The sequence below is a fragment of the Tritonibacter scottomollicae genome, assembly GCF_003003215.1.
Lineage (GTDB): Bacteria > Pseudomonadota > Alphaproteobacteria > Rhodobacterales > Rhodobacteraceae > Epibacterium > Epibacterium scottomollicae.
This window is the reverse complement of record NZ_PVUF01000002.1, coordinates 1-113,636: the sequence shown is the minus strand read 5'-3', so window position 1 is coordinate 113,636 and position 113,636 is coordinate 1. Positions and strand designations below refer to the sequence as shown.

105 protein-coding genes and 3 pseudogenes (1 of these 108 running past the window's edge) are annotated in these 113,636 nt (G+C 59.3%); 62 read left to right on the top strand and 46 right to left on the bottom strand.

The features are described 5' to 3' along the window. The 6 genes from CLV89_RS04440 to CLV89_RS04415 all read left to right on the top strand — a co-directional run. Positions 1-552 carry the final stretch of a CCA tRNA nucleotidyltransferase gene (locus CLV89_RS04440; RefSeq protein ID WP_106162438.1) on the top strand. Its footprint begins 603 nt before the window's first position, so the window shows 552 of its 1,155 coding nt (coding positions 604-1,155); the start codon falls outside the window, past its left edge; it ends in the stop codon at positions 550-552. Positions 553-794: 242 nt separating this feature from the next. Then, positions 795-2,633: an ABC transporter ATP-binding protein gene (locus CLV89_RS04435; protein ID WP_106162437.1), complete on the top strand. Its 1,839-nt coding sequence runs from the start codon at positions 795-797 to the stop codon at positions 2,631-2,633. Continuing rightward, the gene (locus CLV89_RS04430; RefSeq protein WP_106162436.1) at positions 2,630-4,474 is read left to right on the top strand and encodes an ABC transporter ATP-binding protein; all 1,845 of its coding nucleotides are present in this window, start codon (positions 2,630-2,632) and stop codon (positions 4,472-4,474) included. The genes CLV89_RS04435 and CLV89_RS04430 overlap by 4 nt, the downstream gene beginning before the upstream one ends. 56 nt (positions 4,475-4,530) lie before the next feature. Next, entirely contained in the window at positions 4,531-5,775 is a 1,245-nt protein-coding gene (locus CLV89_RS04425) for a class I SAM-dependent RNA methyltransferase (RefSeq protein ID WP_106162715.1), read from the top strand. Between the two features lie 25 nt (positions 5,776-5,800). Next, on the top strand, positions 5,801-6,586 hold the full coding sequence (locus CLV89_RS04420) for an ion transporter (RefSeq protein ID WP_106162435.1): 786 nt from the start codon (positions 5,801-5,803) through the stop codon (positions 6,584-6,586). Between the two features lie 75 nt (positions 6,587-6,661). Continuing rightward, entirely contained in the window at positions 6,662-7,177 is a 516-nt protein-coding gene (locus CLV89_RS04415) for a L,D-transpeptidase family protein (protein WP_106162434.1), read from the top strand. A gap of 84 nt (positions 7,178-7,261) precedes the next feature. Here the strand turns inward: CLV89_RS04415 and dalA are convergent, their stop codons facing one another. Further along, positions 7,262-7,756 carry a divisome-associated lipoprotein DalA gene (dalA, locus tag CLV89_RS04410; RefSeq protein WP_106162433.1) on the bottom strand — a complete coding sequence of 165 codons (495 nt, stop codon included), beginning with the start codon at positions 7,754-7,756 and terminating at the stop codon, positions 7,262-7,264. 168 nt (positions 7,757-7,924) lie between these two features. Between dalA and CLV89_RS04405 the strand changes: the two genes are divergently transcribed. Next, complete coding sequence (locus CLV89_RS04405) at positions 7,925-8,542, top strand: L,D-transpeptidase (protein WP_106162714.1); 618 nt, start codon at positions 7,925-7,927, stop codon at positions 8,540-8,542. A gap of 138 nt (positions 8,543-8,680) precedes the next feature. Continuing rightward, positions 8,681-8,863 carry a hypothetical protein gene (locus tag CLV89_RS04400; protein WP_106162432.1) on the top strand — a complete coding sequence of 61 codons (183 nt, stop codon included), beginning with the start codon at positions 8,681-8,683 and terminating at the stop codon, positions 8,861-8,863. 107 nt (positions 8,864-8,970) lie between these two features. Here the strand turns inward: CLV89_RS04400 and hemH are convergent, their stop codons facing one another. Both hemH and CLV89_RS04390 read right to left on the bottom strand, forming a co-directional pair. After that, positions 8,971-10,032 carry a ferrochelatase gene (gene hemH, locus CLV89_RS04395; RefSeq protein ID WP_106162431.1) on the bottom strand — a complete coding sequence of 354 codons (1,062 nt, stop codon included), beginning with the start codon at positions 10,030-10,032 and terminating at the stop codon, positions 8,971-8,973. 105 nt (positions 10,033-10,137) lie between these two features. Continuing rightward, on the bottom strand, positions 10,138-10,977 hold the full coding sequence (locus tag CLV89_RS04390; RefSeq protein ID WP_106162430.1) for a methyltransferase domain-containing protein: 840 nt from the start codon (positions 10,975-10,977) through the stop codon (positions 10,138-10,140). An 11-nt stretch (positions 10,978-10,988) separates the two neighbouring features. On the opposite strand from CLV89_RS04390, the gene CLV89_RS04385 reads away from it, so the two are divergent. From CLV89_RS04385 to CLV89_RS04370, 4 genes are all read left to right on the top strand, one after another. Then, positions 10,989-11,720, top strand: coding sequence for a double zinc ribbon domain-containing protein (locus CLV89_RS04385; RefSeq protein ID WP_106162429.1), 732 nt, complete (start codon positions 10,989-10,991; stop codon positions 11,718-11,720). Between the two features lie 71 nt (positions 11,721-11,791). After that, positions 11,792-12,049, top strand: a complete 258-nt coding sequence (gene grxC, locus CLV89_RS04380) for a glutaredoxin 3 (protein WP_106162428.1) — start codon at positions 11,792-11,794, stop codon at positions 12,047-12,049. Between the two features lie 5 nt (positions 12,050-12,054). Beyond that, positions 12,055-12,888: a carbon-nitrogen hydrolase family protein gene (locus tag CLV89_RS04375; protein WP_106162427.1), complete on the top strand. Its 834-nt coding sequence runs from the start codon at positions 12,055-12,057 to the stop codon at positions 12,886-12,888. Further along, a complete protein-coding gene (locus CLV89_RS04370) occupies positions 12,888-13,328 on the top strand; it encodes a MarR family winged helix-turn-helix transcriptional regulator (RefSeq protein ID WP_106162426.1) in 441 nt (146 codons plus the stop codon). Before CLV89_RS04375 ends, CLV89_RS04370 begins: the two co-directional genes overlap by 1 nt. Positions 13,329-13,621: 293 nt before the next feature. Here the strand turns inward: CLV89_RS04370 and ubiG are convergent, their stop codons facing one another. Then, complete coding sequence (ubiG, locus tag CLV89_RS04365) at positions 13,622-14,365, bottom strand: bifunctional 2-polyprenyl-6-hydroxyphenol methylase/3-demethylubiquinol 3-O-methyltransferase UbiG (RefSeq protein WP_106162425.1); 744 nt, start codon at positions 14,363-14,365, stop codon at positions 13,622-13,624. Positions 14,366-14,415: 50 nt separating this feature from the next. Here ubiG and pip point away from each other — a divergent pair, with 50 nt between their 5' ends. The 6 genes from pip (at position 14,416) to infB (ending at position 21,921) form a co-directional block, all read left to right on the top strand. Continuing rightward, entirely contained in the window at positions 14,416-15,396 is a 981-nt protein-coding gene (pip, locus tag CLV89_RS04360; RefSeq protein ID WP_106162424.1) for a prolyl aminopeptidase, read from the top strand. Then, complete coding sequence (locus tag CLV89_RS04355; RefSeq protein ID WP_106162423.1) at positions 15,393-16,250, top strand: ABC transporter substrate-binding protein; 858 nt, start codon at positions 15,393-15,395, stop codon at positions 16,248-16,250. The genes pip and CLV89_RS04355 overlap by 4 nt, the downstream gene beginning before the upstream one ends. 284 nt (positions 16,251-16,534) lie before the next feature. Further along, complete coding sequence (gene rimP, locus CLV89_RS04350; protein WP_106162422.1) at positions 16,535-17,146, top strand: ribosome maturation factor RimP; 612 nt, start codon at positions 16,535-16,537, stop codon at positions 17,144-17,146. Beyond that, positions 17,146-18,762 carry a transcription termination factor NusA gene (nusA, locus tag CLV89_RS04345; RefSeq protein ID WP_106162421.1) on the top strand — a complete coding sequence of 539 codons (1,617 nt, stop codon included), beginning with the start codon at positions 17,146-17,148 and terminating at the stop codon, positions 18,760-18,762. Before rimP ends, nusA begins: the two co-directional genes overlap by 1 nt. A 28-nt stretch (positions 18,763-18,790) precedes the next feature. Further along, positions 18,791-19,408 (top strand): RNA-binding protein, encoded by a 618-nt coding sequence (locus CLV89_RS04340; RefSeq protein ID WP_106162420.1) that lies wholly within the window; start codon positions 18,791-18,793, stop codon positions 19,406-19,408. 8 nt (positions 19,409-19,416) lie between these two features. Further along, a complete protein-coding gene (gene infB / locus CLV89_RS04335) occupies positions 19,417-21,921 on the top strand; it encodes a translation initiation factor IF-2 (RefSeq protein ID WP_106162419.1) in 2,505 nt (834 codons plus the stop codon). Between the two features lie 277 nt (positions 21,922-22,198). On the opposite strand, the gene mutT is transcribed toward infB, so the two are convergent. The 3 genes from mutT to CLV89_RS04320 are packed head-to-tail and all read right to left on the bottom strand — an operon-like array spanning position 22,199 to position 24,724. Further along, positions 22,199-22,609, bottom strand: coding sequence for an 8-oxo-dGTP diphosphatase MutT (mutT, locus tag CLV89_RS04330; protein ID WP_106162713.1), 411 nt, complete (start codon positions 22,607-22,609; stop codon positions 22,199-22,201). A 2-nt stretch (positions 22,610-22,611) separates the two neighbouring features. After that, positions 22,612-23,838 (bottom strand): bifunctional glutamate N-acetyltransferase/amino-acid acetyltransferase ArgJ, encoded by a 1,227-nt coding sequence (argJ, locus tag CLV89_RS04325; RefSeq protein WP_106162418.1) that lies wholly within the window; start codon positions 23,836-23,838, stop codon positions 22,612-22,614. A 34-nt stretch (positions 23,839-23,872) separates the two neighbouring features. Further along, positions 23,873-24,724 carry a peptidylprolyl isomerase gene (locus CLV89_RS04320; protein ID WP_106162417.1) on the bottom strand — a complete coding sequence of 284 codons (852 nt, stop codon included), beginning with the start codon at positions 24,722-24,724 and terminating at the stop codon, positions 23,873-23,875. A gap of 177 nt (positions 24,725-24,901) precedes the next feature. On the opposite strand from CLV89_RS04320, the gene secA reads away from it, so the two are divergent. From secA to CLV89_RS04305, 3 genes are all read left to right on the top strand, one after another. Beyond that, entirely contained in the window at positions 24,902-27,595 is a 2,694-nt protein-coding gene (gene secA / locus CLV89_RS04315; protein ID WP_106162416.1) for a preprotein translocase subunit SecA, read from the top strand. Positions 27,596-27,985: 390 nt separating this feature from the next. Further along, a complete protein-coding gene (locus CLV89_RS04310; RefSeq protein WP_243394929.1) occupies positions 27,986-28,624 on the top strand; it encodes a hypothetical protein in 639 nt (212 codons plus the stop codon). Positions 28,625-28,647: 23 nt separating this feature from the next. Then, entirely contained in the window at positions 28,648-30,201 is a 1,554-nt protein-coding gene (locus CLV89_RS04305; protein ID WP_106162414.1) for a phosphate ABC transporter substrate-binding/OmpA family protein, read from the top strand. 576 nt (positions 30,202-30,777) lie between these two features. Here the strand turns inward: CLV89_RS04305 and CLV89_RS04300 are convergent. From CLV89_RS04300 to CLV89_RS04275, 6 genes are all read right to left on the bottom strand, one after another. Then, entirely contained in the window at positions 30,778-32,730 is a 1,953-nt protein-coding gene (locus CLV89_RS04300) for a DUF1217 domain-containing protein (RefSeq protein WP_106162413.1), read from the bottom strand. Continuing rightward, positions 32,727-33,131, bottom strand: a complete 405-nt coding sequence (flbT, locus tag CLV89_RS04295) for a flagellar biosynthesis repressor FlbT (protein WP_106162412.1) — start codon at positions 33,129-33,131, stop codon at positions 32,727-32,729. Before flbT ends, CLV89_RS04300 begins: the two co-directional genes overlap by 4 nt. A 2-nt stretch (positions 33,132-33,133) precedes the next feature. Further along, a complete protein-coding gene (gene flaF / locus CLV89_RS04290; protein ID WP_106162411.1) occupies positions 33,134-33,505 on the bottom strand; it encodes a flagellar biosynthesis regulator FlaF in 372 nt (123 codons plus the stop codon). Between the two features lie 86 nt (positions 33,506-33,591). Further along, entirely contained in the window at positions 33,592-34,440 is an 849-nt protein-coding gene (locus CLV89_RS04285) for a flagellin N-terminal helical domain-containing protein (protein WP_106162410.1), read from the bottom strand. A 215-nt stretch (positions 34,441-34,655) separates the two neighbouring features. Continuing rightward, on the bottom strand, positions 34,656-35,024 hold the full coding sequence (flgN, locus tag CLV89_RS04280; protein ID WP_106162409.1) for a flagellar export chaperone FlgN: 369 nt from the start codon (positions 35,022-35,024) through the stop codon (positions 34,656-34,658). After that, positions 35,021-35,311: a rod-binding protein gene (locus tag CLV89_RS04275; protein ID WP_106162408.1), complete on the bottom strand. Its 291-nt coding sequence runs from the start codon at positions 35,309-35,311 to the stop codon at positions 35,021-35,023. Before CLV89_RS04275 ends, flgN begins: the two co-directional genes overlap by 4 nt. 123 nt (positions 35,312-35,434) lie before the next feature. On the opposite strand from CLV89_RS04275, the gene fliK reads away from it, so the two are divergent. The 3 genes from fliK (at position 35,435) to CLV89_RS04260 (ending at position 38,663) form a co-directional block, all read left to right on the top strand. Then, positions 35,435-37,048: a flagellar hook-length control protein FliK gene (fliK, locus tag CLV89_RS04270; protein ID WP_106162407.1), complete on the top strand. Its 1,614-nt coding sequence runs from the start codon at positions 35,435-35,437 to the stop codon at positions 37,046-37,048. 4 nt (positions 37,049-37,052) lie between these two features. After that, positions 37,053-37,751 carry a flagellar hook assembly protein FlgD gene (locus tag CLV89_RS04265; protein ID WP_207796881.1) on the top strand — a complete coding sequence of 233 codons (699 nt, stop codon included), beginning with the start codon at positions 37,053-37,055 and terminating at the stop codon, positions 37,749-37,751. A 66-nt stretch (positions 37,752-37,817) separates the two neighbouring features. Further along, the gene (locus CLV89_RS04260; RefSeq protein ID WP_106162405.1) at positions 37,818-38,663 is read left to right on the top strand and encodes a phosphotransferase family protein; all 846 of its coding nucleotides are present in this window, start codon (positions 37,818-37,820) and stop codon (positions 38,661-38,663) included. Here CLV89_RS04260 and CLV89_RS04255 read toward each other — a convergent pair. From CLV89_RS04255 to CLV89_RS04235, 5 genes are all read right to left on the bottom strand, one after another. Further along, entirely contained in the window at positions 38,636-39,943 is a 1,308-nt protein-coding gene (locus tag CLV89_RS04255; RefSeq protein ID WP_106162404.1) for an NAD(P)/FAD-dependent oxidoreductase, read from the bottom strand. The two genes, CLV89_RS04260 and CLV89_RS04255, sit on opposite strands and share 28 nt — an antisense overlap. After that, the gene (locus CLV89_RS04250) at positions 39,940-40,758 is read right to left on the bottom strand and encodes an ABC transporter permease (RefSeq protein WP_106162403.1); all 819 of its coding nucleotides are present in this window, start codon (positions 40,756-40,758) and stop codon (positions 39,940-39,942) included. Before CLV89_RS04250 ends, CLV89_RS04255 begins: the two co-directional genes overlap by 4 nt. Then, entirely contained in the window at positions 40,755-41,636 is an 882-nt protein-coding gene (locus tag CLV89_RS04245; RefSeq protein ID WP_243394928.1) for an ABC transporter permease subunit, read from the bottom strand. The genes CLV89_RS04250 and CLV89_RS04245 overlap by 4 nt, the downstream gene beginning before the upstream one ends. Further along, a complete protein-coding gene (locus tag CLV89_RS04240; RefSeq protein ID WP_207796880.1) occupies positions 41,636-42,775 on the bottom strand; it encodes an ABC transporter ATP-binding protein in 1,140 nt (379 codons plus the stop codon). The genes CLV89_RS04245 and CLV89_RS04240 overlap by 1 nt, the downstream gene beginning before the upstream one ends. A 90-nt stretch (positions 42,776-42,865) precedes the next feature. Then, entirely contained in the window at positions 42,866-43,951 is a 1,086-nt protein-coding gene (locus CLV89_RS04235) for a polyamine ABC transporter substrate-binding protein (protein ID WP_106162401.1), read from the bottom strand. 86 nt (positions 43,952-44,037) lie between these two features. On the opposite strand from CLV89_RS04235, the gene CLV89_RS04230 reads away from it, so the two are divergent. The 6 genes from CLV89_RS04230 (at position 44,038) to CLV89_RS04205 (ending at position 51,855) form a co-directional block, all read left to right on the top strand. Further along, on the top strand, positions 44,038-44,784 hold the full coding sequence (locus CLV89_RS04230) for a GntR family transcriptional regulator (RefSeq protein ID WP_106162711.1): 747 nt from the start codon (positions 44,038-44,040) through the stop codon (positions 44,782-44,784). 64 nt (positions 44,785-44,848) lie between these two features. After that, positions 44,849-46,246 carry an aspartate aminotransferase family protein gene (locus CLV89_RS04225; RefSeq protein ID WP_106162400.1) on the top strand — a complete coding sequence of 466 codons (1,398 nt, stop codon included), beginning with the start codon at positions 44,849-44,851 and terminating at the stop codon, positions 46,244-46,246. Positions 46,247-46,557: 311 nt separating this feature from the next. Then, entirely contained in the window at positions 46,558-47,658 is a 1,101-nt protein-coding gene (locus CLV89_RS04220) for an ABC transporter ATP-binding protein (RefSeq protein WP_106162710.1), read from the top strand. A 95-nt stretch (positions 47,659-47,753) separates the two neighbouring features. Then, on the top strand, positions 47,754-48,857 hold the full coding sequence (locus CLV89_RS04215; protein WP_106162399.1) for an extracellular solute-binding protein: 1,104 nt from the start codon (positions 47,754-47,756) through the stop codon (positions 48,855-48,857). Positions 48,858-48,993: 136 nt separating this feature from the next. Further along, on the top strand, positions 48,994-50,673 hold the full coding sequence (locus CLV89_RS04210; RefSeq protein ID WP_106162398.1) for an ABC transporter permease: 1,680 nt from the start codon (positions 48,994-48,996) through the stop codon (positions 50,671-50,673). A 6-nt stretch (positions 50,674-50,679) separates the two neighbouring features. Continuing rightward, positions 50,680-51,855: an ABC transporter permease gene (locus CLV89_RS04205; RefSeq protein WP_106162397.1), complete on the top strand. Its 1,176-nt coding sequence runs from the start codon at positions 50,680-50,682 to the stop codon at positions 51,853-51,855. A gap of 105 nt (positions 51,856-51,960) precedes the next feature. On the opposite strand, the gene CLV89_RS04200 is transcribed toward CLV89_RS04205, so the two are convergent. Continuing rightward, entirely contained in the window at positions 51,961-53,322 is a 1,362-nt protein-coding gene (locus CLV89_RS04200) for a lytic murein transglycosylase (protein WP_106162396.1), read from the bottom strand. A 107-nt stretch (positions 53,323-53,429) separates the two neighbouring features. Beyond that, positions 53,430-54,122, bottom strand: a complete 693-nt coding sequence (locus CLV89_RS04195) for a helix-turn-helix transcriptional regulator (RefSeq protein ID WP_106162395.1) — start codon at positions 54,120-54,122, stop codon at positions 53,430-53,432. A gap of 86 nt (positions 54,123-54,208) precedes the next feature. On the opposite strand from CLV89_RS04195, the gene CLV89_RS04190 reads away from it, so the two are divergent. After that, positions 54,209-54,922: a glutathione S-transferase family protein gene (locus CLV89_RS04190; RefSeq protein WP_106162394.1), complete on the top strand. Its 714-nt coding sequence runs from the start codon at positions 54,209-54,211 to the stop codon at positions 54,920-54,922. 192 nt (positions 54,923-55,114) lie between these two features. Here the strand turns inward: CLV89_RS04190 and rnr are convergent, their stop codons facing one another. The 3 genes from rnr to dapE all read right to left on the bottom strand — a co-directional run bounded on the left by rnr (position 55,115) and on the right by dapE (position 59,414). Next, the gene (gene rnr / locus CLV89_RS04185) at positions 55,115-57,403 is read right to left on the bottom strand and encodes a ribonuclease R (RefSeq protein WP_106162393.1); all 2,289 of its coding nucleotides are present in this window, start codon (positions 57,401-57,403) and stop codon (positions 55,115-55,117) included. Between the two features lie 446 nt (positions 57,404-57,849). After that, positions 57,850-58,272 (bottom strand): GNAT family N-acetyltransferase, encoded by a 423-nt coding sequence (locus tag CLV89_RS04180; protein WP_106162392.1) that lies wholly within the window; start codon positions 58,270-58,272, stop codon positions 57,850-57,852. Further along, entirely contained in the window at positions 58,269-59,414 is a 1,146-nt protein-coding gene (gene dapE / locus CLV89_RS04175; RefSeq protein ID WP_106162391.1) for a succinyl-diaminopimelate desuccinylase, read from the bottom strand. Before dapE ends, CLV89_RS04180 begins: the two co-directional genes overlap by 4 nt. A gap of 463 nt (positions 59,415-59,877) precedes the next feature. Between dapE and CLV89_RS04170 the strand changes: the two genes are divergently transcribed. Together CLV89_RS04170 and CLV89_RS04165 are read left to right on the top strand one after the other, a co-directional pair. Then, positions 59,878-60,975 carry a Hint domain-containing protein gene (locus tag CLV89_RS04170; protein ID WP_106162709.1) on the top strand — a complete coding sequence of 366 codons (1,098 nt, stop codon included), beginning with the start codon at positions 59,878-59,880 and terminating at the stop codon, positions 60,973-60,975. A 70-nt stretch (positions 60,976-61,045) separates the two neighbouring features. Next, positions 61,046-62,113, top strand: a complete 1,068-nt coding sequence (locus CLV89_RS04165; protein WP_106162390.1) for a transporter substrate-binding domain-containing protein — start codon at positions 61,046-61,048, stop codon at positions 62,111-62,113. 19 nt (positions 62,114-62,132) lie between these two features. Here the strand turns inward: CLV89_RS04165 and CLV89_RS04160 are convergent, their stop codons facing one another. Further along, the gene (locus CLV89_RS04160) at positions 62,133-62,498 is read right to left on the bottom strand and encodes a hypothetical protein (RefSeq protein WP_106162389.1); all 366 of its coding nucleotides are present in this window, start codon (positions 62,496-62,498) and stop codon (positions 62,133-62,135) included. A 162-nt stretch (positions 62,499-62,660) separates the two neighbouring features. Here CLV89_RS04160 and CLV89_RS04155 point away from each other — a divergent pair, with 162 nt between their 5' ends. Then, on the top strand, positions 62,661-64,241 hold the full coding sequence (locus tag CLV89_RS04155; RefSeq protein ID WP_106162388.1) for a choice-of-anchor L domain-containing protein: 1,581 nt from the start codon (positions 62,661-62,663) through the stop codon (positions 64,239-64,241). On the opposite strand, the gene CLV89_RS04150 is transcribed toward CLV89_RS04155, so the two are convergent. Further along, positions 64,235-64,936, bottom strand: a complete 702-nt coding sequence (locus CLV89_RS04150) for a GntR family transcriptional regulator (protein ID WP_106162387.1) — start codon at positions 64,934-64,936, stop codon at positions 64,235-64,237. The genes CLV89_RS04155 and CLV89_RS04150 overlap by 7 nt on opposite strands. Positions 64,937-65,014: 78 nt before the next feature. Here CLV89_RS04150 and CLV89_RS04145 point away from each other — a divergent pair, with 78 nt between their 5' ends. Continuing rightward, the gene (locus CLV89_RS04145) at positions 65,015-65,548 is read left to right on the top strand and encodes a HutD/Ves family protein (RefSeq protein WP_106162386.1); all 534 of its coding nucleotides are present in this window, start codon (positions 65,015-65,017) and stop codon (positions 65,546-65,548) included. On the opposite strand, the gene CLV89_RS04140 is transcribed toward CLV89_RS04145, so the two are convergent. Further along, positions 65,523-66,887 carry a formimidoylglutamate deiminase gene (locus tag CLV89_RS04140; RefSeq protein ID WP_106162385.1) on the bottom strand — a complete coding sequence of 455 codons (1,365 nt, stop codon included), beginning with the start codon at positions 66,885-66,887 and terminating at the stop codon, positions 65,523-65,525. The two genes, CLV89_RS04145 and CLV89_RS04140, sit on opposite strands and share 26 nt — an antisense overlap. 77 nt (positions 66,888-66,964) lie before the next feature. On the opposite strand from CLV89_RS04140, the gene hutI reads away from it, so the two are divergent. From hutI to hutU, 4 genes are read left to right on the top strand one after another with little or no spacing between them, the layout of a single operon-like run. Continuing rightward, entirely contained in the window at positions 66,965-68,182 is a 1,218-nt protein-coding gene (gene hutI / locus CLV89_RS04135; protein ID WP_106162384.1) for an imidazolonepropionase, read from the top strand. Next, a complete protein-coding gene (gene hutH / locus CLV89_RS04130; RefSeq protein WP_106162383.1) occupies positions 68,179-69,702 on the top strand; it encodes a histidine ammonia-lyase in 1,524 nt (507 codons plus the stop codon). The genes hutI and hutH overlap by 4 nt, the downstream gene beginning before the upstream one ends. After that, on the top strand, positions 69,699-70,475 hold the full coding sequence (hutG, locus tag CLV89_RS04125; RefSeq protein WP_106162382.1) for an N-formylglutamate deformylase: 777 nt from the start codon (positions 69,699-69,701) through the stop codon (positions 70,473-70,475). The genes hutH and hutG overlap by 4 nt, the downstream gene beginning before the upstream one ends. After that, positions 70,472-72,154, top strand: coding sequence for a urocanate hydratase (gene hutU, locus CLV89_RS04120; protein ID WP_106162381.1), 1,683 nt, complete (start codon positions 70,472-70,474; stop codon positions 72,152-72,154). The genes hutG and hutU overlap by 4 nt, the downstream gene beginning before the upstream one ends. A 76-nt stretch (positions 72,155-72,230) precedes the next feature. Here hutU and CLV89_RS04115 read toward each other — a convergent pair whose 3' ends face one another. The 4 genes from CLV89_RS04115 to CLV89_RS04100 form a co-directional block, all read right to left on the bottom strand. Continuing rightward, positions 72,231-72,620, bottom strand: a complete 390-nt coding sequence (locus CLV89_RS04115; protein ID WP_106162380.1) for a VOC family protein — start codon at positions 72,618-72,620, stop codon at positions 72,231-72,233. A 175-nt stretch (positions 72,621-72,795) separates the two neighbouring features. Further along, complete coding sequence (dapD, locus tag CLV89_RS04110; RefSeq protein WP_106162379.1) at positions 72,796-73,623, bottom strand: 2,3,4,5-tetrahydropyridine-2,6-dicarboxylate N-succinyltransferase; 828 nt, start codon at positions 73,621-73,623, stop codon at positions 72,796-72,798. 112 nt (positions 73,624-73,735) lie between these two features. Then, positions 73,736-74,335 carry a GntR family transcriptional regulator gene (locus CLV89_RS04105; protein ID WP_106162708.1) on the bottom strand — a complete coding sequence of 200 codons (600 nt, stop codon included), beginning with the start codon at positions 74,333-74,335 and terminating at the stop codon, positions 73,736-73,738. A 48-nt stretch (positions 74,336-74,383) separates the two neighbouring features. Beyond that, a complete protein-coding gene (locus CLV89_RS04100; protein ID WP_106162378.1) occupies positions 74,384-75,337 on the bottom strand; it encodes a threonine/serine dehydratase in 954 nt (317 codons plus the stop codon). A 151-nt stretch (positions 75,338-75,488) separates the two neighbouring features. On the opposite strand from CLV89_RS04100, the gene CLV89_RS04095 reads away from it, so the two are divergent. Continuing rightward, a complete protein-coding gene (locus tag CLV89_RS04095) occupies positions 75,489-76,337 on the top strand; it encodes an LOG family protein (protein ID WP_106162377.1) in 849 nt (282 codons plus the stop codon). Between the two features lie 208 nt (positions 76,338-76,545). Here the strand turns inward: CLV89_RS04095 and CLV89_RS04090 are convergent, their stop codons facing one another. The 3 genes from CLV89_RS04090 to CLV89_RS04080 form a co-directional block, all read right to left on the bottom strand. Then, positions 76,546-76,749 carry a hypothetical protein gene (locus CLV89_RS04090; RefSeq protein ID WP_106162376.1) on the bottom strand — a complete coding sequence of 68 codons (204 nt, stop codon included), beginning with the start codon at positions 76,747-76,749 and terminating at the stop codon, positions 76,546-76,548. 163 nt (positions 76,750-76,912) lie between these two features. Then, the gene (gene rlmN / locus CLV89_RS04085; RefSeq protein WP_106162707.1) at positions 76,913-78,106 is read right to left on the bottom strand and encodes a dual-specificity RNA methyltransferase RlmN; all 1,194 of its coding nucleotides are present in this window, start codon (positions 78,104-78,106) and stop codon (positions 76,913-76,915) included. A gap of 224 nt (positions 78,107-78,330) precedes the next feature. Next, positions 78,331-78,864, bottom strand: coding sequence for an invasion associated locus B family protein (locus tag CLV89_RS04080; RefSeq protein ID WP_106162706.1), 534 nt, complete (start codon positions 78,862-78,864; stop codon positions 78,331-78,333). Between the two features lie 228 nt (positions 78,865-79,092). Between CLV89_RS04080 and CLV89_RS04075 the strand changes: the two genes are divergently transcribed. Beyond that, positions 79,093-80,100 (top strand): asparaginase, encoded by a 1,008-nt coding sequence (locus CLV89_RS04075; protein ID WP_106162375.1) that lies wholly within the window; start codon positions 79,093-79,095, stop codon positions 80,098-80,100. On the opposite strand, the gene CLV89_RS04070 is transcribed toward CLV89_RS04075, so the two are convergent. Further along, positions 80,101-80,859, bottom strand: a complete 759-nt coding sequence (locus CLV89_RS04070; protein ID WP_106162374.1) for a TSUP family transporter — start codon at positions 80,857-80,859, stop codon at positions 80,101-80,103. 3 nt (positions 80,860-80,862) lie between these two features. Continuing rightward, positions 80,863-81,738 carry a phosphoserine phosphatase SerB gene (gene serB, locus CLV89_RS04065; RefSeq protein WP_106162373.1) on the bottom strand — a complete coding sequence of 292 codons (876 nt, stop codon included), beginning with the start codon at positions 81,736-81,738 and terminating at the stop codon, positions 80,863-80,865. A gap of 235 nt (positions 81,739-81,973) precedes the next feature. On the opposite strand from serB, the gene CLV89_RS04060 reads away from it, so the two are divergent. Then, on the top strand, positions 81,974-83,119 hold the full coding sequence (locus CLV89_RS04060; RefSeq protein WP_106162372.1) for a phosphoserine transaminase: 1,146 nt from the start codon (positions 81,974-81,976) through the stop codon (positions 83,117-83,119). Between the two features lie 92 nt (positions 83,120-83,211). Next, complete coding sequence (gene serA, locus CLV89_RS04055; protein ID WP_106162371.1) at positions 83,212-84,807, top strand: phosphoglycerate dehydrogenase; 1,596 nt, start codon at positions 83,212-83,214, stop codon at positions 84,805-84,807. A gap of 67 nt (positions 84,808-84,874) precedes the next feature. On the opposite strand, the gene CLV89_RS04050 is transcribed toward serA, so the two are convergent. Then, entirely contained in the window at positions 84,875-85,243 is a 369-nt protein-coding gene (locus tag CLV89_RS04050; RefSeq protein WP_106162370.1) for a hypothetical protein, read from the bottom strand. A gap of 142 nt (positions 85,244-85,385) precedes the next feature. On the opposite strand from CLV89_RS04050, the gene CLV89_RS04045 reads away from it, so the two are divergent. Continuing rightward, entirely contained in the window at positions 85,386-86,120 is a 735-nt protein-coding gene (locus CLV89_RS04045; RefSeq protein WP_106162369.1) for a metallophosphoesterase family protein, read from the top strand. Between the two features lie 210 nt (positions 86,121-86,330). Here CLV89_RS04045 and tdh read toward each other — a convergent pair whose 3' ends face one another. The 3 genes from tdh to CLV89_RS04030 all read right to left on the bottom strand — a co-directional run bounded on the left by tdh (position 86,331) and on the right by CLV89_RS04030 (position 89,239). Then, positions 86,331-87,362, bottom strand: coding sequence for an L-threonine 3-dehydrogenase (tdh, locus tag CLV89_RS04040; protein WP_106162368.1), 1,032 nt, complete (start codon positions 87,360-87,362; stop codon positions 86,331-86,333). A gap of 16 nt (positions 87,363-87,378) precedes the next feature. Next, complete coding sequence (locus CLV89_RS04035; RefSeq protein ID WP_106162367.1) at positions 87,379-88,563, bottom strand: glycine C-acetyltransferase; 1,185 nt, start codon at positions 88,561-88,563, stop codon at positions 87,379-87,381. 109 nt (positions 88,564-88,672) lie between these two features. Next, positions 88,673-89,239, bottom strand: a complete 567-nt coding sequence (locus CLV89_RS04030) for a helix-turn-helix domain-containing protein (RefSeq protein ID WP_106162366.1) — start codon at positions 89,237-89,239, stop codon at positions 88,673-88,675. 108 nt (positions 89,240-89,347) lie between these two features. Here CLV89_RS04030 and CLV89_RS04025 point away from each other — a divergent pair, with 108 nt between their 5' ends. Continuing rightward, the gene (locus tag CLV89_RS04025) at positions 89,348-90,523 is read left to right on the top strand and encodes an acetyl-CoA C-acyltransferase family protein (RefSeq protein WP_106162365.1); all 1,176 of its coding nucleotides are present in this window, start codon (positions 89,348-89,350) and stop codon (positions 90,521-90,523) included. 110 nt (positions 90,524-90,633) lie between these two features. On the opposite strand, the gene ubiB is transcribed toward CLV89_RS04025, so the two are convergent. Together ubiB and ubiE are read right to left on the bottom strand one after the other, a co-directional pair. Continuing rightward, entirely contained in the window at positions 90,634-92,160 is a 1,527-nt protein-coding gene (gene ubiB / locus CLV89_RS04020; protein ID WP_106162364.1) for a 2-polyprenylphenol 6-hydroxylase, read from the bottom strand. A gap of 3 nt (positions 92,161-92,163) precedes the next feature. After that, entirely contained in the window at positions 92,164-92,916 is a 753-nt protein-coding gene (ubiE, locus tag CLV89_RS04015) for a bifunctional demethylmenaquinone methyltransferase/2-methoxy-6-polyprenyl-1,4-benzoquinol methylase UbiE (protein ID WP_106162363.1), read from the bottom strand. An 85-nt stretch (positions 92,917-93,001) separates the two neighbouring features. Between ubiE and mutM the strand changes: the two genes are divergently transcribed. From mutM to CLV89_RS03980, 7 genes are all read left to right on the top strand, one after another. Further along, positions 93,002-93,853 carry a bifunctional DNA-formamidopyrimidine glycosylase/DNA-(apurinic or apyrimidinic site) lyase gene (gene mutM, locus CLV89_RS04010; protein ID WP_106162362.1) on the top strand — a complete coding sequence of 284 codons (852 nt, stop codon included), beginning with the start codon at positions 93,002-93,004 and terminating at the stop codon, positions 93,851-93,853. Between the two features lie 66 nt (positions 93,854-93,919). Beyond that, positions 93,920-94,696 (top strand): enoyl-CoA hydratase, encoded by a 777-nt coding sequence (locus CLV89_RS04005; protein ID WP_106162361.1) that lies wholly within the window; start codon positions 93,920-93,922, stop codon positions 94,694-94,696. Positions 94,697-95,005: 309 nt separating this feature from the next. Beyond that, complete coding sequence (gene rpsT, locus CLV89_RS04000) at positions 95,006-95,269, top strand: 30S ribosomal protein S20 (RefSeq protein WP_106162360.1); 264 nt, start codon at positions 95,006-95,008, stop codon at positions 95,267-95,269. 600 nt (positions 95,270-95,869) lie between these two features. Beyond that, positions 95,870-97,285 carry a chromosomal replication initiator protein DnaA gene (gene dnaA / locus CLV89_RS03995; RefSeq protein ID WP_106162359.1) on the top strand — a complete coding sequence of 472 codons (1,416 nt, stop codon included), beginning with the start codon at positions 95,870-95,872 and terminating at the stop codon, positions 97,283-97,285. 284 nt (positions 97,286-97,569) lie between these two features. Next, positions 97,570-98,691, top strand: coding sequence for a DNA polymerase III subunit beta (dnaN, locus tag CLV89_RS03990; protein ID WP_106162358.1), 1,122 nt, complete (start codon positions 97,570-97,572; stop codon positions 98,689-98,691). A 65-nt stretch (positions 98,692-98,756) separates the two neighbouring features. Continuing rightward, positions 98,757-99,854 (top strand): DNA replication/repair protein RecF, encoded by a 1,098-nt coding sequence (recF, locus tag CLV89_RS03985; protein WP_106162357.1) that lies wholly within the window; start codon positions 98,757-98,759, stop codon positions 99,852-99,854. After that, positions 99,851-100,471, top strand: coding sequence for a LysE family translocator (locus tag CLV89_RS03980; RefSeq protein ID WP_106162356.1), 621 nt, complete (start codon positions 99,851-99,853; stop codon positions 100,469-100,471). Before recF ends, CLV89_RS03980 begins: the two co-directional genes overlap by 4 nt. Here CLV89_RS03980 and CLV89_RS03975 read toward each other — a convergent pair. Continuing rightward, positions 100,464-101,051, bottom strand: coding sequence for a TetR/AcrR family transcriptional regulator (locus tag CLV89_RS03975; RefSeq protein ID WP_106162355.1), 588 nt, complete (start codon positions 101,049-101,051; stop codon positions 100,464-100,466). The genes CLV89_RS03980 and CLV89_RS03975 overlap by 8 nt on opposite strands. A 129-nt stretch (positions 101,052-101,180) precedes the next feature. On the opposite strand from CLV89_RS03975, the gene CLV89_RS03970 reads away from it, so the two are divergent. From CLV89_RS03970 to CLV89_RS23205, 3 genes and pseudogenes are all read left to right on the top strand, one after another. Further along, entirely contained in the window at positions 101,181-101,774 is a 594-nt protein-coding gene (locus CLV89_RS03970) for an NAD(P)H-dependent oxidoreductase (RefSeq protein ID WP_106162354.1), read from the top strand. Positions 101,775-101,859: 85 nt separating this feature from the next. Then, positions 101,860-104,277 carry a DNA topoisomerase (ATP-hydrolyzing) subunit B gene (gyrB, locus tag CLV89_RS03965; RefSeq protein ID WP_106162353.1) on the top strand — a complete coding sequence of 806 codons (2,418 nt, stop codon included), beginning with the start codon at positions 101,860-101,862 and terminating at the stop codon, positions 104,275-104,277. Between the two features lie 94 nt (positions 104,278-104,371). After that, positions 104,372-104,756: pseudogene (locus CLV89_RS23205) on the top strand (IS110 family transposase); the annotation flags it as partial. 94 nt (positions 104,757-104,850) lie between these two features. On the opposite strand, the pseudogene CLV89_RS22860 reads toward CLV89_RS23205, so the two are convergent. Continuing rightward, positions 104,851-105,252: pseudogene (locus tag CLV89_RS22860) on the bottom strand (IS5/IS1182 family transposase); the annotation flags it as partial. A gap of 39 nt (positions 105,253-105,291) precedes the next feature. Continuing rightward, positions 105,292-105,441, bottom strand: a complete 150-nt coding sequence (locus tag CLV89_RS22765; protein WP_207796879.1) for a hypothetical protein — start codon at positions 105,439-105,441, stop codon at positions 105,292-105,294. A gap of 1,060 nt (positions 105,442-106,501) precedes the next feature. Between CLV89_RS22765 and CLV89_RS03945 the strand changes: the two genes are divergently transcribed. From CLV89_RS03945 to CLV89_RS03920, 6 genes are all read left to right on the top strand, one after another. Further along, positions 106,502-107,677 (top strand): tyrosine-type recombinase/integrase, encoded by a 1,176-nt coding sequence (locus CLV89_RS03945; RefSeq protein ID WP_106162705.1) that lies wholly within the window; start codon positions 106,502-106,504, stop codon positions 107,675-107,677. Positions 107,678-107,845: 168 nt separating this feature from the next. Next, on the top strand, positions 107,846-109,903 hold the full coding sequence (locus CLV89_RS03940; protein ID WP_106162350.1) for a type VI secretion system Vgr family protein: 2,058 nt from the start codon (positions 107,846-107,848) through the stop codon (positions 109,901-109,903). 9 nt (positions 109,904-109,912) lie between these two features. After that, positions 109,913-110,587, top strand: a complete 675-nt coding sequence (locus CLV89_RS22365) for a hypothetical protein (RefSeq protein WP_133166697.1) — start codon at positions 109,913-109,915, stop codon at positions 110,585-110,587. Continuing rightward, the gene (locus CLV89_RS03930) at positions 110,584-111,474 is read left to right on the top strand and encodes a hypothetical protein (RefSeq protein ID WP_106162348.1); all 891 of its coding nucleotides are present in this window, start codon (positions 110,584-110,586) and stop codon (positions 111,472-111,474) included. The genes CLV89_RS22365 and CLV89_RS03930 overlap by 4 nt, the downstream gene beginning before the upstream one ends. 11 nt (positions 111,475-111,485) lie before the next feature. Beyond that, positions 111,486-112,127 carry a hypothetical protein gene (locus CLV89_RS03925; RefSeq protein ID WP_106162347.1) on the top strand — a complete coding sequence of 214 codons (642 nt, stop codon included), beginning with the start codon at positions 111,486-111,488 and terminating at the stop codon, positions 112,125-112,127. Further along, entirely contained in the window at positions 112,127-112,426 is a 300-nt protein-coding gene (locus tag CLV89_RS03920) for a PAAR domain-containing protein (RefSeq protein WP_106162346.1), read from the top strand. Before CLV89_RS03925 ends, CLV89_RS03920 begins: the two co-directional genes overlap by 1 nt. 39 nt (positions 112,427-112,465) lie before the next feature. Here CLV89_RS03920 and CLV89_RS03915 read toward each other — a convergent pair whose 3' ends face one another. Further along, on the bottom strand, positions 112,466-112,993 hold the full coding sequence (locus CLV89_RS03915; protein WP_106162345.1) for a hypothetical protein: 528 nt from the start codon (positions 112,991-112,993) through the stop codon (positions 112,466-112,468). Positions 112,994-113,141: 148 nt separating this feature from the next. Beyond that, positions 113,142-113,420: a DUF805 domain-containing protein gene (locus CLV89_RS03910; RefSeq protein WP_279327864.1), complete on the bottom strand. Its 279-nt coding sequence runs from the start codon at positions 113,418-113,420 to the stop codon at positions 113,142-113,144. Between the two features lie 84 nt (positions 113,421-113,504). Between CLV89_RS03910 and CLV89_RS22855 the strand changes: the two are divergent. After that, positions 113,505-113,636 (top strand): annotated as a pseudogene (locus CLV89_RS22855) (IS3 family transposase); the annotation flags it as partial.

Genomic DNA, 113,636 nt, shown 5'->3' with positions numbered 1-113,636 from the left:
CGTGAGCGGGTCGGCGCTGAGATGGTCAAACTCCTGCGCGCGCCTGATCCCGCACCTTCGATCGCGACCATGCGACAGATCGGAGTTCTGGGGCATGTTCTTCCCGGCGCCGATGACCGTGCGCTTGCTCCCCTGATCCATCTGGAAGGAAAGAGCGATGTAGCGGCGGAAACCCGCCTTGCGGCTCTTGGCGGTGAAGATCTGCAAAACGCCCTGCGGCTGAGCAAGGCCATGTCTGCCCGTGTCAGCCTTCTGCGCGATCTCGCGGAAGGGCTCCAAGGCCCGGCAGAGATCGCGTATCGTCATGATGCTGTCACCGCCTACCAGGCCGCACGACTACGCGCCGCATTGCTGGAAATGCCTATTTCAGCCAATTTAGACACTGATATTGCGCGTGGCGCGGCAGCCCGCTTCCCGCTCAACGCCACAGATCTGATGCCTAAGTTTCAGGGTGCAGAGCTAGGCCGTGCGCTCAAAGCGCTGGAGGCAGAGTGGATATCGTCCGGTTTCTCGGCGAGTCGCGAGACACTTCTGTTCAGTGTTCGGCAATAGGTGTGTGAGGCAGCGTCAGATATTCTTCATGGTTGAAGGGCGTGACAAACGCGTTTCTGCGCGCTACCCCTTAGCTCGTGGAAGCTGAAGGTTCAGGAGGAATGCTGATGTATTACGGGATCTGGAACGACGATTGACGTCCGAGTCCGACCCGTAGGGTGAGTCGGGGGCCTCGGTCGCCACCATTCACCATGCCTATCGCATTCTTTGACTTTCCTTGCTCAAATTGATGGAGCAACCACATGTTTCGCTTCTTTGAAAACCTCATAGACCCCTATTGCGACTATCCGGAAACTGATCGCCCGCCGACCAAGCTCTGGCCGTTTATGCGCGACTATGCGCAGCCCTTCAAAAAGGTGTTTTGGGCAACGGGTCTGATCTCGGTCGTCGTTGCCGCAGTGGAGATCGGTTTGATCTCCTACATGGGCCGTGTCGTCGATATTTTGTCCGGCTCTCCTCAAGAGGTCTGGGCGACGCATGGCACTGAGCTGATCCTGATGGCCGTGTTCATTCTGTTTCTGCGCCCGGTGATCCAGTTGATCGATGTCATGTTGCTCAACAACACGATCCTGCCGAACTTCGGCACCCTGATCCGCTGGCGTGCGCATAAACATGTGTTGCGTCAATCTGTTGGTTGGTTCGAGAACGATTTTGCAGGCCGGATCGCCAATCGCATCATGCAAACACCCCCTGCGGCTGGCGAGGTGGTGTTCCAGGTCTTTGATGCGATTACCTTTGCATTGGCTTATATGCTCGGGGCGGCGTTGCTCCTGTGGGCGGCAGATGCCCGCTTGCTGCTGCCGTTGCTGATCTGGTTCGTTCTATACGCGGCGCTGATCAGGTGGACTGTTGTTCGCGTCGGACCTGCCAGTCAGGCCGCATCTGATGCGCGCTCCACAGTTACTGGGCGCGTGGTCGACAGCTATTCCAACATTCACTCGGTCAAGATGTTCGCGCATCATGATCGCGAGTTGGACTATGCCAAGTCCGCGATCGAGGAGACGCGCACGACGTTTCAGGCTGAAATGCGGATATTCACCATCATGGATGGTGCCCTCGTGATGCTCAATGGGTTGCTGATCGTGGGCGTGGTCGGGTGGGGCATTGCGCTCTGGATGCAGGGATTGGCCAGTGTCGGCGTGGTTGCTGCGGCGACAACGCTGACATTGCGGCTGAACTCCATGACGGGTTGGATCATGTGGGCCTTGACCAGCTTCTTCCGTCAGCTTGGTGTTGTTTCAGAAGGGATGCAAACCATCGCTCAGCCGATCGACTTGGTGGATGATAAGACCTGCAAGCCGCTGCATCTGACCAAAGGCAAGATCACATTCGATAATCTGTCCCATCATTACGGGCGCGGATCAGGAGGGCTTGATCAGCTGAATCTGACCATACACCCCGGAGAGAAAGTCGGACTGATCGGGCGATCTGGTGCTGGAAAATCGACGTTGGTTAAGCTGCTTCTCCGGTTCTATGACACCGAAAACGGGCGCATTCTGATCGACGGTCAGGATATCTCAACCGTGACACAGGACAGTTTGCGTCAGAACATCGGCATGGTGCAGCAGGACAGTTCGCTCTTGCATCGCTCCGTGCGGGACAACCTGCTTTATGGCCGTCCGGATGCGGAGGAGCAGGAGATGATTGCTGCCGCACGCAAGGCGCATGCCCATGATTTCATTCTCGATCTTGAGGACCCGCAGGGGCGCACCGGCTATGATGCGCATGTCGGTGAGCGTGGTGTGAAACTGTCAGGTGGCCAGCGACAGCGTGTGACTTTGGCGCGCGTTATCCTGAAAAACGCACCGATCCTGCTGTTGGACGAAGCGACATCCGCGCTTGATTCCGAGGTCGAGGCCGCCATTCAGGAAACGCTTTACGGCATGATGGAGGGCAAGACTGTGATTGCGATCGCGCACCGCCTGTCCACCATCGCGCAGATGGACCGGATCCTGGTGCTCGATCAGGGAAAAATCGTCGAAGAAGGCACGCATGAGGCGCTTTTGGCCCAGAGCGGCCTATATGCACAATTCTGGGCGCGTCAGTCGGGCGGGTTCCTGAATGTAGAGGCAGCAGAATGAAGCTTGGAAATCTGATCGACGCGTTTCAACCCGCGGAGGGACCGCCGCCACAGACATTAGGCGCGTTCATCCGCTGGTGTCTGTCGGGGGCCGGGCCGATGTTGGTGCTCGCGGCGGTGTGTTCCGCGCTTGCGGGAGGTATGGAGGCGGGAACGGCCTTCATCCTCGGTGTGGTGATTGATACGGCCATCGCAAGTGGCCCGGAGGGTTTCTTCGGTGCCAATCTTGGGACCATCGTCGCGGCTCTGGCGTTTTTCCTGCTGGTGCGGCCGGTTCTGTTTGGTCTTTCGGCGGCGACCAACGCCATTATTGTGCAGCCAAACGTAAGTCCGCTGGTCCTGTCACGGATCAATCGTTGGACCCTTGGACAGTCGGTGCGATTCTTTGACGATGATTTTGCCGGCCGGATCGCACAAAAGCAGATGCAGACCGCCAATGCAGTGACCTCAGTTGTGGTTGAGGTCATCAATGTTGTGGCCTTTGCCTTGGCCTCTCTGGCTGGCGCATTGATCCTGCTGGGGGCCGTTGATCTGCGCATCACGCTGCTGTTCCTGATCTGGTTGCTGGGGTATTTTGCCACCATTCGCTGGTTCTTGCCGCGTATTCGCAAGCGGTCTGCCAGTCGCGCCGGTGCCCGTGCCAACGTGACCGGACAGGTTGTGGACACCATTACCAACATCAAGACGGTGCAACTCTTCGCCCATGCCGATCATGAGGAACGTGGCGCGCAGGACGCGATGGTGACCTTCCGTGAGAAGGCGCTGGAGTTTGGATACCTGTCGGCGTCGTTCCGGTTCTGCCTGATGACGCTAGCGGGGCTGCTGCCGGTCCTGTTGATCGGTGCGACCTTGTGGCTGTGGCAGGGCGGCATCGCCAGCGAAGGCGACATTGTTGCCGCTGGCGCAGTTTCTATCCGGATTGCACAGATGACGGGCTGGGTCAGTTTCACCCTCATGGCGATCTATTCCAACGTGGGCGAAATCGAGAATGGAATGAAGACGCTGGCGCGGCCGGACCGGATCGAGGACGATCCTGATGCGCAGGAGCTTCAGGTGCGCAAGGGCGAGATTGTACTGGATGATCTGAGTTTCAGTTATGGGCGCGATATTGGCGGCATATCAGATCTGTCACTGACCATTCCACCGGGCGAAAAGCTCGGGATCGTTGGTGCTTCCGGGGCCGGGAAGTCGACACTTGTGTCACTTCTATTGCGTCTCTACGAGCCTGAGCAGGGCCGCATTCTGATCGACGGGGCAGACACCTCCAGCGTCAATCAGAACAGTTTGCGCAGTCAGATCGGCATGGTGACGCAGGAGACTGCGATGTTCAATCGATCAGCAATGGATAACATTCTCTACGGGCGTCCCGACGCCAGCAGAGAAGAGGTGATCGCGGCGGCGTCCGCAGCCGAGGCGCATGAGTTCATCACCGACCTGCAAGACGGGCAGGGACGGGAAGGGTATGACGCCTATCTGGGGGAGCGTGGTGTTAAGCTCTCAGGCGGGCAGCGTCAGCGGATTGCGTTGGCACGGGCGATCCTGAAGGATGCGCCGATCCTCGTGTTGGATGAGGCCACCTCAGCACTCGATTCTGAAGTCGAGGCGTCAATCCAGTCTGCCCTGACGCGTGTGATGGAGGGCAAGACGGTCTTGGCCATTGCCCACCGACTGTCGACATTGGCGGAGATGGATCGAATCATTGTCATGGATCGAGGGCGTATCGTCGAGCAGGGCAGTCACGATGAACTACTCGCGCAGGGCGGTCTCTACGCTCAATTCTGGACCCGTCAGTCAGGTGGCTTCATCCGCACGGAAGAGGAGGCCACAGAAGCTGCCGAGTAGGGGGCGCAATGCGTTTCCTCCTTTTGCCGCCGGACGTCCCGCGCTATGGCAGGAGCATGACAAACGCAGCCAGAACCAGAGCCACGATTGAACGTTTGGGACACCAGGGCGACGGGATCGCCCCGGGACCACTCTTTGCACCCAGAACATTGCCGGGAGAGATTATCTCCGGTGTGATCTCAGGGCAGACCTTGACGGATATCCGCATCGAAGAACCGTCCGAGACCCGCGTGCAGGCACCATGTCGCCACTACAAGTCCTGCGGGGGCTGCCAGTTGCAGCACGCGAGCGATGACTTCGTAGCGGATTGGAAGGTCGATGTGGTTCGCCACGCACTGCGAACCCGTGGATTAGAGACTGATTTTCGGCCCATTCAAACGTCACCGTCACGCTCCCGACGCCGGGCAACGCTGTCTGCAAAGCGCACGAAGAAGGGGGCCATGGTCGGATTTCATGGCCGGGCCTCCGACATTGTTACAGAGATCACGGATTGTCACCTTCTTGCGCCAGAGTTGATGGCGGCAATCCCGATGGTTGAGGCTCTCGCCATTGTTGGGGCCAGTCGCAAGGCACCCTTGTCGGTGACTTTGACGACGTCCGATACTGGTTTGGATGTGCTGGTGCGTAATGGCAAACCTCTCGATGGGCCGTTGCGTATTCAATTGGCGCAATCCATCGAGCGTTATGAAATCGCTCGTTTGACCTGGGAAGACGAGCCGATCGGAATGGAACAGCCGCCGGCACAGCGCTTTGGCGCGGCAAGGGTCTGCCCTCCACCGGGATCCTTCCTGCAAGCGACACACGAAGGTGAGGCGGCACTGGTTGCTGCGGTGCAGGAAGCCGTCGGAGAGGCGCGCCGGATCGCGGATCTCTTTGCCGGGTGTGGGACCTTCTCACTTCCGCTGGCACAGAAGGCCGAGGTTCATGCTGTCGAAGGGGAGCGCGATATGCTGCAGGCGCTCGAGCAAGGATGGCGCATGGCGCGCGGTCTCAAAAAAATCACCACTGATACGCGAGACCTGTTCCGCAACCCGATGCTGCCTGAAGACCTGAAGCCGTTTGACGCTGCGTATGATGCGGTAGTGATTGATCCGCCGCGTGCTGGCGCAGAAGCCCAGGTGTCAGAAATCGTGCGCGCGAAGGTTCCTACCATTGCTTATGTGTCGTGCAATCCAGTTACGTTTGCTCGGGATGCTGAAACTCTTGTTGCTGCAGGTTATTCGCTCAACTGGGTGCAGGTCGTTGACCAGTTCCGCTGGTCATCGCATACCGAGCTGGCAGCCAGCCTGACCCTGTCCTGAGCCGAACCATAGGAGTGTCTCCCCGATGATCGACCGTATGAAATCCGTTCTGGACAGCGATGTCTTTGGTCGGTTCATCACAGCTGTTATTCTTGTGAATGCGGTGACATTGGGGATGGAGACCTCGGATGCGGTGATGGCACGTATCGGAGAGCTGGTGCTACTGATTGATAAGCTCTGCCTGGTCATCTTCATTCTTGAGATCGGGGCGAAGCTGATTGTCTGGCGGTTGCGCTTCTTTCGCAATGGTTGGAACGTGTTCGATTTTCTGATCGTTGGTATTGCGTTGGCGCCGGCCGCACAGGGGTTCTCGGTCCTGCGGGCACTTCGTATCCTGCGGGTGTTGCGTGTTATTTCCGTTGCACCGAGATTGCGCCGCGTGGTCGAAGGGTTCATCACCGCACTGCCCGGAATGGGGTCGGTTTTCTTGCTGATGGCGATCATCTTCTACATCGGATCGGTCATGGCGACGAAGCTGTTCGGTAGCAGTTTTCCGGAGTGGTTCGGAACGCTTGGCCTGTCGGCATATTCCCTGTTCCAGATCATGACGTTGGAAAGCTGGTCGATGGGGATCGTGCGTCCGGTGATGGAACTCTATTCATATGCTTGGGCGTTCTTCGTGCCTTTCATCATGGTCACGACCTTTGCTGTCGTGAACCTTCTTGTCGGCTTGATCGTGAACTCCATGCAGGATGCGCATTCCGAAGAAGAGGGAGAGCGCACCGACGCCTATCGGGATCAGGTCATTTCTCGTCTCGAAGCGATCGAAGCGCGGATTGCCCGGCTGCAGGACGAGACGACAGAAAAGTGATTATCTTTTCTTAACCAAGTTTGCTGTAATGTTAACAAAGAGCACAAAGCCATCAAGAGCGGACAGATCAAGACAATGCACAGGCGTACATTCGGGGCAGGTATTCTGGCCACCCTCGGAGCAGCTGGATGTTCCAGCGGCCCCAGTATTCGACGGTACAATGGACCTCCCGTAACATCGATCGTGGTGAACAAGGGCACGCGGAAGATGTACCTTTTGAACGAGGCGAAGGTCTTGCGTGAGTACGACGTCGGTTTGGGCTTTGCCCCCGTCGGACATAAACAAATCGAGGGCGACGGCCGCACACCAGAAGGCACATATCGCATCGACCGTCGTAACCCCCGCAGCCAATTTTACTTGTCGCTGGGGATTTCATACCCGAACACCTCGGATCGGGCCCATGCGCGGACATTGGGCGCAAGCCCGGGTGGGGATATCTTCATCCACGGCGAACCGAATGAGCGCAAGGATCGTCGCCGGGCTGCACGGATTCAGGACTGGACGGCTGGTTGTATTGCTGTGAGCAATGACGAGATCGAGGAAATCTGGGCTATGGTCAACGACGGGACAATCATCACGCTTCGCCCGTGACAGTGCCAGATATGCTGATACAGACGAAAAAGGCCGCTCCATCTGGATGCGGCCTTTCCTATTTCGGCGGACTGAAAGCGGTGACTATTCCGCCATCAACAACGTCCACCAGATCTTGCCGTTGGCTTCCTGGAACCAGGAAAAGCCCATGTTGCGGGCCTTGGGGTCCATGACAACAGAGCGCGTGCCACTGTTTTCCATCCAGGCTGTCAGCGTTTGCACTTCGTTTTCGTAGGATTCCGAAATGTTTTCCCCAACAAGCTGGCCCGTATAGCCAACCCGGTTGACCCGATCGAGAGGGGAAGAGCCGTCAGAGCCGAAGTGCCAGGGCCGGTTTTGCACTGACATATCACGGGAATGAGTGGCTGCCGCTGCGTTGAGCTTGCCGTCCAACTGCACTGTGGGGCTGCCAGCAGCCTCACGCAGGGCGTTGACGGAGTCCAGCATGCGGAACTGGACACGTTCTTCGTTCCGAATTTTGTAAACACCGGACCCGGTCGCGGTGCCATCGTTGCCAGTGGTACATGCCGCCAGCACAAAACTCGTCAGTGTAGCCAGAATCAGGAAAACACGTGTCATTCTAAACCCTAAAAAGTGTTCGGTCAGAGCGTCCCTTAGCTCTCCTGTGACTTATAGGCAAACCCGGTTGGGTCACAATGACGAGATATGGGGGGATTGAATTGCGACTGAGGCATTCCAGCCATAGACTGCCCGACAATGGATCCCTTCAGTACAGAGTATCTTCTGATGACACCTAAGAACCCTTTGAAGCCGTCGCGCCGGCAATTTCTTGCGGGATCTGTCTCGCTTCTCGCAACCCCAGCGCTTGCGCAGGGCGTAGCTGAGACGGAAGAGCCAACCTTTGATCCCCTGCGCCCACCACCGGAACCGGAGCCGAATGTTGCCCGCAATATTTCCGCATTTCGGGCCAAGGACTGGCGCCCTTACTTCGACACCCTGCGCCGCGGAGCGATTCTCGTCGATATCAACAGCCGCGCGTTACATTTCTGGTCCGAAGATCAGTCGGTCTACAAGCTGTTCCCTTCGTCGGTGCCGCTGAGTGATGATCTGACACGCCGTGGTCGCACCAAGATCACTCGCAAGGTTGAAGGTCCGGGATGGGCACCGACGCCGAACATGCGAAAACGCAACCCGGAGTGGCCCGCCTACATTCCGCCCGGACCTGATAACCCACTGGGGACACATGCGCTTTATCTCAGTTGGAAGTACTACCGCATTCATGGAACGCACGATACGCGCAAGATCGGGCGCAAATCCTCCAATGGCTGCATCGGCCTCTACAATGAGCACATCGCAGAACTCTACAAACTGACGCGGACCGGGACACAGGTGTTGCTAATTTGACGACAACCACCCAAAGCTCGACGCGAGAGATTTAACAACCAATTGCAATCCGGTGTGTTTCCCGCTTAAAAAAAACCACGAGGTAAGTCTTGAGTGCGCACATCATATGTGTGCTGTGCGCGTATTCTGGAGGTTAACATGAAGAAACTCATTATCGCTGCCGCTCTGGTCGCTGCTGCATCCGCAGCATCCGCTGGCAACCTGGCAGAACCGATCGTTGAAGCACCGGTTATCATCGAAGAAGCAACCGGTTCTTCTTCCGGCATCCTGCTGCCGCTGCTGCTGCTCGTTATCGTAGCTGCTGCTGCCGCAAGCAACTAATCGTTGCCAAAAGAATGAGAAAGGCGGCTGGATCACCAGCCGCCTTTTTTCGTGTCTTTAAAGATGTTTAGAGCGCGACATACCTGCCTAGCGACGATCATGCGCAGTCAGTCCAGCCACCCTTTAAGATTGTTCTGGATCATCTTTGACAGGGCCGAAATGTGACCTGCGCTTTCATTTAGGCAGGGGATGTAGGTGAAGTCTTCCCCGCCCGCGTGTTCAAAGCTCTCGAAAATCTCTTCGTTGATCTCTTCCAGAGTCTCGATGCAGTCGGCGGAAAATGCCGGGGCGATCACCGCAATCCGCTTTTTGCCCTGCTTCGCCAGCTCCGCGACATGTTCCACCGTGTAGGGACGCAGCCACTCTTCAGGGCCAAAGACCGACTGAAATGTGGTGGTGATCTGTGATTCGTCCCATCCCAACCGTTCGCGCAGCAGCCGAGTCGTTTTCTGGCACTGGCAGTGGTAGGGATCCCCCTGCATCAGGTAGCGTTTTGGCATGCCATGATAGGAGCAGACCAGAATATCGGGTTTCTTCTCCGCCTTCGCATAGGCTTCCTCCACCGACTTCGCCAGAGCATCAATATACTCAGGCTGATCGAAGTAGGGTTCGATTGTCCGAGCGGCAGGTTGCCAGGTCTGTTCCATCAGGGCACGGAAGAATTCGTCATTCGCGGTGCCAGAGGTGGCGCCAGCATACTGCGGATACAACGGCACAAAGAGGATCTTGCGACAACCGGCAGCCACCATTTCGTCAACCTTGGATTTGGTCGACGGATTGCCGTAGCGCATGCAGAAATCCACCATGACCTGATCGCCGTAGATCGCTTCCATCGCCTGCGCCATCTCGTGGGTCTGGTCCTTGGTGATCGTCATAAGCGGGCTTTCGCCCTTGTCGTGGTTCCAGATGGATTTGTAGGCAGCGCCCGATGCGAACGGTCTCTTGGTGAGAATGATAAGCTGCAGCAGCGGTTGCCACTTCCACGCGGGGTAGTCGATGACGCGCTTGTCGGACAGGAATTCGCCCAAGTAACGACGCATGGGCCAATAGCTGTAGTGATCCGGTGTACCGAGATTCGCCAGCAGGATACCGACCTTCTCAGGCTTGACCGCCGGATGGTCCGCGGGGGCATGAGCAGGGCAGGTCGCAGTCGGGCTAGCATCCAGCATGGGTAGGGGTCCTGTGTGATATCGCAGTGAGAGATTTTATCAATTGATACGGTGTTACGGGGCTGATGGCCAATTGGATCACCTGACTGCGACCATTGGCTCAGGTTATTGGTCTCGATCTGGAACCTTGCTCTCCGGGACTTTCAACGCATCTGCCAGGCGCATCTTTGCAGAGCCGGGACGCAGGGGTTGTGGTTGGGTGTCGGCCGGCGACCAACCGGTGAGGCACACAAGCTCGAATGTTGCGTTCAGCTTGCCGTCTTCGGTGGCAAAATTCTGACCATAGATGTGATTCGCCAAGTCGAACACTGCCCGGCGCGTCGGTTTGCGGAGCCGGTTGGTCATCGCGTTGGTTTCCCCCATGGCGCGCAGGTCTTGCATCAGATGCGGCAGGTCGCGGTATTGCACCGAAAGCGGCACCACGTCTGCGACGGGCAAAGCAAAGCCCGCTCGTTGCAGAAGAGCGCCGAGGTCGCGAATTTCACCCATTGGTGCAACGCGCGGCGACAGGCCGCCGCTGATATAAGTTTCGGCCTCTGCAAGCGAGGTCCGCAGCTCATGCAGCGTCTGACCACCAAGTGTCACCAAGAGAAGTAGACCGTCCTCCTGCAAGGCGCGCCGGCACTGGATCAACTGCCCGACTGGATCATTGGCCCAGTGCAGCGCCATGACATGAATGATCACGTCATGTGCTTGTGGCTCCAGCGCCAGAACGTCGTTGTCGAGAACGGTTTTCTGCCCAGGGAGTACGTTTTCCCAAGGTTCCGCAAAAGGCGCAACAATCGCTGGCTTGGTAAAGGTTCTCTTAACCATGCTCAGCCGATCCTCGACCTCGTCTCTCGCCATGTCGTGCAGGAACATCGCATCCGATTTACGTCGAATGCGGCGTTGCCGAAGTGCGTCGTGATCGAAGATCTGGGGATGAGCCATTGGTTCTTGAGTCATGAGGTGTACCTATGACGTTGCGCACACGGTTTCAAACGGCAGTTTCATTGATTTACCCGGCGCGCTGTCTGAATTGTGGCGGGTTGGTCGAAAGCGATTTTGGACTTTGTAGCGCGTGCTGGCGCGATACATCCTTCATCTCGGGTCTTGTATGTCACAGCTGCGGGGTGCCGGTGCCGGGTGAGGACGACGGGCAAATCGTGCGTTGTGATGACTGTTTGCAAACCCCGCGAAACTGGCAGCAGGGGCGTGCGGCGATCATCTACAGCGGGCAAGGGCGTCGCTTGGTATTGGCGTTGAAACACGGGGACCGAACGGATCTTGTGCGTCCGGCATCGGCCTGGATGGGCCGCGCCGCCGCCGACCTCTTGATCAACGATCCGTTGATTGTGCCCGTGCCGCTGCATTGGACACGATTGGTGCGCCGCCGATATAACCAGTCTGCCTTATTGGCGCAGGCGCTGGCTGCACGCGAGGGGCAGGACTGCTGCCCAGACGCATTGATACGGTCCCTACAGACACCGATGCTGGAAGGGCGCAGCCGGGACGAGCGCATGACGATCCTGATGGACGCAATCCGGCCGCATCCACGAATGGGATGTCGGATGCAGGGCAGAGAGGTTCTGCTTGTGGATGATGTGATGACCAGCGGGGCGACGCTTTCCGCATGTGCGAGTGCATGCATCGTTGCGGGGGCGGCTTCTGTCAATGTTGTCGTGCTTGCCCGGGTCACGGCGGCGTGAAAAGGCTGGCAAAGCTTGATAAAAAGTACCACATGGCTCAGCATCCATGAACCAAGCCTACGGAGACCAACATGAAACCGGTCGAAATCTATACCTCACCCCTTTGCGGCTTTTGCCACGCAGCCAAGCGTTTGCTGAACCAGAAGGGGGTCAGCTTTTCCGAAATCGATGTACTGGCTGACCCGGATCGCAAGGCAGAGATGATCCAACGCGCCAATGGCGGTCGCACGGTACCACAGATCTTTGTTGGTGAGACGCATGTCGGCGGATGTGATGAGCTTTATACGCTGGATCGCGCTGGAAAGCTCGATCCGCTGCTTGCGGCCTGAGCTCCATGGTACGTGCCGCACTTCTACAGATGACCTCCTCCGATGTGCCGGCTGAAAATCTCATAACGGTCAGGCAAATGATGGCGGATGCGGTTTCGCAGGGGGCGGAGTTTATTCTGACCCCGGAAGTTACAAACTGCCTGTCGACAAGCCGGACCCATCAGCGTGAGGTGCTCTGTCACGAAGAGGATGATCCGACGCTGTCCGGCCTGCGTGACGCTGCCGCGAAACATGGTGTGTGGGTGTCCATCGGTTCTTTGGGACTCAAGACGAAGGACGGCGATGGACGCTTTGCCAACCGGCAATTCGTGATCACACCAAGTGGTGAGATCACGGCGCGGTATGACAAGATCCATATGTTTGACGTCGAAGTGACCCCAGAGGAGACCTACCGGGAATCTGATGGCTACCGTCCGGGTACGCAGGCTGTTGTTGCAGAAACTGATTTTGCAAAGATTGGCCTCACCATTTGCTACGATGTGCGCTTTCCGGCGCTGCATCGACGATTGGCTCAGGGCGGGGCAACGATCTTGACCGCTCCAGCAGCGTTTTCGCATGTGACGGGGGCGGCCCATTGGCATAGTCTGCTTCGGGCTCGGGCGATCGAAACAGGCTGTTTTGTCTTGGCTGCGGCCCAGACGGGTGTGCATCCGGCAAGCCGCGGCGCGCAGCGCCAGACCTTCGGTCATTCGGTCGCGATTGCCCCCTGGGGAGAGGTTCTGGCCGATGCGGGTACTGAGGTCGGAATTACTTGCGTTGACCTCGACCTCGAAGAGGTGAACAAGGCACGCAAACGCGTACCTTCGCTGACCCATGACCGGGAGTTTGACGGACCCTGATGGATGAGAACCATTCCCTTGCCATTTCGCTATTCAGCGAAATACTGATGGCTGACCAGCTTGCGCGGGCACGATTGGGCAAGGCTCTGCCCAAGGGAATGGAGCTGTCACATTTTTCGGTTCTGAACCACCTTGCACGGGCGGGGCTCGAACGATCCCCGGCACAATTGGCCAAGGCCTTTCATGTGACGCGCGGTGCCATGACGAACACGATCAACAAGCTAGAAGTCGCTGGTTATGTGCACGTCCGACCGGATTGGGATGATGCGCGCCGCAAGATGGTCGCCATCAGTCCGGCAGGACGCAAAGCGCGCGATGCGGCGTTGGCCTCGATCATTCCGATGATTTCCGAAGTGGTGAGCGAGTTGGGGGGAGACCGTGTCCGTGCGGCGCTCCCGATCCTGCGAGAGTTTCGCGGCAAGTTGGAAACCGAAGACTGAGATACCAACGATTGGTTGAATGAAAGAGAGCGCCGGGTAATTCCGGCGCTCTCTTTAAAATTAGGGCCGTGAGTGGTGTGAGTGTGTCCCCAATTGCACAAATTCTGTTCCGTCGGGCATCGAGTGCCTGCCAGAGCAGTATATTCCCTGTGCAAGACGGGACATCTAGGAGCTACAGCAGATCTTCGCAACGACGCGTTTGGATGAGTGCATATACTAAAGTATAGGCAGAAGGCCAAAGCAAGCGGTCGCACCGAAAATTGACTGTGAATTCGCGCTGGCGCGGCATCGCATCAGGGCTTTGTGCTTGCCGTGACGTAATTTACACTGAGGTCGCGGTCAGAGATCGACCAACTCCACAACAGCGGGTTGAAGACAAACCCCTTGCGGTCCACCGGCGTCATTCCAGCTTGGCTCAGCAGATCGAATAGTTCATCCGGGGTGATGAACTTGGACCACTCATGAGTACCACGCGGCAGCCAGCGCATCACGACTTCGGCGCCCACGATTGCCATGGCATAGCTCTTAGGGTTGCGATTGATTGTGGAGCAGATTTGCAACCCGCCGGACTTCAGCAGCTGTTGTGTCGCAGTGAGATAGCTAAGCGGGTCAGCGACATGTTCGACCACTTCCATGTTCAAGATCACATCAAAGGCCTCACCAGCCTCTGCGAGTGCCTCTGCCGTGGTGTGGCGGTAGTCGATTTCCAGACCTGATTGCTCTGCGTGAATTCGGGCAACGGGCAGGTTGCCTTCGGCGGCGTCGGCCCCGACCACATCTGCGCCGAGGCGAGCCATGGGTTCACTCAGGAGTCCACCCCCGCAACCGATATCGAGGATACGCAGGCCCGCAAACGGAGCGGCAGATGTAAGGTCGCGCTCAAACTCCCCGGCAATCTGGCGGGTGATGTAGTCCAGGCGACACGGGTTGAGCATGTGCAGGGGCTTGAATTTCCCATTGGGATCCCACCATTCCGCAGCCATTGCCTCGAACTTGGCAATCTCGGAGGGGTCAACCGTGGACTGTTGCGCTTGCATTCCTGTCTCCGTGTGTTTTCTTGTGGGTTTAGTCGTTAGTTAGGTCAGTAATGGACAAATACCCGGATCAAAAGCGCGCAGTGCAGTTTCTCTATCCGCCGATCGAGCCATTTGATCAGCGGATGCTGGACGTGGGCCAAGGGCACCGGATCTATTTGGAGCAGTCCGGAAATCCCGATGGCGTGCCGGTTATCGTGTGCCATGGCGGCCCCGGCGGTGGCACCAGCCCTGCGATGCGGCGGTATTTTGATCCGAGTGTCTACCGGATTATCCTGTTTGATCAGCGGGGTTGTGGCCGCTCTCGTCCGCACGCCTCCTGCGAGGACAATACCACTTGGCATCTGGTGGCGGATATGGAGCTCATCCGCGAGCTCTTGGAGATCAACAGCTGGATGGTGTTTGGTGGCAGCTGGGGGGCGACCCTGGCGTTGGTCTATGCTCAGACGCACCCTGACCGGGTTAGCCACCTCATTCTGCGCGGTGTTTTCCTGATGACGCAGTCTGAACTTGCATGGTTCTACGGGGGCGGCGCGGGCAAATTCTGGCCGGAGACTTGGGAGAAGTTCACAGCGCTTGTTCCCGAGGACGAGCATGATGATTTGATCGCAGCCTATCATCGGCGCCTGTTTTCGGGAGATCGCGAAGAAGAAGTGCGCTTTGGACGCGCGTGGTCAGCGTGGGAAAACGCGCTGGCGTCCGTTTACTCGAACGGCGTGTCGGGAGAGAGCCCCGGCGATTACGCGCGGGCCTTCGCCCGGTTGGAAAATCACTATTTCTCGAACGGTGGCTTTCTGCATATGGATGGTCAAATCCTTGCAAATATGGGGCGCATTGCGCATATTCCCGGCGTCATCGTGCAGGGGAGGTATGACATGATCTGCCCACCGCAATCCGCATACGATATTCACAAGCAATGGCCGAACTCCGACCTGATCATGGTGCGAAATGCAGGCCACGCGCTGTCGGAGCCTGGAATCAGCGCAGAGCTGGTCAAGACGATGGACCAACTGGCCGAGGAACTGACGACATGAAGCGCCTGGACCGTCGTGCTCTCTTTGCCAGCGGTGCGGCCGCCGCGCTATTGGCGGCGACGGGCACCAGTCTGGCGCAGCAGCCCCGCCGGGGCGGCACGCTGCGCCTTGCAGTGCCGCGCGACGGGGGCCTCCTTGAGCGGGTGGCCCGTGGCGCGGTCTATGATCAATTGACGGAAGTAGCGCCTGACGGTCTGTTGCGGGGGGAACTGGCAACCGGCTGGCACAGTGACGATTCCGCACGGCGGTGGATTGTGAAGCTGCGGCAGGACGTGTCCTTTCACAATGGTTTGCCTTTGAGGGCAAGCGATGTGATCGCCTCGCTTGAGGCACATGCATCGCGAGGTGATCTGCGTCTGGAAGGGCTACGTGCGCTGACCCTGAAGGATGGTGACGCGATTGAATTTGTGCTCGATGAAGGCAACCCCCATTTGCCCTATCGGCTGGCCGACACGGGTCTGGTGATCGCCGCTGACGGCGATGTGCAGGCCAGCTTGGCGACGATGACGGGAACAGGCCTTTACGCGGTTGAGCGCGCGCAAGATGGGCGTCACTTCCGGGCCCGCCGCAGAGAGCAACACTACAAGGACGGCAGTGCCGGCTGGTTTGACGCGTTGGATCTGATCGTGATTTCAGACGCGGTCGTTCGGGCCGAGGCCTTGCGCGATGGCTTTGTGGATGTTGCCTCCCTGCCAACGCCAGAGGGTCTGAGAGGGCGCGGCAGTTTCAATTATCATCCTTCCGAGGGGGATATGGCGCTGGCAGCCGGTCAGCATGTCGTCATGCCCCGGCGTATTTCCAACCGCGGCTCCTTGGATGACCATCGCATCACTGAGCGGTGGTGGATGGCGTGATCTGACATCTGCGTCGAGCCAAAGAGATGCGCCGACTGACAGCATCCATCGTGAACGCCCTCAAGGCAATCAGACCTGGTGATTCGACACCCGCTCCTGCCTGATTGGGAGATGCGTAAGCGCCCCTCGGGCAGAGTTAAGCTTTGCCGCCGGAGGAAAGGGTTGCAAAACCGCGCGTGTGGGCGTATATCCACGCTCAACAGCGGCGCGTCGGGCTCTGGGCCTGAGGTACCAACGATTAATTTCGACGGGCCGCGGCCCGTTTTTTTGTGTTTGGAGGTCTGATGACCAACGATCTTATTGCCAAAGCTGCGATCGACCGCCGCCTGGCCGAGATCATCACCCCGGTGATCGAGGATCTCGGCTATGAGCTGGTGCGTATCCGGTTGATGTCCGGAAAGATGACCACGATGCAGATCATGGCAGACCGTCCCGATGGCGGTATCGAAGTTGATGACTGTGCCGCGATCTCGAACGCGATCAGCGCGACACTCGACGTCGAGGATCCAATTCTTGATGCCTATACGCTCGAGGTTTCGAGCCCCGGCATTGATCGGCCTCTGACACGTCTGAAAGACTTCGACATGTTCGAAGGGTATGAAGCGAAACTTGAAACGGCTGAGTTGATCGATGGCCGCCGCCGTTTCAAGGGCGAGCTGGCCGGAGTTGAAGGGGATGAAGTCCTGATCAACATCGAAGAGCACGGCGAAACCGTGACGATCGGTTTGAAATTCGACTGGTTGAGCGATGCCAAACTGGTGCTGACGGACGATCTGATCAAGGAAATGCTGCGTCAGCGCAAGGCCGCTGGCGTATTGAACGACGACGCCTTTGACGACATCGAGACCGAAGGGTCCGCAGAAGGGACCAAAGGGTCCGAAGAGGAGAACGAGTAATGGCTATCACCTCTGCAAACCAGCTGGAGCTGTTGCAAACCGCCGAGGCCGTGGCGCGCGAGAAGATGATCGACCCGGGTCTGGTCGTCGACGCGATGGAAGAATCCCTCGCCCGTGCGGCCAAGAGCCGCTACGGCAGCGAGATGGACATTCGTGTCTCCATCGACCGCAAGACCGGCAAGGCGACCTTCACCCGCGTCCGGACCGTGGTCGAGGATGCGGAGCTGGAAAACTATCAGGCTGAGCTGACAGTCGCGCAGGCAAAGCAATACATGGAGAACCCGACGATCGGTGATACCATCGTCGATGAAGTTCCCCCGGTCGAAATGGGCCGCATTGCCGCGCAATCCGCCAAGCAGGTGATTCTGCAAAAAGTGCGTGAAGCCGAGCGGGACCGTCAGTACGAAGAATTCAAGGACCGCAACGGCACCATCATCAATGGTCTCGTCAAGCGTGAAGAATACGGCAATGTCATTGTCGACGTTGGCTCTGGCGAGGGTATCCTGCGCCGCAACGAGAAGATCGGCCGCGAAAGCTACCGCCCGAACGACCGTATTCGCTGCTTTATCAAGGACGTGCGCCGTGAGCCGCGCGGCCCGCAGATCTTCCTGAGCCGGACCGCGCCGGAATTCATGGCCGAGCTGTTCAAGATGGAAGTGCCGGAAATCTATGACGGCATCATCGAGATCAAGGCCGTGGCCCGTGATCCCGGCTCGCGCGCGAAGATCGCCGTGGTGTCCTATGACAGCTCCATCGATCCGGTTGGCGCCTGTGTTGGTATGCGCGGCTCCCGCGTGCAGGCCGTGGTCAACGAGCTGCAGGGCGAGAAAATCGACATCATCCCGTGGAACGAGGATCAGCCGACCTTCCTGGTGAACGCGCTGCAGCCTGCCGAGGTTTCCAAGGTGGTTCTGGACGAAGAAGCCGGCAAGATCGAAGTGGTGGTTCCGGACGAACAGTTGTCCCTGGCCATTGGCCGTCGCGGTCAGAACGTGCGTCTGGCCTCGCAGCTGACCAGCCTCGACATCGATATCATGACTGAAGAGGAAGAATCAGCTCGCCGTCAGAAGGAATTCGAGGCGCGGACCGGATTGTTCATGGAGACCCTCGATCTGGACGAGTTCTTTGCCCAGTTGCTGGTGTCAGAAGGCTTCACCAACCTCGAAGAGGTTGCCTATGTTGAGCTGGACGAGCTTCTGGTCATTGATGGTGTGGACGACGGCACCGCCCAGGAGCTGCAAGCCCGGGCGCGAGACTATCTCGAAGCGCAGGCCAAGGCGGCGCTGGACAATGCCCGCAGTCTGGGTGCCGAGGACAGTCTTATTGACTTTGAGGGCCTGACACCCCAGATGGTGGAGGCGCTGGCCAAGGACGACGTCAAGACTGTTGACGACTTTGCCACTTGCGCTGACTGGGAACTTGCGGGTGGCTGGACCACTGCCAATGGTGAGCGGGTGAAGGATGAAGGCATCCTTGAGCCCTTCGGCATGAGCCTGGAAGAGGCGCAAAAGCTGGTGATGACTGCCCGCATCATGTTGGGCTGGGTAGACCCGGCCGAGCTTGAAGCGGATGCAGAAGACCCCGAAGAAGAAGTGGAAGGGGATGTGGAAGCCTGATCGGCTTCCCGACTCCCAGGAGACGTAAATGACCCGTGGTGGTGCAGAAAAATCCCGTTCAGACGGGCCGGAACGGAAATGTGTCGCCACTGGCGAGACAGAGCCCAAAGCCGGGCTCATCCGTTTCGTGCTGGGGCCTGACAATCAGGTCTTTGCCGATGTGATGGGGAAATTGCCCGGTCGCGGCGTCTATGTCTCTGCGACGCGCGATGCGCTGACGCAGGCGGTAAAGAAAAAACTTTTCGCCCGCGGCTTCAAGGCGCAGGTCACGGTTCAGGATGGTCTGGTTGACGATGTGGAGCGACAAGTTTTGCGCCGCACTGTTGATCTGATCAGCCTTGCTCGCAAGTCGGGCGACGCCGTTGGGGGGTATGAGAAGGTCAAGGATTGGCTGGATAAAGAGGAGGCACGGGTTCTGATCCAAGCCTCTGACGGATCCGGGCGAGGTAAGTCAAAACTAAGCACGCCGCATCGCGGCAAATACATCGGATGCATGACAGCGGACGAGCTTGGGATGGCTTTTGGGCGTGAAACTGTCATACATGCCGCGCTCGCCTCTGGTGGACTCAGCCAACGTGTTGTAGAGGAAGCCCAGCGATTGCAGGGTTTGCGCGAAAAGGGCGGCAACGGCCGCACGGAAGGATAAAGAGCTTTATGAGCGATAGTGACGGCAAAAAGACATTGGGTCTTCGTGGTAGCGGGTCTCGTCCCGGGAACGTTAAACAGAGCTTCAGCCACGGTCGGACCAAGAATGTTGTGGTGGAAACCAAGCGTAAGCGCGTGGTTGTCCCCAAGCCGGGCGCAGGCAAAGGCGGCGCCGGCGGCGTTGCGGCCGGCGATGCTTCGCGGCGCCCTGCTGGAATTTCTGATGCGGAAATGGAACGTCGCCTGAAGGCGCTCCAGGCCGCCAAGGCCCGCGAATCCGAAGAGGCTGCCCAGCGTGAAGCCGAGGAGAAGGCCCGCGCCGAAGAGCGTGAGCGCCGCCGTGCCGAGCAAGAGGTGAAGGAACGCGAACAGCGCGAAGCTGAAGAGCGGGCCCGCCAAAAGGCAGAAGATGAAGAGCGCAAGCGCAAAGAAGACGCAGAGGCCGCCAAGCGTGCCGCTGCCGAGAAAGCTGCGCCGAAAGCCGACAAGACCGCCGGTGCCCCTGCCGAAGCGCGCGGCCCTGCAGGTGCAGCCAAGCCCGCGGCACAAGCTCCGCGCAAAGCGGAACGCGAGCGTGAAGAACGTGGTCGTGGCACCAAGGTTCGCAATGATGGCGGCCGTCGCTCCGGCAAGCTGACGCTGAGCCAGGCAACTGGTGGCGAAGGTGGTCGTCAACGCTCCGTCGCGTCGATGAAGCGCAAGCAAGAGCGTGCGCGTCAGAAAGCCATGGGGCAGATCGAGCGCGAAAAGGTCATTCGTGAAGTGCAGCTTCCGGAGGCCATTGTGGTATCCGAGCTGGCGAATCGTATGGCTGAGCGCGTGGCTGATGTGGTCAAGGCTCTGATGAAAATGGGCATGATGGTCACACAAAACCAGACCATCGACGCCGATACCGCCGAGCTGATCATCGAGGAATTCGGCCACAAGGTGGTCCGTGTTTCCGACGCTGACGTCGAGGATGTCATCAAGGAAATCATCGACGCCGATGACGATCTGGAATCGCGTCCGCCGGTCATCACGATCATGGGTCACGTTGACCATGGTAAGACGTCGCTGCTTGATGCGATCCGTGATGCAAAGGTTGTGTCCGGCGAAGCTGGCGGAATCACCCAGCACATCGGTGCGTATCAGGTGACCACCGATAGCGGTGCCGTGCTGTCCTTCCTCGACACACCGGGCCACGCGGCCTTTACGTCCATGCGTTCGCGTGGTGCTCAGGTCACGGATATCGTGGTTTTGGTGGTTGCTGCCGATGACTCGGTCATGCCGCAGACCATCGAGGCGATCGCCCATGCGAAGGCGGCCGGTGTGCCGATGATTGTGGCGATCAACAAGATCGACAAACCCGCCGCCGATGCGACACGGGTCCGGACAGAGCTGCTGCAGCATGAAGTGATTGTGGAAGCAATGTCTGGTGAGGTTCAGGACGTCGAAGTCTCTGCCCATACCGGTCAGGGTCTTGATGAACTGCTCGAAGCCATCGCTTTGCAGTCTGAACTTCTCGAACTGAAAGCCAACCCCGATCGGGCGGCTCAAGGTGCTGTGATCGAAGCTCAGCTTGACGTTGGTCGCGGTCCGGTTGCTACGGTTCTGGTTCAAAAAGGGACCCTGCGTCAGGGCGACATCTTCGTTGTGGGTGAGCAGTACGGTAAGGTCCGCGCGCTCATCAACGACAAGGGTGAACGCGTCCAGGAAGCCGGACCTTCGGTGCCGGTTGAGGTTCTGGGTCTGAACGGAACACCCGAAGCGGGCGACGTGCTGAACGTGACCGAGACCGAGGCTCAGGCCCGCGAAATCGCGGAATACCGTGAGCACGCGGCCAAGGACAAACGTGCCGCCGCCGGTGCCGCGACAACGCTGGAACAGCTGATGCAGAAGGCCAAGGATGACGAAACCGTCTCCGAGCTGCCGATTCTGGTCAAAGCGGATGTGCAGGGTTCTGCGGAAGCGATCGTTCAGGCGATGGAGAAGATCGGCAACGACGAGGTCCGCGTGCGGGTGCTGCACTCCGGTGTTGGCGCGATCACCGAGACCGATATCGGTCTTGCCGAGGCCTCGGGTGCGCCGGTCATGGGCTTCAACGTTCGTGCCAATGCGTCTGCGCGCAACACTGCCAACCAGAAGGGTGTGGAGATCCGTTACTATTCGGTGATCTATGATCTGGTGGATGATGTGAAGGCGGCAGCCTCTGGCCTGCTCTCTGCGGAGATCAAAGAGAACTTCATCGGTTATGCCGAGATCAAGGACGTCTTCAAGGTTTCCAACGTTGGCAAGGTTGCTGGCTGTCTGGTCACCGAAGGTGTCGCACGCCGCTCCGCAGGTGTTCGCCTGCTGCGTGACAACGTGGTGATCCACGAGGGTACTCTGAAGACCCTCAAGCGCTTTAAGGACGAAGTGGCAGAGGTTCAGTCCGGTCAAGAATGCGGTATGGCCTTCGAGAACTACGAAGACATCCGTCCGAAGGATGTGATCGAGATCTTCGAGCGTGTGGAAGTGACCCGTACCCTCGACTGACCTAAGGTCACCTGAGAATTTTAAAGCCCTGGCCTGCAAAGGTCGGGGCTTTTTCTTGCGAGGGTGAAGGAACCTAGCACTGTATTCACTATGCGCGCAGAGACGCTCACGCAGTTGTTCGTACTTCCACCTTGTTCCAGCCGCTTCTTGACTGAACCTAACGCACTGGCACCCTGGGACGGTCGCACCGCGGATACAACAACACCCAGCTATGCGGATCGCAGGGCTGGGTGCATGTCGTGATCGTGGAGCAATCTTTGAACGCTGGTGTCTTCAGTCAGAGCCAATCGCGCAGGATAGGGATCAGCGGAATGTCCGCGGGAGGCATCGGATAGTCGCGCAGCTCCTGCGCTCGTGCCCATTTCAGAACCTGACCTTCGCGCGCCTGCGGAATGCCTTCCCACTTTCGGCAGGCAAAGAGTGGCATCAGCAGATGGAAGGTTTCGTAGCTGTGGCTGGCAAACGTCAGCGGCGCGAGGCAGCTTGACCAGGTGTTGATGCCGAGCTCTTCCTGCAATTCGCGGATCAGGGCCTCTTCCGGTGTTTCGCCGGGCTCCAGCTTGCCGCCGGGAAACTCCCACAGGCCTGCCATGGACTTGCCCTCAGGGCGTTGCGCCAAGAGGATACGGCCCTCCACATCGATCAGGGCGACTGCTGAAACCAGTACCACCTTTTTGCCTTGGGTCATGGTCATGAGCGGTAATCTGCATTGATGGTGATGTACTGGTGGGTCAAGTCACAGGTCCAGACGGTCGACGTTCCATCCCCGAGGCCGAGATCAACTTTGATCGCGATCTCTGCCTTTTGCATTTCTGCAGCTCCCTGTTCTTCCTTGTAGGTGGGGGCGACCCAACCGTTTTCGGCCACCAGAACATCGCCGAAAGAGATCGACAGGAGATCGCGGTCCGCTTTGGCACCGGATTTTCCGATGGCCATGACAACACGGCCCCAATTGGGATCCTCGCCAGCGATGGCCGTCTTCACCAGCGGCGAATTTGCGATCGTCAAACCGTGGATCTTGGCGTCGGCATCGGTTGCGGCACCGGTCACCTGAATTTCAACAAATTTTGTCGCGCCTTCGCCGTCACGCACAACCTGATGTGCAAGGTCGAGCATGACAGTTCTCAGTCCCTTGGCGAAGTCTGCGTTACCGGTCGCATCCACACCCGACGCACCCGTTGCGCAGAGCATCAGACTGTCCGAGGTCGAGGTGTCGCTGTCGACCGTGATGCAGTTAAAGGAGGTTTCATTCTGGGCAGAGAGTAGCGCCTGCAGGCTCGCTTGTTCGTAGGCGGCATCTGTAAAGATATAGACCAGCATCGTTGCCATGTCGGGCGCGACCATGCCGGATCCCTTGGCGATACCGGCAATCTGCACAGGTTTGCCATCAATCTCCACCGTGGTGGAGGCGCCTTTGGCGAAGGTATCCGTTGTCATGATCGCTTCGGCGGCGGCCTTCATTTCGGTATCAGACAGACCCGCGTTCAGCTCGTCGAGTTTCACAACGATCCGATCATGAGGCAGGGGTTCACCAATGACACCTGTCGATGCGGTGAAAATACGCGTTTGCGGCAGGTTGGTGAGCGCCGCAACCGCCGCGGTGATTTCCGCGACGGAGGATTGGCCATAGTGCCCAGTAAAAGCGTTGGAATTGCCGGAGTTCACCAAAATGGCAGCCCCTTGATCCGTTCCCCCGCCAAGCTTTTCCTGGCAGTCCAGAACCGGTGCTGAGCGCGTCGCAGAGCGGGTAAACACGCCCGCAACCGACGTGCCGGGGTCCATGACCGCAAGCATAACGTCGGTACGACCCTGATACTTCACCCCCGCAGCGGCGGCGGCGAAACGCACGCCACCAATCGCGGGCAAGGCGGGAAACTCGGCTGGGGCGAGCGGAGAACGGGGCAGAGATTTTGCCATCTTGGATTTCCAGTTTCAGAAAGGCAGAAGGAGATCAGTTGTTGATCAGGCTCATATCGCGCAGGATGGACGGGTCCAGATCGTCGATCACGGGGCGTTCAATGGTCGCGTTCGCCGTCAGTTGGCTGACGCGATCCTCCACGGCCTGAACCGAGAGTTCCTGCGCGATCTCATCCCGCACCTCGTCAAACTCCGGGGCCTCCAGCTTGCGGCGCTCGTTGAGCTTGATCACATGCCACCCGAACTGGGTTTTCACAGGTTCGGACACACCGCCGGCACGCAAATCCATGACGGCCTCTTCAAACTCCGGCACCATCTGACCGTTGGTGAACCAACCCAGTGCACCACCATTTGGGCCGGATGGGCCGGTTGATGATTCCTTTGCCAAGGCGGCGAAATCTGCACCCTCGTCCAGCTGACTTTTGATTTCGTTGGCTTCTTCTTCCGTCTCAACCAGAATATGCGCGGCGTCGAATTCGTCTCCGCCATCCCCGGTGGAATAGCGCGCGTCATAAGCGTCACGGATCGCATCCTCAGACTGGGAGCTTTCCATGATCGCTTCGATCACCTCAGAGGCCAGCAGAGAGCGTTGCTCGTTTTCCACAGAAAGACGGACGCGTTCGGGAACTTCACCGTGCAGCTGCTGTTTCAGCGTGGTTTGCTGGACCAGCTGATCCAGCAGAGCCTTGAACAGAACATCATCCGGCAGGCTTTGGTATTGCGCTGGCAATTTGGAGCGCGCGACGATCATGTGACCTACCGTGATCTCTTCGCCGTTCACCTTTGCGACGACGGTCTGTGCGTTTTGATCGGCATATGCGGGGATCGCGAGGCCAAAAACTGTGGCGGCCACGACGCTTTGCAAAAAAGTGAGACCTTTGCGCATGGAAACTATCCTATCTTGGTGCCGCGACGGGTCGCGGCGTTGACACTTATTTTCCTGCCCCTTACATCGCCATAAGGCCTGCGGCAGGACCGTCTTTCCACCATTGTTTATGGGTTGAGAACACGGCGGGCAAGCCTGCCGCTAAACAAGGCCGTGAACAGGACTTTTGGAGCGCACATGCTGGGTATCGGAACTCTCGCCAAAAAGGTCTTCGGCACGCCGAATGACCGCAAAATCAAGGCGACACGGCCGCTGATTGCAAAAATCAACGCGCTGGAGCCTGAGTTCGAGGCGATGAGTGACCAGGAGGTGAGGGATAAGACCGAGGATCTGCGTAAGCGGGCTCTCGCTGGTGAAAGTCTGGACGACCTTCTGCCCGAAGCCTTTGCCAACGCACGTGAGGCTGCCCGCCGGGCGCTTGGTCTGCGGGCCTTCGACACCCAGTTGATGGGTGGCATCTTCCTGCATCAAGGTAACATTTCCGAGATGAAGACCGGGGAAGGCAAAACGCTTGTTGCGACCCTTCCGGCCTATCTCAACGCGCTCACCGGCAAGGGTGTGCATGTGGTCACGGTGAACGAATATCTCGCCAAACGCGACAGCGAGTGGATGAGCAAGGTGTTCGACGCGCTGGGTATGACCACCGGGGTGATCTATTCCAATCAGCCCGAGGCGGAGAAGATGGCCGCCTATCAGTGCGATGTGACCTACGCCACCAACAACGAGCTGGGTTTCGACTACCTGCGGGACAATATGAAGCCCTCGCTGGATCAGGTGTTTCAGAAGCACCACAACTTTGCGATCGTTGATGAGGTGGACTCGATCCTGATCGACGAGGCGCGCACACCGCTGATCATTTCTGGCCCGGCTGAAGATCGCTCTGAGCTGTATGAAACCATCGACAAGCTGATCCCGACGCTGGACGATGAACACTTTGAGATCGACGAAAAAACACGCGGCGTGACCTTTACCGACGACGGTAACGAGTTCCTTGAACAGTCGCTGCTGCAGGCCGGTCTGCTGGAAGAGGGCGCAAGCCTTTACGATCCAGAGAGCACCACCGTGGTGCATCACGTCAATCAGGCGCTGCGCGCGCACAAACTGTTCCAGCGCGACAAAGACTACATCGTGCGTGACGGGAATGTGGTTCTGATCGATGAGTTCACTGGCCGTATGATGCCTGGTCGCCGCCTTTCGGATGGCCTGCATCAGGCGATCGAGGCAAAAGAAGGCACACAGATCCAGCCTGAAAATACCACGCTGGCATCGGTCACTTTCCAGAACTACTTCCGTCTCTATAGCAAGCTGTCGGGCATGACCGGCACTGCAATGACCGAAGCAGAGGAATTTGCCGAAATCTATGGTCTTGGCGCCGTCGCCGTGCCGACCAACCGGCCTATTGCCCGTGTGGATGAGGACGATCAGGTCTATCGCACCGCCACCGAGAAATACGCAGCGATGATCGCGGACGCCAAGGTTGCGCATGAGAAGGGTCAACCGGTCCTTCTGGGTACGACCTCTATCGAGAAATCCGATCTGCTGAGCAATCTGCTGCAGGAGGAAGGCATCGCGCACAACGTGCTGAACGCCCGTCACCACGAGCAGGAAGCCAAGATCGTTGCCGAAGCCGGGCGCTACGCTGCGGTCACCATCGCCACCAATATGGCCGGTCGCGGCACCGATATTCAGCTCGGCGGGAATGTCGATCTGAAGGTGATGGAAGCGCTGGAGGCCAACCCGGACGCAGATCCGGCGGCTTTGCGTGCAGACGAAGAAGCCAAGCACGCGGAAGAGAAACAGAAGGTGTTGGACGCCGGTGGTCTGTTCGTGATGGCTTCCGAGCGTCACGAAAGCCGCCGCATCGACAACCAGCTGCGCGGTCGATCCGGCCGTCAGGGGGACCCGGGCCGCACCCGTTTCTACCTCAGCCTCGAGGATGATCTGATGCGGATCTTTGGCTCCGAGCGCTTGGACAAGCTTTTGTCCGGCCTCGGCATGCAGGAAGGCGAGGCGATCGTGCACCCTTGGGTGAACAAGTCGCTGGAACGTGCCCAGGCCAAGGTCGAGGGCCGCAACTTCGACATGCGCAAGAACGTGCTGAAGTTTGATGACGTGATGAACGACCAGCGCAAGGTGGTCTTTGCTCAGCGGCGCGAGATCATGGCCTCTGACGATACCCATGAAATCGTCACCGACATGCGTCACGAGGTTATCGACGATCTGATCGACACGTATATGCCGCCCAAGACCTATGCCGACCAATGGGATACCGAAGGTCTGCACGAAGACGTAAAGGACAAGCTCAGCATTGACGTCCCGGTTGTCGAATGGGCAGCCGAAGAGGGTGTCGATGATGAACAAATCCGTGAGCGTCTGGTCGAAGCATCCGACAAGCTGATGGCCGAAAAAGTCGAGGCCTTTGGCGAAGAAGGCATGAGCAACATCGAGAAACAGGTTCTGTTGCAAGCGATCGACGCCAAATGGCGCGAACACCTGCTGACTCTCGAACATTTGCGCTCCGTCGTGGGTTTCCGGGGCTATGCGCAGCGCGATCCGCTGAACGAGTACAAGAACGAAAGCTTCCAGCTGTTCGAGACGATGCTCGATTCGCTACGGGAAGCTGTCACGCAGCAATTGTCCCGCGTGCGCCCGCTGAGCGAAGACGAACAGCGTGAAATGATGATGCAAATGGCCGCACGTCAGTCTGCGGCGCAGCAGGCCGCTGCACCAGCGGAGGAGCCGCTTGCAGAAGAGCCACGTGCGGGATTCGTCGAATCTGATCCAAGCACCTGGGGGAACCCGTCGCGGAACGACAAATGCCCCTGTGGATCCGGCAAGAAGTTTAAGCACTGTCATGGAAAGTTGGGTTAAACCCACCGAATTGGCAAAAACGATTAAAGACTGTGGCAATGGCCGTGTTCTGTCCCGGTGCTTGCCACAGTCTGGCCGCCTTCGCTCGATACCATTCCTTAACCTTTTGAGGTGAGGAGAGTTTGTATGGGTACACGAGTGACAGTCCTGATCGTCGCGGCTACCGCCGTTTGCGCATTGGGGACCGGTTTGTACATGCAGCAAACCGCGGACTTGCAACGCGCAACGGCGGAGGCGCAGTCCTCAGGACCAGCCGCCTTGCCGGCAGAACCGGAAACGGGAAAGCTCGTCTTTCAAGATGTCGCTTTCACCTCGGCGAGACCGCTTGAACGGTCGCCTCAATCCAGTGCGGATGACGTTCGTGCAGAAATGTCGAGCTGTGATGGGGTCATGCTGCTGTCAGCGCGTCCTGATGCGCTGCTTCAGGTTGACCTCAGCGCGCCCTGTCGCGCGGGCGAGCGATTTACGCTGCACCATGGCGGGGTAATGATAACCCATGCTTTGGATGCAGAGGGAAAGTTCTCTGGCGTTGTTCCGGCCCTCGTATCGCGCGCGGTGGTGATCGCGGATTTTGCGTCCGGGCGGGATCTCGACGCGGTTGTTACCGTCGATGATCTCGACACTGTGGAGCGTGTTGTTCTGCAATGGCAGGGCGAGAGTGGCCTTGAGGTCCACGCGCTGGAGTTTGGCGCCACCTATGGCGAGCCGGGCCACGTGTGGAAAGGATCTGAGGCAAGTTTTGCTGCGGGGCAGGTTCTGTCTTTAGGGGACTCAGATCAGATTGCGGCACAGCGTGTCGAAGTTTACACGCTGCCAAAGGATGCTGGGACTGGAGCAGTTTCCGTATCGATCGAAGCGGAGATCACTGCTCTCAACTGCGACCGCTTGATCGATGCGCAACTGATGGAATATCGCGGGGACCGCTTGCAGACACGGGATCTGACCCTGAACATTCCGGAATGTTCTGCCGTTGGTGATTTTCTGGTGTTGAATAATCTCGTCGAAAGTCTGAAAATCGCCGCCAACTGACGGGGACGACACCGGGATTTCTCATGAGCTATTTTCGTGCGGCGGTTTGCGCCGCACTCTGTTTTTTCGGCGCAAGCTTTCCGGTTCTGGGACAAGACGTGACGCTGTCCTCGCCCGATGGTGCTATCGAGGTGACAGGTAACCTGTTGGGCTTCGATGGCGAGTTCTATCGCGTGGACACTCAGTTCGGCGAGCTGACCGTGGATGGATCGGGTGTGCGGTGTGATGGACCGGGTTGTCCTAGTCTGTCGGATTATGTCGCGGAACTCACGTTTTCCGGGTCATCAACCATGGCGGACGTGCTTCTCCCGGCATTGATCGAGGGCTTTGCCCTGCGAAACGGGTTCCAGACCGCGCGCGAACAATATGATGCGCGGCAGTTTGAATATACGCTGTTGCGGGATGGGCGCGTGGCGGCGAGGTTCAATTTCCATATCAGCAGTACTGACGAAGGTTTTGCTGACCTCCTTGCGAACCAGGCGGATATTGTCATGGCTCTGCGGGAGATTCGGGAGGCAGAACACATCCTCGCTACAGAGGCCGGGATGGGCGACATGTCAGTGTCGAACCGCGGTCGGGTTTTGGCCCTGGATGCGATGGTTCCGATCGTGGCACCGACCAATCCGGTCCGGCGCATTTCCCTGCCTCAATTGGCACAGATCTACGCCGGACAAATCACCAACTGGCAAGAACTGGATGGCCCGGACGCACCGATTACGGTCCATTTGTCAGTGGCGGGATCGGGTTTGGCACAGGCGGTGGAGGACAAGTTGTTGACCCCCGCTGCCCTATCACTCTCTGCAGAGATCCGGCGACATGATCGTAGCGATACTCTGGTGCGAACTGTGGCCACGGATCCGTTTGCAATTGGCATTGCCAGCTATTCTGAAACCGGCACGGCAAGAATACTTACGCTGACCGGGAGTTGCGGTTTCTCTCTCAGTGCGGGGCGTCGAACGATCAAGACCGAGGACTATCCGCTGACCGCACCGATGTTTCTTTATTTGCCAGCGCATCGGTTGCCACGGGTCGCGCGGGACTTTCTGACCTATGTGCGCGGCCCGGCGGCACAGATAGTTATTCGCCGCGCCGGTTTCGTCGATCAGGCTGCCGAGCGTATCCCACTTGCGGCTCAGGGCGAGCGTCTCAGCAACGCGATCAAGGCTGCGGGCGAAGACACTCCCTTAGAAGAGTTGCAACGCATGATTTCCGGTCTGGATGGCCTGCAGCGTCTGACGACCTCTTTTCGGTTCGAAACCGGCTCTTCCCGGCCTGACGCGCAGTCTCGCAACAACGTGGACCTGCTCGCCAGAGAACTTGAGGCGGGTGTATATGATGGCAAGCGTATGGTCTTTGTCGGTTTCTCAGATGGTGAAGGTCCCGCCGATACCAATCGGGCCATCTCACTCAAACGCGCCGAGGTTGTGCGGCAAGCTGTGGAGCGCGCAGCGGAAACTGCAAACCTGGATCGTATCTTTCTCGAAACCGAAGCCTATGGTGAGACTCTACCGATCGCCTGCAACAACAGCGCATGGGGTCGGCAGGCGAATAGGCGCGTTGAAGTCTGGGTGAAATAGATAGGCCCCGCGCGTTTGGCCGGGGCAATACACTTCGGTAGTCATCGGCAAGAAAAACGTCCAAGCAATCATATAGCTCCGACTTTAAAAAACGAGCTACCTAATAACAGCAATGGCGGATGGCGCCCGCATGGAATTGAAAACCGCTGCGTGTGTTCCGCAATGCCCCGCCAAAGCGGTGGCACCATCAAATATATCTCAGAAAATTGGGACAGGCTGTCCTGATTTAACAGATCGACTGGTCGAGTTGACTCACAGTACCGTTGAACGCACCATTCGGCCCATCGCCATCGGTTGCCAAGACAGTCTTTTCTTAGGTCAAGAAGCCTCGGCGTAGGACTGGGACTTCATAGCCTCGGTCATAAAAATCTGTAGACTTAACGGGTTCACTTCGCACGGTTATCTGACCTGGATGCTCATCGACATTGTTAGTTTTCATCGAAAAGACCGATCAGTGAACTCCAGCCCTGGCAATACGCCCAGCCATATGGTCAGAACAGTGTCGGCTCAGCATCATTGCGTTAACCTGAAAAGCGCCCCGGGTCCCGAGGCGCTTTCCTATGTAACGGCAGCGCATCAACTTCGTAGCATCATCAATGCAGCGCTGCCCGAGCTGTAGCCGCCGTTTATATCGTTCATTTGCGAGCGCGTGAGGTAGCGATTGACCAGATCGTCCATTTTGTCGCCAGCGATGAACTCAGAAGGCTTGTCGGTACCAAGGACTTCCTGGGCTTTGCGCTTGTAGACATCGACCGCCTTGTCAATGTCCATCTGGGTTACCTCTTTCGGCAACCCAAGTGCCACTTGCATGAAGTCGGTCATGGCTTGCTGGCCCATGATGGTAAACCATTGCGAGCTCGCACTGGGCCCCTTGTCCTCGTCATTCATCGTGCGCAGTTCTTCAAGCGCGTCCTCAAACTCTTGGTCTGCATCACTTTCATCGCTCTGGAACAGCCCGTTCAACTCACGTTCGGCGATTTGCGAATAGTAGGTGATGAAAAATTCGCTTTCGCCTGCCGCTTCTGCATTGGTGCGATATGCATCACTGAGCGTGCTCATCTGATAGGGGCCCGTCAGCTCGCTCAGGTCATCAGTTTCGAAAAGCTCAACCGCCTTGTCTTTGTAGATGGCAAGCTGCTCTTCAATAGTCAGTTCATCAAAGGTCTGATCTGGTGCGAGGGCCGTATTCACATCCAAAGCGGTTTGCAGGAACCTCGGCACACCGGTCTGCCCCATGATACTGTACCAGCCTGCATCGATCTTTGCGGTCTCAGAGGCCGCTAAGCTATCGTCGTCGACGACGTCGTTCTCACTGAAAGAGAATTTCAGGATCGTTTCAGCTGTTCGCAAGTTTGCCGAGATTTCGCCATTTCGCATGCCAGATTCGGCTGCTTTTTCGCGGTAGATATCCATTATGTTGTCGAGGTTCCCGGCATCGGCAAAGACATTGGGGTCATCAGTCCCAAACACTTCGATAGCCTTTTCCCGGTATACGCGCATCGCGTCACTGGTCTTTAGGGACTCGATATTGTCGGGCAGTTCCAGCGTGATTTTCATGAAATCTACCAGCGGTTCCTGACGAGAAATATAGTCCCACTCTTCATTGAGGGCGGCGTCTCGGGCCACCATCTGTCCCAATATCTGATCCGCGAGTTGGGCGGTTTTTGCTATGTCTTCCGGCAGATCGCCATCGACGGTCGCGCGTGTCTTATAGGCGGCGACAAGCACGTCCTTGTTTTCGGCGGAGAAGAAGACAGTGGGGTCGTCAGTTCCGAACACGATCTTTGCACGGTCCTGATATGCTTGGATAAGCTCATCGTCTTCAAGGCCCGATGCGGCGGCCGGCATGCGCAAGGTCGTGTTGAAAAAATCTGTCAACGTATCTCGCTGAATAATGTCTTCCCACTGATCCTGAACCGAGGTAACGCCCGGAACATCGTCTATCGCTCCGTTGATCTCTTTCATTGAAAGATCAAATTCGCGCAGGGCTCTTTCCTTGACGCTGAGTTGTGAAAAATCGTTTTCATCAGGCTCGCCAAAAACCTCGAGCATTGCGCGTTTGGCAAATAGAGCTGTGCGCATGGTCTCATCAACTTCGCCCACCGCTTCCTCGAAAGAGGCCGATTGGAATTTGTTGACCACCGCTTCCATGGCCTTGCTGTCGCTGGTCATGGGAGATTGGCCAGGACCAAACCCAAATGCATTCGAAAATTCGACATAGCGCTCGTCGTTCATCGTGTTCGCAAGCGCGTCTTTGGCAGAGGTGCCCTCGTTCAGCGCACGCTGCAGAAGCGCACGGTAATTGATCTCCTCTTCGAGACCAAACGCCTTAACCGCCACCTGAAGCAGGCGGCGGTCATTGAGAAGGTCATCACTAGAAGTGACTTTGCCGATCTCCTCGGCAAAGTACTCGCTCTCGTTCTTTAACTGACCAGACTGAACAAAGGCGTCATATTGCCGGTCGTAGGTCGATTGCAGAAAATTCCAGCCCGCAACCCCAGATGATGGAATGAGCGGAGTGAAAGTCATTGTGATCTTACGGCCATGAGCCGTTCCTCTCGCGGCAGCAAGGCACGTAAGGCCTTGAGGCAGCGATAATGGTTGTTGCTGATCACTGCTTCAGTTGCCTCTGACAAGGCCGCGCGGCTGTCCGGGTCGGTGAAGACCTGACTCAGCTCCTCGATGCGACGCAACATTGGCAGGCGATCTTCCTCTGGGTCGATATCGCCAGACAAAACCAGCTGTGCTGAATAGCATACCCGACGTACCGGTGTATTCGCTTGCTCAGGATGGATCGCATCCCTGAGGCGCAGGATATGCGCGTCGGGTGTGACGATCGACAGGCGACTGCGGCGATCTCCGTTCTCGATCACTGCTCCGTTGACCAAGACACGCTCTTTTGGTGCGAGTTTAAGGACCAATCCACTCATTTTCAGGACGCTCCGCTTCTGAGGCCACGCATGATGGCCGTGTTGATTTCTACTAGCGGCTGGACCGAAGCCTTGCGAGCCAGGACCTTGCTGCTGTGTTCACGCGTGAAGCGGGCCAGATGAAACAGGCGTTGTTTCAACTCGACTGGCAGTTTGTTGCCATCCTTGGCCAAATCCGAAGTGAAGAGCGCCCAGAGTTTACGATTGTCGGAAACTGCTGCAACGAGCTCTTTGAAGCCGTCCGATCCCTTGCTATTCGCCGCGATCATCCGATGCGTGATACGTGCAAGGATCTCATATTCGGTGTTTCGTGCGGTGCGGGTAGGGGCTTTTGCCGCCGCGTAGGCGCTCTTCGCCTTTAGAAGGGCATTCACGTGTTATCCTAACGTATTAGTTATTCACTGATTCTCAGAGAAGTAAGGTGGTCAGGGCGCGATCATGCGCCCTGACCGGTAGCCTGTTAGCGGAAGAGTTGGAGCAGCGCGCCCGGCGCTTCGTTCGCGATGGTCAGCGATTGAACCGCGAGTTCTTGCTGGGTCTGCAGAGCGCTCAGTCGTGCGGAGGCTTCTTCCATGTTGGTGTCGGTCATGGTCGAAACGCCCATAGTCATCGAGTCGACCAGATTGCCAACGAATTCGGACTGATCGTCGAGGCGTGCTGAATCAGCACCCAGCGCAGCGGCACCGGTGATAGCGGTCTGTAGGAAGGTTTCGATTTCTGCAAGCGCAGAGGATGCAGTGGCGGTATCTGTGATTGTAGTCAGCGACGAAGAGAGATCGAGGTTGGACTCGAAGTTGACGGAGGCGATCGTGATCTCCACCGCAGTCACTGCGCCGCCTGCGCCGACGCGGTCAAGGGATGCAAGAACGCCAACATTGGTCGCGCCATTGCCATCCACATCGTCGGCCAGCAGGTTTGCACCGTTGAATTGAGCCGCCGAGATGATCGCTGTAACCTGATCGACCTTAGAGCTGATGTCGTCCTGAATTTTGCCGTGGTCAACGTTTTCAGATTGAGCGGAAACGACCAGCTCCTTAATTTCGGTGAGCTTCTCAACGATCTGCTCTGCCCCTGCGGATGCAACGGCAACAGTTGCCTCGCCGATGGACAGACCTTCTTCGATGGCTTCAAAGCCAGCGATATCGGATTCCATGGTCTTGGAAATCGCCCAGACGGCTGCGTTGTCTTTTGCGACGCCGATTTCCTTACCGGTGGAGATGGATTTTTGAGTTTCGTTCAGGTCGTCATTCACAGACTTGAGAGTCTGAAGTGCAACCATTGCGCCATTGTTCGTCAGAATGCTGGACATAGCATAAGTTCCTTTGAGTTAGGGCACTTTAGCCCCTGATATGGTAATCCCAGCTCCGTTACCGGAGCTTTCTCTGTGGTCATTCTGACTGTGCTTTACCTAGCGGTTTCCGCGCCACCTCGCCTGAGATGCAAGGTGACATTGGCGTATGAGGTCCTAAGAGAGTGCTAAAGCTGCAATTTGCATTTTTAAAATTGTCCAGACCTCCAAGCGATTTAAGCGCGCTTCTCCAGCTTCATGCTGCCACTGGTCGTATAGGACGTGCGCTGGCCGGAGCGGTTGTATACTTCCAACCCCCTGCGCACCTTGCGCAGCTCGGCCATCCGGGTTGCCACAGCTTTGATCCCCTGCATCGCGCTTCCCAGTAGTGCCTGGTTGCGCGTTACCTTGCTGTGGACTGTGTCCAGCGCGCCCTGTTCAAGGTCGGTGATCCGGTTGAGCTTGTCGAATAGCTCTTCCTTCCGAGCAAGAATGCCTTCCAGTTTATCCAGTTCGCCTTGTGTCAGGGCACTGCGTTCTTCTTCGAGCAGCTCGTCGAGTGCATTGATGAGGGTTTGCGGGGTCTGGTCTGTAAGTGCGCTCATTCTTGCGCCTCCTTCAGTGAGTTGTAGATGGATTCTGCCAAGCCGATGCCGCCGGATTCGGCCATCGCACGCGCTTGCTCATTGACGAGGAGACTGGCGAATTGATCTTCGCCGGACCCACCACCAAAGGCTTCGGGCGATTTCCCCAGGCCGGCTGACTTCAGCATTTCAGATAAAAACGAGGCTTCGAGATCGATCGCAGCCTGACGCAGCATGGTGTCCCGAGGGTCGGCGACCTGCTGCAAAGGAGCCGCCGCAGAGGGCAGCGAAACGTTTGATACGGGCATTTTGCCTCAGTCCTTTGTGTGTCGAATTCTTCGATTTTGTCAGTTTGAACAAAAACCGGTTAAAATTGCCGTAACCGGTTTGAGTTATTTAGGAGGGACACGAGATAGAACATCCGGTGGAACATGATTACGAAACTCCTTTCGACTCAATCAGTTGGCAGCACGCCTGCTGAGTCGACTCAGCGCTCCGACCCAAAGCGACTTAGGGGGGACACCTTCGAGTCCGTTCTTGCCGGTGGCGCGAATAAGAAAGCCCAGACCTCTGCACGCGATGCCATGCATTCGGAGATGCAAGAGGGCGAAACGCCAGTTCAACCAAAGGAATCGATCACTCATGACGCCAAGGGTGACGGCGAGCCCAAGACTGAGGTGCCCGACACCGAGGTGAGTGGAGACCCTTCAAAGGAAATCTCTGAAGCGTCACCCGATGAAGAGGGGGATGCATCGTCGCTCGAGCGGGAGACAGATCTGCCTGACGAGCCTGTCGAGGCGAGCTCCGATGGGCCAAAAGAACAGCCTCTGATGGATATCCCGCTCCAGAGCACCCGAACTGACCCCGATTCTACGCAAGGTGAGATGCTGCAGTCGGCCGAGGTGTCTGCCCAGGTACAAGAAGCTGCCGTCAAAACGGGTTCTGATGGTGCTGTTTTGCCCCCGGCCCCGGGTAGCAGCGCGACGGCGGCGAAATCCGATGTCACTCTTGATGGAAAAGCTGCTGCGCGTGCACCAGACGGCCTCGCGTCAAAGGGTGGAGCTGATACGGCTCCTCAGAGCGGCGCGCTTCCCATTTCGGCGAAGGAAATGGGGGGCGAGACTTCACCGCGTGCGGATATTGCGACCGATCAGAAACTTCGAAACAGCACTTCGGTTCTGCTGGACGGGCATCGGGAGGTGGCACGACAGCAACCTGCCGCCGTCCGGTCTCAGGCTGAGGTTCCGCACGCAGCGCTCACAAAGCCTGAGGGGCAAACTCCGGGCAAACCAGTGACTGCCGAACTGCAGGACACTCCCGTTCGACTGCGCGAAATGCCTCAGACGGTACAGGCTGTGGCGATGTCACCCACCGTGCGAGCTCAGGCGAATATAGCTGACGTGCGGGTGGCAAATCCTGCTGGTGGCGTGCAGACGACCGCGCAATCACAGAGCCTGGTAGCCAATACGGTACTTCAGTCGACTTCGGCGGTGGTGACAGCTATCGCGGGCAGCGAACATACGCCTCGCCCCGGTGAAGAGATTCTGACACAGCGCGGGGCCGAGAGTTTTGCATTGCCGCAGATGCTTGCCGAAGCGTCGGTACGCTCAGGCGCATCGAGTTTTCGTGCAGAAACACCGCGTCACGTAGCGCAGCAGTTGGCTGAGGCAGTCGCCACTGCTGGCAAACGCAACGTCGATGTATCACTGAACCCGCGCGAACTTGGCCATGTCAACATGCGGGTCACGACAACGGATGTCGGGGTCACCGTCGTTATCAATGCAGAACGGCCCGAGACCGAAGACTTGATGCGGCGGCACATTCAGGACCTCGCTCGCGAATTCAAGGATATGGGGTTCTCCGATATTTCCTTCGAATTCGGATCTGATGCCCAGACTGGGCAATCAGGTGACGGCGACAGCTCTGGCGATACTGGTGGAGCCGGCCTTCAAGGTGCGGGAGATGCGATTGAGGAGGGTCAGTCCGATCTGCCCCTGTCGCAACACTTAAACATTGCAGCCGATGGGCTGGATATGAGAATTTGAGAGGATGACTATGGAACTTTCCGGGACAGGCGTTCTGCAGCCTACAAATAGTGGCGGTGGAGCCGCTGGTAGCCAATCCGCAACGTCGGCGTTGACGTCCGATTTCGAGACTTTTCTGCGGCTGATGACGACACAGGCGAAGTATCAGGATCCGTTGGAGCCGATGGATTCGTCAGACTATACCGCGCAGCTGGCGCAGTTCTCCTCGGTTGAACAGCAGGTCATGACCAATGAAACACTGACCAGCATGCTGAGCGCGCTGTCGCTGTCGAACATGTCTCAATTGACCGGCTGGGTTGGTAAAGAGGTTCGTGCGCAGGCCGCCGCCCACTTTGACGGATCGACCCCGGTTGCCATCGCACCAAATCCGGCTGCTGTTGCCGATGAGGTGAAGATGGTCATTTATGATGCAGAAGAGAATGAAGTCGGGCGTATCGATCTTCCGGTCTCTGCCGAACCCTACCAGTGGCAGGGGGACAATGGCGATGGTGAGACCTTGCCAGAGGGTTCCTATACATTCGTTGTCGAAAGTTATTCCGATGATGAAGTGATCCTGTCCGAGGTTGCGGAAGTCTACGGTCGCGTCGAGGAAACCCAGAGCGTCAACGGTGAAGTTGCCTTGATCCTCGAGAGCGGAAGCGCCATCCTTGCATCCTCGGTCACCGCGCTTCGGGATCCGGATGCCGACACTGGCTCCTCCTGACCTGCGGCATTGACTAGGCCCCTCTGATCGCCGGGGCGTGGCGGCGATGCGAACGGCGGAGCAGAAATGCTGACACCGGAGCAGACACAGACAGACCCAGCCCTGTTTCGCCATCTTGCGCGGCAGGGCTGGTCTCTATTGGAGCCGACCCAGCTGCTGGGGGGGCGTAGCAATCATGTCTGGAAATCCGGCGATCTTGTGGTGAAACTCTACCCCGCCCGTCGCAGCAACCCACTGTTTGCAAACGACCCGATCCGGGAGCGCGAGGTCCTCAAGGCGCTGGGCGGCACTGGCATGGCGCCACGCTACATCGCGCATGGATCGTGGGAGAATCAGGACTGGTTGATCTACAGCCATCTTGCTGGCGCGCCTTGGCAGGAGGACACAGCGCATGTGGCACGGTTGCTGGGGATCTTGCACGATCAGGCAGGTTTCGATGACCTTCCAAAGGGATGCAATGGATCGCGCGCGCTGGAAGCACAAACTGTGACGATCCTGCAGGAGTGTCCGGGCGGAAAAGCGTTGATGGACTGCAAACCTATCGGCCTGGTGCCTGCCGTCGCGCAGACCTGCCTTATTCATGGTGATCCGGTTCCGGGCAATCTACTGGCGCATGACGGGACGTTGGCGCTGATCGATTGGCAATGTCCTCAGAACGGTGATCCGGCAGAGGATCTGGCGATGTTCCTGTCACCGGCGATGCAGTCGCTTTATCGTGGGAATGTTCTGACGCGTGATGAAGAAGCGCAATTCGCTGCCGCATATCCGGATCATCGCGTTGTCGCACGGTACTACGCGCTGAAGCCCTGGTTCCACTGGCGCATGGCGGCCTACTGCTGCTGGCGTGGAGATCTTGATGCGATGGGGCTGGAGATGGCCGCGCTTCAGTCCAGCAAACCCAGAGCCGCATAGGCAGGCGGCATCAAAGCACGGCGCGCACGGCCCAGCGGAAACTTCGGCAATCGTTGCATGATCCTGGAGTAGGGGAGAGTTGGTGCCTTGCCTTGCACGAGGTCGCCCAACAATGCGCCCGCATAGCTGCCCATCGCAACGCCATTGCCGTGATAGCACAGCCCGGCAAACAGGCCTGGATGCTCGGGCACGGCCCCCACAAACGGAACGAGGTTGCGCGACAGGCAGACCATGCCAGACCAGCTATGGGTGGTTTCAACCTGACGCCAGGCGGGGAACAGTTGCTCGAAATGGCGGCGCAGCAGGGCGCGGATCTTAGCTTCTGAGCGGGGAGACGATGTCAGACCGCCGCGCATGCCAAACAGAAAACGACCGTCGGGCATCAGGCGAAAATAATGCAGCATATGACGGGTGTCATAGGCCATTTGCGCCGTGCTCCATCCTTGCGCGGCCTGTTCTTCTGGCGTGATCGGCCTTGTTACCATCACCGTCGACTGCGCGGGCATGTAACGTCCGCCAAGCCAGTCAGGCAGGTTTTCACTGGAGTAACCATTGGTGGCGATGACCAAGCGCGATGCGCTCAACCGGCCCTTGGGGCTGGAGATATGCCACCGCCCACCATTGTTCTGCACGTCGAGAGCTGCACTGTTTTGATATAGTTCCGCCCCTGCGGACTGCGCAGCGCTCGCAAGCCCAAATAGATATTTGCGCGGGTTGAGAGCGAAGCCCGTTGGTGTGGTCAGGGCACCATGGAATTCGCCCCCAAGCCCGTTTTTGACGAGATCGGGGCCATCGATGAATTCGGCCCCTGAGGCACGCGCTTCTTTCATCAGCGCGTCCCGTGCCTTGGGGCGGTGCGCCATAACCGTTTCACCTTGCGAGTGGGTGTCAGCGTTGATGCCATGGCGGGCAATCAGATGTTCAACAAGGTGGACAGCGCTCTCCTCGCCCGCCTGATAGACCTGCGGCTCGCGCTCCCCGTGCAGGCGCGCCATTGCGTGTGAGCCGAGTTTGGCCCCGCCGATGCAACAAAAACCGCCATTGCGCCCGGACGCCCCCCAGCCGGGTGTCTCGGCCTCCAGCACCGCGACCTCGAGACCTGCTTCGGCCAAATGCAGCGCTGTGGAGAGGCCGGTGAAACCGCCCCCTACAATAGCCACATCCACCTGCCGGGTATCTTCGAGGCGCGGCCAGCTCGGGGCGGGGCAGGTCTCGTCCCACCAGCAATTACTGCGCGGGCCGAGACCATAGGCATAGTCGGGGAAGATCCGGCGCATCATGTTGCGCGTACCGCTTCCTGTTCCTCCCGTCGTTGTTTCACCAGCGCCCGTTTGCTGACCAGTGAGGCGCTGATCACGCCAACTGTCACGATGCCGATCATGATGGTCGACAGCGCGTTGATCTCCGGGCTGACCCCAAGACGCACCGCCGAGAAGATCTTGATCGGCAGGGTGGTTGCGGCAGGGCCTGTGGTGAACGAGGCGATCACCAGATCGTCCAGCGACAGAGTGAAGGCCAGAAGCCAGCCGGAGACCACCGCTGGCGCGATGATCGGCAGGGTCACCAGCCGGAAGGCCTGCGCCTGCGAACAGCCCAGATCCCGCGCCGCCTCTTCCAGCGACATGTCAAAGGTCGCCAGCCGCGAGGAGACCACCACCGAGACGTAGCACATGGAAAAGGTGGTATGCGCCAGCACGATGGTCAGCACGCCGCGGTCCAGCCCAATGCCGATGAACAGCAGCAGCAGCGACAGACCGGTGATCACCTCGGGCATCACCAGCGGCGCATAGATCATACCGGAAAACAGGGTCCGGCCCAGAAAGCGGCCGCTGCGCACCATGACGTAGGCGGCCATGGTGCCCAGCACGGTGGCAATGCTGGAGGAGATTACCGCAACTTTGATCGTGACCCAGGCAGCTTGCAGCATCGCCTCGTTCTGCATCAGCTCGCCGTACCATTTCGTCGAGAACCCAGACCAGACCGTCACCAGCTTGCTTTCGTTGAAGGAAAACAGGATCAGGATCAGCATCGGGATATAGAGAAAGGCAAAGCCCAGCGTCAGCGAGACCACATTGAATGCGCTCAGACGTTTCATGCGTCGCCCTCCTGTTCTTTCTGCTGGTTACGCTGGAACAGCACGATCGGCACCACCAGGATCAGCAAGAGGATCACCGCCACGGCGCTTGCCACCGGCCAGTCCCGGTTGGAGAAGAACTCCTCCCACAGCACCTTGCCGATCATCAGCGTATCCGACCCGCCCAGCAGTGAGGGGATCACGAATTCGCCCATCGCCGGAATGAAGACGAGGAAACAGCCTGCGATGATGCCGCCCTTGGAGAGGGGTATGGTCACCAGCCAGAAGGCCGACATGCGCGAACAGCCGAGATCCTCGGCGGCTTCGATCAGGCTGTCGTCCATGCGCTCCAGAGCCGCATAGATCGGCAAGATCATGAATGGCAGATAGGTATAGACGATGCCGATATAGACCGCGGTGGTGGTGTTCAGGATCTGCAGCGGTTCTGACACCAGACCCGTCCACATCAGGAACTGATTGAGGAAGCCTTCGTTCGACAGGATTCCCTTCCACGCATAGACGCGGATCAGGAAGGAGGTCCAGAACGGCAGAATCACGAGCATCATCAGCGTCGGGCGCCATTCCTGCGGTGCGCGGGCCATGCCATAGGCGATCGGGTAGCCCACGATCAGCGTCAGCAAGGTCGAGGTGAGCGCGATCTGCAGGCTGCTGAGATAGGCCTTCCAGTAGAGGTCATCCTCTATGAGCCATGTGAAGTTCTCGAAATCCAGCTGTGACAGGAAGGCCCAGATGCCTTCAACCCAGTCGAATTGCGGAACATAGGGCGGGCGCGCAATGGCCGCATCCGACAACGAGATTTTCAGAACGATGACAAAGGGCACCAGAAACAGCGCCAGGAGCCAGACATAAGGGACGGCGATCAGGACAAAGCGGCGCATCAGTCGGCCAACAAGACGCCGCCGGTGGCTGTCCAGGACAGCCAGACGGTGTCTTCCCAAGTGTAGGCACGGCGCGAAATGCGGCGGGTGTTCGCCGTCTGCGCCTTGATCACATCCCCGGTGGGCAGCTCCACGTGATAGGTGGAGAGATTGCCGAGATAGGCGATGTCCAGCACCTTGCCCTGAACCACATTGTCAGCCCCTTCGGGCTTGTCGGCGCTGATGGTGACCTTTTCGGGCCGGATCGCCAGATGCGCGGTTTGCCCGTCGGAGATCGCATTGGGCGACTTGATGGTCAGCGGCGCCGCGCCCTCGCGCCAATGCAGGGCATAAGTATCCTCGCCGGTGGCGGTGGCCTGACCCTGGATGAGGTTCACGTCTCCAATGAAATCAGCCACATATGACGAATTCGGCGCTTCGTAGATGTCGGCGGGGGTGGCCACCTGGATCACCTTGCCATTGTCCATCACCGCGACCCGGCTGGCCACGGTCATCGCCTCTTCCTGATCGTGGGTCACGATCACGAAGGTGGTGCCGGTTTTTTCCTGGATGTCCATCAGCTCGAACTGGGTCTCCTCGCGCAGCTTGCGGTCCAGCGCGCCGAGTGGTTCATCGAGCAGCAGTAATTTCGGAGCTTTGGCGAGGCTGCGGGCCAAGGCAACTCGCTGGCGTTGGCCGCCGGAGATCTGATGCGGCTTGCGGCGGGCGAATTTCTCCAGTCGCGTCAACCGCAGCATTTCTTCAACGCGGGCGGCGATCTCGGCGCGGGGCATGCCCTCGCGCTTGAGACCGAAGGCGATGTTTTCCCAGATGCTCAGATGCGGGAACAGCGCATAGGACTGGAACATCATGTTGACCGCGCGCTGGTTCGGCGGAACGGGGGCAATATCCTGACCAGCAAGGAAAATCTTGCCCTCAGTAGGGGCTTCGAACCCGGCGAGCATGCGCATCATCGTGGTTTTGCCACAGCCCGATGGCCCCAGTAGCGCAAAGAACTCGCACTCGAAGATGTCGATGGTCAGGTCGTCGATCGCGGTGAAATCGCCAAAGCGCTTGGTCACGTTCTGGAACTGGATCAGCGGCTTCGCCTGCGGATCGGTCCAGGGTTCAAAAACCGGTACTGCCAAATCTGCCCCCATGCGGGCGGCGTGTGGCCGGCCCGTTCTTGTCTGTCAGTGAGGGCAGGGCGCAAAAGCACGCCCTGCCGTAAGGATCGGCCTGATAACGGATCAGGTGCCGGACTTTACTCGGGTCCACAGGCGCGTCACCACGCGCTGCACTTTTTGCGGGTACGGGGCCTTGATGTAGGTGTTGTCCATCGCCGCGGGGGTCGGGTAGATCGCCGGATCTCCGATCACGTCCTCGGCCAGGAACTCTTGCGAGGCCTTGTTGCCGTTGGCGTAGTAGACGTAGTTGGAGGCGGCGGCCATGTTCTCGGCATCAAGGATGAAGTCGAGGAACTTATGCGCGGCTTCCGGGTTGGGTGCATCCACCGGGATCGCCATCTGGTCGAACCACATCAACGCCCCTTCGGAGGGTGCGTTAAAGGCGATTTCGACACCGTTGTCGGCCTCGGCGGCGCGATCGCGGGCCTGCAGGATATCGCCGGACCAGCCGAAGGCCACACAGATATCACCATTGGCCAGCGCGTTGATATATTCGGAGGAGTGGAACTTCTGCACATGGGGGCGCACCGCTTCCAGAACGCCTGCGGCCTGCTCGAGGTCATCCTTGTCGTGGCTGTTCGGGTCGAGGCCGAGATACGTGAGCGCCGCCGGGATCAATTCGTCCGGGGCGTCGAGGAAATGCACGCCGCAGTTGGAGAGTTTTTCCATGTTGGCAGGGTCAAACACCAGTGCCAGGCTGTCCACGGGAGCATCCTCACCCAGCGCTTCGGTGACTTTACCGAGATTGGCGCCGATGCCGGTGGTGCCCCACATGTAGTTGATGGAATAGGCATTGTCCGGATCAAACCGTGCGGTGCGGTCCTGGATCACATCCCAGATGTTGCCGTAGTTCTCCAGCTTCGATTGGTCGATCTTCTGGAACACACCAGCCTGAACCTGACGCTGCAGGAAGGAGCCGGTGGGCACCACGACGTCATAGCCGGAGCCGCCAGCAAGCATCTTGGTCTCCAGAAGCTCGTTGGAGTCGAAGACGTCGTAGATCAGGTCGATGCCGGTTTCCTGCTCAAATTTCTCTAGCAGTGATTCGTCGATATAGTCGGACCAGTTGTAGACGCGCACTTCGTCCGCCGAGGCGGCAGTGGCACCGAGCGCGATGGCGGACACGATGGTGGCCGTTTTGAGTGTCATGAGAATCTCCCCTGTGTATGCCGGAGTCTTTTCGTCCGGCTGTGGGCTATTTTGATCAAGTTTTGCCGCATCCGGCAAGACACTTTATGTTTTCATCTGCATTTCGTTGGTGCAAGCTGCCCGAAATTGAGAAGGATCCGAGCTTCGTGAATGTGCCAAATTCGCCATCTGTTTCCCCCACTGAAGGGGCCGCCAAACTGCCCGCCCACGAGCAGGTCTACCAGCGTCTGCGGGCGCAGATCCTGTTCGGGGAGTTGGCGCCGGGACAAGCGGTCACCATTCAGGGTCTGGTGGAGGCGCTGGACTCCGGCATGACGCCTGTGCGTGAGGCGATCCGCAGGTTGATCTCTGATGGGGCGCTGGTGTTTCAGGGCAATCGCCGCGTTTCGGTGCCCGAATTGCGAGCCGAGGATGTGGATGAGCTGATTTTCGCAAGAAAAACAGTAGAGTGTGAACTTGCCCGTCGCGCATCGACACGCATGCCAGAGACTGATGTAGACGCTCTGGAGGCGCTTGATCTGACGTTGGACACGGCCATAGCAACTGGCGACGTTCCCGGGTATCTCGCGCTCAACTACCAATTCCATACTGAGCTGAATGCCCATGCCGATGCGCCCATTCTCGCGGATCTGGCTGATCGGCTCTGGCTGCGCTTCGGCCCGTCGCTCCGGGTCGTCTGCGGACGCTTCGGCACCCAGAGCTTTCCAGACCGCCACAAGGACATCCTTGAGGGGCTGCGCAAAAAAGATGCGGATTTGGTGGCACTGGCGATGGAACGGGACGTGTTGCAGGGCATGGAGCAGGTCCGAGCGGGGCTGACGCCGATCAACTGATTCGATTGACAGTCCCATTTTTGATCATATTCTGAGCAAAAGGTCTCGCTCAGGAGTGTCATCAATGACGGTCATTACCAACCATCTACCTACCGAAGAACTGCAAGCGCTGGATGCAGCGCATCACATGCACCCTTTTACGGCCAACGGCGGCCTCGCGCAGAAGGGGGCTCGCGTCATCACGCGCGCCAGCGGTGTCACCCTGACCGACAGCGAGGGCCACGAAATCCTCGACGCGATGGCGGGTCTGTGGTGCGTCAACATCGGCTATGGTCGTGACGAGCTGGCCGAGGTTGCCGCGCGCCAGATGCGCGAGCTGCCCTATTACAACACCTTCTTCCAGACCACCCATGTGCCCGCCATCGCGCTGGCCGCGAAGATCGCCGAGCTGGCACCGGGCGATTTGAACAATGTCTTCTTCGCGGGCTCCGGCTCTGAGGCAAATGACACGAACATCCGTATGGTGCGTCACTACTGGGCAATGAAGGGCAAGCCGACAAAGTCGATCCTCATTTCGCGCAAAAACGCGTATCACGGCTCTTCCGTGGGTTCCGGATCACTCGGGGGCATGTCGGGAATGCATGCGCAGGGTGGGCTGCCCATCCCCGACATTCATCACATCAACCAGCCTAACTGGTGGGCCGAAGGGGGTGACCACGATCCTGAGGAGTTCGGCCTCGCTCGGGCGCAGGAGCTTGAACAGGCGATCCTTGAGCTGGGTGAAGACCGCGTCGCCGCGTTTATCGCGGAGCCGGTGCAGGGGGCTGGGGGCGTGATTGTGCCACCTGCGAGCTATTGGCCGGAAATCCAGCGCATCTGCGATAAATATGAGATCCTGTTGATCGCGGACGAGGTTATTTGCGGGTTTGGCCGTACTGGAAACTGGTTCGGATCCGAGACCATGGGCATCCGTCCCGACATCATGACGATCGCCAAGGGCCTGTCGTCAGGCTATGCGCCGATCGGCGGGTCGATCGTATCGGATGAGATTGCAGGCGTGATTGCCCAGGACGAGTTTAACCACGGCTACACCTATTCCGGTCACCCGGTGGCGGCCGCCGTCGCACTTGAGAACTTGCGAATCATCGAGGAAGAAAAGGTGGTGGAGCACGTTCGTGATGTGGCCGGACCCTACCTGAAAGAGAAGTGGGAGGCCTTGAGCGATCATCCTCTGGTGGGAGAGGCCAAGATCGTCGGTATGATGGGCTCCATCGCGCTGACGCCGAACAAGGCAACGCGCGCCGCATTTGCAGCTGAGGCAGGGACAGTCGGCTTCATCTGTCGTGAGCGTTGCTTTGCCAACAACCTGGTGATGCGCCATGTCGGCGACCGCATGATCATCTCTCCACCGCTGGTCATCACCTGTGAGGAAATCGACACGCTGATCGCGCGCGCTACCAAATCGCTCGACGAATGCTACGCAGAGCTGAAGGACCAAGGACTGCTGAAGGCAGCTGATTGATCTAGAGGCCGTGATTCGAACATCTGGAAAGGGGCCGTCATCGGCCCCTTTTTTGTGCATTGCGAAAAAAATAGTAGCGTCACCTGTTGTACTCACGGGTGAAATTATCCCAATATGACGCAAATGGACATTATTGGGTCGCTATATCTGGCGTTGGTGACCTGATCGTCCCGGAGTGTCGAGGCAGTGGTCAAGACGCCGATATGGACAGCAATGATCCGGTTGCACAGTGGAACGGCGCTGTGCTTACACTAAGAGACAAAGAGCGGGACAAAACCGCCGCTAAAAAGAAAACAAACGGGGAGCCTGATTTGGCCGATGCGTCGAATACTGATGCGTTCGTTGAATTCGAACGCGTGCAAAAGAGTTATGACGGTGAGACACTCGTCGTCAAAGACCTGAACCTCACTCTGCCCAAGGGCGAATTCCTGACAATGCTTGGGCCGTCAGGGTCGGGGAAAACCACCTGCCTTATGATGCTGGCTGGTTTTGAGACTGCCACTCACGGCGACATCCGCCTCGATGGGGTCTCGATCAACAACATCCCGCCGCACAAACGCGGTATTGGTATGGTGTTCCAGAATTATGCCTTGTTCCCGCATATGACCATTGCCGAAAACCTCAGCTTCCCGCTTGAGGTGCGTGGCATGGGCAAGTCCGAGCGCGAAGCCAAAGTGACCCGCGCCCTGGATATGGTAGAGATGGGCAGCTTCGGCGGCCGTCGCCCCTCTCAGCTTTCGGGCGGTCAGCAGCAGCGTGTCGCGCTCGCACGCGCTCTCGTTTTCGAACCGGAACTGGTTCTGATGGACGAACCGCTTGGCGCCCTCGACAAGCAGCTGCGCGAAAAGATGCAGTTCGAGATTACGCATCTTGCGCACCAGCTGGGGATCACAACCGTTTACGTGACCCACGACCAGACCGAGGCGCTGACCATGTCGGACCGCGTCGCAGTGTTTGACGATGGCCGCATCCAGCAGCTGGCACCGCCGGATCAGCTCTATGAAGAGCCTGCGAACAGCTTTGTGGCGCAGTTCATCGGTGAGAATAACACGCTTGAGGGTGTGATTAAGGAAATCAGTGACGGTCGTGCGCTGGTCGAGTTGGACGGCGGCGAAGTCATCGATGCCATGCCGATCAACGTTTCCGAAGTCGGTCAGCGCACCCGCGTTTCGATCCGCCCGGAGCGTGTCGAATACAACAAGGAACGCCTGCAGGAGGGTGTTCACACGCTCAAGGCCGAGGTGCTGGAATTCATCTACATGGGTGATATTTTCCGCACGCGTCTGAAAGTGGCGGGCAATGATGAGTTCATCATCAAGACCCGGAACGCTCCTGACCAGGTTCGTCTTCAGCCCGGACAGCAGATCGAAATCGGCTGGCTGCCCGAAGACTGTCGCGCGTTGGACGCCTGAACGGCGTTCGACTGCGTATCGGAACCCCCGGCAAGACCAAAGGATCGGGGGACGAAACATCTGAAAATTAGTGTCTCAACAAGGAGAATACGAATATGAAACTGCGTAAACTGACGGCACTTGTCGCCACGACCGCACTCTGCGCGCCGATGGCCTTTGCCGCGGATATGGCGGATGAGATGACCATCGTGTCCTGGGGCGGAGCTTACTCCAACTCCCAGATCAAAGCCTACAACGAGCCCTATGCCGAAAAGACCGGCGTTAAGATCATCAACGACGAAAGCTCTGCCGAGGCTGTTGCCAAGCTGCGTGCGATGGACGAAGCGGGCAATGTGACATGGGACGTGGTTGACGTCGTTGCGGCGGATGCGATGCGTCTGTGCGATGAAGGCCTGGCGATGGAAATCGACCCGGACGAGCATCTCGCCCCAGCACCTGATGGCACCTCTGCCGAGGAAGACTTTGGCGACCTGCTGGTGTCCGACTGCTTCATCCCGCAGATCGTTTATTCCACCACTTTCGGCTATCGTACGGACCTCGTGGGTGACACCGCGCCGACCAGCGTTTGTGATGTTTTTGATCTCGAAGCTTACCCGGGCAAGCGCGCCCTGGAAAAGCGTCCGATCAACAACATGGAATGGGCGCTGCTCTGTGATGGCGTTGCCAAGGAAGAAGTCTACGACGTTCTCGAAACCGAGGAAGGTCAGGAACGCGCACTGGCGAAGCTCGACACAATCAAAGACAACGTGATCTGGTGGTCCGCTGGTGCAGATACGCCGCAGCTGCTGGCAGATGGCGAAGTCGTTATGGGCTCCACCTACAACGGTCGTCTGTTCTCGGTGATCGAGGAGCAGGACCAGCCGGTTGCGATGCTTTGGGACGCGCAGGTGTTCGACCTGGACGGCTGGATCATCCCGGCAGGTCTCTCGGACGAGCGTAAGGCCCGTGCTCTGGACTACATCTACTTTGCCACCGACACCCAGCGTCTTGCGGATCAGGCCAAGTACATCTCCTATGGTCCGGCCCGTGCGTCTTCCGCACCGCTGGTTGGTCAGCATGCCGAACTGGGTATCGACATGGCGCCGCACATGCCGACCGATCCGGAAAACGCCACGAACACCTTCCTGTACAACTACTCTTTCTGGGCTGACTACCGCGACGATATCGATGCGAAGTTCCAAGCCTGGCTCGCTAAGTAATAGGGCGCACCGCCCGTACCGGAGAGCGATCTTCGCTCTCCGGTCTCCTCTTCGGCGCGGCATCGCATGACCCGCCTGCGGCGAAGAGATAAACCCCGCTCTCAAAAAACGACGCGGGAAGACAACAGGGACAATCATGAGTGACACAACTCAATCCGGCCCGGTCCTTGCGGCAGACGGTACGCCGCTGAAGCGCAGCCTGGCCCGTGCGTTGAGGATGCAGAAGGTGCGGGCCTTGATGCTTATCGCACCGCTTCTGCTCTTCGTTCTTCTGACATTCATTCTCCCGATCGCGGACATGTTGTTCCGCTCGGTTGAGAACCGCATCGTATCCGACACCCTGTCCGAGACCGTGGTGAGGCTGGAAGACTGGGATGCTCTCAGTGGTGAGACCCCGGATGAAGCGGTCTACGAAAGCCTCTATTACGATCTTTTCGTTGCAGCCGAGGCCAAGGAGCACACCAAACTTGGCACCCGACTGAACTACGAGCAGACTGGCATTTCATCGCTCTTCCGTGGCAGTGGCCGTAAGGTGGATGATATTGGCGAAGATCACGTCAAGGCCATCGAACGTGCCAGCGACGGGGCGCTGAAGGACGAGGCGCTCTGGTTCGAGATCATGACAGGCGGCAGCAATGCCGAGGGCAACACCGCCCTTCTGGACGCTCAGCGCTTGAAAATGGAACAGCTGACGAGCGAGAGTTTTGCGGCTGACATCGGCTTTGTGCCCGGCGCTGAAATCTCAGAACTCTTCCCGCGCATGGCTGTTGCCTATACGGATTTCGCACTCTTTACAGCTGTCGCTGACGAAGATGTCGTGGCTGAAGAAGATCCATGGGAAACGGTCTTCGTGGCCTTCGCGCACTCAGTTCAGGCAGACGGCGGTGCCGAGGCTTTGGCCAGTTACTCCGGTCCCGGAGCGGCAGAGCTTCAGGCTGCGGCTGCGGCCATCGCTGATCTGGAACCGATCGCGTTCAAAACCGCATTCCTCGAAATCGACGAGGATTGGGGCGACTTGGGCAACTGGCGGACGATGCAGACCTACAGTCCGACGTACACCAGCGGTTATTTTCTGAATTCCATCGACATGCAAAAGGGGCCGGAAGGCGCCGAGCCACGTCCTGAGAATCAGCAGATCTACATGACGCTGTTTGTACGCACGATGATCATGTCGCTGATGATTACCGGGTCCTGTATCCTTCTGGGGTATCCGGTTGCCTGGATCTTGGCGAACCTGCCGACACGCTCGGCCAACATGCTGATGATTCTCGTTCTGTTGCCATTCTGGACATCGCTGTTGGTGCGGACCTCGGCCTGGAAAGTCATGCTGCAGCAGCAGGGTGTCATCAATGATGTGCTTGTCTGGCTCGGACTGGTGGGCGACGACGCACGCCTGGTGATGATCAACAACCAATTCGGTACTATCGTGGCAATGACCCACATCCTGTTGCCGTTCATGATCCTGCCAATGTATTCGGTGATGCAGACCATCAACCCGACCTACCTTCGGGCGGCGAAATCGCTGGGTGCAACCAATTGGACAGCCTTCTGGCGGGTCTACTTCCCGCAGTCGGTGCCCGGTATCGGCGCGGGTTCGATCCTCGTCTTCATTCTGGCGATCGGCTACTACATCACGCCTGAAATCGTTGGTGGTACCAAGGGTGTCTTTATTTCCAACCGGATTGCCTACCACATCTCGTCCTCGCTCAACTGGGGCTTGGCGGCGGCGCTCGGGAGTATCCTCCTGGCGGTCGTGCTGCTGCTCTACTGGGCATATGACAAGATCGTCGGCATCGATAATGTGAAGTTGGGATAAGACAACATGGCACTGACACCTGTTCAAAATCAGACCCCCGCCTTCACTGCCGCAGTGGCAGCCTGCGCGGGGGGCTTCTTCGGCCTCTTCGTTGGCACCGCGCAGGGATCGGGTCTTCTCGGTCTTGTGATCGGGGCTGTCCTTCTGGGGGCGATGGGCTTTGCCTTCACCCATATGCTGGACCAGCAGAAACCGATCCGCTGGGCGACTACTGCGATCTTTGGCGTGCTGGGCTTCCTGTTCGGCGGCCTGCCCGCAGCGGTACTCGGGTTGCTCTTTGGCTGGTTTGCTGGCTGGTTCACCTTCTGGCTCGCGACTTCCAGCTATCGCAAACGCCTGCCGCCGTACCTGACCCCCGGTCAGGTTCTGTGGCACTTCAGTTTTCGGGTGATCTGCGGTGCGATCTTTGTGTTCCTGATCACGCCGATCCTCGTGGTGATGCCGCTGAGCTTCAACGCCGAGAACTTCTTCACCTTCACCCCGGAGATGTTGCGGTTCGATCCGGAGGGCTACTCGCTCCGCCACTACAGAGACTTTTTCACCAATGACGACTGGCAGCAGGCGTTGTGGAACAGCCTGAGTATTGCGCCGATGGCCACATTGCTTTCGGTGAGCTTCGGAACCTTGGCGGCGATCGGTCTCAGCCAGCCGCATGTTCCCTTCCGCCGCGCGATCATGGCGGTGCTCATCTCGCCAATGATCGTGCCGTTGATCATTTCGGCTGCGGGCATGTACTTCTTCTACAGCCGGATCGGCCTGCAAGGCACCTACTTTGGTGTGGTTCTGGCGCACGCGGCGCTTGGCATTCCCTTCGTGATCATCACTGTCACCGCAACACTGGTGGGTTTTGATCGTTCGCTGACGCGAGCGGCTGCGAATATGGGGGCGGGACCGATTACGACCTTCTTCCGGATCCAGATGCCATTGATCCTGCCCGGTGTGATCTCGGGCGGCCTGTTTGCCTTCATTACTTCGTTTGATGAGGTGGTTGTGGTGCTTTTCGTCGGTTCTGCCGGTCAAAAGACGCTGCCGTGGCAGATGTTCACTGGTCTGCGTGAGCAGATCTCGCCGACAATCCTTGCGGTCGCGACCATTCTGGTGGGGATCTCGATCTGCCTGTTGACGACGGTCGAATTCCTGCGCCGTCGCAGCGAGCGCTTGCGGGGCATGTCCCCCAGCTGATCCGGCGTATCTGCATGAAACAACAAAGCCCCGCTGAAAGGCGGGGCTTTTGATTTGTGGGAAGCTGCCTGCGGGCACGAGAGCACGAATGCCCGTCGGCCTGTGTCACCTCAGCATTTTCAGAAGATCGAGCGAAGCATAGCCATCGGGCATCACGTTTTTGGTCGTTTGATAGGACCGGATCGCGGAGACGGTGTTGGGGCCGATCCGCCCGTCGATGCCTTGCGTTGAAAATCCGGCCTCGGTCAGCCGCTTCTGAAGTTCCTTGCGTTCGGTGAAGGTCAGGGCACGATCTCCGCGTGGCCAATCGCCTTGGATCTTTGCACCGCCTTTCAGCCGATCACTCAGGTGGCCGACGCCGATGACATAGGCGTCGGCGGTGTTGTAACGCTCGATCACGGCGAAATTCTTGAAAATCATAAAGGCCGCCCCTTTGCCGCCTGCAGGGAGCAGGATCGAGGCGCTGCCATGGTTGGCCACCGGTTTTCCATCCACCCCGCGCACGCCAAGTTTCGCCCAGTCGTCGGGGCTTTTCTTGATCTTGCGACTCGCCAGAGCGTAGTTGAAATCGCGGGGCAAGGTGACTTCAACGCCCCAGGGTTGACCCTGAACCCAGCCGAATTTCTTCAGATACGCGGCGGTTGAGGCCAATGCGTCCGTTGGATTATCCGACCAGATGTCACGCTTGCCATCCCCGGTAAAATCGACTGCGTAGTCGAGGTAGGAGGTCGGAATGAACTGGGTATGCCCCATTGCGCCAGCCCAGCTCCCGGTCATGTTGCGCGGTGCCACGTCACCGGATTGCAGGATCTTCAGCGCCGCAATCAACTGACTCTCGAAGAACGGACCACGCCGTCCGTCAAAGGCCAGCGTCGCGAGCGAGCGGACGATGTCCATGCTGCCGCGATAGCTGCCATAGTTGCTCTCCAACCCCCAGACAGCAACGACCACTTCCTTGTCGACCCCATAGGTCTGTTCGATCTGGTTCAGAGCGCTGCGGTTCTCACGCAGGGCTTTGCTGCCGCTTGTCACACGGGTATCTGAGGCCGCGCTGTCGAGGTACTCCCAGATCGTTTTGCTGAATTCGGATTGGTTCCGGTCGCGTTTGATCACCTTGGGGTCATAGGTCACACCGTCGAAGGCCTGAGACAGTGTGGCCTTACGAATGCCCTGCGCCTGCGCACGGGTCTCAAACCCCTGCATCCAAGTCTGAAATCGCAGGTTTGCCGCCGCTTCAGTTGGTGTCGAAGTTGAGGGCGTGGGGATGGCCACAGAACTCCGGGCCACGGGGCGGACGGTCGTGGCGGCGGCGATCTGCACTGGCGCCGGAGCGTCCTGACTCGTCTCAGGCCGCACCAGAGGGCGCGGTGTATCGCTCAAACTACTCTGACCCGATGGCGCTGCGTGCAGCAGACCCGCTTGGAATGCGACCCCGAGCCACAGCGCTGTTTTTGCCCAACTGCGCATGTTCCACCTCAATACCGTTTTATGATCTTTGGATCAGTGTAGCTTGATGCGGACGGGTGCAAAAGCGCTCTGACGCGACAGGCTGGCGGTCAGCGCGCCATTGCCGGTCAGTCGAAGGTCTGGTTGCGCAGATGGTCCAGCGCCTCGCGATAGAGCCGCACGCGATGCGGACGAAAGGAAACCTCCGTCACCACCAGGTCGCACATCCGGTCCAGTCGGAATACCCGGAAGCCTTGCCGCAGCAAGCACCAGGCCACCAAAACCGTGGATCGATCAAAGTAGACCAGACCCAATGGCTTGACTTGGCGCTGGGTGATCGCGCCCTGGGCATCTGCATACCCAAAGGCCACTTCGCATTCATTCCATGTGGCCTGCCTCAGCTGTGCGGCATCAACCGCAGGCAATATGGGTGGGGCAAACCTGTGGGCCGAGAGCACCGCATGTTGCAGCCTGTCCGCCTGACTCTGTGGCAGACGTGCGCGGAGCTTTTTCAGCGCGATGCCCGCGGCTTCTGCCAGATCCGGGTCGCCTCTTTGCTGCACTTCGCACAGCCCCAAGACCAGCGCTTCCAGCTCTGTGGCGCCAAAGCCGAGCGGCGGCAGTGTGGCATCCTCTATCAGGGTGAAGCCATATCCTGCTGCGCCGTCGATCACCGCTCCAAGCGCCCGCAACGCGTCGATGTCGCGGTGAATGGTGCGGCCCGAGACGCCGAGATCCTGGGCCAGATGTTCGGCCGTCACCGGCGGCGGCAGCTGCCGCAGGGTTTGCATCAGACGAAAGAGGCGCTCTGTTTTGGTCATCTTCTGAGTGTGCCTTCTCCTGATGACAATATCTGTCATGAGTGACTTGTAGCACGGTCGCATCACATCCCAAATGGAGAGAGACGATGTTGACCCTACTCACGCACGGTGGAAACGACGAATTTTACAGCTTCAGCATGTTCTGCACCAAAGCGGCGCTGCTGTTGCAGATGTCTGGTGAGACCTGGCAGCGGCAGGACGTGCACGACCCGGCAGAGCTGGCCTCGATGCCGCACTCAAAACTGCCTGTGCTGAGCGACGAGACCGGTACATTGATCCCCGACAGCGAAGGCATCCGTCGTTTCCTCGAGCAGCGCGGTGCGGAATTCGATACGGGGCTGAGTGCAGTGCAGAAAGGTCAGTCACGCGTGCTCATTCGAATGGTGGATGAGGGGCTTTGGCTGCAACTCATGTGTGCTCGCTGGCTCGAGGAAGACGGTTGGGCCGGGATGCGGCAGACAGTCTTTGCCGGGGTGCCAGAAGCGCCGGTAAACGAATTTCGCGCAGGGGTTCTTGAAGGGCTGCACTTTGCGGGACATTCCCGTTTTGACAGCTCGGAGCGGTTGGCGCGGTTGTCTCAGGACCTTAAGGCGATTGAGGGGCTCCTCGGCGACCAGCGCTTTTTATTCGGGGACGATATGACGGCTGCCGATTGCTCAGCCGCGCCGATGTTGCAGGCGCTCGCCCGCCCGCCCGCCGCGCCGCAGGTGGTAGATGTGGTTCAGCAACATCCAAGACTGCTGGCGTATATTTCCCGCGTCATGGACCGCACCGCGCTGGAATTGCCCCGGGCCGCCTGAGCCAAGGTCGGCGATAGGTCCATCCGGGAGCCCTCCCGCGCGTTTCCCTTGCATTGAAAATGCAAGTTCTCCCCTTGGGCCGGGCAGGCCGCGCCAAAGGCGCGGCCTGCCCCCGGGCGATCCGCGGAGCGGAGCGCAAAATCTCCGGCGCTTGCTCCTGTGCCAATGGTTGCCAGCCGCTGTTTGCAAGTGTCACTTGCGCTTTCGGGCGACCTTGCGCTTGACCTTGGCGGCCTTGTGTTTCGCCTTCGCAGCCTTGCTGCGGGTCACGGTACGTCCAGCCGGGCTACGACGGTGACCACCCTTGCCAGGCCCGCCACCGCGTCCCTTGGGCAGTTCCGCATCTTCCAGCGCCAGTAGCTCCAGCTCCAGCCCGCCGGTAACAGGCGCCGCCTGTGTCAGGCGCACGGTCACCCGCTGGCCGATGGTGATAAGCAACCCGGTGTCGGAGCCCATCAAGGTGCCTGCATTCGGGTCGAAGTGGAAATACTCCCGACCGATGGAGCGCACCGGCACCAGCCCGTCGGCACCGGTCTCGTCTAGCTTCACAAAGGCCCCGAAACGGGCGATGCCGGAAATGCGGCCGGTGAATTCATTGCCCACCCGCTCTGCCAGATAGGAGGCGAGATAGCGGTCAGTGGTGTCACGTTCCGCCAGCATCGAACGCCGCTCGGTGGTGGAGATATGCGTGGCGGTGTCTTCCAGCCGCTCGACCTCTTCCACCGACAGCCCGTCCTTGCCCCAGCCATGGGCGGTGATCAGCGCGCGATGCACGATCAGGTCGGCGTAACGGCGGATCGGCGAGGTGAAATGCGCGTAATTGCGCAGCGCCAGACCAAAATGGCCGAAATTCTCTGGGTAGTAGTAGGCCTGCTGCATCGACCGCAGGGTGGAGATGTTGATCAGCTCCGCATCATCGGTTCCGGCGGCGGCGTTCAGCAGAGCGTTCAGATGCCGGGTCTGCAACACCTGCCCCTTGGCAAGGGTCAGACCGGCAGCGCGGGCGGTATCGCGCAGATTGTCGAGCTTATCCTGGCTAGGTTCCTCGTGCACCCGGAACAACAGCGGCTGCTGCTTCTTGATCAGGGTCTCGGCGGCGGCGACATTGGCCAGCACCATGAATTCCTCGATCAGCTTGTGCGCATCCAGCCGGTCGCGGAAGTTGACCGAGGCCACCTTGCCGCTGTCGTCCAGCACGATCTTGCGCTCCGGCAGGTCGAGCTCCAGCGGTTGGCGAGTGCTACGGGCGGACTTCAGGGCCTCATAGGCGGCATAGAGCGGTTTGATGACCTCCTCGACGAAGGGCTCGGTGCGTTTGGTGACACGGCCCTCCATGGCGTCCTGCACCTCGCCATAGTGTAGCGAGGCTTGGGACTTCATCAGGCCGCGCACAAAGCGATGGGCGATCTTGTTGCCCTCGGCGTCGATCTGCATTCGCACAGCCAGGCAGGGGCGCGGCACGCCTTCATGCAGCGAACACAGGTCGCCCGACAGCCGATCCGGCAGCATGGGCACCATCCGGTCTGGAAAGTAGCTGGAGTTGCCGCGTTTGCGTGCCTCGCGGTCCAGCGCAGATCCGGGGGTTACATAGGCCGCGACATCGGCGATGGCGACCCAGATCACATGGCCGCCCGGGTTCTGGGGATCCTCGTCTGGATGGGCGAAGCAGGCATCGTCGTGGTCACGAGCATCTGCCGGGTCGATGGTGATCAGCGGCAGGTCACGCAGATCTTCGCGGCCCTTGAGGCCCATTGGCTTGGCGCTGTCGGCCTCGCCTATGACGGCATCGGGAAAGTGGTCGGGGATACCGTGCTGATGGATCGCGATCAGCGACACCGCCTTGGGGGCGGAGGGATCTCCAAGCCGCTCGACGATGCGTGCCTTCTGAAGCCCGAGACGTGCCTTGGGACCGGCCTGTTCGGCCTCCACCAGCTCGCCGTCCTTCGCGCCGTGAGTATTGGCCTCTGGCACCTGCCAGTCGTTGGAGCTGGCCTTGTCGATGGGCACGATGCGCCCGCCTTCGGAGCCGGCACGGTAGATACCGAGGATGCGCTTCGGATTGCTTCCGATGCGACGGATCAGCCGGGCCTCGTAGTTGTGGTCCTCTTCCTGCACCACGGTGAGGCGGGCCAGAATGCGATCCCCTTCGCCAAGGGCCGGGTCGGAGGCGCGCGGGATCACCATGACGACAGGCTCCACCCCCTCGCCATGCCATTCCAGCGGTTGGGCAAAGAGGTCGCCATTGTCGTCCGGCGCCTTGACCAACAGCACTGTGACCGGCGGCAGGCGATCAGGGTCGGTATAGCTGCGTTTGCGCTTTTCCAGATGGCCCTCGGCCTCCAGCTCCTTCAGGATGCGCTTCAGGTCGATCCGCTCAGCACCCTTGATGCCAAAAGCCTTGGCAATATCACGTTTGGAGGTTTGGGTCGGGTGGGCGGAGATCCATTCGAGAATCTCGGCCTTTGTGGGTATACGCGCCATATCGTTGCCGTAGCACGGCGCGCAGGCGACGTCATGCTGAAAAGAGGTGTGGCGCAAAGGTCGGGCGCGCTCCCGCCCGTCGGGTCTGCATCACAGATGCAGCCCCTCCCGTTGGGCCGGGCGCCGCACCCTTGGTGCGGCGTAAGGGTCGCGCTATTGAGGTCTTGCAAAAAAGACCGGGCTGACGAAGACGCAGTGGCCGCGGTTTTCGGGGGGCAGCGCGCCGCAGGCGCGCTGCCGGGCCCAACGGGCAGGTTTGCATTTTCAAAGCAAATCGGACGGGCGGGAGCGCTCCCGCGGTGGTTTGGAGTAGTCGATCAGCAGTCACGTCCACGTTCTTCCGCAAGCGAAACCAATAATTAGGAACGCCGCCAGGTATTGTGGGCGTTGTCAGACGCGCGCACCGCCAGCTCGGCCCCTGTCGCTCACCGCCGCAAGCGTTTGACCTACAGAGGTTTCATCATGTCGCGGTGGTCGATACCAGCGTCGAGGTAGATCGGGCCAAAAGCCTCGAACCCGAGTTTTTCATAAAACCCCAGCGCGTGGATCTGCGCGCCCAGCTTGGCTTTGGTGACACCGTCGTGCTTGCTCGCTTCGGCCACGCAGGCTTCGATCAGCTTTGCCCCGAGACCTGTTCCGCGCCCCGGTTTCACCACGCAAACGCGACCGATCTTGGCGACATCATCCTGAAAAACAACCCGGGCCGTTCCAACGGGCGTACCATCCAGTGTTGCCAAAATGTGGGTCGCGGTATCGTCAAGCGCATCGCGCTCTTCTTCCACTGGCACGCCTTGTTCATCCACAAAGACCTCGAAGCGCAGCGTCAGGCAGGCGTCGAGGTCGTCGGTCACGGAGATGAGCAGGCTCATGCGAAATAATCCGATAGAATACGGGTGTAGATGGACTTCAGCTGGTGGATTTGCGCAATGTCGACGCATTCATCAACTTGATGCATGGTCTTGCCCACAAGGCCGAATTCCACCACCGGGCAATGCGATTTGACAAACCGGGCATCGGACGTGCCGCCTGTTGTGGACAGCTCTGGCACTTGATTGGTCTCGGTTTGAACTGCCTTTGAGACCAACGCCGATAGGTCACCGGGAGGCGTGATAAAGCTCTCACCGGAAATCTGTACTTTCATGTCGATGTTCAGGCCAAAGTCATCCGCCACCCTGTCCGCCTCGGTCTGCAACCACTTGGTCAGCGATGCGCCGGAGTGCAGCTCGTTGAAGCGGATGTTGACGGCGGCGCGGGCTTGCGCCGGGATCACATTGGTGGCCGGGTTGCCAGTGTCTATGGTTACAATCGCCAGCGTGGAGGCATCGAAATGCTCGGAGCCTTCATCCAGCGTGTGACTGCCAAGGTGATCCATCAACCGTGCCATGCCGTTCAGCGGATTGTTTGCGCGGTGCGGATAGGCTGAATGCCCCTGCACGCCGGTCACGGTGAACCAGGCGGTCATCGAGCCACGGCGGCCGATCTTGATCATCTCGCCCATGTGGTTGGGGCAGGTGGGTTCGCCCACAAGGCAGACGGACATCTGCTCTCCTGCCTGCTCCATGTAATCCAGAAGCGCGGTGGTGCCGTCCACGGCATCACCTTCCTCGTCGCCGGTGATCGTCAGCACAATGGACCCGTCAGGAGGGGTGTCGCGGACGAAGTCGATGGCGGCGGCAGCAAAGGCTGCAACGCCCGATTTCATGTCGGTGGCCCCGCGCCCGTACATCACGCCGTCAATGATTTCCGCAGCGAAGGGGTCATGGGTCCAGGCGGCCTCGTCGCCGATGGGTACAACATCCGTATGCCCATTGAACCCAAAGGTCCTAGCATGCGCCTTGTCGCCCCAGCGGGCAAACAGATTGGAGACCTCTCCGCGATCAACGCGCGTGCAGGAGAAGCCCGCTTCGGTAAGAATACGCTCCAGTAGCGTCAGCGCGCCGCACTCTTGGGGTGTGACCGAAGGGCACCGGATCAGATCGGCTGTCAGCTGAACGGGGTCTGTGGCGGTCATGCGGAGGTCTCCTGAGTTGTCCGGGCACCGACCTAGCGCGAATTGGCGGTCTCGTGCAATCGGCAGCATCGTCTGTGGCGTAAATGCTCGTGCTGGCGGGGTCGCGACAATCATGGCCCTGACAGGTGATAAGGCACGTGCTAGGATGGAGAGAATAACAGACCGAAGCATGGAATGGGGCGGCGACAAGATCGCCCGCATGCGCGACGAGCAGGTCAAGCATATCACTGAATAGACGCCCTGCCGGAGACTACGGTTCTTCGGGCATGCGTGACACATGTGCCTTTTTCTGCGCCGTGCATGGCCCCTGACCGGGAACGTCGGGACTGAAACTGAGGGACGCCCCGGGCATCAAAAGGCCGATCAACGTGCCGCCCGGGGCACGACATATACGCGCGGCGAGGTGCAGGATGACGGGCAACAGGTACAGGACAGAGTGCTCCGGCGTTGTGGAGGCTGGATCATGACGTGGCTGGGGCTCTGGCACCGTGATGCGCAGTATTTCGACCCGGCCGGGCTGACGCCCGAGGGAGAGAACAGCTGCCTTTTGCTGCGGGAAGCTAACGCGTTGCTGGCGCGCGGCGCGTTGGTGTTGGAAGTCGCCATGCCGGTGCTGCACAAGCCAGAGCCATTGATCCTATTAGAGCGCGGCGGTGACTGGCCGCTGCGCTTTGCACTGTCGGCGGTGCCCGGTGGCGGGATCAACCTCGTTCTGGAGCAATATGGCACGGTCCTGCACAAGACGGTGAATCCAACCACAAAGGGCCGTGCGGATCGTGTGCGCCTGACGTACAGCTGGGATGCACCAGCCTTTCGCGGGCAGTTGGCACTGGAATGGCCGGAGGGCGGACGGGCCGAAATCGCACAGATCGAAGGGCCACGGCCCTGGCGGCTGGAAGATTTGCAGGCGCTGCTAAGCGGTGTGCCACAATGCTATGTTGCGCCTGGGGTCGATTATATCGCGCTATCCAGCACTCTGGAGCCGGTCGGCCCGATGCCCGGACTGGCGCCGGATACGCCTGTTGAAACGGAAGCGGGGCTGCGAAGGATCGGAGATCTGCGGCGCGGAGATCTGCTGCGCTGTGCCAGTGGTGAGCTGGTGCCCGTGCTGCATGTGGCAACGCGGCAGGTGCCGGCACTGGGTGCCTTTCACCCGGTGCGTCTGCGTGCGCCCTATTTTGGTCTGACACAGGATATCGTGGTTGCCCCCTATCAGCGCATGGTTCTGACGGGATCGGAGGTCGAGTATCTCTTTGGATGCGAGGCGGTGCTGGCCCCTGCGGAGATGTTGGCTGGCACGCGCACCGCTCATCGAGAGCTGCGCCAGAAGCCACTGACGACCTACACCCAGGTGATCCTTCCGGGACATGAGGTGCCAGTGGCCGCAGGACTGGGTGTCGAGAGCCTGTTTCTGGGGCGGCTCAGGCGGGACCGTCAGGCCCTGGCAGCGAGCCTCTTTTCCGATGTGGATCGCAACAGCCTGCCAGAACATGCTCAGCCCCGATATCCGGTCGTGCGCGCCTTTGATGCAGCAATTCTCGCGGAACATCGTACAGCCTGAGCGGAAGGGCTTGAAAAATACTATTCCTCCCCTCTAAGGCAGATCCGATGCTGCATGCGAGACTGACGCCATGACCCTGCGTTCCCTTTGGTTCTGCCTGTTTACATTCCTGATGAGCCTGCCTGCCATGCCGCTACGCGCGCAGGAGCAGGTGGTGGTCAATACGGTGACCCGCCCGCCCTTTTCGATGCCGCTGGGCGGTCAGGAGGTTGGGTTCACCATGGATCTGATGCGCGAGGTGTCGCGCCGTCTGAATTGGGACATGCGCGTCAAACGCGTCGAGAGCTTTGAGCAGATGCTGGAGGAAGTGGAGCGCGGCGAGGCGGATATGGCGGCGGCCAACGTCTCCATAACGGCAGGGCGCGAAGCGGTGATGGATTTCAGCCAGCCGATCTTTGAGAGCGGGCTGCAGATCATGCTGCATGAGGACGATGTCTCGGAGCCGAGCCTGATGGCGGCGCTGCTGTCCTGGGACCTTTTCGCAGCAATCGGCATCGCCTTTGTGCTGCTTTTGGTCGGTGGCATGCTGATGTGGCTGTTCGAGCGCCGCGCACAACCCTATTTCGACCGCCCACTGAAGGACGCTTGGTTCCCCTCTTTTTGGTGGGCTTTGAACCTGGTGGTGAACGGCGGATTTGAGGAACGTGTGCCACGCAGCTTCCTGGGGCGAATTTTCGGCGTCCTCCTGGTGTTGTCCTCGCTCTTTGTCGTGTCGGTCTTCGTGGCGAAGATCACCGCTGCCATGACGGTGGATGCGATCAACGGATCGGTCAATTCCGTCAATGACCTCTATGGCAAACGGGTGGGCACGATTCAGGGATCCACCGCCGCCGGCTTTCTGGATCGGCGCGAGATCGACTATGTCGCCTTTCCGGGGCTCGACAAGATGCTGAAGGATTTCGAGGACGGCGACACGCGAATCGTGGTCTTCGACGCACCGGTGCTCAACCACTATGTGCGTACCGAGGGGGCCGGGATCGGGCACGTGATGGGCCGCACGTTCCTGACGGAGTATTACGGCATCATCTTTCCACAGGGCTCGGAGAAGGTGGAGCCGACCAACCAAGTGCTGCTGCAGATGCAGGAAGACGGAACCTATGAAACCATCTATCGAAAATGGTTTGGGCGCAGGTCCTGATCTGCGCCAACAAGAGCGATCAGTGCAGCGCGCTGCCGTCTTCTGAGCTGTTCAGCTCGTCGCCGAAAAATGGCGTCACCTGAGCAACGATCACTGCGTTCTCATCCAGCGCACGCTGCATCAACTCGCGTTCTTCGTCTGGAATTTCATGGCCTTCGGCCTCACGCTCGGCAATGGTGCCGTAGCCTGTGACGTCGAGCGGTGCAGTGTCGGCCTGTTTGAGAATTGCGACCGTCTCGCGCACCGCTTCGGCTTCGTCGACGCCGGACGCATAAATCATGAGCGCAGCGCCGGTTGCACCCGCAGGCAGGCCGTCGCCATCCTTGCGACCGATTTGAACAAGCAAGGTATAGACCTGCTGACGAGAGGGCTTCTTTTGTGTCATGGGCCTGCATTAGACGGGTGCGGCAGGGAAGGTCAAACCAATTTGCTTGCCGGCTGATCCAAAGGTCGCCACAGTTTTGCCAACTTCCTCGGGCAGAGGATCGCTACGCGAGATTACTGCGCATCATGGGGATGTATTCGCAATACTGTGGGTGACAATGCTATGGCGACTGCTCAGGAACTGCCAATCGACACGGGTGCAACGGCTGATGAGATGGCCCAAGCCATGTTCGGCAATGGCATTGTCGTTGAATCGGCCAGCTATACGGGCGCCAGCGGGGCGTCGGGTATCTACAGCGATGGTGACGCGGTTGCGCCCAATGTGACGCCCTCCGACAGTGGTGTGATCCTGTCCACCGGCAACGCTCGCGACTTTACCAACAGTTCCGGCTCCACAAACACCAATACCAGCGCCGGCACGTCGACGAGCCACGGTACAGCCGGTGATTCCGACTTGGACGAGATCGCCGGAGCCACGACCTATGACGCGGCGGTGTTCGAGGCAGAATTTGTGCCGGAAGGGTCCACTCTGACGATGCAGTTCGTGTTTTCGTCCGAGGAATACCTCGAATACGTGAACTCCGGTTTTAACGATGCGGTGTCGGTCTGGGTAAACGGGGTCGAGGCGCAGTTGGTGGTGGGGGATGGAAATATCACCATCAACAACATCAACGATTCTTCCAATCAGGATCTGTACGTTGACAACCCTGCAGGGACGGATCCCTTCAACACCGAGATGGATGGCTTCACCATCACGCTGAAGCTGACCGCGCCGGTAAACCCTGGCGAGACCAACGACATCAAGATTGCGATCGCGGATGGCGGTGACTCAAGCTACGATTCCAACCTCCTGATCGCTGGGGACTCGGTCCAGACAGCACTGGTGGCGGGCGATGACGAGGTCGAGGTGCAGGAAGGGGATACGGTCAACGTCGATGTTCTGGCCAATGACGATCAGAGCAATGGCGCGCAACTGACCATCACCCACATCAACAACCAGCCCGTTACGGCTGGCAGTTCCGTCACCTTGGCCAATGGCGAGATTGTCACGCTCAACGCGGACGGGACATTCGACATCTCCGGCCAGGATGATGTGGACGATGATGAAACGACCACCTTCACTTATACGATCGAAGATGACGAAGGGAATTCCGACGTCGGGTTCGTCAATGTCACCACAACCCCCTGTTTCGTGGCGGGCACACTAATCGAAACAGACCAAGGCCCGGTCCCTGTCGAAGATCTGACGGTGGGGATGAGGGTTCTAACCCGCGATCATGGCGGACAGTCCATTCGCTGGATCGGGCGTAGCACCCGTGTTGCAGAAGGCGTGCAGGCCCCGGTGCGCTTTGCGGCCAATGCGCTGGGCGAGCATGACGAAATAGAACTTTCGCCCAGCCATCGTGTGCTGGTGCAGTCGGCCACCGCCGAGGTCTTATTTGGGCAGGATGAAGTTCTGGTCCCTGCGCATCACCTGGTGAACGACACCTCCATTCGCCGCCGTGTGGACGGACAACCGGTCACGTATTTCCATGTTCTGTTTGATCGTCACGAAGTCATTCGTGGCAATGGTTTGGAAAGCGAGAGCTATCATCCCGGTGCGGCCAGCCTTGATGGGCTGGATGCCGAAACCCGCGCCGAGTTCTTTGCTCTGATGGGCGACAGCTGGCGGAGCTACAAAAGCATGTCGCGCCCAACGCTTAGGTCTTTTGAAACCAAGGCGCTGATTGGCAAGGCTCAATAGCGACTGCGCATGCGATAACCCGGGTGGAAGGTCATCCGGGCAAAGGTCACCGGCTCCTCCTGAAACCACGTTGATCGTTCCATCTGAAACAGTGCCGCACCGGGTGCGCAGGCCAGATACTCTGCCAGCGCCGCATCTGCGGATGTCGCACCAAAACTCACCTCGGCATTGGAAAACGGCACCGCTGCCAGAAGCCATTCCCCCGGGGGCGTTTCGGCGTAATCGGCCTCGGCGCTGTCAGGGACAGCCGCAATGTTGATCCAGCGATCCTCGAAATGGAAGGGCTGACCATCGGCGTAATGCATGCCTTCGAGGTGTAGCACCTCGGTCCCAGCCGCCAGCTGCATCTGCGAAATGACCCAGCCGGGTGCGACGCGCATCTCGCGCGATACCAAGGCAAAGCGGTAGGTGGCGTTGCGTTCCTCTACCAGCTTGCGAGAGGTTGCGATCTCCAGCTTGGCCTGCTTCACTGGCAATGTTGCAACCCGAGTGCCGCTCTTGCGTTTGCGATCGATCACGCCACGATCAGCCAGTTCGCGCAGGGCGCGATTCACGGTGGCGCGGGCGCAGCCGAATTCTTCTGCCAGTTCCGCTTCCGTCGGCAGCAGGGCGCCTTGCGGCCAGACGCGCGCCTCGATCCGCCGCATGACCTCGTCACGCACGTCCTGAAAGCTGATTTTCTTCTGCTGTGGCACCTCAGGGCTCCGCTTGAATAATAACTCTGGCTTATGTTCAATATGTCTGCATTAAACTGCGATTGTAAAGGAGAGCTCATGCGCTTTGATGCAACAACAGCGGAGCCCGTGCCGTGGAAGAACGGTGGCGGTACAACGCGGGAGCTTGCGCTGCAAGAACGGGCGGGCAAGCTGCTGTGGCGGTTGAGCCTTGCGGACATCACGCGGAACGGACCGTTTTCAGCCTTTCCGGGGGTGCAGAGAATCCACACCATCGTGGGGGGGCGCGGACTCGACCTTCGCGGTGCGGATGAGGTGTTGCAGGCCAGACCGCTGAAACCGCTGCGTTTCGACGGTGGAATGCCATTGGACGCGACGCTCATTGGCGGCCCCTGCCGGGCCTTCAATGTGATCTACGATCCTGCGCAAGTTCAGGCTGATATGGTGGTGTTTGCAGAGAACATCAGAGCGGCGGCCGGGGATATCCTCTATGCGATCACTTCCGATTTGACGCTGTCTGACGGTACCATCCTGACCGAGGGGCAGGGCATGCGCTGTCCGGTCGCCACCGAAGCGGCGACCGTAGGTTCAGCGGTGCGGCTTTGGTTTACATCGCTGCCAGAAGATCGCTGATCGCGGTGCGGTAATGCGCCAAAATGGCGTCGCGGGCGATGTGGCGCCCACCCTGTACCATATGGCGCCCGGCGGCCCAGACATCGGTGACGCTCCGGTCGTCGGCGGCAAAACACAGACCGTCAAGAATTTGCCCATTTGGCAGGCCGAACAGTGCCGGATGATTGCGATCAATGGCCACCAGATCCGCCAGCGCGCCGACCTCCAGCCGTCCGGCGTCCCGTCCCAGCGCCTGCGCACCGCCCATGGCCGCGCCGCGGTAAAGCGTGTCGCCAACAGAGCCTTCGCCGGGCACCAGTACATTGCGGGCGAGATCCCGCAGTCGCTGGGAATATTCTAGCGTGCGCAGCTCCTCGACCAATGAAATCCGCACATTAGAGTCTGATCCGACCCCAAAGCGCCCGCCCTCTGCCAGATACTGCGGCCCATTGAAGGGGCCGTCGCCAAGGTTGGCTTCGGTCACCGGACACAGGCCGGCCACGGCGCCGCTGCGGGCCATGTCGCGTGTCTCGTCCTTGGTCATATGGGTGGCATGGATCAGGCACCACTGATCGTTGACCGGGGCGTTGTCCAGGAGCCATTCGACAGGTCGTGCGCCAAGCCAGGTCTTGATCTCGGCCACTTCGCGCGGTTGCTCGGCGATGTGGATGTGGATCGGGTTGCACTCGGCCACTGCCAGAACGGAGGCGAGGTCTTCGGGGCAGGTGGCGCGCAGGGAATGCGGCGCGATACCGACCCGTGTGTCGGACGGTAGCTCTTGCGCCGCGCCGCGGGCCTCGGCGACAAGCCGCGCGAACTGCTCAACCTCATTGCCAAACCGCTGCTGACCGCCAGCCAGCGCCTGCCGCTCGGCACCGCCATAGGTATAGAGCACCGGCAGATGGGTCAGACCGATGCCGGTCTGCGAGGCGCCCGCCATCACCCGCTGACTGAGTTCGGCGAGTGTGTCATAGGCGCCGCCTCCGGGTTGGTGGTGGACGTAGTGGAATTCTCCCACTGAGGCATAGCCTGCCTCAAGCATCTCCATGAAGGTGAGCGCCGCAATGGCCTCGTAGTGCTCTGGCGTCAGGTGGTCGAGGAAGCGGTACATCAGCTCGCGCCACGTCCAGAAGCTATCCTGACCGCCTGCGCGATATTCTGTCCGCCCGGCCATGGCGCGCTGAAAGCTATGTGAGTGCAGATTTGCCAACGCCGGCATTATGACGTCCACGCGTGTATCGCCAGGTTGTGGCGCGGCTCCGACGTCGATCCGCTGAAGGCGGCCGCCGTCGATGGTCAGACGAACATCACTAGCCCAACCCTTGGGCAAACAGGCGGTGGCGGCAAAAATTGTCTGCATCTGACCCTCTTATGTATAGACATAATGAGAATATGCGCATACCGTCTAAGGAGCAAGTGAATTCTAAGGGGGGCGATATGCGCGACAGATACGTGCTGACCGGGGCGAAGCTGGCCACGATGGAGCTAGGGGCGCCTTATGGGTTGATCGAGGACGGGGCGATGGCCGTTCAGGGCGACAGGATCGCATGGTGTGGACCGGCCGATGCGCTGCCTGACTCCTATTCCGAATGGGCCGCTGAGGATCTTGGCGGTCGGCTGGTGACGCCGGGGCTGATTGATTGCCACACCCATATCGTCTTTGGCGGCGACCGCGCGGGCGAGTTCGAAATGCGGTTGAACGGTGCCTCTTACGAGGAAGTCGCCCGCGCTGGGGGCGGCATTGTCTCTACCGTGACGGCAACGCGGGCGGCGGATCTGGATGCATTGGTGGCGGGTGCACTGCCGCGCCTGGATACACTGATCGCCGAAGGGGTCACCTCGATCGAAGTGAAATCCGGCTACGGGCTCGACCGTGAAACCGAACTGACCATGCTGCGTGCGGCGCGTCGGTTGGGCGAGCTGCGGGATGTGACGGTGAAGACCACTTTCCTCGGCGCACATGCCGTGCCTGCGGACTATGCGAATCGCGCCGATACCTATCTCGACGAGGTCTGCCTGCCGACCCTACGCGCCGCCCATGCCGAAGGGCTGGTTGATGCGGTAGATGGATTTTGCGAGGGGATCGCCTTTTCCGCCGAACAAATCGCGCGCGTGTTCGATCTGGCGGCAGAACTGGGCCTGCCGGTGAAGCTGCACGCCGAACAGCTGTCGCATCAGGGCGGCACCAAATTGGCCGCCGAACGCGGCGCGCTGTCGGTGGATCACGTGGAATACGCTACCGAAGACGACGCCCGCGCCATGGCGGCGGCGGGCTCCGTTGCGGTGCTGCTGCCCGGCGCTTTCTACACCATCCGAGAGACGCAACTGCCGCCGATGGAGCATTTCCGTGCCCATGGCGTGCCGATGGCGCTGGCGACGGATTGCAACCCCGGCTCCTCACCGCTGAGCTCGCTTCTGCTGACGCTCAACATGGGCTGCACCCTGTTTCGTCTGACGCCCGAAGAGGCGCTGGCGGGTGTGACCTGCAACGCGGCCCGCGCGCTGGGCCTGTCGGACCGGGGCCGCATCGCCTCTGGCCTGCGCGCCGATCTGGCGATCTGGGATGTAACCCGCCCGGCAGAGCTGGCTTACCGCATTGGCTTCAACCCGCTTCACGCCCGCGTATCGGGCGGCAAACTGGAGACCCGCACATGATCGAAATGATCCCCGGCACAGTCACCCTCGCTACGCTGGAAGAAATCTGGCGCAAGGGCACCCCCGCCCGTCTGGACCGCTCCGCCCGCGAGGGCGTCGAGGCCGCCGCCGCCATGGTGGCCGAGGCCGCCGCGGGCGAGGCGCCGGTCTATGGTATCAATACCGGATTTGGCAAACTGGCCTCGACCAAGATCGCCGCCGGAGACACCGAGACGCTGCAACGCAACCTGATCCTCAGCCATTCCTGCGGGGTGGGTGAACCGCTTGCGGAAGACAAGGTTCGGCTGATGATGGCGCTGAAGCTGCTGTCGCTGGGTCGAGGCGCCTCCGGTGTGCGCTGGCTGGTGATCGAACAGATCGAGGAGATGCTGGCGCGCGGCGTCACCCCCGTGGTGCCCTCGCAGGGCTCTGTCGGGGCGTCGGGCGATCTGGCCCCGCTGGCACATATGACCGCGGCGATGATCGGCGAGGGCGAGGCGACCTTCGAGGGCGCGCGTCTGACCGGCGCCGAGGCGCTGAAACGCGCCGGGCTTGAGCCGATCGTGCTGGGCCCGAAGGAAGGCCTCGGCCTGATCAACGGCACGCAGTTTTCCACGGCTTGTGCCTTGGCGGGGCTGTTCCAGGCGCTGGAGCTGGCGCGCGCCTCGATGGCGATTGCCTCGCTCACCACGGATGCGATCATGGGCTCCACCGCGCCGCTGGTAGCGGACATCCACACCCTGCGCGGTCATGCTGGTCAGATCGACGTTGCGGCCCAGATGCGCGACATCATGCAGGGGTCGGAGATCCGCGAAAGCCACCGCGAGGGCGACACCCGCGTCCAAGACCCCTATTGCATCCGCTGCCAGCCGCAGGTTGTGGGCGCGGCGCTGGATGTCCTGCGCATGGCTGCCCGCACGCTGGAGGTCGAGGCCAACGCGGTGACCGACAATCCGCTGGTGCTGGTCGAACAGGGACTGATCGTTTCAGGCGGCAACTTCCACGCCGAATACGTGGGTTTTGCTGCCGATCAGATCGCCCTCGCCGTGGCCGAAATCGGCGCGATCGCGCAGCGCCGGGTGGCGCTTATGGTCGACCCGACCCTTAGCCACGACCTGCCGCCCTTCCTGACACCGAACCCGGGACTGAACTCCGGTTTCATGATCGCCGAGGTGACGACAGCTGCGCTGATGAGCGAGAACAAGCATCTGGCCAATCCCTGCGTGACCGATTCCACGCCGACCTCCGCCAATCAGGAAGATCACGTTTCGATGGCCGCCCATGGCGCGCTGCGTCTGGCGAAGATGACCGCGAATCTCTCGGTCATTCTGGGGGTGGAGATGCTCTGCGCGGCGCAAGGCGTCGAGGCGCGCGCGCCGCTGAAAACCTCTCATAGGCTGCAGGATCTGCTGGCAATGCTGCGCAGCGAGATCCCCAGCCTGGGCGATGACCGCTACCTCGCGCCGGAAATCGAAGGGGCCAGCGCCATGGTGCGCGCGGGACGCGTAGGTGATGCCGCGGGCGTGGAGGTCGCAGTATGATCGAGGTTTCGCAAGGCACCTCTCCACTGGTCCTTGGTCTGCCACATACTGGCACCGAGGTGCCTGAGGATATCGGCGCAAATCTGAACGCGCAGGGTCGGGGGCTGGCTGACACCGACTGGCACATCCATGACCTCTATGCCGGGCTGGCGGACGGGGTGACCACCGTGCGCACACCGATCCATCGCTATGTGATCGATGTGAACCGCGACCCCTCTGGCGTCAGTCTCTATCCCGGGCAAAACACCACCACTTTGGTGCCGCTGACGGATTTTGACGGCAACCCGATCTGGGAGCATGAACCGGACGCGGCAGAAATCGCCCGTCGCCGAGACACATATCACGCACCCTATCACGCTGCACTGACGGCGGAGATGGAGCGGGTCAAAGCACTCCACGGTTTTGCCATCCTCTATGACTGCCACTCGATCCGGGGCGACATTCCGTTCCTGTTCGATGGCCGCCTGCCGGATTTCAACGTCGGCACCAACCTCGGCACCACCTGTTCCTGCGATCTGGAGGTGATGGTTTTCAATCACTGCCAGCAGGCCGAGGGCTATACGTCGGTGCTGAACGGTCGCTTCAAGGGCGGCTGGACCACGCGCCACTATGGCCGCCCGAACGAAGGCTGGCACGCGATCCAGATGGAGCTGGCGCAGGCCACCTACTGCGACGAGACGCCGCCCTGGCGTTACGATCCAGCGCGCGCCGACCGGATGCGCGCGCATCTTTCCCGAATTTTGACTGACCTGACCCAATGGAGGCCCGCATGAGCGATCCGCGCAAGAACACCCGTGACATCTACCCCGCCACGGGCACCGAACTGACCGCAAAGTCCTGGATGACCGAGGCACCTTTGCGGATGATGATGAACAACCTGCACCCCGATGTGGCCGAAAACCCGCATGAGCTGGTGGTTTACGGCGGCATCGGTCGCGCGGCACGGACCTGGAAGGATTTCGACCTGATTGTCGACAGCCTGCGTGATCTGGAAGAAGACCAGACGCTGATGGTGCAATCGGGCAAGCCTGTTGGCGTGTTCCAAACCCACAAGGACGCGCCGCGCGTGCTGATCGCCAACTCCAACCTGGTTCCGCATTGGGCCAATTGGGACCATTTCAACGAGCTCGATAAGAAAGGCCTGATGATGTACGGCCAGATGACCGCAGGGTCCTGGATCTACATCGGTACTCAGGGCATCGTGCAGGGCACCTATGAGACCTTTGCCGAAGCGGGCCGTCAGCATTTTGACGGCGACCTGACCGGCAAATGGATCCTGACCGGCGGCCTTGGCGGCATGGGCGGCGCGCAGCCGCTGGCGGCCGTGTTCGCAGGCGCCTGCTGTCTGGCGGTGGAGTGCAACCCGGACTCGATCGATTTCCGCCTGCGCACCAAATACCTCGACGAGAAGGCCGAGACTCTGGACGAAGCGCTGGAAATGATCGAGCGCTGGACCAAGGCCGGTGAGGCGAAATCCGTGGGCCTTCTGGGCAATGCCGCGGATGTCTTTGCAGAGTTGGTGGAACGCGCAAAGGCCGGCGGCACATGCCCTGACATGGTGACCGACCAGACCTCGGCTCATGATCCTGTGAATGGCTACCTGCCGCAGGGCTGGACCATGGCTGAGTGGAAAGAGAAGCGCGAGACCGACAAGAAAGCGGTGGAAAAGGCCGCTCGCGCCAGCATGCGCGTGCAGGTAGAGGCCATGTGTGCCTTCCACGCCATGGGCGTGCCCACAGTGGATTACGGCAACAACATCCGTCAGGTGGCGCTGGACGAGGGGCTGGAGAACGCTTTTGACTTCCCCGGTTTTGTGCCCGCCTACATCCGCCCGCTGTTCTGCCGTGGCATCGGCCCGTTCCGCTGGGTTGCCCTGTCCGGTGACCCGGAGGACATCCGTAAGACCGACGCCAAGATGAAGGAGCTGTTCCCCGAGAACGAAGGCCTGCATCGCTGGCTCGACATGGCGCAGGAACGCATTGCCTTTCAGGGTCTGCCGGCTCGGATCTGCTGGATCGGTCTGGGGGATCGCCACAAGGCGGGGCTTGCGTTCAACGAGATGGTGCGCACGGGCGAGTTGTCGGCGCCGGTTGTGATCGGTCGCGACCACCTCGACAGTGGCTCCGTGGCCTCGCCAAACCGCGAGACAGAGGCGATGATGGACGGTTCCGACGCGGTGTCGGACTGGCCGCTGCTGAACGCGCTGCTGAACACCGCATCCGGTGCCACATGGGTGTCGCTGCACCACGGTGGCGGTGTCGGCATGGGCTTTTCGCAGCACTCCGGCGTGGTGATCTGCTGTGACGGGTCAGAGGATGCGGATCGCCGCATCGGGCGCGTGTTGTGGAATGATCCGGCGACGGGCGTGATGCGTCACGCCGATGCGGGATACGACATCGCCAAGGATTGCGCGAAGGAACATGGGCTGGATCTGCCCGGCATTCTCGACTGAGCCAGCTGCAGCGAAAAAAATTCATGGGGGCTTCTTACGGAGCCCCCATTTTTGTGCACCAGAGGTGGGTTTCAGACTATGGAGCAACCTGAGTAGCCAGCCACCAGGTGGTGCCGCTTGGTCCCTTGATCCCGCCCCTGATGTCGCCCTCGGATTGTTTGCGCAGCGGTTCCTGCACGATCATGCCGCCAGCAGCGATGGCCCGATCAAAGACGGTTTGAACGTCTGGCACATAGAGGTGGACATGGGTGTCGTTGTCTTCGGCCTCGGGCAGTCCTCCGATCATGATGATGCTATCATCAATCCGCATCTCCGCATGCATCAAGCTGCCATCCTTGTGATCGTAGCGCTGCAACACGCGGGCATCGAAGACGGTTTCCAGAAAAGCGATGGTGGCCTCCGGATCGTGACAGACGAGGTAGGGACTCAATGACGGATAGTTCGTCGGCTTCCAGGACGCAGGCATTGGGGCTACTCCTTCAGCTGTTCACATCCGGGCGATGCAATGATGGTGCAATCAAAAATTCATCGCAATTATTAATAATATTCCACATACCCTATACGTGGCGCAATAAAAAAACAGGCAGCCGAAGCTGCCTGTGGTAAAACTTTCGTGTTAACGCGGGGAACCGCCGCCGCTGTCAGTCGCGAAGCAGTTCGTTGATGCCGGTCTTGGAGCGGGTCTTGGCGTCAACGCGCTTCACGATCACCGCGCAGTAGAGGTTGATGCCGTTTTTCGACGGCATCGAGCCCGCAACCACGACCGAGTAGGGCGGTACTTCGCCATACATCACTTCGCCGGTTTCGCGATCAACGATCTTGGTGGACTGGCCGATGAAGACGCCCATGCCCAGCACCGAACCTTCGCGCACGATGCAGCCCTCGACCACCTCGGAGCGGGCGCCGATAAAGCAGTTGTCCTCAATGATGGTTGGACCCGCCTGCATCGGTTCCAGCACGCCCCCGATGCCGACACCGCCAGACAGGTGCACGCCCTTGCCGATCTGCGCACAGGAGCCGACGGTGGCCCAGGTGTCGACCATAGTGCCTTCGTCGACATAGGCGCCGAGGTTCACAAAGGAGGGCATCAGCACCACGCCGGGGGCGATATAGGCGGATTTGCGGACCACGCAGTTGGGAACCGCGCGGAAGCCAGCGGATTTCCAGTCAGCGGCCTGCCAGCCCTTGAACTTGCTATCTACCTTATCCCACCAGCCAGCGCCCTGCGGGCCACCGGATTGCTCTTCCATATCTTTCAGGCGAAAGCCGAGCAGAACCGCTTTCTTCGCCCATTGGTTCACATGCCAGTCGCCGTTTTCCTGTTTCTCGGCCACGCGGAGCTTTCCGCTGTCGAGCGCGGCGAGGGTCTGTTCGATGGCGTCACGGGTTTCGCCGGTGGTGGCGGGGGTGATGGTGTCACGGGCCTCCCAGGCGGCCTCAATTGCGGTTTCCAGCTGCGCGTTGGACATATGTTCCGGCTCCGGGTTTTGTTGGATTCGAGCGCTTATAGCCACAAAATCTCCGGAGGTCATGTCCTGAACGCGCCCCCGTTCCGTTGCGGAGCGGCATCAGCGGGTGTGGTCAGCTGACCCGGCGCAGGTGACGGCGCAGCAGATCGCAAGCCAGCGTCAGATCCTGAGCGCGCAGCGCCTGCAGCAGTGCTGCGTGATCGCCATCGGGACGTGGGACCCAGCGATCCTGCCAATGGGCAAAAAGATGCCGCGCGGCGGTGATGTGCAGATCCTCGATCGCCGACAGCAGCCGCGGCATGTCGCAGGGCGCCAGCAGCGCCAGGTGAAAGCGCCGGTTGCAGCGATCCCAAGTGATCATGTCGCTGGCCGCATCACAGGCGCGGCAGGCGTCTTCAATGGTTGCCAGTGTGTCCGCGTCGTGGCGGGGCAGGGCATGGGTCAGTGCGAGCACCTCCAGGGCCACCCGCATCTCAATCACTTCGCGGATTTCCGTAGGCTCCAACGCGGTGACCCGCATGCCCTTGTGGGGCACGGATTTTGCCAGCCCCTTGGCCTCCAGCCGTAGAAAGGCCTCGCGCACCGGCACATGCGAGGTCTGGTAGTCGCGCGCGATATGGTCCTGCCGCAGCTTGTCGCCGGCGGGCAGGTCGCCGGTGACGATCCGTTCCATCAGGGCGCGAAATATTTTGTCGGCTGTGGTCTCACTCATGCCCGTTCGATAGGCGCGCGGGCCGCCCGCCGCAAGGCTTTCCAATTCTCAGGTGAAGGAGACGTCCACCTGTGTTGCGGGATCGCTCAGGGGTTCCGGGTCGATATTGCCACCACAAAGCAGTACCGCAACCTTCTCCCCCCGCGCGGGCAGGTAAGCGCCGCACATCAGCGCCGCCAGCGCGGTGGCCCCAGCGGGCTCGACCAGCAGGCGGTGATCGCGCCAAAGCGCATGTTGGGCGGCCTCAATTGCGGCATCTGGGACGATGACACTTGGTGTGCGCTGGGCGCTAGCGAGGTCGAAGCAGATGTCACCGATGCGGCGCGCGCCAAGCGCATTGGCGGCGATACCGCTGACCTCTACGTTGGTGGGGGCTCCGGTCATCAGCGCCGATTTCAGCGCGCAGGAGGTGGCAGGTTCGACAGCAACCACCTTGCGCCGATCCTGAAACCAGCCAAGTGCGCCACTGATCAGCCCGCCGCCGCCGACCGCGATCAGTACGGTATCAGCGTCAAGCCCCTGCGCCTCCCACTCGGCAAAGAGCGTGCCCTGTCCGGCAACCGTGGCGGGGGCGTCATAGGCGTGGATCTGCATGGCGCCGGTCTGCAACTCCCAGTCCTGCGCGGCCTCCAGCGCATTGGCATAGGCGCCCGGGATCACTTCTAGGTCGGCGCCGGTAGAGCGGATCAGATCAATCTTGGCCTGTCCTGCGATTTCAGGCACGTAGATCTTCGCGTGAAAGCCCAGTGCGCGGGCGGCAAAGGCCACCGCAGCGCCGTGATTGCCGCCGGATGCGGCCACCAAGCCGGCTTCCGGGACCGGTTCCGACAGCAGCGTGTTGAAGGCGCCGCGCGCCTTGAAACTGCCTGCGTGCTGCAGCTGTTCGAGCTTCAGTTGCACCGGGTAGCCGAGGCCGAAGCTCTGCACGTTGAGCAACGGGGTTTCCACCACATGTTCGGCAATCCGATTGTGCGCGCCGGAAATCAGCGGTGTCCAGTCCATTGTCTGTCCTCGAGTCTTTGCAGTTGCGGCGAACCCTAGGGGATTATCGGCCGGAGGCAAGGGGAGGGCTGATCTCAAAGCTGGTTTGCCGTCGTCTTCCGGGCTAAGACAAGGTCTGACCTTTGGTACCGCAGAACAGGCAAGAATTGATATGAGTGACGACCGCCACAGCCGCTTCACGGATGCAAGCGCCGACCGCAACCGCGCCGAGCATGTGCCCGTGACCCCGCAGACCCAGTCCCCGGCCTACCAGCTTGCCTTTGCGGACGAAGGCTTCCTCTGTCGCGAGGAACTGCGCCCGGTGCGTCTGCAGCTGGAGCTGTTGAAGCCGCAGCTGATGCTGGATGAGCAGGGGATCGAGAGTACCGTGGTGATGTTCGGTGGCGCCCGCATCCCGGCACCGGCCGATAAAGCCAAGGCACGTACCAAAACATTGGCCGACCTCAGCCATTTCTATGACGAGGCCCGTGCCTTTGCGAAGAAGATGACCGAGAAATCCAAGACCACCGGCGGTCGTCGCCATGTGGTGGTCACGGGTGGCGGGCCTGGCGTGATGGAAGCCGGCAACCGCGGTGCGGTGGATGCGGAAGGCGTCTCGATCGGCCTCAACATCGTTCTGCCGCATGAGCAGGCGCCGAATGAATACGTGACGCCGGAGCTGTGCTTCAATTTCCACTATTTCGCGATCCGCAAGATGCACTTTCTGATGCGGGCAGAGGCGATCTGCGTCTTCCCTGGCGGCTTTGGCACGCTGGACGAGATGTTCGAGGCGCTGACCCTGATCCAGACCGGGCGCATGGAGCCGGTGCCCTTCCTGCTGTTCGGACGCGCCTTCTGGGAGAAGATCATCAACTGGGATGCGCTGGCGGATGCGGGCACCATTTCGGAGCAGGATCTGGAGCTATTCAAGTTCGTCGAAAGTGCCGATGAGGCGATCCAGGTGATCGAGACCTGGAGCCCGGTTCCGGCGCGTCAGAATCTCCCTGGCCGCGAGCGCTGAGGCGAGGCCGCATTGGGCCAAAGCAGATGAGAAACACGCCCGCGCGCCGAGCCCATGGGGCTCGGCGCGCGGGTCTGCCCGAGAGGGCAGAAGCCAATGATCAAATGTCGGTGTCCCTTTTGGGTGGGGTGAGAACGTTTGTGGGAACGTCGGGAGCGCGTCAGATCATTGGTATGTCGAGAATTTGTCGTGTTCTAACTGTCAAGCCTCAGGTCAGTTCTGCGGGCAGCACGCCAAGCGCTTCGCCGCGCGGCAGGCGGGTCAGGATCTGTGCCCCATCCTCATCCCGGATGGCATAGCCGTAGCCGCGCAGACGGAATTGCCATTCCCGCGTGCTCAGTGCCTTGCGCCGTTCCTCGCGTACCAGCGAAAGAATGCCGTCATCCATTGTTGCGCCCTGCTGTCCAATCATTGTGCTGCCCTTTGCTGCCCGGAAGTTTTTCCGTGTACTGTTTCTGATTCTGAGACTGTCGGCAGCTGATGGCGCAAATTTTGCTAAAATTGGGAAAGAATAAGGCGCCGCGAGTTTCGCAGCGCCTTTTGGGGCAGAATAGGAAATGTTGGATGTGGTGGCGTCAGCTTTCGGCGATGCCAGCCTCGGCCTCGATCTGCTTGCGGCTCTTGCGGGCGCGCTCGGTGGCCGACTTCAACTGACCGCAGGCCGCCATGATGTCATCGCCGCGGGTCTTGCGGATCGGTGAGGCATAGCCCGCCTGATAGATGATATTGGCAAAAGCGCGAATGCGGTTGTTCGACGATCGCTTGTAGGGTGCGCCGGGCCATTCGTTGAAGGGAATGAGGTTGATCTTGGCCGGGATATTGTAACGCTTGATATGATCGAGCAGCCGCTGCGCGTCCTCATCGGAATCATTCACCCCGTCGAGCATCACGTATTCAAAGGTGATCCGCTCGGAGTTTGATACTTTGGGGTAATCCGCCAGCGCTTGCAGCAGCGTGTCGATATTCCAGCGCTTGTTGATCGGCACCAGCTTGTCGCGGACCTCATTGGTGGTCGCGTGGAAGGAGACCGCCAGCAGACAGCCGATTTCCTGCGCGGTGCGGGCAATTTCCGGCACCACACCGGAGGTCGACAGCGTGATGCGGCGACGCGACAGAGAGATCCCTTCCGGGTCCATCGCGATCTTCATGGCGTCACGCACGTTTTCGAAGTTATACAGCGGCTCGCCCATGCCCATCAGCACGATGTTTGACAGCAGTCGGGTCTCATCCTTGGGCGCGCCGGGAGTCGGCCACTCCTCCAGGTCGTCGCGCGCCATCATCACCTGCCCGACGATTTCGGCCGGAGTCAGGTTGCGCACCAGCTTCTGGGTGCCGGTGTGGCAGAAGGAACAGGTCAGGGTGCATCCGACCTGGCTGGAAATACACAGTGTGCCACGGTCATCCTCGGGGATATAAACCACCTCGACCTCATGGCCGCCCTCGATGCGCACCAGATACTTGCGCGTGCCGTCGACGGACACCTGACGCGAAACCACCTCCGGGATGCGGATCTCGAAGGTCTCTTCCAGCTGCGCGCGATAGCCCTTGGCGAGGTTGGTCATCGAGGCAAAGTCGCGCACGCCCCATTGATAGATCCACTGCCAGATCTGACCGACGCGCATCTTGGCCTGCTTTTCCGCGGTGCCATTGGCAATCAGCACCTCGCGCATTTGATCGCGGGTCAGGCCGACAAGGTTGATCTTGCCGCCTTCGGGTGCCTTGCGGGGCAGGGTCAGGACATCTTGAGTGATCGGCGCTGAGGCTGTCATGAGACGGGACTCGCTGGGTTGTGGATAAAACGTGGCTGGATGCGGCTCTATATAGGAGATTGGCCCGAGATCAAAAGGATTCTCGTTCAACCCTGCTATGCGTGCACAGGTCTCCATACCTCTTTTCTAGCGTAAAACATCCCAAAGCGCGAGGCGGGGCTTTGAAAAGAAAACGGCGAAGCCGCAGCCCCGCCGTCAGAATTCTCTTTACACTCAGTCCGCAATCACCCGGCGCAGCGCTTCTCCGCATCCTCGATAGAGGCGGTGAACCCCAGCAGGGAGAAGGTATCTTGTGTCTGTGTCCCGCGCGAAGACCGTGCGGTCAGCACCGCATCGGTGCCGCGTTTCATCGCGGTAATGATCTTTGAATCATCGGTCGGCGTCGCTGGCCAGGCCCATTCGCCCTCGGTGAACAGCTCGAACTCCGAGTCGCCAATTTTCATGTTAACGGTTGAGCCGGGAGCAAAAGGATATCCGCCGGTAAAGGTAACTTGGCCCTTGTTGCCGCCATCAGGGCGGAAAAACACGAACAAGCGGATTTCGCTGCGGCGTACGGCAACCACGCGACCATCCCTTGTGTTCACAGTTTCTTTCGGTGCCGATACACCGATACACTCACGCGGAGAGCTCTCTTCAAAGACGCTCCAATCCACATGCGCGCCCACGCGATTTTCGGTCGTTGCTTGCTGTGCGCTTGCAGTGGTGGCCATGCCAACCAGCAAGAGCGCCCCTGCCAAGCAACGGAGTTTAAATGCCATGCGTCCCGCCTCCAAGACTGTCTTGTCCTCAAATGTCCCTGGGCTGTCCGCGATGTTTTGCACATCGTCTTTGCCCATGTCTCATGATCCTTGACACAAGCATATTAGCGGAACAAGGGCCATGCGCAAATGCCGGGTTTGGCGGGTTTCTGCCGCCTTTTCCTTGAAAGCCCGGGGTTTTGGATGTTTGGTGCTGCTCAAACACACACCAAGCAATGAGTTCCCCAGATGACGCGCCAGAACACCCCCGCCCCTTTGACAGAGATTTGGCGCGGCAGCCTGCTGGAAAGTCAGCACCACGGTCATGCCGTCGTCTGCAATGGCAAGGGTGAGATCGTGCACAGTTGGGGCAATCCAGATCAGGTGATCTACCCACGCAGCTCCTGCAAGATGGTGCAGGCATTGCCGCTTCTGACCTCCGGTGCTGCGGCGCGCTACGGGTTGAACAGCGAACAGCTTGCGCTTGCCTGTGCGTCCCACAACGGGGCCCGTATCCATGTGGATCGTGTCAGCCGTTGGCTCGATCAACTGGAGTTGAGCGAGGGCGATCTGCGCTGCGGCGCCCAAATGCCGCGCGACAAAGAGGTCATGCATGGTCTCATCAAGACTGACGACAGCCCTTGCCAGATCCACAACAACTGCTCCGGAAAGCATGCGGGCTTTCTGACATTGGCGCAGCACTTGGGCGCGGGTCCGGAATATGTGGAGATCGATCATCCGGTTCAGCAGGCCTGCCATGAGGCCTTTGAGGAGGTCACCGGTGAAACCAGTCCGACCTATGGGATTGACGGGTGTTCTGCGCCCAACTTCGCCTGCACCGTGACGGGACTGGCGCGCGGCATGGGGTGGTTTGCCTCTGCTCACACACGGTCCACCCGGTCCGACGAGGCCGCCGTGCAATTGCGTGCCGCCATGGCGCAGCACCCTGAGCTGGTCGCGGGAGAGGGGCGGGCCTGCACCGCCCTGATGCGTGACATGGGCGGCAAGGTATCGGTGAAAACCGGGGCTGAGGGGGTGTTTGTCGCGATCCTGCCAGAGCAGGAACTGGGGATCGCGCTGAAGGTGTCCGACGGTGCAACGCGTGCAGCTGAGAATGCCATCGCTGCCTTGCTGGTCAGCCTCGGAGCGCTCGACAAAGATAGCCCATCGGCCAAGGCCTACATGAGCGCTGCCATCACCAACTGGAACGGTATCCACTGCGGCGAGATGCGCCCCGCCGCAGAATTGCAGTTCTGATCAGATCAAATCCCATATCAATTTCAGCGCCAGGGTGATGGTGGTCAGCACCAGCAGCGGTTTGATGACCTTCGCGCCCTGTTTTTGAGCAAGCCCAGCGCCGACGCGCGCGCCCGCAATCTGTGCAATGCCCATGGCAAGCCCGGTGAACCACCACGGCGTCGCCACAACTGCAAAGGCCGCAAGCGCGCCGGCGTTGGAGGCGAAATTCAGCAGTTTTGTATGTGCCGTGGCTTTCAGGACGCCGTAGCCTGCAAGGCCAACAAAGGCGAGCATGTAGAAACTGCCCGCGCCGGGGCCGAGCAGGCCATCATATGCGGCGCAGAGCGGCACCACGGTGGCGGCAAAGATCGCAGGCGACAGGCGGCGCGCCCGGTCAACATCATCCAGGCCTTTCTTGGTGGCAAAGAAGATCGCGATTCCCACCAGCAGGATCGGCAGAGCGTATCGGATCAGTTCCACCGGCAACAAGGACACCAGCAGCGCACCCCCTATGGAGGCGAAGAAGGCGATCACCGCAGACTTCCACTGTGTGCGAAGGTCCACGTGCCCACCGCGGGCATAAGAGATCGCCGCGGTCGCAGAACCGAACAGGCCCTGTATCTTGTTGGTGGCCAGCGCTGTCACCGGATTGGCACCGGCGATGAGCAGAACCGGCACGGTGATCAGCCCGCCGCCACCGGCCACCGCATCAATGAATCCGGCCACAAACCCCGCTGCGATCAACAGCAGCAGGACCTCGAAGGTCACTTCGAACATGTTTTATCCTTTGAAGTCGTCCCGGCTGTAGCCCTGAACGTACAAGAGCGCCGTAAGGTCGCCGTGATTGATGCGGATTTCGCATTCCGCCGCCACCGAAGGTTTGGCGTGCAGCGCCACACCAGCGCCTGCCCGGGTCAACATGCCGAGGTCATTGGCACCATCGCCGACCGCGATCACATCGGCCTCGGAAATCCCGAGGCGGGCGGTGATCTGTTCCAGCGCCTCCACCTTGGCCTCGCGGCCCAGAATGGGACGGCCGACCTCGCCAGTCAGCTTGCCATCCGCAACGATCAGCGTGTTGGCGCGGTTCTCGTCAAAACCCAGTTCCGCGGCGACCCGCGCGGTAAAGGCGGTGAAACCGCCAGAGACCAGCGCCGCGTAGGCGCCATTCGCCTTCATCGTTGCCAGAAGTTCGCGCCCACCGGGCATGAAGCTGATGCGGCTGTTCAGAACCTGCGTGATGACATCCTCGGGCAGGCCTTGCAGCAGGCCGACTCGTTCGGTCAGCGCGCCCTCGAAATCCAATTCACCATTCATGGCGCGAGCAGTGATATCCTTGACCCGGTCGCCCACTCCCGCCTCATCGGCCAGCTCGTCGATGCATTCCTGCTGGATCATCGTCGAATCCATATCCGCCAACAGCATCTTCTTGCGTCGGCCTTGGGCAGGTTGCAGCACCAGATCGACGCCCATGCCCTGCAGGTCACCCCAGACGTCCCAGCGGTTGTCGGGTGGGCTCTTCAGGGTGAATTCCGCTGCAATGCCGGGGTTGAGCCAGTTGGCCTCTCCCCCGCCCCAGGCGTTCCTGAGAGATTCGACCAACGCGGGCTCCAGCGTCGGGGTGGCGGGGTTCACGAGCAGCGTGGCGACATACATGGCGTTCTCCGATCTAAACGGGATGCCTTCTCTTAACGGCGGCTTTCCAGCGGCACCAGTGCGGGCGGGCTGCGTGGTACAAAGTTTCCGATCGGCGTCATTGAAGGTCGCATTATTTTTCCAAAGCGGCGCAAACAGGCAATTTTCCCAGTTGCGCGGAATCAAACCGCCGCATATCGCTGTCGGTGGGACACCCCTCCCCAACGAGGGGCGCTTATCTGGAAGGGTAGCATCAATGGCTATTGCACAACCGGCATCGCGGCCGGCCAATCCGCGTTTTTCTTCTGGCCCCTGCGCCAAACCCCCCACATATGATCTGTCCAAACTCGCTGGCGCGCCTCTCGGTCGCAGCCATCGCGCTGCCGTCGGCAAGGAAAAACTCCTCGCCGCCATCGAAGGCACCCGCGAGATCCTTGGCATCCCCGCAGACTACAAGATCGGCATCGTGCCCGCGTCCGACACCGGCGCGATGGAGATGGCGATGTGGAACCTGCTGGGCGAACGCAAGGTCGAGATGATCGCCTGGGAAAGCTTTGGCGCTGGCTGGGTCACCGATGTGGTGAAACAGCTGAAGATCGACGCCGAGGTGAAGATCGCCGACTATGGCGACATTGTCGATCTCACCACCGTGAACGCCACGCATGATGTGGTGTTCACCTGGAACGGCACCACCTCCGGGGTGCGGGTACCCAATGGTGACTGGATCGCGGATGACCGCGAGGGCCTGACCATCTGCGATGCGACCTCTGCCGCCTTTGCGCAGGAGCTCCCGTGGGACAAGCTCGATGTCACCACCTTCTCCTGGCAGAAGGTGCTGGGCGGCGAGGCGGCACACGGCGTCATCGTCCTCAGCCCCCGCGCGGTGGAACGTCTGGAAAGCTATACGCCGGCATGGCCGCTGCCGAAGATCTTCCGCCTGACCAAGGGCGGCAAGCTGATCGACGGGATCTTTACTGGCGCAACCATCAACACGCCGTCGATGCTGGCGGTGGAGGATTACCTCTTTGCGCTGGAGTGGGCGCGCTCGGTGGGTGGTCTGGAGGGGCTGATCGGCCGTGCCAATGCCAATGCGGATGCGATCCACGCCTTTGCCTATGCCAACGACTGGATTGAAAACCTCGCCAATGATCCGGCGACGCGGTCGAATACCTCCGTCTGCCTGAAGTTCACCGACAAGCGGATCAAGGACGGTGCCAGCTTTGCCAAAGCCGTGGCCAAGCGGTTGGAGTCTGAAGGCATCGCCTATGACATTGGCGCTTACCGTGATGCACCCGCCGGTCTGCGGATCTGGTGCGGTGGCACGGTGGAGACCTCGGATATCGAGGCCATGCTGCCGTGGCTGGCCTGGGCCTTCGAGGCCGAGATCGCCGCGCAAGGCTAACGCAAATCGCCCGGGCGACAGCCCGGGCAGCGCCCAACCCTATTCCCAGTTTCAGGCCGCATCCCGGCCCCCGCAGACAAAGGACCAAGACAATGGCCCCCAAGGTACTCATCTCCGACAAGCTGTCCGACGCCGCCGTACAGATCTTTCGCGACCGTGGCATCGACGTGGACTTCCTGCCCGACGTGGGCAAGGACAAGGACAAGCTGGCCGAGATCATCGGGCAGTATGATGGCCTCGCCATCCGCTCCGCCACCAAGGTGACCCCGACCATCCTCGAAGCGGCGGACAAGCTGCAGGTGATCGGTCGCGCCGGTATCGGCACCGACAATATCGACAAGGACGCCGCCTCCAAGAAGGGCGTGATCGTCATGAACACCCCCTTCGGCAACATGATCACCACCGCCGAACATGCCATTGCGATGATGTTTGCCGTTGCCCGCCAGATCCCCGAGGCCTCTGCCTCCACCCATGCGGGCAAATGGGAAAAGTCCAAGTTCATGGGCGTCGAGCTGACCGGCAAGACTCTTGGTGTGATCGGCGCGGGCAACATCGGTGGCATCGTCTGCGACCGCGCCCGGGGCCTGAAGATGAAGGTGGTGGCCTATGATCCCTTCCTCAGCGAGGAAAAGGCCAAGAAGATGCAGGTCGAGAAGGTCGAGCTGGACGAGCTGCTGACCCGCGCCGATTTCATTACCCTGCATGTGCCGCTGACCGATCAGACCAAGAACATCCTCAGCCGCGAAAACCTCGCCAAGACCAAGAAGGGCGTGCGCATCGTCAACTGTGCCCGCGGTGGACTGGTCGACGAGGCCGCATTGGCCGAGGCGTTGACTTCCGGCCATGTGGCGGGTGCCGCTTTCGACGTGTTCTCGGTGGAACCGGCCAAGGACAATCCGCTGTTTGACCTGCCGAATGTGGTTTGCACCCCGCACCTGGGTGCCGCGACGTCCGAAGCACAGGAAAACGTCGCCTTGCAGGTTGCCGACCAGATGGCCAACTACCTGCTGACCGGCGCGGTGGAAAACGCACTCAACATGCCGTCGGTGACCGCCGAGGAAGCCAAGGTCATGGGGCCGTGGATCAAGCTTGCCGATCACCTCGGCTCCTTTGCGGGGCAGATGTCGGACGAGCCGATCACCGCGATCAACGTGCTTTACGATGGTGTGGTGTCGGACATGAACCTGGAGGCGTTGAACTGCGCCGTGATCTCCGGCATCATGAAGAATGTGAACCCGGACGTGAACATGGTCTCCGCTCCCGTGGTGGCCAAGGAGCGCGGCATCCAGATCTCGACCACCAACCAGGACAAATCCGGCACCTTTGACGGTTACATCAAGGTGACGGTGGTGACGGCCAAGCGGGAACGCTCGGTTGCGGGCACGGTGTTCTCGGACGGCAAGCCGCGGTTCATCCAGATCAAGGGCATCAACATCGACGCCGAGGTGGGCCAGCATATGCTCTACACCACGAACAACGACGTGCCGGGCATCATCGGCGCGCTGGGTCGCACGATGGGCGACATGGATGTGAACATCGCCAACTTTACGCTTGGCCGGTCCAACGAGGGCGGCGAGGCGATCGCGCTTCTGTATGTCGACGCACCGGTGCCTGCGGATGCACGGGCGAAACTGGCCGAAACCGGCCTGTTCACTCAGATCAAGCCGCTGGTGTTCGACGTCGCCTGAACCGCGTTTGCGCAGGCAGGCTTATGAGATGATCGGGTTCGCCAGCAATGGCGGACCCGAACTTGCGTCACGCGGTGCGGCTGCGGATCACCGTGACCAAGAATATCAGGGCGCTCGCAAGCGTGAGAAAGCTGCCCAGAATGGCCAGCGCATCACCGCCGCCGCTTTTGACGATGGCGATACCCGGCGCGATGGTACCCACGGCCAGCACCGAAACCACCAGATGCAGGCGTGGCAACCGGCCCTGTGCGGCGGACGGCACCACGTGATAGTAAAATCCATAGAGCGCAAAGCCGACCCAGCCGATCAGGTTCAGATGCGCGTGGGCATTTGCCAAAGTGTGGTCCTTGGAGGCCGCCATCTGGATGCCCCAGATCATTCCGAGTATGCCCAAACATACAGCCAGAACCATGAATCCGAATGCTATTCCCTTCATCCCACGTTCCTTTCCTGGGTGACGGGGTTTTCACCTTGCCCTTGATGCCCCGTTTGCCTTTGTTACCGGTCGAGATGTTATCTCTCCGTGATCTTAGCCGGATAAGACCCGGGCTTGCAGAAAAACTGAAAGAAGAGCCGCTATGACCAAACCCATCTATGCCATCGGTGACATTCACGGGCAGACCGCCCAGCTTGACCGCGCGTTGGAGCTGATCGCAGCAGATGGCGGGCCGGAGGCCGAGGTGGTCTTTGTCGGCGACTACGTGGATCGCGGCCCGGACAGTCGCGGCGTGATTGCGCGGTTGATGCAGGGGCAGGCCGAAGGGCGCAACTGGACCTGCCTCAAGGGCAATCACGACCGGATGTTCGAATGGTTCATGGAGGATACGCCGCGGCATGATCCGCACATGCTGGTGGGCTATCACTGGTTCCATGAACGGATCGGCGGCGTTGCAACGCTAGGGTCTTATGGCCTGGAGGTCCCGGATCGCATCCGGTTGGAGGATCTGCATTGGCAGGCCAAGGCAACGGTCCCCGAGGATCACGTCACCTTCCTACGGAACCTGTCGCTGTCCCATTTGTCGGGCGATCTGCTGTTCGTGCACGCGGGTGTCCGCCCGGGTATCGCCCTCGCGGATCAGGCGGAAAACGATCTGGTCTGGATCCGGGACGGGTTTCTGGATCACGCCGCGCCGCACCCCTGGCTGGTGGTGCATGGGCACACCGCAGAGCAGCATCCCGTGCACTATGGCAACCGCGTCGATATCGACTGCGGCGCGGGCTATGGTCGGGCTTTGGTGCCGGTGGTGTTCGAGGGGACGCAGGCCTGGTGCCTGACCGATCAGGGACGGCAACGCCTGCTGCCGAAAGGTTAGGTCCAACAGAGCAAATACTTGAGAGAGTTGCATTGCACTGACTATCGCAAAGGTTGTATGTATGAACTGCATGTCTCACATACTGACATGTCTGTAACCCCATGCAGACAGCCCCCTGTCATCAGCGATGTTGAGGTGTGATTCACGTTGTCCTTACTCAGGCAGGCGCCCAGAACCCGGGTCGCCTGCCTCCTTTTTTATCAGGGCCACTCAGGCTTTGGTCCAGTCCAGTACCACCTTGCCGCTCTGACCGGACTTCATCGCCGCAAAACCTTCGGCAAAGTCATCAACCGCAAACCGGTGGGTGATGACTCGGCTCACGTCGAGGCCGTTCTGCAACATCGCGATCATCTTGTACCAGGTTTCGAACATTTCGCGTCCGTAGACGCCCTTGAGGGTGATTGCCTTGAACACGATCCGCGACCAGTCGACCGGCGACTTGCCGGGCGGAATGCCCAGAAGCGCGATCTTGCCGCCCATCACCAGCGCTTCCACCATCTGATCAAGCGCCTGCTGGTTGCCTGACATCTCAAGCCCGACGTCAAAGCCCTCCTTCAACCCCAGCTCGTGGATCACATCGTTCAGGTCCTCCTTGGCAACATTCACGGTGCGCACCCGGGTGACCTCCTCGGCCAGCGTCAGCCGGTCCGGGTTCACATCGGTGATCACCACATTGCGGGCGCCGGCATGGCGGGCCACGGCGGCGGCCATGATGCCGATGGGGCCGGCGCCGGTGATCAGTACGTCCTCACCCAGCAGATCAAAGCTCAGCGCCGTGTGCACCGCATTGCCAAGCGGGTCGAGGATGGCACCGATCTCGTCCGGGATGTCATCCGGCAGCGGCACCACGTTGAAGGCGGGCAGCCGCAGATATTGCGCAAAGGCCCCCTGTTCGTTGACGCCAATCCCCCGGGTGCCGGGGTCGAGGTGAAATTTGCCCGAGCGCGACTGACGGCTGTCGGTCCGCACCAGATGCCCCTCGCCGGAACACCGCTGCCCGATGCTCAGCCCGCTGACATTGCGGCCCAGCTCGACGATCTCACCGGCGAATTCATGACCGGTGATCATCGGCACCGGCACGGTATGCGCGGCCCAGTCATCCCAGTTCCAGATATGGATATCAGTGCCGCAGATGCCGGTGGTGTTGATCTTGATCAGCACCTCATCAGGGCCGATCTCCGGCACCGGCGCCTGTACCATCCACAGGCCTTCCTCGGGCTTGGATTTCTCCAGGGCTTTCATCGTGTTTGGTCGCATCTCAAATCACCCCGCAGGCTTTGCCAGCCCGTTCAAACGCACCAAGCGCCCGGGTCAGATCTTCCCGGGTCAAGGCGGCGTTCATCTGGGTGCGGATGCGGGCCTTGCCTTTGGGCACCACCGGGAAGAAGAAGCCGGAAACATAGACGCCCTCCTCAAACAGCTTTGCGGCCATCGCCTGCGCCAGCTTGGCGTCGCCCAGCATCACCGGGATGATCGGGTGCTCTCCGGGCAACAGATCAAACCCCAGCTCTGTCAGCCCGGCACGCCAGAACCGAGCGTTTTCCACCAGCTGTTGACGCAGCTCCGCGCCCTCCTCTACCAGCCGGATCGCTTCCAGCCCCGCAGCCACCACCGCAGGGGGCAAGGAATTCGAGAACAGATAGGGCCGCGCGCGCTGACGCAGCAGGTCGATCACCGGTTGCGGCCCGGCGATATAGCCGCCGATCGCGCCCCCCAGCGCCTTGCCCAGCGTGCCGGTGAGGATGTCGACCTCGACCCCGAAATGATCCGGCGTCCCGGCGCCCCTTGGGCCCATAAATCCGGTTGCGTGGCAGTCATCAACCATCACCACCGCATCATAACGGTCGGCAATCTCGCGGATCGCGGGTAGGTTTGCCAGATAGCCATCCATGGAGAAGACCCCATCGGTCGCCACCATAATATGACGCGCACCTGCGGCGCGGGCGTCTTTCAACCTGGCCTCAAGGTCCTCCATGTCGTTGTTGGCATAGCGGTAGCGCTGCGCCTTGCAGAGACGAATGCCGTCGATGATGGACGCGTGGTTGAGACTGTCGGAGATGATCGCATCTTCCGGCCCCAACAGCGGTTCGAAAAGCCCGCCATTGGCATCAAAACAAGCGGCAAAGAGGATCGAATCATCCATGCCGAGGAACTGCGCAATGCGCTGCTCCAGTTCGCGGTGCAGATCCTGGGTGCCGCAGATGAAGCGGACCGAGGCCATGCCATAGCCTTTCTTGTCCATCACCGATTTGGCCGCCGCAATCAGGTCTGGATGATCGGCGAGGCCGAGATAGTTATTGGCACAGAGGTTGATGACCGCGCGGTCGCCCACGTGGATCTCGCCCGCCTGGGGCGAGGTGATCATTCGCTCGCGCTTGTACAGACCATCGGCCTCGATCTGCGTCAGGGTTTCGCTGATGTGGCTGAGAAAAGCATTGGACATGAGCACGACTCCGGTTGTTTCCCGAAGTCTGTCATACTGGATGTGTATCCGTAAAGGTGGAATTATGGTTTTGCGGAAAAAAATCCGCAATACTGGAATTTTGGACCGTTCAGCCCGTCTTCACGATCAGAAACACCCGCGCCGGGCCATCGAGGGCCGTGATGGCATGGGGCACATCCGCGGCGTAGCGTGCAGTGTCCCCCGGTGACAGCTGGTCCTTGGCGGTGCCGGAGGTGATCACGACGGCTCCTTCCAGCACCGTCAGCTGCTCCAAAGTGCCCGGCCCATGCGGTTGGCTGTTCAGCGCGCCGCCCGAGGCAAAGCTGATGTCATAGACTTCATGCCCGCCGACGTCCTCTGGCGGTGACAGGATCGCGATGGTGCAACGGGCGGATTTGCTGTCGATCACCGGAACCTGCGGTGCGCGCAGCACCTCGATATGATCCACCGCCTCGCCGGTTTCCAAGAGCCCGGCAAAATCCACCTGCAAGGCCCGGGTCAGGTTCCAGAGGGTCGCGATGGTGGGCGAGCTTTCGCCGCGTTCGATCTGGCTCACCATGGAGCGGCTGACGCCGGAGAGGTTGGCCACCGCCTCCAAGCTCAAACCCTGCGCCCGGCGCGCCTCTTTCAGGCGGGCAGGCAGGAGGGTCAGGATATCGTCTGTCGTTTCCGTCATAACGGAGTAGTGGCGCGCCGGCTGGGGAGTGTCAATGACGGGACGTTGCGGGCGACAGGTTGATGCTGCGGGTGCATAGTGATCGGCAAAGCACATGAGGAGTGAGACATGACCGATATCGTGATTCTGGACGGCGCGCGCACCGCCATCGGCACCTTTGGCGGATCGCTTGCGGGCACTGCGCCGATCGATCTGGGTACCGTGGTGGCAAAGGCGGCGATGGAGCGGTCGGGGGTCGAGCCCGCGCAGATCGGCTCCGTTGTGTATGGCCATGTCATCAATACCGAACCGCGCGACATGTATCTGTCCCGCGTGGCGGCGATGCAAGCTGGCGTGCCGGACAGTGTGCCGGCGATGAACGTGAACCGGCTGTGTGGCTCGGGCGCGCAGGCGATCATCTCCGGTATTCAGGCCCTGATGCTGGGCGATGCAGAGTTTGCCCTCACAGGCGGGGCCGAGAACATGTCGCGCAGCCCCTTCATCACGCCCTCGACCCGCTGGGGGCAGAAGATGGGGGATGTGCAATCCCTCGACATGATGCTGGGGGCCCTGAACTGCCCCTTCGGCACTGGCCATATGGGCGTCACCGCCGAGAAGGTTGCCGATGAGCACGAGATCACCCGCGCCCAGATGGACGCCTTTGCCCTGGCCAGCCAGACCCGAGCTGCGGCGGCCATCGAGGCGGGGTATTTCAAGGAGCAGATCGTCCCGGTCGAGGTGAAGGTCAAGCGCGACATGGTGCCGTTTGAGGTGGATGAGCACCCCAAGGGCACCTCGATGGAGGCGCTGGCAGGCTTGCGTGCTGTTTTCCAGAAAGACGGCCGGGTCACAGCGGGCAATGCCTCCGGCATCAACGACGGCGCGGCAGCACTGGTGCTGGCAACGGCGGATGCGGCGGAGAAGGCTGGGCTGAAACCCAAGGCCCGCATCCTCGGTTATGCCCATGCCGGCGTGCGCCCCGAGGTGATGGGCATCGGGCCGATCCCGGCGGTGGAGAAGCTGCTGCAGCGGATCGACATGACGGTGGGTGACTTCGACCTGATCGAATCCAACGAGGCCTTTGCCGCGCAGGCCCTAGCGGTGAACAAGGCGCTGGGACTGGAGGCAGATCGGGTGAACCCCAACGGTGGTGCCATCGCGCTTGGCCATCCGGTGGGCGCGACGGGGGCCATCATCACCGTCAAGGCGCTCTATGAGCTGGAGCGCATCGGCGGTACCCGGGCGATCATCACCATGTGCATTGGTGGCGGTCAGGGCATTGCGCTGGCGATCGAACGGCTGTGATCCGCGCCTTGGGGGAGGGGCGCTGCCCCTCTGGCGCTTTGGGCCATTCACCACGGGATGTTTGGAGTTAGAAGACTGAGGGGCGCGGCGTTGGGCCGCGCCCCCGACTGTCAGAGCATATGTGTGGCAAGGAGGGTTGTGACGATCCCGGCCACCACGCCGAGGGCGGCGGCGCGTTTCCACGGGCGATGGCCCTGGTCGGCTTCCGGCTCGCCAGCCTGCGCGATCAATGCCCGTTCCACCAGCCCCGGCAAACGGGGGCCGAAACGAGCCAGAACCATCGCGGTCTTGCCCAGATCGGCGGCGATGGCGCGGGGACCGATCGACGACTTAATGTAATCCTCCACCACCGGTTTGGCGACGTCCCAGATGTTGATGCGCGGATCGAGCGAGCGGGCCACGCCCTCCACCACCACCATGGTGCGCTGCAACAGGATCAGCTCGGTGCGGGTTTCCATGCCAAACCGTTCTGTGACCTCGAAGAGATAATTCAGCAGGCGGCCCATGGAGATATGGGTGGCGTCCATGCCGAAGATCGGCTCACCCACCGCACGCAGAGCACGGGCGAATTCGTCCACATCCTGATGAGCGGGCACGTATCCGGCCTCGAAATGTACCTCGGCCACGCGCTGATAATCGCGTTTGATGAATCCATAGAGGATCTCGGCATAGACCCGGCGGGTGTAGAGGTCGATATGCCCCATGATGCCAAAGTCATAGGCGATGATGTCACCGTCGGCGGCCACCTTCATGTTGCCCTGATGCATATCGGCATGGAAGAATCCGTCGCGCAGGGCATGGTTGAGGAAGAGCGACAGCACCCGTTCGCCGAGGGCGCGCCGGTCATGACCGGCAGCATCCAGCGCCGCATTGTCGCCGATCGGCAGCCCGTCGGCCCAGCCCAGGGTCATCACCCGGCGCGCGGAGAGGTCCCATTTGACCGGCGGCAGCTTGAACCCCGCATCCTTGGCGGTGTTGTCGGCAAATTCCGAGGCGGCAGCGCTTTCAAGCCGCAGATCCAGTTCGCCCCGGACAACCCCGTCGAAATGTTCGATCACATCCATCGGCCGCAGGCGCCGGGCGCCGGGGGCGCAGATATCAACGATCCGGGCGGCAAAATAGAAGGCATCCACATCCTTGCGGAAGGCGCGCTCGATGCCCGGACGCAGCACTTTCACCGCCACATCCTGACCGGTGTCGGCCACTTTGGCGTGGTGGACCTGGGCAATCGACGCGGCGGCGATCGGTTCGGAAAACTCCGAGAAGATCTCAGACACCGGGCGGCCCAGTTCCTTTTCCACCTCGGCCATGGCACGCTCTTTGGCGAAGGGCGGCAGCTTGTCCTGCAGCACGCGCAATTGCAGTGCCATGTCCTCTCCCACCACATCCGGGCGGGTCGACAGCACCTGGCCGAACTTTATGTAGGCCGGACCCAGCGCTGTCAGCGCGCGCGGGGCAGGGGGCATTGCGGGATCGCCCTTGTAGCCCAGCCACTGGAACGGCCAGCCGAGCGTGTAGGCCACCATGCGCAGGGGCGCCGGGGCGTCAAAGGCGTCGAGCACCACGTTCATGGCACCTGTGCGCACCAGGGTGGCGCCTGTCCGGATCAGGCGGATGATGTTGTGAGGACCGCGCATGGCTCAGATCTTCCAGCCGGAATGCAGCGCCGCGATACCCATGGACAGGTTGCGGAATTTGGCATTCTCGAAACCGGCCTGTTTGACCATCCCGAGGAAGCTGTCCTGATCGGGGAAGTTGCGGATCGATTCCACCAGATACTGGTAGCTGTCGTAGTCGCCGGCAATCATCTCGCCCATGCGGGGGATGACGTTGAAGCTGTAGAGATCATAGAGCTTTTGCAGCCCGTCGTTGGGCAGCTGCGAGAATTCGAGCACCATCAGGCGGCCGCCGGGTTTCAACACGCGGTAGGCTTCGTTCAAGGCCTCCTGCGGGCGGGTCACATTCCGGATGCCGAAAGAGATCGTGTAGACGTCAAAGGTATTGTCCTTGAACGGCAGTGCCATCGCGTCACCGGTGACCCAATCCAGACTGTCGGCCATCTGCTCGGCCTCGGCACGCTTGCGTCCCTCTTCCAGCATCGGCGCGGTGAGGTCCAGCACAGTGGAATGACCGTGGCCTGCGCGTTTCAAAAAGCGGAAGGAGATATCGCCGGTGCCGCCCGCCACATCCAGCAGCCGCTGGCCGGGGCGCGGGGCCAGCCAGTCCATCATCGCATCCTTCCAGACCCGGTGAATCCCGAGGCTCATCACGTCGTTCATAACGTCATATTTGGAGGCGACGGAGTTGAATACGCCCTGCACCCGGCCCGCCTTTTCGTGCTCCGGCACGGATTGGAAGCCGAAATGGGTGGTGCTGTCAGATTTCTCGGTCATATGGCTTGCCGTCCTCGCAGTTTCGCACTTGTTATAGAGCGCTCACAGGGCGGTACAATGCGCCCATCTGTCAGGGAGTCATCTAATGCCAGAATTGCCCGAGGTCGAGACGGTGATGCGGGGGCTGCAGCCTTCGATGGAGGGAGCGGTGATCACACGCGCCGACGTGAACCGTCCTGATCTGCGCTGGCCTTTTCCCGACCGCATGGCGGATCGGCTGTCCGGGCGGCGCGTTGTTGCGATGCGGCGGCGGTCAAAATACATCCTGGCGGACCTTGATAGCGGGGAGACCCTGCTGGTGCATCTGGGCATGTCCGGGCGGATGACCGTCTCTGGCGACCCGCTGGGGCAGTTCGCGCATAACCACCCGGCGCAGGCGAAACACGACCATGTGGTGTTCCATATGGAAAACGGTGCCCGAGTGACATTCAACGACCCGCGCCGCTTTGGCGCGATGGATCTGCTGGAAACGGCCACCGCGGACCGCCACAAGCTGCTGGCGGTGCTGGGGCCGGAGCCCTTGGGTAATGATTTTCACGAGGCGCATCTGGTCGCCGCCTTCAAGGGGCGCCGCACGCCGGTGAAATCGGCGCTGCTGGATCAGGGAATCATCGCCGGACTGGGCAATATCTACGTCTGCGAGGCTCTGTTCCGGGCGGGCATTTCGCCACGTCGCGAAGTGGGCCGGATCAGTGAAACGCGGGTTGCGTCTCTGGTGCCGATCATTCGCCAAGTGCTTCAGGAGGCTATCATCGCAGGCGGCTCTTCGCTCAAGGATTTCCGTCAAGCCAATGGAGAACTTGGATATTTCCAGCACAGCTTTGATGTGTATGGGCGCGAAGGTGCGCCCTGCAGGCGCGAGGGATGCGATGGTACAGTGGCTCGAATCACCCAATCCGGGCGATCCTCCTTCTACTGTGGCAAGTGCCAAAGATAGCTTGAAAGCGAGAACCGCCGTGATAAGGACTGGAAGCTCAGGAGAAACAATCGAAAGCGAACTGTCATGGCCTATGAGACGATCAACGTCGATACTCAGGACCACGTCTGCCTCATCAAGCTGAACCGGCCTGAAGCGTTGAACGCGCTCAATTCCGTCCTTCTGGGTGAGTTGTGTGCCGCTTTGGAAGAAGCGGATGCCAGCGATAAGGTGCGTTGCATCGTGCTGACCGGCTCGGAGAAAGCCTTTGCCGCGGGCGCCGACATCAAGGAGATGTCGGAAATGAGCTATGTCGATGTGTTCACATCGAACCTGTTTGCCGCTGCCAATGATCGTATTTCGGCCATCCGTAAGCCGATCATCGCGGCTGTCTCTGGCTATGCGCTGGGCGGCGGCTGTGAGATCGCCATGATGTGCGACTTCATCATTGCTGCGGACACTGCCAAATTTGGCCAGCCAGAGATCAACCTCGGCGTCGTGGCCGGGATGGGCGGCACGCAACGTCTGACCCGGTTTGTCGGCAAATCCAAATCCATGGATATGAACCTGACAGGGCGCTTCATGGCGGCCGAAGAAGCAGAGCGTGCTGGTCTGGTATCACGGGTCGTCCCGGCCAAGAAGCTGCTGGAAGAGACCATGGCTGCCGCTCAGAAGATCACCGAAAAATCGGTGCTGACCTCGATGGCAGTGAAGGAATCGGTCAATCGTGCCTACGAAGTGCCGTTGAGCGAAGGTATGTTGTTCGAGCGCCGGGTTTTCCACTCGATGTTTGCAACGGAAGATCAGAAAGAGGGTATGGCAGCGTTCCTCGAAAAGCGCGAAGCGCAGTTCCGGGATAAGTAATCGGGATTTGAGGGCGAGCCACCTGCCAAGACGTGCGGAGCCTCTGGTCGGCTCTGAGGTCCGGTAGCTGTCGAAGAGATACAGTGATACAAAGCGGGCATGATGTGCCCGCTTTTTCTTTGGCCACACCGTCTCCGAGGCGGGGGCGCATTGCTTGCTTGCGCTTGTACAGGAAATCCATTAGGAACCGCCGTCATACATGCGCGTGCAGCCCGCTCTGGCTAGAATCACGACCGGTGACTTGATCCGGGTTCGGCTGGCATTCGCCATTATTGTACACTACGAACTCGAAGATAAGGTCAGCACACCATGGCAAATACACCTCAGGCAAAGAAGCGCGCACGTCAGAACGAAAAGCGCTTTGCTGTTAACAAAGCTCGTCGTTCGCGCATCCGTACCTACCTGCGTAAAGTCGAAGAAGCACTGGCATCCGGTGACAAGGAAGCTGCAACCGCAGCCCTGCGTGCGGCACAGCCCGAGCTGATGCGTGGTGTGACCAAAGGCGTCTACCACAAGAACACCGCATCCCGTAAGATTTCCCGTCTGTCCGCGCGTGTGAAGGCCCTGGGCTAAGGCTCGACTCGCACTTGCGAACAGACGATTCTAGGGCGCCGCAGGACTCGGTGGTTTTCTAGATTTCAATACTAAAAAGCACCGCCTATGGCGGTGTTTTTTTGTCTTAGGGATTTCGGTCACTTCTGATGAGTCTCGGGGATTCTTTGCTACCGAAGCCGGAGTCAACATCATAGTTTCGTTGCCGCTCCCTGCCCGAAATTGCTACCACTGTTACAGCGATTCATTCGCTGGGGGGACAGGCTGCTCGCGGCAACTCTAACGGGCATTAGAGTTGTCATGGCCGGTGATCTGCGCGCTGCGCGTGGCACCGGGACAGTGATATATTGGCGCACTGCGCTGAGCACTGTGTTTAGGCATCTGTCCTACTTCAGCGATCTAAGGGTTGAGCGTTTTTTTGCGTCGCGGACGTTTGTGTGGTGTCGCGCGCTTTTGACGTTGTTTTCGGTTTTCGAAACACGTGAATGTCAGCTTGCTTGCAGGCTGGCAGCGCTCTTTTTGTGCCCGATCGCTTCTGGTTGCCGCATTAGTGGCAAGCGGATTGGGACGATACGAAAGGCCGTTACAATTGGCCATAACATAGGATGCGTGAGGCGCAGCATGACAGACGACACATGGGGTCTACTAAGAAAACGTTTGCTAAAGACGGTGGGACAGAACAACTTTACGACATGGATTGAGCCGCTTGAACTGGAGCAGGTCTCCGGTGGGGTGGCTACGTTTCAGGTGCCCACAAATTTCATGGGCAACTATGTTAGCCAGAACTTTGCGGATCTGATCCTGCATGAATTTAACCTGTCGGGTGAACCGGTTCAGCGTTTGGCCTTCAAGGTCGCCGCGAATTCCCCGACTCGTCCGGTACAGCCGACGGTATCCGAAGCGATCGAGGCACCGATGGCCTCAACGCAGAATGCCGTTTCGGAGCAGCCTGCCGTGCGGGACGCCGTCGCCTCAGCGAAGTCTCCGCTGGAAGAGCTGCAAGCGGCTCCGCTGGATTCGCGGTTTACCTTTGACAGCTTTGTTGTGGGTAAGCCCAACGAGTTGGCTCATGCTGCCGCGCGTCGCGTGGCCGAGGGCGGCCCCGTGACCTTCAACCCGCTGGTGCTGTATGGTGGCGTGGGGCTGGGCAAGACGCACCTGATGCACGCTATCGCCTGGGAGCTGAAAGAACGCGACCCACAGCTGAACGTGCTGTATCTGTCGGCAGAACAGTTCATGTATCGCTTCGTGCAGGCGCTGCGCGAACGCAAGATGATGGATTTCAAGCATCTGTTCCGCTCCGTCGATGTGCTGATGGTCGATGACGTGCAGTTCATTGCCGGCAAGGATTCCACACAAGAGGAGTTCTTCCACACCTTCAACGCGCTGGTGGATCAGAACAAGCAGATCATCATCTCTGCCGACCGCGCGCCGGGCGAGATCAAGGATCTCGAGGACCGTGTGAAATCCCGCCTGCAGTGTGGCCTGGTGGTGGACCTGCATCCGACCGATTACGAGCTGCGTCTGGGCATCCTGCAGACCAAGGTGGAGCAGAACCGCAAGAACTACCCGGATCTGCAGATCGCAGATGGTGTGTTGGAGCTGCTGGCGCATCGGATCTCGACCAATGTGCGGGTGCTTGAGGGCGCGCTGACCCGTCTGTTCGCCTTCGCCTCGCTCGTGGGACGTGAGATCGACATGGATCTCACCCAGGACTGTCTGGCGGATGTGCTGCGCGCCTCCGAGCGCAAGATCACCGTCGAGGAGATCCAGCGCAAGGTGTCGGAATACTACAACATCCGCATGTCCGACATCATCGGCCCCAAGCGCCTGCGCTCCTATGCGCGGCCGCGTCAGGTGGCGATGTATCTCTGCAAGCAGCTGACCAGCCGCAGCCTGCCGGAAATCGGACGCCGCTTTGGCGGGCGCGACCACACCACCGTCATGCATGGGGTGCGCCGCATCGAAGAGCTGAAAACAATCGACGGCCAGATCGCCGAAGACGTGGAAATGCTGCGCCGCTCTTTGGAGGCGTAGCGCCAAAAAGAAAACAGGCAGGTGGCGCCTCAAATTCATCTGCCGATCTTTACCGGCCCCGGGTGCCCACCGGGGCCGGTTTTTGTTTGGGGCGCGGCAAATCAGACGCAACCGGAAATGTTTTTTGTCTTTGAGCGCGGGCACGGCGCTCAGCCCTTGACGGCCCCTCCAATCCCTTGGAGAAATCAATAAAAAACCTTGTGTTGAAGGGTGGGGGCGTTAATCTGCCGGTCCGGTCCAACCACTGCCTTTCCAAGACTGCCAGCCAAAGAGGAATGAGGGATATGAAGATCAGCATTGAGCGCGGTACGCTTCTGAAGGCTGTGGCGCAGGCACAGTCGGTTGTTGAGCGGCGCAACACCATTCCGATCCTGGCAAATGTGCTGATCGAGGCAGAGGGCAGCGACGTGATGTTCCGCGCCACCGACCTGGATATCGAGGTGGTCGACAAGGCCCCCGCTCAGGTGGAGCGCGCCGGTGCCACCACGGTCGCCGCCACCACTCTGCATGAAATCGTCCGCAAGCTGCCCGATGGCGCGCTGGTGACCCTCACCGCGGATGCCGCAACGGGCCGCTTGACGGTAGAGGCCGGCCGGTCGAATTTCTCGCTGGCGACCCTGCCGCGCGAGGATTTTCCGGTGATGGCCACCTCGGAGTACCACTCGAATTTCACCGCCAACGCTGCCGTGCTGCGCCGGTTGTTCGACAAGTCGAAGTTTGCCATCTCCACCGAGGAGACGCGCTATTATCTGAACGGTGTCTACATGCATGTGTCCACCGGTGAGAGCGGCGGCAAGGTGCTGCGCTGCGTCGCCACCGATGGTCACCGGCTGGCCCGCATCGACGCGGATCTGCCGATGGGCGCGGAGGACATGCCGGGCGTGATCGTGCCGCGCAAGACGGTGGGCGAGATGCGCAAGCTGCTGGATGATGACGAGATGGACATCGCGGTGTCGGTTTCAGAGACCAAGGTGCGCTTTGCCACGCCGAACATCACCCTGACCTCCAAGGTCATCGACGGCACCTTCCCCGACTACACACGGGTGATTCCGGTGGGCAACACCCGGCGGCTGGAAGTGGACGCCAGCGAGTTTGCCAAGGCAGTGGACCGGGTGGCCACGGTGTCATCGGAACGCTCGCGCGCGGTGAAGCTACAGCTGGACGAGGACCGCCTGGTGCTGTCGGTGAACGCGCCCGATAGCGGTGCCGCCGAAGAAGAGCTGGCAGTGGCTTATAACGACGAGGGGCTGGAGATCGGCTTCAACGCCAAGTATCTTCTTGAGATCGCCAATCAGGTGGACCGCGAAAACGCCGTGTTCATGTTCAACTCCTCCGGCGATCCGACCCTGATGCGCGAAGGCAGCGACGAGAGCGCGGTCTACGTGGTCATGCCGATGCGCGTCTGACCCCTGTTGGAGCGGGCCTTTCGGCCCGGCCTCCGGCGGAGGTATTTCTGGAAAGATGAAGGCCCGTGCTGGCACTTACTTCCCTGTTCATCTCTCACTTCCGCTCGCATTTGCGGGCGGATTTGCATTTGGATGCGCGGCCTGTGGCCATCCATGGCAACAATGGCGCTGGCAAGACCAATATCCTGGAGGCGGTGTCGCTGTTTTCTCCGGGACGCGGATTGCGGCGGGCTTCGGCTGCCGACATGGCGCGTCAGCCCGAGGCGCTCGGTTGGAAGCTGCGCGGAGTCTTGCAGACCACCCGACAGGCCTACGAGGTGGAGACTTCCTCTGAGGGCGGCAATGCCCGGCAGGTGAAGATCGACAACAAAAGCGCCAGTCAGGTGGCACTGGGTCGCATCGCCCGAGTGGTGTGGCTGGTGCCTGCGATGGACCGGCTGTGGATCGAGGGCGCTGAGGGGCGGCGGCGGTTTCTGGACCGGATCGCGCTCAGCTTCGACCCCGATCATGCCGAGGCGACATTGACCTATGAAAAGGCGATGCGGGAGCGTAACCGGCTGCTGAAGGACAATGTTCGCGACGCCGGTTGGTATCGGGTGTTGGAAGGGCAGATGGCAGAGGCCGGCCACCGCATCCACGCCACCCGCGTGGCATCGGTGGCACGGCTTGCGGCGGCACAGGCCGAGGCCGAGACCGCCTTTCCGATAGCGGATCTGCAGCTTGTTCAGGCCGAGGGCGAAATGCCCGGAAATGCCGCCGATCTGCACGCCGCACTTGCGGACGGGCGCGCCCGTGATCTGGCCGCCGGGCGCACCCTGGTGGGGCCGCACCGCAGTGATCTATTGGGCACCTACGCCGCCAAAAATCTACCAGCAAAGGAGTGTTCCACCGGCGAGCAGAAGGCGCTGCTGGTATCGCTGATCCTCGCCAATGCGCGCGCGTTGCAGGCAGAGGAGGGGGCGGCACCGATCCTGCTGTTGGATGAGGTCGCCGCGCATCTGGATGCGGGGCGTCGCGGCGCGCTTTATGACGAGATTTGCGCCCTGGGCACCCAGGCCTGGATGACTGGCACCGGGCCGGAGTTGTTTGCAGAGCTTGGCGACCGGGCGCAGCATCTGACTGTAACCGACAGGACTGGTATAAGCGAAGTGAGCCAGACATGACATTGACCCCCTGGGATCTCGCGATCTACGCGGGTGCTGTATTTGTGCTGTTCCTCACCCCCGGACCGGTCTGGCTGGCGCTGGTGGCGCGGGCGATGGTAGGGGGCTTTCACGCTGGCTGGCCACTGGCGATCGGGGTCTCGGTCGGGGATGCTGTCTGGCCGCTGGTGGCGATCCTCGGGGTTGGATGGATCACCGCCGCCTCGGCCCAGATTGCGCTGGTGCTGAAGGGCGTGGCGGTACTGGTGTTTCTGGTGATGGGGGTTGCGACGATCCGCAGCGCGGGCCAGCCGATCAGCACCAACAGCCGGTTGACCCGGCCTGGCCATTGGGCAGGATTTGTGGCCGGGGTCATCGTGATCCTCGGCAATCCCAAGGCAGCGCTGTTCTACATGGGCATCCTGCCCGGGTTCTTTGATCTTTCTGCGGTGAACGCGCAGGACATCGCGGCGATCATCGTGGTTTCGATGGTGGTGCCGATGCTGGGCAACATTATCCTCGCGGGCTTTGTCGGGCGGGTGCGGATGTTGCTGTCATCGCCCACGGCACTCAGGCGGATGAACCTTGGCGCAGGCTATTTGCTGATCGCTGTCGCGGCCATCATCCCCTTCACCTGACCAGCCAGCGTTCCAGGTAAGGCAGGATCGCCTCTGCCGGTGGCCTCTTGTCTGCGTGTTCCATGCAAAAGCCGATGGCGAGCACATGGTTCAGGAAGGCCTGTACACCCTCTGCCAGCAGCGCAGGGGCCGTGTCGGCGCGCAGGGTCCCCTCGGCCTGCAGGGCGCTGATCCAGCCAGCAAACATAGTGATCTGGCGGATGAAGCCTTGGGTGATGACCTCGTCCACCTCTGCCCCGGTGGTGCCCGAATAGCGCAACAGCAGGTCGAAGATCACCCGATCTTGCGCCACGAAGTTCAAAAGCGGCGTGAGCCGGTCGGCGATCTCGGCGGGGCTCTGCGGCCTGGGTGCGGCCTCCATCTCGTCGAGAAAACCCATCACCCGAGCGCCGAGAATCACCGTCAGCAGCCCGTCCTTGTCGCCGAAATGCGAGAAGAACGTGCCTTTGGCGACGCCGGCTTTCTCCACCACGTCTTCCACGCGCAGCGCAGAACAGCCCTGTGTGTCGATGATCTCCTCGGCGACAGACAGCAGCTTGGCCCTTGTTTCCAAACGACGTTTCTGCGGGGCGCGTGGCATTGGGTCGAAACCTCCGATAAGAAAAATATGACCGCGGTCAATTTATAAGTTGACCATGGTCACTTTTGTGGACATTGACGAGGCAGCGGCAAATTGACCGCGGTCACAATTAGCAGAGCGGAGCCTGTCATGTCCACGCGAAAGATCATCATCCTGAACGGTCATCCCGGCCAAACATCCCTCAACAAGACCCTTGCCGAAGCCTATCGGGACTCGGCGATAAATGCCGGTCACGAGGTTCGATACCACGACCTTTCGGCGATGCAGTTCGACATGGACTACGGGCTGGGTGGCTATCATAACGCCAAGCCTCTGGAAGCGGATCTGGAGGCATTCGTCGGCGATTTGGAGTGGGCGGAGCATGTGGTGCTCACAACGCCGCTGTGGTGGGGTGCGATGCCCGCCAAGCTCAAGGGGGCTTTTGATCGCGCATTATTGCCGGGCCGCACCTTCGACACGCGCAACACCTCTGCGCTTGGGTTGCCCGCGCCGATGCTGACCGGAAAAACGGCGCGCGTTCTGATGACGTCGGATACGCCGTCGATCTTCCTGAAACTGTTCTACGGGAACGCGATCAAGAAGATCCTGTCGCGGCAAATCCTTGGTTTTGTGGGCATCAAGCCAACCCGTTTCACCTCTTTTGCACCAGCGTCACATCCGGCGGAGTCACAGGTCAAAGCATGGTGTGAAAAATCAGCTGAACTTGGGGCGCGCGCAGCATGATTCTGCCAAGAAAAAAGGGGGCTTGCGCGTGACATCCCCCCTTGGAGCGCGTATAAAATCCGAAAGTAAAAATAGGATCACGTGAATGTCCGAAAACGAGCAAGCTCCGACAGAATATGGCGCCGATTCCATCAAGGTTCTCAAGGGGCTGGAGGCCGTCCGCAAGCGGCCCGGCATGTATATCGGCGACACCGACGACGGCTCCGGCCTGCACCACATGGTTTATGAGGTCGTGGACAACGGCATCGATGAGGCGCTGGCTGGCCATGCGGACCGTGTAACAGTCACAATCCATGCCGATTCCAGCGTCTCTGTCAGCGACAACGGTCGCGGCATTCCGGTGGATATCCACCAGGAAGAAGGCGTTTCGGCAGCGGAAGTCATCATGACCCAGCTGCATGCGGGCGGTAAGTTCGACAGCAACTCCTACAAGGTCTCCGGCGGCCTGCACGGCGTTGGGGTTTCTGTTGTGAACGCGTTGTCGGACTGGCTGGAGTTGCGCATCTGGCGCAAGGGCAAGGAGCATGTGGCGCGGTTTGAACGTGGCGACACGGCAGAGCACCTGAGCGTCGTTGGCGATTGCGGCGATCGCACCGGCACCGAAGTGCGCTTCCTGGCCTCAACCGACACGTTCTCCAATCTGGAATTCTCGTTCGAGACGCTGGAAAAGCGCCTGCGGGAATTGGCATTCCTGAACTCCGGTGTGCGCATCGTGCTGGCAGACGAACGCCCAGCCGAGCGGCTGGAGACAGAGCTGTTCTACGAGGGCGGCGTCAAGGAATTCGTGAAATACCTCGACCGCTCCAAGAGCCCCGTCATGGAGGCCCCGATCTACATCAAGGGTGAGCGCGATGAGATCGGCATCGAGATCGCGATGTGGTGGAACGACAGCTATCACGAGACTGTTCTGCCCTTTACCAACAACATTCCCCAGCGCGATGGCGGCACCCACGTGGCGGGCTTCCGCGGCGCGTTGACCCGGACGATCAACAATTACGCACAGTCTTCCGGTATCGCCAAACGGGAGAAGATTTCCTTCACCGGTGATGATGCCCGCGAAGGCCTGACCTGTGTTCTTTCCGTGAAAGTGCCGGATCCGAAATTCTCCTCCCAGACCAAAGACAAGCTGGTGTCTTCCGAGGTGCGCCCGGTGGTCGAGAGCCTGATGGGCGAAAAACTCTCTGAATGGTTCGAGGAAAACCCCAACGTGGCCAAGCAGGTGGTCGGCAAGATCATCGAAGCTGCACTGGCCCGTGAGGCGGCGCGTAAGGCGCGCGAGCTGACCCGCCGCAAGACCGCGATGGATGTGAATTTTCTCGCTGGAAAGCTCAAGGATTGCTCGGAAAAGGACCCCTCCAAGACCGAAGTCTTCCTCGTCGAGGGTGACTCCGCCGGTGGCTCCGCCCAGACTGGTCGTGATCGTCAAACCCAGGCGATCCTGCCTTTGAAGGGTAAGATCCTGAACGTAGAGCGCGCACGGTTTGACCGTATGCTCGGCAGTCAGGAGATTGGCAATCTGGTGATGGCGCTCGGCACCGGTATCGGCCGCGACGAGTTCAACATTGAAAAGCTGCGTTACCACAAGATCGTCATCATGACCGACGCGGACGTCGATGGTGCGCACATCCGTACGCTGCTGCTCACCTTCTTCTACCGTCAGATGCCGGAGCTGATCGAGGGCGGGTATCTCTACATCGCACAACCGCCCCTTTACAAAGTGGCGCGTGGCAAATCCGAGGTCTACCTCAAGGATGAGGCCGCGATGGAGGAATACCTCATCAATCAGGGCGTCGATGGTGCGCTTCTGCGTCTTGGTGACGGGTCTGAAATTGCCGGTCAGGATCTGACCCGGGTGGTCGATGAGGCACGCCGCCTGAAGCGTCTTTTGGACGCATTTCCAACGCATTATCCACGCCACATCCTCGAGCAATCTGCCATTGCGGGTGCCTTCGTGCCTGGTGCAGTGGACAGCGACCTTCAGGGCGTGGCTGACAAGGTTGCAACCCGTCTCGATCTGATTGCGCTGGAATATGAGCGTGGCTGGCAGGGGCGCATCACGCAGGATCACGGCATCCGGCTGGCCCGCATTCTGCGTGGCGTCGAAGAGGTGCGCACGTTGGATGGCCCAATGCTGCGCTCTGGTGAGGCGCGCAAGACCGGTAGCTTCACCAAGTCCCTGCAAGAGATCTATGGCACGCCTGCGGTGCTGCATCGCAAGGACCGCCAGCAGGCGATCTATGGCCCGTTGGAGCTGCTCAAGGCGATTTTGGATGAGGGCGAAAAAGGCCTCAGCCTGCAGCGCTACAAGGGTCTGGGGGAGATGAACCCGGATCAGCTGTGGGAGACAACGCTGGACCCGGATGCCCGCACGTTGCTGCAGGTGCGTGTCGACGACATGATCGAAGCGGACGACCTCTTCACGAAGCTTATGGGCGATGTGGTGGAGCCGCGGCGCGAGTTCATTCAGAAGAATGCGCTCAGCGTCGAAAATCTCGATTTCTGAAACATCTCAGGAAGTATGCCTTGATGATGTGACCGCCTCCGACTGCATCAGTATGCCAAGGTGGGTTTGCGATGATCCACGCAGGAGAGCGGTCATGTCGGAGATTGTCACAACCGGGTTCCGCCTGGCGAAGAACGTGTTCCAGGCAGGCGCACGCTGTGGACGCCTCAGGTCGTGCGGTCCTGCGCAAGAAGTTGCGGCGCGCTCAGATGCTAGAGTTTTTCTGTCAGCTCCCTACCTGTGAAAATCGAAGAGACACGAAGAGACCCACGGTGCGACGATGGTGTTTCGCCTGTGCGAGCTACTAAACTGGCCGCGGACTCAGGCCCTAAATGATCTTCGAGGGCATTTGAGCCAGTTCAGAGAGGTCGCTCCGCAAGGAGCGGCCAGCGCACCCAAGCCAATTGCAAGTATTGAAGGCCCAGGATGCGATCTGCCTGCCGGCTGTTCCTACCCGCAAGGTTCTGATCGCGACTCTGGGCAGTCGGTGACAGAGACTGGCAGGCTCAATAGGCGTTGTGGCGCAAGCCAGGTTTGAGGGTAAATGTGCCCTTTCTCGCCTGAGTTTTACGGCTAAGCCCCATCAAAAATGGGGGGGTACCCTTTGATCTCTGCCCTAGCGAAGGCCGAGGCGGGGTTAATTATCGCGATGCGGATATTGATTTCGGCGGCATGGCGGTCGGGGTCTTGTGGCACGATCAGTTCCCCAAAGCGCTTGAGGCAGTTCATCACGGCCTCGATCCGACCGCGGACATGGTATCGCGCACTTCTTCCAGAGCGCCGGGTTAGGTTCCGCGTTGCGTAGAGGATCTCGTTTCGCGCAATGGCCGCGGGGCGGTGAGCCTCCCAGGCGCGACCGTTGCGGCGGATAGGTATGATGCCGTTCGCGCCTCGTTCAATGACCGCGCCATGACACCGCCGCATGTCATAAGCACTGTCTGGGCTAGCGGTATTGACCAGTTCGTCGGGCGGTAGCGGGAGGGTGTGGGCTTTGGCGTGTGCCTGATCTAACCATCAGGATTCACCAAGTGAATCGCTCTTTTCGATTTGCGCAATAACGCCCTTGTCAAAAGGGGCGGTGACCGGGGTGTTGAGTGCAGTGACGCGGCATATGGCCGCCGCGAGAATCTGAACTTCGGCTAAATGGCGGTCGAAGTGCGGCACATCGACCTCTGTCCCAGCATCCTTCTAAGGCACATATTCGTTCCCTCTGCTTCACTGGTGAACGCCTCTCTGGCTCTGCTATCGCGCCCAGTGTTTATGCTTTGACATTCGCAGGACCTCGTTTCGCTCCGGTGTTGTCGGGCTTCCATCGGCTGACATTGCGACGTGACGGAATGATTGCTACCTCACCATGATCGCCGACTGCGCCCTTTCCAATCCGCGTGTCATACGTTGGCTGTATGCAGAACCGTCGACGAAGCTGAGCAAAGCTGACCCTTTATCGCCTTGCTAGCGAAGGCAGTCCAATTTGACAGCAGGCAGGCCGTTCTCACGCCTGCGCCCCTACAACAGGCCTTGGAGCTTCACTTGGGGTACCCGTTCGCCTGATATTGCCGGCGAGAACAGCTGGCGAATCTTTCAACTGTATCAGCCGAGATATGCGTCGCCCACTCGCCAACCGCATCGATGAAGGTGCTTAACTGCGCCATGCGTCTAGGGGTAAGGATGTGCAGATGACCAGCGAATTTACCCCACACGGAGCTTGCAGAACGATGTAGGTGTATCGGCGCACACCACAACGAGCTTCACGCTCTCGGCTCTGATAGGTGGACTTGCGGCGTGGTACAAATCATTGAGCGCGGCTTTAGAATTGGCTCGGGATTACTAAGTGTACGGCCAAGCTGCCTGCCCACAGATAGTCATGCGAAATCTACAAATTTAATGCCATCAACCGACACGGCCACCGGAAATAGGTAAACGCCGTTCGAGGTGTCGAAAGGCGTCAACATGTCGTTTGTAACGACCATATGACTGTCGTTCGTCGGTGAAAAGAGTGGTGAGCCGTGCAGGATTCGAACCTGCGACCCACTGATTAAAAGTTTGAAATTCGTGCTCTTCCACGCTTTGCTATATAGCGCCACAGTGCACCATAACATGTTGATTTTGCTTGTTAATGCTTGAAGGGCTGGCGGCCTAATGTACTTTGTTTTGACACACAATGGCATGCACGGTGGTAGCTGGGTGGTTGCTACAGCGCATTGCGAAGAGTCAAAGGCTTCCAATGAAACTAACCAAACGCAGAATTGATACAGCTGAGTATGATCCCGCTAAACCGACCTACCTGTGGGATGACAGCTTAGCTGGGTTTGGCGTGAAAGTCCTACAATCGGGCAAAAAACGCTACATATATAAGTACCGTACTCACGGAGGCGGGCGGCGCGCCCAAACGCGCTGGATGACGATTGGCAACTATGGCGAAATCCCACTGGAAACAGCCCGTAACATCGCTTTGGAATGTGCGGCCATGGTCGCGCGGGGAGAGGACTCGCAAAGCGACAAGATCAAGAAACGTAAAGCGCCTTCGCTTGTCGACCTCTGGGATCGCTTCGAAGAGTCTGACATGAAGCGGCTCAAGCCTGCGACGATCAGAGATTATCGTTCGCTCTGGAAGAACATTCTGGGACCAGCCCTCGGCAAGCGGCGCGTTGCTGATATCGCACGTGCGGATGTCGACCGCTTGCACAGGTCTATGAGTGATACGCCCTACCAAGCCAACCGTTCAATCGCTGTTCTGTCGAAGATGATGACCCTTGCAGAAATCTGGGAATGGCGGGATCAGGGCACCAACCCATGCCGTTATGTAACCCGCCATCGTGAAGGTAAGCGTGAGCGTTACTTGTCAACGGAAGAACTGGAAAGACTTGGTGCCGCTCTGACAAACCTTGTCGACTTGGGGCTTCTCTGGCCTGATATGGCAAACCTGTTTCGCCTACTGTTGCTTGTTGGTGCAAGGCGCAGTGAAATCTCAAACTGCGAATGGAACTGGATTGATTGGGAACGCCGTATCATCGCTCTTCCCGACAGCAAGACAGGTGCAAAGCCACTGTTCTTGAGCGATGAGGCGATTACCGTACTCGAAAACCAAAGGATCACGAGCCGCCACCAATCGTCCAAATTTGTGTTTCCGGGTGCAAAAGCAGACAAAGCCATTGTCAACGTGTCTAAGCCTTGGAAGCTGATTTGCGAAGAGGCGGAGCTTGAGAACTTACGCATTCATGACTTGCGTCACACAGCGGCAAGCATTGCCGTTGGCCAAGGTGTCGCGCTTCCCATCATTGGGCGCTTGCTAGGACACACACAAACGCAAACAACAGCGCGCTACGCACATGTTAACGCCGACCCAGCGCTGAAGGCTGCGAATGCCATCGGCCAAGCTATTGGCGCAGCTATTAAGTAGCAGCTGTGCTTCACGCGCGGGTTGCCCAACCTGCAACGGTGATCGGTGTCGTAGTATCACTCCGATGTGATTGCACCATTGTGATTTTCCCCACAGGTAGGGATTTGCCGCCCTTGATCCTTAAGGCGAGACGGATATGCTCTCGCTCAACTTCAAGGGTTGTGTTTTATGAATGTATTTACTCAGGACGCCCGGCTTGGGCGTCTGACGACTGTGCTGGGATCCGACGCGCTTGTGCTTTTGCGGATGGATGGCACGGAGGAGCTTTCGGGGGATTTCGAGTGGCGGGTTGAAGCGCTCTCAACCCAGAACAGCCTCGATCTCAGTGCTCTTCTTGGAACCCATGCCACCGTTAAAATCAATCATGCTCAGGGCGTGCGGGCCTTTGACGGGATCGTCTGCGAAGCCGAGCAACGCGGTGCTTTTGAGAATGGGTTTCGGTATGATCTGACTTTGCGTCCGTGGCTACATGTGGCCAGTCTGCGGCGCAATATGCGGATCTTCCACAACAAAACCGTCATCGAGATTGTGCAAGAGGTGCTCAGCTCTTACGCCGCACTGAGCAACCCTCACCTTGAGCTGCGGGTGATGGATGACTACCCGGTGCTGGAGTACACCGTCCAATATGGTGAAAACGATGCGGATTTCGTCCGCCGCCAGCTAGAGCGCTTTGGCATTACATGGTCGTGGCGGCATGAGGCGGGATCACACACGCTGTTGCTCACCGATGCGGCGATCAGCCTGCCCGAGGTTCCGGGATCCTCGCGCCCGTATTTCGGTGTCGCCGGATACCACCGGAACGAGGAGGAGCATTTCCGCCATTGGTCCGCGACCGAGCGGATCACTACCGGCGCAGTGCGGCTGACGGAGTATAACTTCAAGATACCCACATCGGCGCAGGAAGTGGACCAGCTCTCCGATGCGTCTCATCCAAGCGGTGATATCGAAAGCTACGATTGGCCGGGCGACTACCTCAATCAGGGCGAAGGCCGGGGTGTGGTCTCGCGCCGTCTTGAAGCGGAGCGAGGTCAGGCCCCACGCCACCGGGCAGAGGGCGATGTGGTCTCCCTCGGCGCGGGCTGGCGCGTCACACTGGCCGGGGATGATGTTCCCAAAGCGACGGGGCGCACATTCGTATGCCTGAAGGCCACTCATCGGTTCCGGGCGCAGGCTTATGGGTCTGGGAGTGCGGGAGCCGATGACGCGCCCTATGACGGGGCCTATGTACTGTCCCCTGATGATGCACCGATTCGCCCCGAGCGCCGCACAGTAAGGCCAAGAGTGCAGGGACCAGAAACCGCAGTTGTGGTTGGCGAAGGCGAGATCGATTGTGACGAACACGGTCGCATTTTATGCCGCTTTCACTGGGATCTCGATGGCGCGCACACCATGCGCGTTCGGGTTTCGCAGAACTGGGCGTCCAAGGGCTGGGGCGGCATGGTCATCCCCCGTATCGGCATGGAGGTCATCGTTGAGCATCTGCGAGGTGATCCAGACAAGCCGATTGTGACTGGCTGTGTGTATAACGGCAAGAACCGACCGCCTTACGAGCTCCCGGAGCATAAGACACGCTCAACATTCAAGACTGATACTCATCAAGGGAAAGGCTTCAACGAGCTACGTTTCGAAGATCAATCGGGCAAAGAAGAGATATTTATTCACGCAGAAAGAGATCGAAACGAAAAAATTCGCCATAACCATACCGAACGGATTGACAATAATTGGGTCCAGTCTGTTGGGCGAAGTAAGGTTACTGAAGTTTCTCACGACACAGTTCAACAGATTGGTGGGTCGGCGCAAATTACTGTCGGAGCAATCAGCAAAGGAAAGTTGATAAGACCCGAATTCACGAAAGACCCCGAGGGTATAAAGGGTATCGCTTCAGAACTTGATGCGGCAGATACCCTATCGACCGAACCAGGCCGATTTACATTAAAAGTAGAAAAGTCTGTTAATATTTCGACAGGTGGATCGTTTGTTGAGACCGTGGAAACAGAGAAGCGAATTTCTTCAAATGATCGAGTTGCGATTGGCTCAACCAACCTAACTGAAATAAGTTCAGCAGGTGTCGTGTCGGTGTATGCGGGAAAAGAGTTCTCCATTGTTTGCGGGGCAGCTAACTTACGCTTCACTGACGACGGGAAGATAACAATAAATGGTACAAGTATTGATTTAACCGCTTTGAACGATGTCAAAATCAAAGCTGGCAAAATTGATTTGAATTAGGGTGTCGATTTGACTGTACTTCGTACTATCAACCATTTGTTTGTGAGTTTTGGCTGGGAAGCCGTGGTGTCTACACGTGGTATGCTAACACATTACCAGCCGTGGAGCGGCGACGCACGCATCAGCCCGCAGGCGATGTCCGAGGCAGCAGCTAGCGTAGAGGATAGCCCAACTCTATCTGTCGACGATGGACTGACCAATGTGATCCCAAATGCAACAGCTTCTGCCGTGCCTACTTCAAATCCGATGGCGGCTCTTATCAACAAGTATGGGAAATGGGGTATTAGAGCACTCGAGCAAGAGGGGTATTCAAGGCGTACTATTAATAGCGTAGGCCAACATTTGAGGCGACTAGGCCGAAATTCTGGTGGTATGGGTGAAGTGTTAGGCATTTGGAATCAAGTGGCCACATCTGGCGCGTTTGAGTTTCGCAAGTCGACAGAGGTAGCGAGGTTCACACACCGCTTATCCAGTTCGGCTATGCTCCAATCCTGTTCTGATATCAACCACTATATCTCCAAAGCCCAACCCTTCTATACCGATGTAGAAAAGTTCACGATCGCTCTTGCGATGTCTATATCTGGCATGCCCGAACGTGAAAGTGGAAAGTTCGCAATAGCGTTTGCGTTTGATCAAAATGCCATCCCAGTCTTGGAAGAAACCGATAGGTACTTCAACTCATGAGATACACCTTAATTCGCAACATTATGCAGGTTGTGACCTTCTCAGCGATACTAGTGACCGCTAGGCCATCTGACGCACATTCCGAAACAGAGAGTGTTTCGACACTGGAACAACAGCTATATATTGCCATCGATAACCCTGAATACAGAGAGGCGCACAGGGAAGAAATTCAAGCATCTATAAAGGACTACAAGCCTAAAAATGAAGCGAGTGACCTGTCGGTTGCATATTATTCGTTTGCAGTCGCTGATTTGGGTAGTGCGAAATCATTTTGCCAAAACTTCAATGCGTTACAGGGTGACTTTAAACACTTTGGAGAGGAGGAGTTTCTAAGTTGTTTTAGGGCTGTATTTGAAGGATTGGTTGAGAAGGAAAAGTCAGGGATAGTTTCCCTATCTGAAATGGAGTTGGCTCTTCTTTATGATGAGGTCTATCTATCTAGTGGAGATGAAAATCTCTTGGATGTTGATACCCTTCAGTTCTTCTCCTTTGAGCGAGCAACTGTGATGGCATCGGAAAACCCGAAACTACTTGATGATCCACGAGTGATGATTCCTGTTGTGAACTCCGATGTTTGTGGCGGTGCTCATATCGCCCCCAATAAATCAATTCCCGCTTCTTCTCTTTGCTACGATCCGGTGCAATACGAGAAGGAAGTTAACTCAGATGAGTTTGGCCAGTTTATTTTCGTTCGTGAAGCCCTGAAAGCTTGTAGTACACTTCCGAGATTGGAAGGGTTTCGTTGTATTCCACGACTTCAGGAGCAATTTAAGCCTTATGGGAGATGCACTTTACCTGTTCATCTCATGAGGGGCGACCCCATGGATAGTCTCAATGACGTTCGCAATGAGATTTCTGCCTGCTATGAGCGGAATTTGAAACCCTAATAGGAGTTCGCATGAATTTTATATACCAAACATCTTTATTTGATGATGGTGAGACAACGGCTCCAATGATATGGTCTATTATACATAACAGTGCCAACACGCAGTTCAACCCTCAGGGCTCCGATCCAAGAATAACGAATGGGGATGCGCTGGATGCCTTCGACATGAAAGCTATGAAAAAACTTGTGAATTTTGATGCTCAGAAATGGCAAGTGTTTTGTGAGAATGTTGGGATGACTGTTTACGGCGCGGTAGCTCTTTCGTGGTGTAAAGGAGCGCAAATTGAGAATGTGTGGAGCAGTTGGAGAGCTTCTGCTTTCCCACTCAAGCCCACTCCTGAGTTTGAACGTCCAGCACGTTTTATTAATCCATCATTGCTCCCTAATACAAACAGCCTTGCCGAAATAGCAGAGGCGGGTAACAATAAAAGCCTACCTATTTGCGCCATGATCGCGGCGCTCAAAGGGCCGCTAAACTTCGATTTGCCTTATGAGCTCCTACGCACGTCACCTCCACAAATAGCCAGTTTTCTAAGGTCGCGCATGCTTCGGAGTGATATACGCCAATTAAACGACAGCAGCTTGATAGAGATTTGGTCGCAAACAATTAAAGATACTGAATATGATGTCGCCGAGGAAGAGGGGAGCAAATAATGCCCAAAGCAACTCGACTAGGCGACATCGGCTCCGGTCACGGATGCCATTTCCCGCCGACCCCATCGACGGGAGCCTCTCCTGACGTGTACGTGAACGGCATCGCGGTTGTTCGTCAAGGTGATGCCTATGCAGACCATGGGTGCGGTGTTTGTCCGGCTCCGGCTCACGGGCGGAATTTGTCGGGGGGCTCAGGATCAGTTTTTGTGAACGGGAAACCTGCTGGTCGTGTGGGCGATGCAATCTCTTGCGGGGGCGCGGCTGACGCAGGTTCTTCAGACGTGAGCTTTGGCGACTGAAAAATACAAAGCCTACCGCGCCCTATTCGGGCCGTTCGGTCAAAAATACGCGCTGCGCATGCAGTTGTTGTACCACTTTCTCCGAATGGCATTGTCGCGCTTCTGAGTGATCATAGCGCGTGTCTCTTCAACGTCTTTGGCTGTTGTATCGCCGCCGGTCAACCTGGCGCCAGCGACCATTGCTATCGCTACCTTAGCGCGGTTGTTGAAGTCGGAAAATTCCACCTCATACTGCCCAAACATGAAGTATCCTGAAATCGGGTCCAGCATGCTTATGGCGAGGTCGGTATCAATATATCCGCCAGACCCAATCCCGACTTCCCCCAGTTCCCCTAAGATTTTTTCGGAAATCCGCTGTAGCGACACAGAGCTCTCATAGCCGTCCCGCACAATAATGGCTGCGTCACCTGCCCACGTGCATGTATTTTCAAACATGGCTCTGCACTCTTCGTTGCTTTGATCTGTGCAGTCATTTTGGGCGTATATTTCGTCAGCTATAGTATAAACGGTGATTTCGTCGGCCCCGGCCATGGGTGCCATGAACATCGTTGTGATCAGCAGGAACATCGTTGCTGTGATGGCTCTGGAAGCAGGGCTTCGGGCTGCATGATTTGGCAGTGGGCGACTGCGGCTATCTGTTACTTGGGTCATCATTTTGGCCTGTATTCGACTAAGTGTAAAAGATATTTTCCTGTGGGGGATGGGCGTGCCCGGCTCACTCCACGCGAGCGCCTCTTGGGCGACGTTTGCCGCGCACGAAAAGCAGCAGGCAAATGAGGTAGATGTTCAAGATGGGCACCAGTTGGGTGATCATCCACCAGCGAGACTTCCCAAGATTGACCAGCCGTCTGGAGACTGCCGCTTGGCCGAAGGTCACAGAGAGTAGCGCGATGATCGCCGCCAAACCCGCCGGAATGTTTCTTGTTCCCGGAACGGGGTCAGCAAGCTCCATGATCAACACGCATATAAAGTAAACGAATAGGACCAGTATCATTTGAGTAAAGAACTGGTGGAGTGCCCCCACTGAAGTGGTCCACCTTTTGGGATAGGAATATCCCGTTTTCAGGAGGACGACGAGATGTCAGGCAAACGAGAGAAGCCCGAGGACATCGTGCTGAAGCTGCGACAGGTTGAGGTGCTGCAAGGGCAAGGGAGCTCGGTTCAGGAAGCCGTTCGGCAAATCGGTGTGACGGCTCAGACTTACTACCGG

Excerpts from the sequence above, each read along its gene's own strand:
- flbT (WP_106162412.1), bottom strand. The coding sequence starts at position 33,131 with ATGAGTGGATTGGTCCTTAAACTCGCACCAAAAGAGCGTGTCTTGGTC.
- CLV89_RS04180 (WP_106162392.1), bottom strand. The coding sequence starts at position 58,272 with ATGAGCCTGCTCATCTCCGTGACCGACGACCTCGACGCCTGCCTGACG.
- CLV89_RS04415 (WP_106162434.1), top strand. The coding sequence starts at position 6,662 with ATGCACAGGCGTACATTCGGGGCAGGTATTCTGGCCACCCTCGGAGCA.
- CLV89_RS03980 (WP_106162356.1), top strand. The coding sequence starts at position 99,851 with ATGACATTGACCCCCTGGGATCTCGCGATCTACGCGGGTGCTGTATTT.
- argJ (WP_106162418.1), bottom strand. The coding sequence starts at position 23,838 with ATGGCAAAATCTCTGCCCCGTTCTCCGCTCGCCCCAGCCGAGTTTCCC.
- rnr (WP_106162393.1), bottom strand. The coding sequence starts at position 57,403 with ATGGCGCGTATACCCACAAAGGCCGAGATTCTCGAATGGATCTCCGCC.
- CLV89_RS04370 (WP_106162426.1), top strand. The coding sequence starts at position 12,888 with ATGGATGAGAACCATTCCCTTGCCATTTCGCTATTCAGCGAAATACTG.
- grxC (WP_106162428.1), top strand. The coding sequence starts at position 11,792 with ATGAAACCGGTCGAAATCTATACCTCACCCCTTTGCGGCTTTTGCCAC.
- CLV89_RS04375 (WP_106162427.1), top strand. The coding sequence starts at position 12,055 with ATGGTACGTGCCGCACTTCTACAGATGACCTCCTCCGATGTGCCGGCT.
- CLV89_RS04205 (WP_106162397.1), top strand. The coding sequence starts at position 50,680 with ATGGCACTGACACCTGTTCAAAATCAGACCCCCGCCTTCACTGCCGCA.
- CLV89_RS04435 (WP_106162437.1), top strand. The coding sequence starts at position 795 with ATGTTTCGCTTCTTTGAAAACCTCATAGACCCCTATTGCGACTATCCG.
- CLV89_RS04260 (WP_106162405.1), top strand. The coding sequence starts at position 37,818 with ATGCTGACACCGGAGCAGACACAGACAGACCCAGCCCTGTTTCGCCAT.
- mutT (WP_106162713.1), bottom strand. The coding sequence starts at position 22,609 with ATGACCCAAGGCAAAAAGGTGGTACTGGTTTCAGCAGTCGCCCTGATC.
- CLV89_RS04425 (WP_106162715.1), top strand. The coding sequence starts at position 4,531 with ATGACAAACGCAGCCAGAACCAGAGCCACGATTGAACGTTTGGGACAC.
- CLV89_RS04190 (WP_106162394.1), top strand. The coding sequence starts at position 54,209 with ATGTTGACCCTACTCACGCACGGTGGAAACGACGAATTTTACAGCTTC.
- ubiG (WP_106162425.1), bottom strand. The coding sequence starts at position 14,365 with ATGCAAGCGCAACAGTCCACGGTTGACCCCTCCGAGATTGCCAAGTTC.
- serB (WP_106162373.1), bottom strand. The coding sequence starts at position 81,738 with ATGTATGTCGCCACGCTGCTCGTGAACCCCGCCACCCCGACGCTGGAG.
- CLV89_RS03930 (WP_106162348.1), top strand. The coding sequence starts at position 110,584 with ATGAGATACACCTTAATTCGCAACATTATGCAGGTTGTGACCTTCTCA.
- CLV89_RS04400 (WP_106162432.1), top strand. The coding sequence starts at position 8,681 with ATGAAGAAACTCATTATCGCTGCCGCTCTGGTCGCTGCTGCATCCGCA.
- CLV89_RS04005 (WP_106162361.1), top strand. The coding sequence starts at position 93,920 with ATGGCCTATGAGACGATCAACGTCGATACTCAGGACCACGTCTGCCTC.
- CLV89_RS04090 (WP_106162376.1), bottom strand. The coding sequence starts at position 76,749 with ATGATTGGACAGCAGGGCGCAACAATGGATGACGGCATTCTTTCGCTG.
- CLV89_RS04035 (WP_106162367.1), bottom strand. The coding sequence starts at position 88,563 with ATGTCCAATGCTTTTCTCAGCCACATCAGCGAAACCCTGACGCAGATC.
- CLV89_RS04045 (WP_106162369.1), top strand. The coding sequence starts at position 85,386 with ATGACCAAACCCATCTATGCCATCGGTGACATTCACGGGCAGACCGCC.
- dapE (WP_106162391.1), bottom strand. The coding sequence starts at position 59,414 with ATGACCGCCACAGACCCCGTTCAGCTGACAGCCGATCTGATCCGGTGC.
- CLV89_RS04300 (WP_106162413.1), bottom strand. The coding sequence starts at position 32,730 with ATGACTTTCACTCCGCTCATTCCATCATCTGGGGTTGCGGGCTGGAAT.
- hutH (WP_106162383.1), top strand. The coding sequence starts at position 68,179 with ATGATCGAAATGATCCCCGGCACAGTCACCCTCGCTACGCTGGAAGAA.
- CLV89_RS04265 (WP_207796881.1), top strand. The coding sequence starts at position 37,053 with ATGACTATGGAACTTTCCGGGACAGGCGTTCTGCAGCCTACAAATAGT.
- gyrB (WP_106162353.1), top strand. The coding sequence starts at position 101,860 with ATGTCCGAAAACGAGCAAGCTCCGACAGAATATGGCGCCGATTCCATC.
- CLV89_RS04240 (WP_207796880.1), bottom strand. The coding sequence starts at position 42,775 with ATGGGGGCAGATTTGGCAGTACCGGTTTTTGAACCCTGGACCGATCCG.
- CLV89_RS04070 (WP_106162374.1), bottom strand. The coding sequence starts at position 80,859 with ATGTTCGAAGTGACCTTCGAGGTCCTGCTGCTGTTGATCGCAGCGGGG.
- CLV89_RS04095 (WP_106162377.1), top strand. The coding sequence starts at position 75,489 with ATGAGTGACGACCGCCACAGCCGCTTCACGGATGCAAGCGCCGACCGC.
- CLV89_RS04030 (WP_106162366.1), bottom strand. The coding sequence starts at position 89,239 with ATGACGGAAACGACAGACGATATCCTGACCCTCCTGCCTGCCCGCCTG.
- ubiB (WP_106162364.1), bottom strand. The coding sequence starts at position 92,160 with ATGCGCGGTCCTCACAACATCATCCGCCTGATCCGGACAGGCGCCACC.
- ubiE (WP_106162363.1), bottom strand. The coding sequence starts at position 92,916 with ATGACCGAGAAATCTGACAGCACCACCCATTTCGGCTTCCAATCCGTG.
- CLV89_RS04210 (WP_106162398.1), top strand. The coding sequence starts at position 48,994 with ATGAGTGACACAACTCAATCCGGCCCGGTCCTTGCGGCAGACGGTACG.
- CLV89_RS04355 (WP_106162423.1), top strand. The coding sequence starts at position 15,393 with ATGAAGCGCCTGGACCGTCGTGCTCTCTTTGCCAGCGGTGCGGCCGCC.
- CLV89_RS04195 (WP_106162395.1), bottom strand. The coding sequence starts at position 54,122 with ATGACCAAAACAGAGCGCCTCTTTCGTCTGATGCAAACCCTGCGGCAG.
- CLV89_RS04285 (WP_106162410.1), bottom strand. The coding sequence starts at position 34,440 with ATGTCCAGCATTCTGACGAACAATGGCGCAATGGTTGCACTTCAGACT.
- dalA (WP_106162433.1), bottom strand. The coding sequence starts at position 7,756 with ATGACACGTGTTTTCCTGATTCTGGCTACACTGACGAGTTTTGTGCTG.
- CLV89_RS03915 (WP_106162345.1), bottom strand. The coding sequence starts at position 112,993 with ATGTTCCTGCTGATCACAACGATGTTCATGGCACCCATGGCCGGGGCC.
- CLV89_RS04385 (WP_106162429.1), top strand. The coding sequence starts at position 10,989 with ATGACGTTGCGCACACGGTTTCAAACGGCAGTTTCATTGATTTACCCG.
- CLV89_RS04145 (WP_106162386.1), top strand. The coding sequence starts at position 65,015 with ATGCGCTTTGATGCAACAACAGCGGAGCCCGTGCCGTGGAAGAACGGT.
- CLV89_RS04100 (WP_106162378.1), bottom strand. The coding sequence starts at position 75,337 with ATGGACTGGACACCGCTGATTTCCGGCGCGCACAATCGGATTGCCGAA.
- secA (WP_106162416.1), top strand. The coding sequence starts at position 24,902 with ATGCTGGGTATCGGAACTCTCGCCAAAAAGGTCTTCGGCACGCCGAAT.
- CLV89_RS04340 (WP_106162420.1), top strand. The coding sequence starts at position 18,791 with ATGACCCGTGGTGGTGCAGAAAAATCCCGTTCAGACGGGCCGGAACGG.
- mutM (WP_106162362.1), top strand. The coding sequence starts at position 93,002 with ATGCCAGAATTGCCCGAGGTCGAGACGGTGATGCGGGGGCTGCAGCCT.
- CLV89_RS03975 (WP_106162355.1), bottom strand. The coding sequence starts at position 101,051 with ATGCCACGCGCCCCGCAGAAACGTCGTTTGGAAACAAGGGCCAAGCTG.
- CLV89_RS03945 (WP_106162705.1), top strand. The coding sequence starts at position 106,502 with ATGAAACTAACCAAACGCAGAATTGATACAGCTGAGTATGATCCCGCT.
- CLV89_RS04310 (WP_243394929.1), top strand. The coding sequence starts at position 27,986 with ATGCTGCTGTCAGCGCGTCCTGATGCGCTGCTTCAGGTTGACCTCAGC.
- CLV89_RS04200 (WP_106162396.1), bottom strand. The coding sequence starts at position 53,322 with ATGCGCAGTTGGGCAAAAACAGCGCTGTGGCTCGGGGTCGCATTCCAA.
- CLV89_RS04225 (WP_106162400.1), top strand. The coding sequence starts at position 44,849 with ATGACGGTCATTACCAACCATCTACCTACCGAAGAACTGCAAGCGCTG.
- CLV89_RS04230 (WP_106162711.1), top strand. The coding sequence starts at position 44,038 with ATGTTTTCATCTGCATTTCGTTGGTGCAAGCTGCCCGAAATTGAGAAG.
- CLV89_RS04155 (WP_106162388.1), top strand. The coding sequence starts at position 62,661 with ATGGCGACTGCTCAGGAACTGCCAATCGACACGGGTGCAACGGCTGAT.
- CLV89_RS04115 (WP_106162380.1), bottom strand. The coding sequence starts at position 72,620 with ATGCCTGCGTCCTGGAAGCCGACGAACTATCCGTCATTGAGTCCCTAC.
- CLV89_RS04320 (WP_106162417.1), bottom strand. The coding sequence starts at position 24,724 with ATGCGCAAAGGTCTCACTTTTTTGCAAAGCGTCGTGGCCGCCACAGTT.
- hutI (WP_106162384.1), top strand. The coding sequence starts at position 66,965 with ATGCGCGACAGATACGTGCTGACCGGGGCGAAGCTGGCCACGATGGAG.
- dnaA (WP_106162359.1), top strand. The coding sequence starts at position 95,870 with ATGACAGACGACACATGGGGTCTACTAAGAAAACGTTTGCTAAAGACG.
- CLV89_RS04305 (WP_106162414.1), top strand. The coding sequence starts at position 28,648 with ATGAGCTATTTTCGTGCGGCGGTTTGCGCCGCACTCTGTTTTTTCGGC.
- CLV89_RS03925 (WP_106162347.1), top strand. The coding sequence starts at position 111,486 with ATGAATTTTATATACCAAACATCTTTATTTGATGATGGTGAGACAACG.
- CLV89_RS04420 (WP_106162435.1), top strand. The coding sequence starts at position 5,801 with ATGATCGACCGTATGAAATCCGTTCTGGACAGCGATGTCTTTGGTCGG.
- nusA (WP_106162421.1), top strand. The coding sequence starts at position 17,146 with ATGGCTATCACCTCTGCAAACCAGCTGGAGCTGTTGCAAACCGCCGAG.
- CLV89_RS04250 (WP_106162403.1), bottom strand. The coding sequence starts at position 40,758 with ATGAAACGTCTGAGCGCATTCAATGTGGTCTCGCTGACGCTGGGCTTT.
- hutG (WP_106162382.1), top strand. The coding sequence starts at position 69,699 with ATGATCGAGGTTTCGCAAGGCACCTCTCCACTGGTCCTTGGTCTGCCA.
- CLV89_RS03970 (WP_106162354.1), top strand. The coding sequence starts at position 101,181 with ATGTCCACGCGAAAGATCATCATCCTGAACGGTCATCCCGGCCAAACA.
- infB (WP_106162419.1), top strand. The coding sequence starts at position 19,417 with ATGAGCGATAGTGACGGCAAAAAGACATTGGGTCTTCGTGGTAGCGGG.
- CLV89_RS04245 (WP_243394928.1), bottom strand. The coding sequence starts at position 41,636 with ATGCGCCGCTTTGTCCTGATCGCCGTCCCTTATGTCTGGCTCCTGGCG.
- CLV89_RS04170 (WP_106162709.1), top strand. The coding sequence starts at position 59,878 with ATGACGTGGCTGGGGCTCTGGCACCGTGATGCGCAGTATTTCGACCCG.
- rimP (WP_106162422.1), top strand. The coding sequence starts at position 16,535 with ATGACCAACGATCTTATTGCCAAAGCTGCGATCGACCGCCGCCTGGCC.
- pip (WP_106162424.1), top strand. The coding sequence starts at position 14,416 with ATGGACAAATACCCGGATCAAAAGCGCGCAGTGCAGTTTCTCTATCCG.
- flgN (WP_106162409.1), bottom strand. The coding sequence starts at position 35,024 with ATGAGCGCACTTACAGACCAGACCCCGCAAACCCTCATCAATGCACTC.
- hutU (WP_106162381.1), top strand. The coding sequence starts at position 70,472 with ATGAGCGATCCGCGCAAGAACACCCGTGACATCTACCCCGCCACGGGC.
- CLV89_RS04025 (WP_106162365.1), top strand. The coding sequence starts at position 89,348 with ATGACCGATATCGTGATTCTGGACGGCGCGCGCACCGCCATCGGCACC.
- CLV89_RS04430 (WP_106162436.1), top strand. The coding sequence starts at position 2,630 with ATGAAGCTTGGAAATCTGATCGACGCGTTTCAACCCGCGGAGGGACCG.
- CLV89_RS04275 (WP_106162408.1), bottom strand. The coding sequence starts at position 35,311 with ATGCCCGTATCAAACGTTTCGCTGCCCTCTGCGGCGGCTCCTTTGCAG.
- CLV89_RS04075 (WP_106162375.1), top strand. The coding sequence starts at position 79,093 with ATGACGCGCCAGAACACCCCCGCCCCTTTGACAGAGATTTGGCGCGGC.
- CLV89_RS04160 (WP_106162389.1), bottom strand. The coding sequence starts at position 62,498 with ATGACACAAAAGAAGCCCTCTCGTCAGCAGGTCTATACCTTGCTTGTT.
- CLV89_RS04235 (WP_106162401.1), bottom strand. The coding sequence starts at position 43,951 with ATGACACTCAAAACGGCCACCATCGTGTCCGCCATCGCGCTCGGTGCC.
- CLV89_RS04390 (WP_106162430.1), bottom strand. The coding sequence starts at position 10,977 with ATGACTCAAGAACCAATGGCTCATCCCCAGATCTTCGATCACGACGCA.
- CLV89_RS04050 (WP_106162370.1), bottom strand. The coding sequence starts at position 85,243 with ATGAAGGGAATAGCATTCGGATTCATGGTTCTGGCTGTATGTTTGGGC.
- CLV89_RS04080 (WP_106162706.1), bottom strand. The coding sequence starts at position 78,864 with ATGGCATTTAAACTCCGTTGCTTGGCAGGGGCGCTCTTGCTGGTTGGC.
- dapD (WP_106162379.1), bottom strand. The coding sequence starts at position 73,623 with ATGTCCAACGCGCAGCTGGAAACCGCAATTGAGGCCGCCTGGGAGGCC.
- CLV89_RS04165 (WP_106162390.1), top strand. The coding sequence starts at position 61,046 with ATGACCCTGCGTTCCCTTTGGTTCTGCCTGTTTACATTCCTGATGAGC.
- CLV89_RS03940 (WP_106162350.1), top strand. The coding sequence starts at position 107,846 with ATGAATGTATTTACTCAGGACGCCCGGCTTGGGCGTCTGACGACTGTG.
- CLV89_RS03910 (WP_279327864.1), bottom strand. The coding sequence starts at position 113,420 with ATGATACTGGTCCTATTCGTTTACTTTATATGCGTGTTGATCATGGAG.
- dnaN (WP_106162358.1), top strand. The coding sequence starts at position 97,570 with ATGAAGATCAGCATTGAGCGCGGTACGCTTCTGAAGGCTGTGGCGCAG.
- tdh (WP_106162368.1), bottom strand. The coding sequence starts at position 87,362 with ATGAAAGCCCTGGAGAAATCCAAGCCCGAGGAAGGCCTGTGGATGGTA.
- CLV89_RS04405 (WP_106162714.1), top strand. The coding sequence starts at position 7,925 with ATGACACCTAAGAACCCTTTGAAGCCGTCGCGCCGGCAATTTCTTGCG.
- rpsT (WP_106162360.1), top strand. The coding sequence starts at position 95,006 with ATGGCAAATACACCTCAGGCAAAGAAGCGCGCACGTCAGAACGAAAAG.
- fliK (WP_106162407.1), top strand. The coding sequence starts at position 35,435 with ATGATTACGAAACTCCTTTCGACTCAATCAGTTGGCAGCACGCCTGCT.
- CLV89_RS03920 (WP_106162346.1), top strand. The coding sequence starts at position 112,127 with ATGCCCAAAGCAACTCGACTAGGCGACATCGGCTCCGGTCACGGATGC.
- hemH (WP_106162431.1), bottom strand. The coding sequence starts at position 10,032 with ATGCTGGATGCTAGCCCGACTGCGACCTGCCCTGCTCATGCCCCCGCG.
- CLV89_RS04060 (WP_106162372.1), top strand. The coding sequence starts at position 81,974 with ATGGCTATTGCACAACCGGCATCGCGGCCGGCCAATCCGCGTTTTTCT.
- serA (WP_106162371.1), top strand. The coding sequence starts at position 83,212 with ATGGCCCCCAAGGTACTCATCTCCGACAAGCTGTCCGACGCCGCCGTA.
- CLV89_RS04140 (WP_106162385.1), bottom strand. The coding sequence starts at position 66,887 with ATGCAGACAATTTTTGCCGCCACCGCCTGTTTGCCCAAGGGTTGGGCT.
- CLV89_RS04255 (WP_106162404.1), bottom strand. The coding sequence starts at position 39,943 with ATGATGCGCCGGATCTTCCCCGACTATGCCTATGGTCTCGGCCCGCGC.
- CLV89_RS04105 (WP_106162708.1), bottom strand. The coding sequence starts at position 74,335 with ATGAGTGAGACCACAGCCGACAAAATATTTCGCGCCCTGATGGAACGG.
- CLV89_RS04215 (WP_106162399.1), top strand. The coding sequence starts at position 47,754 with ATGAAACTGCGTAAACTGACGGCACTTGTCGCCACGACCGCACTCTGC.
- rlmN (WP_106162707.1), bottom strand. The coding sequence starts at position 78,106 with ATGACAGCCTCAGCGCCGATCACTCAAGATGTCCTGACCCTGCCCCGC.